The 115,343-nt window shown below is 36.5% G+C and carries 120 protein-coding genes, 7 pseudogenes and 1 riboswitch (2 of these 128 running past the window's edge); of the genes and pseudogenes, 32 read left to right on the top strand and 95 right to left on the bottom strand.

Annotated elements, in window-relative coordinates; genetic code table 11:
* The 7 genes from AN964_RS04145 to AN964_RS04115 all read right to left on the bottom strand — a co-directional run.
* Positions 1–168 carry the beginning of an alpha-ketoacid dehydrogenase subunit beta gene (locus AN964_RS04145; protein WP_055738498.1) on the bottom strand. 810 nt of this gene lie to the left of the window's left edge, so 168 of the gene's 978 nt are visible here — the first part of the coding sequence; the start codon lies at positions 166–168; the stop codon falls past the left edge of the window.
* On the bottom strand, positions 161–1,156 hold the full coding sequence (locus AN964_RS04140) for a thiamine pyrophosphate-dependent dehydrogenase E1 component subunit alpha (RefSeq protein WP_055738497.1): 996 nt from the start codon (positions 1,154–1,156) through the stop codon (positions 161–163). Before AN964_RS04140 ends, AN964_RS04145 begins: the two co-directional genes overlap by 8 nt.
* A gap of 79 nt (positions 1,157–1,235) precedes the next feature.
* Complete coding sequence (locus AN964_RS04135) at positions 1,236–2,702, bottom strand: aminotransferase-like domain-containing protein (RefSeq protein ID WP_055738496.1); 1,467 nt, start codon at positions 2,700–2,702, stop codon at positions 1,236–1,238.
* A 153-nt stretch (positions 2,703–2,855) separates the two neighbouring features.
* Positions 2,856–4,133 (bottom strand): MFS transporter, encoded by a 1,278-nt coding sequence (locus AN964_RS04130; protein WP_055738495.1) that lies wholly within the window; start codon positions 4,131–4,133, stop codon positions 2,856–2,858.
* Positions 4,134–4,826: 693 nt separating this feature from the next.
* Positions 4,827–5,954 (bottom strand): o-succinylbenzoate synthase, encoded by a 1,128-nt coding sequence (gene menC, locus AN964_RS04125; RefSeq protein WP_235950620.1) that lies wholly within the window; start codon positions 5,952–5,954, stop codon positions 4,827–4,829.
* A 1-nt stretch (position 5,955) separates the two neighbouring features.
* Entirely contained in the window at positions 5,956–7,101 is a 1,146-nt protein-coding gene (locus AN964_RS04120) for a M20 peptidase aminoacylase family protein (RefSeq protein ID WP_055738494.1), read from the bottom strand.
* Between the two features lie 29 nt (positions 7,102–7,130).
* The gene (locus AN964_RS04115; RefSeq protein ID WP_268888394.1) at positions 7,131–7,952 is read right to left on the bottom strand and encodes a MurR/RpiR family transcriptional regulator; all 822 of its coding nucleotides are present in this window, start codon (positions 7,950–7,952) and stop codon (positions 7,131–7,133) included.
* Positions 7,953–8,108: 156 nt separating this feature from the next.
* Here AN964_RS04115 and AN964_RS04110 point away from each other — a divergent pair, with 156 nt between their 5' ends.
* The 4 genes from AN964_RS04110 to AN964_RS26625 all read left to right on the top strand — a co-directional run bounded on the left by AN964_RS04110 (position 8,109) and on the right by AN964_RS26625 (position 11,567).
* Positions 8,109–9,542: a YfcC family protein gene (locus tag AN964_RS04110; protein WP_055738492.1), complete on the top strand. Its 1,434-nt coding sequence runs from the start codon at positions 8,109–8,111 to the stop codon at positions 9,540–9,542.
* 152 nt (positions 9,543–9,694) lie between these two features.
* A complete protein-coding gene (locus tag AN964_RS04105) occupies positions 9,695–10,291 on the top strand; it encodes a hypothetical protein (protein ID WP_055738491.1) in 597 nt (198 codons plus the stop codon).
* Positions 10,292–10,407: 116 nt separating this feature from the next.
* The gene (locus tag AN964_RS04100; RefSeq protein ID WP_055738490.1) at positions 10,408–11,193 is read left to right on the top strand and encodes a CsxC family protein; all 786 of its coding nucleotides are present in this window, start codon (positions 10,408–10,410) and stop codon (positions 11,191–11,193) included.
* A gap of 233 nt (positions 11,194–11,426) precedes the next feature.
* Positions 11,427–11,567: a hypothetical protein gene (locus AN964_RS26625; protein ID WP_163258597.1), complete on the top strand. Its 141-nt coding sequence runs from the start codon at positions 11,427–11,429 to the stop codon at positions 11,565–11,567.
* A 201-nt stretch (positions 11,568–11,768) separates the two neighbouring features.
* Here the strand turns inward: AN964_RS26625 and AN964_RS04095 are convergent, their stop codons facing one another.
* The 5 genes from AN964_RS04095 to AN964_RS04075 form a co-directional block, all read right to left on the bottom strand.
* A complete protein-coding gene (locus tag AN964_RS04095) occupies positions 11,769–12,395 on the bottom strand; it encodes a TVP38/TMEM64 family protein (RefSeq protein ID WP_055738489.1) in 627 nt (208 codons plus the stop codon).
* Positions 12,396–12,468: 73 nt separating this feature from the next.
* The gene (locus tag AN964_RS04090) at positions 12,469–13,077 is read right to left on the bottom strand and encodes a TasA family protein (protein ID WP_055738488.1); all 609 of its coding nucleotides are present in this window, start codon (positions 13,075–13,077) and stop codon (positions 12,469–12,471) included.
* 54 nt (positions 13,078–13,131) lie between these two features.
* Positions 13,132–13,713: a signal peptidase I SipW gene (gene sipW / locus AN964_RS04085; RefSeq protein WP_055738487.1), complete on the bottom strand. Its 582-nt coding sequence runs from the start codon at positions 13,711–13,713 to the stop codon at positions 13,132–13,134.
* Positions 13,710–14,504, bottom strand: a complete 795-nt coding sequence (gene tapA, locus AN964_RS04080; RefSeq protein WP_280513077.1) for an amyloid fiber anchoring/assembly protein TapA — start codon at positions 14,502–14,504, stop codon at positions 13,710–13,712. The genes sipW and tapA overlap by 4 nt, the downstream gene beginning before the upstream one ends.
* 148 nt (positions 14,505–14,652) lie before the next feature.
* Positions 14,653–15,243, bottom strand: coding sequence for a CalY family protein (locus tag AN964_RS04075; RefSeq protein WP_055738485.1), 591 nt, complete (start codon positions 15,241–15,243; stop codon positions 14,653–14,655).
* A 319-nt stretch (positions 15,244–15,562) separates the two neighbouring features.
* Here AN964_RS04075 and AN964_RS04070 point away from each other — a divergent pair, with 319 nt between their 5' ends.
* Positions 15,563–15,904, top strand: coding sequence for a helix-turn-helix domain-containing protein (locus AN964_RS04070; protein ID WP_055738484.1), 342 nt, complete (start codon positions 15,563–15,565; stop codon positions 15,902–15,904).
* A 235-nt stretch (positions 15,905–16,139) separates the two neighbouring features.
* On the opposite strand, the gene AN964_RS04060 is transcribed toward AN964_RS04070, so the two are convergent.
* The 6 genes from AN964_RS04060 to AN964_RS04035 all read right to left on the bottom strand — a co-directional run bounded on the left by AN964_RS04060 (position 16,140) and on the right by AN964_RS04035 (position 22,968).
* Positions 16,140–17,003, bottom strand: a complete 864-nt coding sequence (locus AN964_RS04060; RefSeq protein ID WP_055738482.1) for a YitT family protein — start codon at positions 17,001–17,003, stop codon at positions 16,140–16,142.
* Positions 17,004–17,146: 143 nt separating this feature from the next.
* The gene (locus AN964_RS04055) at positions 17,147–17,398 is read right to left on the bottom strand and encodes a hypothetical protein (protein ID WP_055738481.1); all 252 of its coding nucleotides are present in this window, start codon (positions 17,396–17,398) and stop codon (positions 17,147–17,149) included.
* Between the two features lie 47 nt (positions 17,399–17,445).
* Entirely contained in the window at positions 17,446–19,821 is a 2,376-nt protein-coding gene (locus tag AN964_RS04050; protein ID WP_055738480.1) for an ATP-binding response regulator, read from the bottom strand.
* Positions 19,822–19,848: 27 nt separating this feature from the next.
* On the bottom strand, positions 19,849–21,459 hold the full coding sequence (locus AN964_RS04045) for a diguanylate cyclase (RefSeq protein ID WP_055738479.1): 1,611 nt from the start codon (positions 21,457–21,459) through the stop codon (positions 19,849–19,851).
* Positions 21,460–21,919: 460 nt separating this feature from the next.
* Entirely contained in the window at positions 21,920–22,246 is a 327-nt protein-coding gene (locus AN964_RS04040; RefSeq protein ID WP_055738478.1) for an AzlD domain-containing protein, read from the bottom strand.
* Positions 22,243–22,968: an AzlC family ABC transporter permease gene (locus AN964_RS04035; RefSeq protein ID WP_055738477.1), complete on the bottom strand. Its 726-nt coding sequence runs from the start codon at positions 22,966–22,968 to the stop codon at positions 22,243–22,245. Before AN964_RS04035 ends, AN964_RS04040 begins: the two co-directional genes overlap by 4 nt.
* Positions 22,969–23,047: 79 nt before the next feature.
* Between AN964_RS04035 and AN964_RS04030 the strand changes: the two genes are divergently transcribed.
* Positions 23,048–23,599: a helix-turn-helix domain-containing protein gene (locus AN964_RS04030; protein ID WP_055738476.1), complete on the top strand. Its 552-nt coding sequence runs from the start codon at positions 23,048–23,050 to the stop codon at positions 23,597–23,599.
* Positions 23,600–23,956: 357 nt separating this feature from the next.
* Here the strand turns inward: AN964_RS04030 and AN964_RS04020 are convergent, their stop codons facing one another.
* From AN964_RS04020 to AN964_RS04010, 3 genes are all read right to left on the bottom strand, one after another.
* Entirely contained in the window at positions 23,957–24,808 is an 852-nt protein-coding gene (locus tag AN964_RS04020) for an aldo/keto reductase (protein ID WP_055738474.1), read from the bottom strand.
* Positions 24,809–24,916: 108 nt separating this feature from the next.
* Positions 24,917–26,083 (bottom strand): MFS transporter, encoded by a 1,167-nt coding sequence (locus tag AN964_RS04015; protein ID WP_055738473.1) that lies wholly within the window; start codon positions 26,081–26,083, stop codon positions 24,917–24,919.
* A 71-nt stretch (positions 26,084–26,154) separates the two neighbouring features.
* Positions 26,155–26,895, bottom strand: coding sequence for an SDR family oxidoreductase (locus tag AN964_RS04010; protein WP_055738472.1), 741 nt, complete (start codon positions 26,893–26,895; stop codon positions 26,155–26,157).
* 271 nt (positions 26,896–27,166) lie between these two features.
* On the opposite strand from AN964_RS04010, the gene AN964_RS04005 reads away from it, so the two are divergent.
* Complete coding sequence (locus AN964_RS04005) at positions 27,167–27,706, top strand: TetR/AcrR family transcriptional regulator (RefSeq protein ID WP_055738471.1); 540 nt, start codon at positions 27,167–27,169, stop codon at positions 27,704–27,706.
* A 504-nt stretch (positions 27,707–28,210) separates the two neighbouring features.
* Here the strand turns inward: AN964_RS04005 and AN964_RS04000 are convergent.
* The 3 genes from AN964_RS04000 to AN964_RS03990 all read right to left on the bottom strand — a co-directional run bounded on the left by AN964_RS04000 (position 28,211) and on the right by AN964_RS03990 (position 30,896).
* Positions 28,211–28,846, bottom strand: a complete 636-nt coding sequence (locus tag AN964_RS04000) for an NAD(P)-dependent oxidoreductase (RefSeq protein WP_055738470.1) — start codon at positions 28,844–28,846, stop codon at positions 28,211–28,213.
* Positions 28,847–28,886: 40 nt separating this feature from the next.
* On the bottom strand, positions 28,887–29,606 hold the full coding sequence (locus tag AN964_RS03995; protein WP_055738469.1) for an SDR family NAD(P)-dependent oxidoreductase: 720 nt from the start codon (positions 29,604–29,606) through the stop codon (positions 28,887–28,889).
* Between the two features lie 93 nt (positions 29,607–29,699).
* A complete protein-coding gene (locus AN964_RS03990) occupies positions 29,700–30,896 on the bottom strand; it encodes an MFS transporter (protein WP_055738468.1) in 1,197 nt (398 codons plus the stop codon).
* A gap of 501 nt (positions 30,897–31,397) precedes the next feature.
* Between AN964_RS03990 and AN964_RS03985 the strand changes: the two genes are divergently transcribed.
* Complete coding sequence (locus AN964_RS03985) at positions 31,398–31,853, top strand: MerR family transcriptional regulator (protein WP_055738467.1); 456 nt, start codon at positions 31,398–31,400, stop codon at positions 31,851–31,853.
* Positions 31,854–32,263: 410 nt separating this feature from the next.
* Here AN964_RS03985 and AN964_RS03980 read toward each other — a convergent pair whose 3' ends face one another.
* Complete coding sequence (locus tag AN964_RS03980) at positions 32,264–32,635, bottom strand: DUF4430 domain-containing protein (protein ID WP_055738466.1); 372 nt, start codon at positions 32,633–32,635, stop codon at positions 32,264–32,266.
* A gap of 485 nt (positions 32,636–33,120) precedes the next feature.
* Positions 33,121–33,657: a hypothetical protein gene (locus AN964_RS03975; protein ID WP_437177108.1), complete on the bottom strand. Its 537-nt coding sequence runs from the start codon at positions 33,655–33,657 to the stop codon at positions 33,121–33,123.
* A 128-nt stretch (positions 33,658–33,785) separates the two neighbouring features.
* Here AN964_RS03975 and AN964_RS03970 point away from each other — a divergent pair, with 128 nt between their 5' ends.
* Complete coding sequence (locus tag AN964_RS03970) at positions 33,786–34,379, top strand: TetR/AcrR family transcriptional regulator (RefSeq protein ID WP_055738464.1); 594 nt, start codon at positions 33,786–33,788, stop codon at positions 34,377–34,379.
* A gap of 106 nt (positions 34,380–34,485) precedes the next feature.
* On the opposite strand, the gene AN964_RS03965 is transcribed toward AN964_RS03970, so the two are convergent.
* The 4 genes from AN964_RS03965 to AN964_RS03950 all read right to left on the bottom strand — a co-directional run bounded on the left by AN964_RS03965 (position 34,486) and on the right by AN964_RS03950 (position 37,786).
* Complete coding sequence (locus AN964_RS03965; protein ID WP_055738463.1) at positions 34,486–35,427, bottom strand: NAD-dependent epimerase/dehydratase family protein; 942 nt, start codon at positions 35,425–35,427, stop codon at positions 34,486–34,488.
* Between the two features lie 430 nt (positions 35,428–35,857).
* On the bottom strand, positions 35,858–36,556 hold the full coding sequence (locus tag AN964_RS03960) for a YqeB family protein (RefSeq protein ID WP_055738462.1): 699 nt from the start codon (positions 36,554–36,556) through the stop codon (positions 35,858–35,860).
* Positions 36,557–37,216, bottom strand: coding sequence for a TetR/AcrR family transcriptional regulator (locus AN964_RS03955; protein WP_055738461.1), 660 nt, complete (start codon positions 37,214–37,216; stop codon positions 36,557–36,559).
* A 321-nt stretch (positions 37,217–37,537) separates the two neighbouring features.
* Positions 37,538–37,786: a GNAT family N-acetyltransferase gene (locus tag AN964_RS03950; protein ID WP_055738460.1), complete on the bottom strand. Its 249-nt coding sequence runs from the start codon at positions 37,784–37,786 to the stop codon at positions 37,538–37,540.
* Positions 37,787–38,036: 250 nt separating this feature from the next.
* A riboswitch (guanidine-I (ykkC/yxkD leader) is annotated at positions 38,037–38,133 on the top strand.
* A gap of 67 nt (positions 38,134–38,200) precedes the next feature.
* On the opposite strand from AN964_RS03950, the gene AN964_RS03945 reads away from it, so the two are divergent.
* A complete protein-coding gene (locus tag AN964_RS03945; RefSeq protein WP_055738459.1) occupies positions 38,201–38,542 on the top strand; it encodes a DMT family transporter in 342 nt (113 codons plus the stop codon).
* On the top strand, positions 38,542–38,856 hold the full coding sequence (locus tag AN964_RS03940) for a DMT family transporter (protein ID WP_055738458.1): 315 nt from the start codon (positions 38,542–38,544) through the stop codon (positions 38,854–38,856). The genes AN964_RS03945 and AN964_RS03940 overlap by 1 nt, the downstream gene beginning before the upstream one ends.
* A 279-nt stretch (positions 38,857–39,135) precedes the next feature.
* Here AN964_RS03940 and AN964_RS03935 read toward each other — a convergent pair whose 3' ends face one another.
* The 4 genes from AN964_RS03935 to AN964_RS03920 all read right to left on the bottom strand — a co-directional run bounded on the left by AN964_RS03935 (position 39,136) and on the right by AN964_RS03920 (position 41,576).
* Positions 39,136–39,507, bottom strand: a complete 372-nt coding sequence (locus AN964_RS03935) for a GntR family transcriptional regulator (RefSeq protein WP_055738457.1) — start codon at positions 39,505–39,507, stop codon at positions 39,136–39,138.
* Positions 39,507–40,160: an ABC-2 transporter permease gene (locus tag AN964_RS03930; protein ID WP_055738456.1), complete on the bottom strand. Its 654-nt coding sequence runs from the start codon at positions 40,158–40,160 to the stop codon at positions 39,507–39,509. Before AN964_RS03930 ends, AN964_RS03935 begins: the two co-directional genes overlap by 1 nt.
* A complete protein-coding gene (locus AN964_RS03925) occupies positions 40,153–41,007 on the bottom strand; it encodes an ABC transporter ATP-binding protein (protein ID WP_055738455.1) in 855 nt (284 codons plus the stop codon). The genes AN964_RS03930 and AN964_RS03925 overlap by 8 nt, the downstream gene beginning before the upstream one ends.
* A 296-nt stretch (positions 41,008–41,303) precedes the next feature.
* On the bottom strand, positions 41,304–41,576 hold the full coding sequence (locus AN964_RS03920; protein ID WP_055738454.1) for a DUF2277 domain-containing protein: 273 nt from the start codon (positions 41,574–41,576) through the stop codon (positions 41,304–41,306).
* A 92-nt stretch (positions 41,577–41,668) separates the two neighbouring features.
* Between AN964_RS03920 and AN964_RS03915 the strand changes: the two are divergent.
* Positions 41,669–42,202 (top strand): annotated as a pseudogene (locus AN964_RS03915) (aminotransferase class I/II-fold pyridoxal phosphate-dependent enzyme); the annotation flags it as partial.
* Between the two features lie 148 nt (positions 42,203–42,350).
* On the opposite strand, the gene pdxR (AN964_RS03910) reads toward AN964_RS03915, so the two are convergent.
* The 5 genes and pseudogenes from pdxR (AN964_RS03910) to AN964_RS03890 form a co-directional block, all read right to left on the bottom strand.
* Positions 42,351–43,760, bottom strand: coding sequence for a MocR-like pyridoxine biosynthesis transcription factor PdxR (pdxR, locus tag AN964_RS03910; RefSeq protein WP_055738453.1), 1,410 nt, complete (start codon positions 43,758–43,760; stop codon positions 42,351–42,353).
* Entirely contained in the window at positions 43,753–44,985 is a 1,233-nt protein-coding gene (locus AN964_RS03905) for an MFS transporter (protein ID WP_055738452.1), read from the bottom strand. Before AN964_RS03905 ends, pdxR (AN964_RS03910) begins: the two co-directional genes overlap by 8 nt.
* Positions 44,986–45,464: 479 nt before the next feature.
* Entirely contained in the window at positions 45,465–45,722 is a 258-nt protein-coding gene (locus AN964_RS03900) for a hypothetical protein (RefSeq protein WP_235950622.1), read from the bottom strand.
* 91 nt (positions 45,723–45,813) lie between these two features.
* Positions 45,814–46,116 (bottom strand): annotated as a pseudogene (locus AN964_RS03895) (Tn3 family transposase); the annotation flags it as partial.
* Between the two features lie 11 nt (positions 46,117–46,127).
* Positions 46,128–46,925 (bottom strand): HAD family hydrolase, encoded by a 798-nt coding sequence (locus AN964_RS03890; protein WP_055738450.1) that lies wholly within the window; start codon positions 46,923–46,925, stop codon positions 46,128–46,130.
* A 205-nt stretch (positions 46,926–47,130) separates the two neighbouring features.
* Between AN964_RS03890 and AN964_RS03885 the strand changes: the two genes are divergently transcribed.
* Positions 47,131–47,856, top strand: a complete 726-nt coding sequence (locus AN964_RS03885) for a MurR/RpiR family transcriptional regulator (protein WP_055738449.1) — start codon at positions 47,131–47,133, stop codon at positions 47,854–47,856.
* A 140-nt stretch (positions 47,857–47,996) separates the two neighbouring features.
* Here the strand turns inward: AN964_RS03885 and AN964_RS03880 are convergent, their stop codons facing one another.
* Positions 47,997–48,251, bottom strand: coding sequence for a hypothetical protein (locus AN964_RS03880; RefSeq protein WP_055738448.1), 255 nt, complete (start codon positions 48,249–48,251; stop codon positions 47,997–47,999).
* Positions 48,252–48,311: 60 nt separating this feature from the next.
* Positions 48,312–49,022, bottom strand: coding sequence for a GNAT family N-acetyltransferase (locus tag AN964_RS03875; RefSeq protein WP_152982348.1), 711 nt, complete (start codon positions 49,020–49,022; stop codon positions 48,312–48,314).
* A gap of 464 nt (positions 49,023–49,486) precedes the next feature.
* Here AN964_RS03875 and AN964_RS03870 point away from each other — a divergent pair, with 464 nt between their 5' ends.
* Positions 49,487–49,807: a hypothetical protein gene (locus tag AN964_RS03870; RefSeq protein ID WP_055738446.1), complete on the top strand. Its 321-nt coding sequence runs from the start codon at positions 49,487–49,489 to the stop codon at positions 49,805–49,807.
* A 362-nt stretch (positions 49,808–50,169) separates the two neighbouring features.
* Here the strand turns inward: AN964_RS03870 and AN964_RS03865 are convergent.
* The 8 genes and pseudogenes from AN964_RS03865 to AN964_RS03830 all read right to left on the bottom strand — a co-directional run.
* Positions 50,170–50,559 (bottom strand): annotated as a pseudogene (locus AN964_RS03865) (DoxX family protein); the annotation flags it as partial.
* 252 nt (positions 50,560–50,811) lie between these two features.
* A complete protein-coding gene (locus AN964_RS03860; protein WP_055741126.1) occupies positions 50,812–51,276 on the bottom strand; it encodes a DUF8821 family protein in 465 nt (154 codons plus the stop codon).
* A gap of 22 nt (positions 51,277–51,298) precedes the next feature.
* Entirely contained in the window at positions 51,299–51,778 is a 480-nt protein-coding gene (locus AN964_RS03855) for a GyrI-like domain-containing protein (RefSeq protein WP_055738445.1), read from the bottom strand.
* 278 nt (positions 51,779–52,056) lie between these two features.
* The gene (locus AN964_RS03850) at positions 52,057–52,695 is read right to left on the bottom strand and encodes a DUF3885 domain-containing protein (protein ID WP_302466628.1); all 639 of its coding nucleotides are present in this window, start codon (positions 52,693–52,695) and stop codon (positions 52,057–52,059) included.
* Between the two features lie 30 nt (positions 52,696–52,725).
* Positions 52,726–53,756: pseudogene (locus tag AN964_RS03845) on the bottom strand (IS1595 family transposase).
* Between the two features lie 242 nt (positions 53,757–53,998).
* Complete coding sequence (locus AN964_RS03840; protein ID WP_055738444.1) at positions 53,999–54,406, bottom strand: hypothetical protein; 408 nt, start codon at positions 54,404–54,406, stop codon at positions 53,999–54,001.
* Positions 54,407–54,652: 246 nt separating this feature from the next.
* Positions 54,653–55,048 carry a VOC family protein gene (locus tag AN964_RS03835; RefSeq protein WP_055738443.1) on the bottom strand — a complete coding sequence of 132 codons (396 nt, stop codon included), beginning with the start codon at positions 55,046–55,048 and terminating at the stop codon, positions 54,653–54,655.
* Between the two features lie 254 nt (positions 55,049–55,302).
* A complete protein-coding gene (locus AN964_RS03830) occupies positions 55,303–56,295 on the bottom strand; it encodes an aldo/keto reductase (RefSeq protein WP_055738442.1) in 993 nt (330 codons plus the stop codon).
* 137 nt (positions 56,296–56,432) lie between these two features.
* Between AN964_RS03830 and AN964_RS03825 the strand changes: the two genes are divergently transcribed.
* Positions 56,433–58,205 (top strand): SgrR family transcriptional regulator, encoded by a 1,773-nt coding sequence (locus tag AN964_RS03825; protein ID WP_055738441.1) that lies wholly within the window; start codon positions 56,433–56,435, stop codon positions 58,203–58,205.
* A 257-nt stretch (positions 58,206–58,462) separates the two neighbouring features.
* Here AN964_RS03825 and AN964_RS03820 read toward each other — a convergent pair whose 3' ends face one another.
* The gene (locus AN964_RS03820; RefSeq protein WP_055738440.1) at positions 58,463–59,020 is read right to left on the bottom strand and encodes a hypothetical protein; all 558 of its coding nucleotides are present in this window, start codon (positions 59,018–59,020) and stop codon (positions 58,463–58,465) included.
* A 546-nt stretch (positions 59,021–59,566) separates the two neighbouring features.
* Entirely contained in the window at positions 59,567–60,511 is a 945-nt protein-coding gene (locus tag AN964_RS03815; RefSeq protein WP_055738439.1) for an aldo/keto reductase family protein, read from the bottom strand.
* A gap of 488 nt (positions 60,512–60,999) precedes the next feature.
* Between AN964_RS03815 and AN964_RS03810 the strand changes: the two genes are divergently transcribed.
* A complete protein-coding gene (locus AN964_RS03810; RefSeq protein ID WP_055738438.1) occupies positions 61,000–61,476 on the top strand; it encodes a DUF2798 domain-containing protein in 477 nt (158 codons plus the stop codon).
* Positions 61,477–61,821: 345 nt separating this feature from the next.
* Here AN964_RS03810 and AN964_RS03805 read toward each other — a convergent pair whose 3' ends face one another.
* Complete coding sequence (locus AN964_RS03805) at positions 61,822–62,220, bottom strand: nuclear transport factor 2 family protein (protein WP_055738437.1); 399 nt, start codon at positions 62,218–62,220, stop codon at positions 61,822–61,824.
* Between the two features lie 42 nt (positions 62,221–62,262).
* Complete coding sequence (locus AN964_RS03800) at positions 62,263–62,727, bottom strand: DinB family protein (RefSeq protein ID WP_055738436.1); 465 nt, start codon at positions 62,725–62,727, stop codon at positions 62,263–62,265.
* Positions 62,728–62,916: 189 nt separating this feature from the next.
* Between AN964_RS03800 and AN964_RS03795 the strand changes: the two genes are divergently transcribed.
* Positions 62,917–63,828 (top strand): LysR family transcriptional regulator, encoded by a 912-nt coding sequence (locus tag AN964_RS03795; RefSeq protein ID WP_055738435.1) that lies wholly within the window; start codon positions 62,917–62,919, stop codon positions 63,826–63,828.
* A 117-nt stretch (positions 63,829–63,945) separates the two neighbouring features.
* Here the strand turns inward: AN964_RS03795 and AN964_RS03790 are convergent, their stop codons facing one another.
* Complete coding sequence (locus tag AN964_RS03790) at positions 63,946–64,563, bottom strand: LysE/ArgO family amino acid transporter (protein WP_055738434.1); 618 nt, start codon at positions 64,561–64,563, stop codon at positions 63,946–63,948.
* Positions 64,564–64,696: 133 nt separating this feature from the next.
* On the opposite strand from AN964_RS03790, the gene pdxR (AN964_RS03785) reads away from it, so the two are divergent.
* A complete protein-coding gene (gene pdxR / locus AN964_RS03785) occupies positions 64,697–66,148 on the top strand; it encodes a MocR-like pyridoxine biosynthesis transcription factor PdxR (protein ID WP_055738433.1) in 1,452 nt (483 codons plus the stop codon).
* A gap of 317 nt (positions 66,149–66,465) precedes the next feature.
* Here the strand turns inward: pdxR (AN964_RS03785) and AN964_RS03780 are convergent, their stop codons facing one another.
* Positions 66,466–67,005 (bottom strand): NAD(P)H-dependent oxidoreductase, encoded by a 540-nt coding sequence (locus AN964_RS03780; protein ID WP_055738432.1) that lies wholly within the window; start codon positions 67,003–67,005, stop codon positions 66,466–66,468.
* Between the two features lie 252 nt (positions 67,006–67,257).
* On the opposite strand from AN964_RS03780, the gene AN964_RS03775 reads away from it, so the two are divergent.
* A complete protein-coding gene (locus tag AN964_RS03775) occupies positions 67,258–67,623 on the top strand; it encodes a winged helix-turn-helix transcriptional regulator (RefSeq protein WP_055738431.1) in 366 nt (121 codons plus the stop codon).
* Positions 67,624–68,065: 442 nt separating this feature from the next.
* On the opposite strand, the gene AN964_RS03770 is transcribed toward AN964_RS03775, so the two are convergent.
* The 7 genes from AN964_RS03770 to AN964_RS03740 form a co-directional block, all read right to left on the bottom strand.
* Positions 68,066–69,142, bottom strand: coding sequence for an alpha/beta fold hydrolase (locus AN964_RS03770; protein WP_244885858.1), 1,077 nt, complete (start codon positions 69,140–69,142; stop codon positions 68,066–68,068).
* Between the two features lie 280 nt (positions 69,143–69,422).
* Positions 69,423–69,749, bottom strand: a complete 327-nt coding sequence (locus AN964_RS03765; RefSeq protein ID WP_055738430.1) for a hypothetical protein — start codon at positions 69,747–69,749, stop codon at positions 69,423–69,425.
* A gap of 20 nt (positions 69,750–69,769) precedes the next feature.
* The gene (locus AN964_RS03760; RefSeq protein WP_055738429.1) at positions 69,770–70,546 is read right to left on the bottom strand and encodes an SDR family oxidoreductase; all 777 of its coding nucleotides are present in this window, start codon (positions 70,544–70,546) and stop codon (positions 69,770–69,772) included.
* Positions 70,547–70,990: 444 nt separating this feature from the next.
* Positions 70,991–71,440, bottom strand: a complete 450-nt coding sequence (locus AN964_RS03755) for a spore coat protein (RefSeq protein WP_055738428.1) — start codon at positions 71,438–71,440, stop codon at positions 70,991–70,993.
* Positions 71,441–71,713: 273 nt separating this feature from the next.
* A complete protein-coding gene (locus tag AN964_RS03750; RefSeq protein WP_055738427.1) occupies positions 71,714–72,331 on the bottom strand; it encodes an FMN-binding negative transcriptional regulator in 618 nt (205 codons plus the stop codon).
* Positions 72,332–72,352: 21 nt separating this feature from the next.
* Entirely contained in the window at positions 72,353–72,871 is a 519-nt protein-coding gene (paiA, locus tag AN964_RS03745; RefSeq protein WP_055738426.1) for a spermidine/spermine N(1)-acetyltransferase, read from the bottom strand.
* Positions 72,872–72,892: 21 nt separating this feature from the next.
* Entirely contained in the window at positions 72,893–73,345 is a 453-nt protein-coding gene (locus AN964_RS03740) for a MarR family winged helix-turn-helix transcriptional regulator (RefSeq protein WP_055738425.1), read from the bottom strand.
* Positions 73,346–73,459: 114 nt separating this feature from the next.
* Here AN964_RS03740 and AN964_RS27650 point away from each other — a divergent pair, with 114 nt between their 5' ends.
* Together AN964_RS27650 and AN964_RS03735 are read left to right on the top strand one after the other, a co-directional pair.
* A complete protein-coding gene (locus tag AN964_RS27650; protein ID WP_496197017.1) occupies positions 73,460–73,594 on the top strand; it encodes a DUF6198 family protein in 135 nt (44 codons plus the stop codon).
* A gap of 240 nt (positions 73,595–73,834) precedes the next feature.
* Positions 73,835–74,332, top strand: a pseudogene (locus tag AN964_RS03735) (YczE/YyaS/YitT family protein); the annotation flags it as partial.
* Positions 74,333–74,394: 62 nt separating this feature from the next.
* On the opposite strand, the gene AN964_RS03730 reads toward AN964_RS03735, so the two are convergent.
* Positions 74,395–75,018, bottom strand: coding sequence for an HAD family hydrolase (locus AN964_RS03730; protein WP_200915607.1), 624 nt, complete (start codon positions 75,016–75,018; stop codon positions 74,395–74,397).
* A gap of 632 nt (positions 75,019–75,650) precedes the next feature.
* Between AN964_RS03730 and AN964_RS03725 the strand changes: the two genes are divergently transcribed.
* Positions 75,651–76,700, top strand: a complete 1,050-nt coding sequence (locus AN964_RS03725; RefSeq protein WP_055738423.1) for a DUF418 domain-containing protein — start codon at positions 75,651–75,653, stop codon at positions 76,698–76,700.
* Positions 76,701–76,824: 124 nt separating this feature from the next.
* Positions 76,825–77,982, top strand: coding sequence for a VanZ family protein (locus AN964_RS03720; RefSeq protein WP_055738422.1), 1,158 nt, complete (start codon positions 76,825–76,827; stop codon positions 77,980–77,982).
* A gap of 250 nt (positions 77,983–78,232) precedes the next feature.
* Here AN964_RS03720 and AN964_RS03715 read toward each other — a convergent pair whose 3' ends face one another.
* Positions 78,233–79,279 carry a YdcF family protein gene (locus AN964_RS03715; protein WP_055738421.1) on the bottom strand — a complete coding sequence of 349 codons (1,047 nt, stop codon included), beginning with the start codon at positions 79,277–79,279 and terminating at the stop codon, positions 78,233–78,235.
* A gap of 492 nt (positions 79,280–79,771) precedes the next feature.
* Between AN964_RS03715 and AN964_RS03710 the strand changes: the two genes are divergently transcribed.
* Complete coding sequence (locus tag AN964_RS03710) at positions 79,772–80,050, top strand: hypothetical protein (RefSeq protein ID WP_055738420.1); 279 nt, start codon at positions 79,772–79,774, stop codon at positions 80,048–80,050.
* Between the two features lie 296 nt (positions 80,051–80,346).
* On the opposite strand, the gene AN964_RS03705 is transcribed toward AN964_RS03710, so the two are convergent.
* The 4 genes from AN964_RS03705 to AN964_RS27250 form a co-directional block, all read right to left on the bottom strand.
* Positions 80,347–81,312, bottom strand: coding sequence for an MBL fold metallo-hydrolase (locus AN964_RS03705; RefSeq protein WP_055738419.1), 966 nt, complete (start codon positions 81,310–81,312; stop codon positions 80,347–80,349).
* A gap of 608 nt (positions 81,313–81,920) precedes the next feature.
* Complete coding sequence (locus AN964_RS03700; RefSeq protein WP_055738418.1) at positions 81,921–82,358, bottom strand: VOC family protein; 438 nt, start codon at positions 82,356–82,358, stop codon at positions 81,921–81,923.
* Positions 82,359–82,485: 127 nt separating this feature from the next.
* The gene (locus tag AN964_RS03695) at positions 82,486–82,881 is read right to left on the bottom strand and encodes a nuclear transport factor 2-like protein (protein WP_055738417.1); all 396 of its coding nucleotides are present in this window, start codon (positions 82,879–82,881) and stop codon (positions 82,486–82,488) included.
* Positions 82,882–83,176: 295 nt separating this feature from the next.
* Positions 83,177–83,308 (bottom strand): hypothetical protein, encoded by a 132-nt coding sequence (locus AN964_RS27250; protein ID WP_268888429.1) that lies wholly within the window; start codon positions 83,306–83,308, stop codon positions 83,177–83,179.
* Between the two features lie 328 nt (positions 83,309–83,636).
* Between AN964_RS27250 and AN964_RS27245 the strand changes: the two genes are divergently transcribed.
* Positions 83,637–83,960 carry a MerR family transcriptional regulator gene (locus AN964_RS27245; RefSeq protein ID WP_280513076.1) on the top strand — a complete coding sequence of 108 codons (324 nt, stop codon included), beginning with the start codon at positions 83,637–83,639 and terminating at the stop codon, positions 83,958–83,960.
* Positions 83,961–83,998: 38 nt separating this feature from the next.
* The gene (locus tag AN964_RS03685; protein WP_055738416.1) at positions 83,999–84,760 is read left to right on the top strand and encodes an SDR family oxidoreductase; all 762 of its coding nucleotides are present in this window, start codon (positions 83,999–84,001) and stop codon (positions 84,758–84,760) included.
* An 838-nt stretch (positions 84,761–85,598) separates the two neighbouring features.
* Here AN964_RS03685 and AN964_RS03680 read toward each other — a convergent pair.
* The 5 genes and pseudogenes from AN964_RS03680 to AN964_RS26995 all read right to left on the bottom strand — a co-directional run bounded on the left by AN964_RS03680 (position 85,599) and on the right by AN964_RS26995 (position 87,783).
* Complete coding sequence (locus AN964_RS03680) at positions 85,599–86,276, bottom strand: DUF3885 domain-containing protein (protein WP_055738415.1); 678 nt, start codon at positions 86,274–86,276, stop codon at positions 85,599–85,601.
* 144 nt (positions 86,277–86,420) lie between these two features.
* A complete protein-coding gene (locus tag AN964_RS26250) occupies positions 86,421–86,570 on the bottom strand; it encodes a hypothetical protein (protein ID WP_161809206.1) in 150 nt (49 codons plus the stop codon).
* 297 nt (positions 86,571–86,867) lie between these two features.
* A pseudogene (locus AN964_RS27005) lies at positions 86,868–87,125 on the bottom strand (CPCC family cysteine-rich protein); the annotation flags it as partial.
* A gap of 132 nt (positions 87,126–87,257) precedes the next feature.
* A complete protein-coding gene (locus AN964_RS27000; RefSeq protein ID WP_235950814.1) occupies positions 87,258–87,413 on the bottom strand; it encodes a DUF2695 domain-containing protein in 156 nt (51 codons plus the stop codon).
* A 61-nt stretch (positions 87,414–87,474) separates the two neighbouring features.
* The gene (locus AN964_RS26995; protein ID WP_235950812.1) at positions 87,475–87,783 is read right to left on the bottom strand and encodes a hypothetical protein; all 309 of its coding nucleotides are present in this window, start codon (positions 87,781–87,783) and stop codon (positions 87,475–87,477) included.
* A 283-nt stretch (positions 87,784–88,066) separates the two neighbouring features.
* Between AN964_RS26995 and AN964_RS03665 the strand changes: the two genes are divergently transcribed.
* Complete coding sequence (locus AN964_RS03665) at positions 88,067–88,537, top strand: low molecular weight protein-tyrosine-phosphatase (protein WP_055738414.1); 471 nt, start codon at positions 88,067–88,069, stop codon at positions 88,535–88,537.
* 120 nt (positions 88,538–88,657) lie between these two features.
* Here the strand turns inward: AN964_RS03665 and AN964_RS03660 are convergent, their stop codons facing one another.
* From AN964_RS03660 to AN964_RS26245, 4 genes are all read right to left on the bottom strand, one after another.
* A complete protein-coding gene (locus AN964_RS03660) occupies positions 88,658–89,413 on the bottom strand; it encodes an SDR family oxidoreductase (protein ID WP_055738413.1) in 756 nt (251 codons plus the stop codon).
* Positions 89,414–89,816: 403 nt separating this feature from the next.
* Positions 89,817–90,530: an MOSC domain-containing protein gene (locus AN964_RS03655; RefSeq protein WP_055738412.1), complete on the bottom strand. Its 714-nt coding sequence runs from the start codon at positions 90,528–90,530 to the stop codon at positions 89,817–89,819.
* Positions 90,531–90,880: 350 nt separating this feature from the next.
* Entirely contained in the window at positions 90,881–91,165 is a 285-nt protein-coding gene (locus tag AN964_RS03650; protein WP_055738411.1) for a hypothetical protein, read from the bottom strand.
* A complete protein-coding gene (locus AN964_RS26245) occupies positions 91,162–91,329 on the bottom strand; it encodes a hypothetical protein (protein WP_161809205.1) in 168 nt (55 codons plus the stop codon). Before AN964_RS26245 ends, AN964_RS03650 begins: the two co-directional genes overlap by 4 nt.
* Positions 91,330–91,375: 46 nt before the next feature.
* Between AN964_RS26245 and AN964_RS25315 the strand changes: the two are divergent.
* Positions 91,376–91,603: pseudogene (locus AN964_RS25315) on the top strand (hypothetical protein); the annotation flags it as partial.
* Positions 91,604–91,636: 33 nt separating this feature from the next.
* On the opposite strand, the gene AN964_RS03645 reads toward AN964_RS25315, so the two are convergent.
* A complete protein-coding gene (locus tag AN964_RS03645; RefSeq protein WP_055738410.1) occupies positions 91,637–92,329 on the bottom strand; it encodes a DUF899 domain-containing protein in 693 nt (230 codons plus the stop codon).
* 301 nt (positions 92,330–92,630) lie between these two features.
* The gene (locus tag AN964_RS03640) at positions 92,631–93,152 is read right to left on the bottom strand and encodes a competence protein ComK (RefSeq protein ID WP_055738409.1); all 522 of its coding nucleotides are present in this window, start codon (positions 93,150–93,152) and stop codon (positions 92,631–92,633) included.
* Positions 93,153–93,454: 302 nt separating this feature from the next.
* On the opposite strand from AN964_RS03640, the gene AN964_RS03635 reads away from it, so the two are divergent.
* The gene (locus AN964_RS03635; RefSeq protein ID WP_235950811.1) at positions 93,455–93,931 is read left to right on the top strand and encodes a sigma-70 family RNA polymerase sigma factor; all 477 of its coding nucleotides are present in this window, start codon (positions 93,455–93,457) and stop codon (positions 93,929–93,931) included.
* A gap of 192 nt (positions 93,932–94,123) precedes the next feature.
* On the opposite strand, the gene AN964_RS03630 is transcribed toward AN964_RS03635, so the two are convergent.
* From AN964_RS03630 to AN964_RS03600, 6 genes are all read right to left on the bottom strand, one after another.
* Positions 94,124–95,083, bottom strand: coding sequence for a bile acid:sodium symporter family protein (locus AN964_RS03630; RefSeq protein ID WP_055738407.1), 960 nt, complete (start codon positions 95,081–95,083; stop codon positions 94,124–94,126).
* Between the two features lie 1,101 nt (positions 95,084–96,184).
* Positions 96,185–96,571: a hypothetical protein gene (locus AN964_RS03620; protein ID WP_235950787.1), complete on the bottom strand. Its 387-nt coding sequence runs from the start codon at positions 96,569–96,571 to the stop codon at positions 96,185–96,187.
* A 298-nt stretch (positions 96,572–96,869) separates the two neighbouring features.
* Positions 96,870–97,625 (bottom strand): amino acid ABC transporter ATP-binding protein, encoded by a 756-nt coding sequence (locus tag AN964_RS03615; RefSeq protein ID WP_055738405.1) that lies wholly within the window; start codon positions 97,623–97,625, stop codon positions 96,870–96,872.
* 14 nt (positions 97,626–97,639) lie between these two features.
* Positions 97,640–98,290, bottom strand: a complete 651-nt coding sequence (locus AN964_RS03610; RefSeq protein ID WP_055738404.1) for an amino acid ABC transporter permease — start codon at positions 98,288–98,290, stop codon at positions 97,640–97,642.
* 39 nt (positions 98,291–98,329) lie between these two features.
* Complete coding sequence (locus AN964_RS03605) at positions 98,330–99,475, bottom strand: saccharopine dehydrogenase family protein (RefSeq protein ID WP_055738403.1); 1,146 nt, start codon at positions 99,473–99,475, stop codon at positions 98,330–98,332.
* Between the two features lie 37 nt (positions 99,476–99,512).
* Positions 99,513–100,313, bottom strand: coding sequence for a transporter substrate-binding domain-containing protein (locus AN964_RS03600; protein ID WP_055738402.1), 801 nt, complete (start codon positions 100,311–100,313; stop codon positions 99,513–99,515).
* 136 nt (positions 100,314–100,449) lie between these two features.
* Between AN964_RS03600 and AN964_RS03595 the strand changes: the two genes are divergently transcribed.
* Positions 100,450–101,103 (top strand): GntR family transcriptional regulator, encoded by a 654-nt coding sequence (locus tag AN964_RS03595; RefSeq protein WP_161809204.1) that lies wholly within the window; start codon positions 100,450–100,452, stop codon positions 101,101–101,103.
* Positions 101,104–101,169: 66 nt separating this feature from the next.
* Here the strand turns inward: AN964_RS03595 and AN964_RS03590 are convergent, their stop codons facing one another.
* The 10 genes from AN964_RS03590 to AN964_RS03540 form a co-directional block, all read right to left on the bottom strand.
* Positions 101,170–101,406: a hypothetical protein gene (locus tag AN964_RS03590; protein ID WP_055738400.1), complete on the bottom strand. Its 237-nt coding sequence runs from the start codon at positions 101,404–101,406 to the stop codon at positions 101,170–101,172.
* Between the two features lie 466 nt (positions 101,407–101,872).
* Entirely contained in the window at positions 101,873–103,681 is a 1,809-nt protein-coding gene (locus AN964_RS03580; RefSeq protein WP_055738398.1) for a polysaccharide deacetylase family protein, read from the bottom strand.
* A gap of 217 nt (positions 103,682–103,898) precedes the next feature.
* Positions 103,899–104,084, bottom strand: a complete 186-nt coding sequence (locus AN964_RS03575) for a hypothetical protein (protein WP_055738397.1) — start codon at positions 104,082–104,084, stop codon at positions 103,899–103,901.
* Between the two features lie 96 nt (positions 104,085–104,180).
* Positions 104,181–105,803, bottom strand: coding sequence for an OPT/YSL family transporter (locus AN964_RS03570; protein ID WP_055738396.1), 1,623 nt, complete (start codon positions 105,801–105,803; stop codon positions 104,181–104,183).
* A 35-nt stretch (positions 105,804–105,838) separates the two neighbouring features.
* Entirely contained in the window at positions 105,839–106,603 is a 765-nt protein-coding gene (locus AN964_RS03565) for an IclR family transcriptional regulator (protein WP_055738395.1), read from the bottom strand.
* A 161-nt stretch (positions 106,604–106,764) separates the two neighbouring features.
* A complete protein-coding gene (locus AN964_RS03560) occupies positions 106,765–108,513 on the bottom strand; it encodes a hydantoinase B/oxoprolinase family protein (protein WP_055738394.1) in 1,749 nt (582 codons plus the stop codon).
* Complete coding sequence (locus AN964_RS03555; protein ID WP_055738393.1) at positions 108,500–110,560, bottom strand: hydantoinase/oxoprolinase family protein; 2,061 nt, start codon at positions 110,558–110,560, stop codon at positions 108,500–108,502. The genes AN964_RS03560 and AN964_RS03555 overlap by 14 nt, the downstream gene beginning before the upstream one ends.
* Before the next feature lie 384 nt (positions 110,561–110,944).
* Positions 110,945–111,568: a fumarylacetoacetate hydrolase family protein gene (locus AN964_RS03550; RefSeq protein WP_055738392.1), complete on the bottom strand. Its 624-nt coding sequence runs from the start codon at positions 111,566–111,568 to the stop codon at positions 110,945–110,947.
* A 104-nt stretch (positions 111,569–111,672) separates the two neighbouring features.
* Positions 111,673–112,929 carry a dicarboxylate/amino acid:cation symporter gene (locus tag AN964_RS03545; RefSeq protein WP_055738391.1) on the bottom strand — a complete coding sequence of 419 codons (1,257 nt, stop codon included), beginning with the start codon at positions 112,927–112,929 and terminating at the stop codon, positions 111,673–111,675.
* A gap of 508 nt (positions 112,930–113,437) precedes the next feature.
* Positions 113,438–113,881 carry a hypothetical protein gene (locus tag AN964_RS03540; RefSeq protein ID WP_244885857.1) on the bottom strand — a complete coding sequence of 148 codons (444 nt, stop codon included), beginning with the start codon at positions 113,879–113,881 and terminating at the stop codon, positions 113,438–113,440.
* 261 nt (positions 113,882–114,142) lie between these two features.
* Here AN964_RS03540 and AN964_RS03535 point away from each other — a divergent pair, with 261 nt between their 5' ends.
* Together AN964_RS03535 and AN964_RS03530 are read left to right on the top strand one after the other, a co-directional pair.
* The gene (locus AN964_RS03535) at positions 114,143–114,913 is read left to right on the top strand and encodes a hypothetical protein (RefSeq protein WP_055738390.1); all 771 of its coding nucleotides are present in this window, start codon (positions 114,143–114,145) and stop codon (positions 114,911–114,913) included.
* Between the two features lie 319 nt (positions 114,914–115,232).
* A protein-coding gene (locus AN964_RS03530) for a M20 family metallopeptidase (RefSeq protein WP_055738389.1) crosses the window boundary here: on the top strand, positions 115,233–115,343 show its 5' end (the start). Its footprint extends 1,071 nt past the window's final position; only the first 111 of its 1,182 coding nucleotides appear in the window; the start codon lies at positions 115,233–115,235; its stop codon lies beyond the right edge, outside the window.

The following is a 115,343-nucleotide window of genomic DNA, read 5'->3' as shown; positions in this document are numbered from 1 at the left end:
AGTATCACGAACGCGATCGAGCCCAAATTCCTTTGGTAAACCTTTAAATTGACCGAATATACCGCCTTGGCTGGCGATATCTTCCCCCATAATAAAGATTCGTTCATCCCTGCGCATTTCTTCTTGCATCGCTTCCAGTGTAGCTTGGGAAAAGGTAATATTACGCATGACTCATGACCTCCTCTACGTATAAATCTTCGAATGCTTCTTCCGGTTTCGGGAATGGGCTTTCTTCCGCAAACTTCACTGCCTCTTCTATATCAACGGCTACTTGCTCTTCTATTTCCTTTAATTGGATTTCATCTAATAAATTTTCACCCAACACCCGTTCTAAGAACTTTTTCAACGGGTCATTGGATTCCATTTGTGCCATTACCTCTTCTCTAGTCCGATACTGCTCCGGATCCCCAACAAAATGTCCTTTTACTCTATAAGTTTTGCATTCTATTAAAGTTGGACCTTCGCCTCTTCTTGCTCTATCCACAGCCTTTACTGCCGCTTCATATACAGCAAAGACATCATTTCCATCCACCATTTCACTTGGCATTGCATAAGATATCGAGCGAACTGATATATCCGTAACCGCTGTCGCTTCATGAAGAGGAGTAGTGGAAGCCCATTGGTTATTTTCACAGACAAATATAACTGGGAGGTTCCAAACAGATGCCATATTCAGTCCTTCATGAAAAGTCCCACGGTTGCTTGCACCGTCTCCAAAAAAGCAAACTGCAACCCCGTCATCATTCTTCCTTAATTGAATGGCTAGTGCGGCTCCGACTGCTAAGTTGAATCCTCCTCCAACCACGCCGTTTGCCCCCAACATACCAATTCCAAAGTCGGCTATATGCATGGAACCTCCTTTTCCTTTACAATACCCTGTCCTTTTTCCATAAAGCTCTGCCATGCAACGTTTGACATCGGCACCTTTTGCAATAGTATGTCCATGCCCTCTATGTGTACTTGTAATATAATCCGATTTTCTCAACGTGGAGCATACTCCTACTCCTGTTGCTTCTTCACCAATATAAAGATGAACAAATCCTGGGATATCCCCAGCTAAAAACTTTTCGTTAATCATTTCTTCGAACCGTCTTATTAAAAGCATTTTATAGTACCAATGTTTGATGAGCTCCTTAGAGATACCTTTATTTCCCATATTAACCCTCCATTTGGTTCATGATTTTTCTTTTCATATCAATGGTAAGAAAAATTAAAACGCTTTCATATAACCAATATTAAAATTGGTATTCTTTATATTCCAAAATGGTATGATGAAGTAGCTTAATCCCCTTTTTCAACCATTCAAGAGAAGGGTGTGTATAAGCAAGGCGAATATAGTTTTCAAACATGCCAACCCCGCTCATCCAGTTCCCCGGAACAAAGGTAAAGCCATTTTTCACCGCAAACTCTAATAATCGGTCTGTCGGTATTTCCTTCGGTACTTTACACCAAAGAAAGACTCCACCTTCTGGCAATTTACAATGAATATAGGGACCTTCGTTCAATAGTTCCTTCATCAGGTGAAGGCGCTCCAAGTAAGCGCTCTTCAACTTCCAAATATGATTTTCTAGATTTCCTTCTGAGATATAGGCATGTAAGGCAATTTGCGTTAAATTATTGCTATGTAAATCTACCCTTTGTTTCACTTTCGATAGATTATGAATAATGCCTTCATTAGCAACTAAAACAGCTAAGCGAATCCCTGGATATAGATATTTGGAAAAGGATTGAATATAAATGACATTATCCGATCCTAATGATTTTATAGGAGGAGCCGGCTTGTCTTCAAAATAAAGCAAGCTAAACGGATCGTCTTCCACAATAAGCACTCCATATTTAGAACATAGCTCCAAAAGCTTCTTCCTTCGTTTTAAGGACATCGTGACGCCAGTTGGATTTTGGTAGGTCGGATTCACATAAATAAATTTAATAGGAAATTGCATTAACATATTCTCTAAACTATCCAAGCGAATTCCTTCCTCATCAAGAGTGATCCTTAGAATTTTCGCTCCAGTAGCCTTGAAAGCGTCAGCTGCTCCCAAAAATCCCGGCTCCTCCATTACCACATAATCACCTGGTTTTAAAAACAAACGACTGATTAAATCCAGTCCTTGCATAGCACCGGAAACAATCATAATTTCATTCAGCTTTACCTCGATTTTCACTTTTTTTAGCCACGATATCATTTCCAATCGCAGAGGCTCATATCCCTGTGTAGGGGAGGGTAATTGAAGTAAGATGGGATTCTTTCGCAAATGCTCGGAAAAGCACTGGCTAAGTTCAATTCCCGGATGTACTTCCGGAGCAGTACCTACTCCTGCAAGGTTAATGAGATGGGTATTTTCCCCGTGTCTCATGATTTCATCCATTCCTTGATTAATTTCACCAGTTGGATAGGCAAACTCCACTGGAAGGTCTAAATCCCTTTCCACTTCTTTAGCCCTTGGTCCACGCAATATAAAGGTTCCGCTTCCTTGATGGCTGCGAACCATTCCCCTTGCTTTCATTTCTTCATTGGCTAAGGTAATCGTCATTCTACTAACATTCAGTAATTTAGCCATTTTTCTTTCCGATGGCAACCGGGTACCTGGTTTCAATCTCCCATCATGAACCATTCCTTCTACTTGATGAATGATTTGTTTATAAAGAGGCATCTTATCCTTCGCATTAATTGCGAATTCTTCCCAAATGTTTTTCGTCATTGTTATCCCTCCCAAGCATGAAATTCTTTTTACTAAGATACTTTTAATAATATTTTAAATATACTGAATACTAATCGAAAGAAAAGGAGCTATTCTCTCATTTACAAAGAATAGCCCCACTTTTATCAATAGATTTCTGCTTTCACTCTTATGCTATTTTGTTACTAATTGCTTGCTATTTTGATGAGCATCCAAATTTTTCACTCTCGATTTATTTAGTGCTGCAAAGGTAAGAACAATAATGGACCCTAAAATGAGGAAGAATCCTAAAACATAGAAGCCTTCTAATAAATTTTTCCCTTGTGCAACCGCCCCAACGATAATCGGTCCGACAATCCCACCAAAATTACCAACTAAATTAATTAAACCATTTGCCGTACCAGCTTGGTTATTTGGTACAAATGACATCGCCCATGCCCACCATGGGCCAAATGCAGCATAGATCCCAATACCTGCGATGATTAGCATAATAAGATTAGTCGTAAGGTTTACACCGAAAATATGCTGAAGAACTAATGCCAGACCGCCAATCAATAATGGAATGGCAATAAAGAAGGAGCGTTTACTAGTATGAGAATCAGACCATTTTGCATTAAAATACATCGCAATAGCAGCTAATACAAACGGAATAGCTGTTAACCATCCGACCGTACCAATACCTGTACTGCTTAATTCCTTCATTAAACTAGGCATCCATAACCCGAAACTATACAATCCAGTAATCCAAAGAAAGTACACAACACAGAATACCCAAACACGATAATTGCCAATGACTTCAAGAAAAGATCCCTTTTCTTTTAACTCTGCAGTACGATTCTGTTTGATATAATCTAGCTCTTCTTTTGAAACATAGCGATCTTTTTCAGGAGAGTCTGAAGCAAACCAAGCAAAGAAAATAGCCAATACGATAGGTAAACTTCCTTGTAAGATAAACATGACATGATAATTCCAATTTTCAATCATCCATCCTGCTAGAGGGGCCATAATAATAGAAGAGATTGGCAGAGACATTTCGGAAAAATTTATCGCTCTTGCTCTTTCTGAATTGGCATACCAATTAATAAAATAAATGGCAAAAGCTGGCCATAATACTCCTTCAGCAAGACCCATTATAAAACGAACTACTAACAGCCCATCGTAACTCTTCACAACACCTGTTAAAATACCGGTTATCCCTAATAGTACTAGAGAACCGACAATAATTTTTTTCGCACTATACTTACTTGCTAATAGGCCACTTGGTATTTGGGTAATGACATATCCCCAAAAAAATGCAGATAATAAAACACCTGTCGTAGTAGAAGAAAGTCCAAGAGATTTAACCATTAATGGTGCAGCCATCCCAATATTGGACCTATCCACAAATGCCACTAGATAGGTTAGAAATAATAACAATCCAATCCTATACCATCTTGCCTTTGGAATACTCATTTTTTTCTCTCCTTTACCCCTAAATAATTTTGTCTCATAAATATTGCCTAAAGAAATAATATAACCCCTCTAATTTTTTGGCAGCGCTTACTTTCATTTATTTTAGAATAATCAAAATTTCTGCCTCTATACATAACCACTTTCAAAATTGGATATATAGAGATTACGAGACGGGGCCATTTCTTACAATCGGAACCCAAACACTTTATAAATACTAGAAATAGGTGCTTTTGCTTTCCCCTTGAGATGCCCCTATCAAATTACAGTAATTTTTTTTAATCACATTGTTATACTTCTTAATTTGCTAGTAATCGTTTTTTAATAATTCTTTATTATCATTATTTACAAATCCATATAAGAAGGTGATCCCCATGAAAAAGTTAAGAGCAATAGTTTGTTATATCCGTGGATTTCATAAATATAACTATTATTCTGGTGAATGTATAAAGTGTGGGAGAAAAGCATTTAAAGAAGAAATAAATGATAAAGAATAAGTTTCAAACATCATTTTGAAATTCCCATATTTCAGGTAAAAAGAAATAGACTAGACAATCAATTTGCCTAGCCTTATCATTTATCCCGCTCATGAAGCAGGGCTGAAAAATTTAATTTATTTTTCGGAAGATTCATAGGAAATGTGCCGGTTATGAATGTTGAGTAGGCCATGTCGAGGACTCCGTCTCCTGACATTTATTATGAAACAGTGAATTGTTTTTCATAAACGGTATATTTTTTTACTTTTTCCTTATCTACGGTATAGCCTATTCCATTCCCGCTTGGCAATTGAACAATGCCGTTCTTTACTTCTACCTCCGGCTGAATGATATCCTCATGCCAATATTGCTGAGATGGGCCTGTGTCTCCCGGAATAAGGAATTGACTTAATGATGTAATAGCAATATTATGAGCACGCCCTATTCCAGCTTCTAGCATTCCGCCGCACCATACTGGAATGTTATGTTCTTTACATAGATTGTGAATTTTAATCGATTCAGAATGTCCACCAACACGTCCTATTTTGATATTAATAATTTTGCAGCTTCCTAATTCAATTGCATTTTTGGCATCTTCATAGGAGCAAATGCTTTCATCCAGGCATATTGGAGTTTCGATTTGCTTTTGAAGCTTACTATGATGAATAATATCATCGTGCTCCAAAGGTTGTTCGATCATTAAAAGATTAAATTGATCCAGTTGCTTAAGAAGGTCGATATCCTTTAAGGTGTAGGCGGAATTAGCGTCTGCCATTAATGGAATATCCGGAAAAACCTTTCTTATTTCCCGAATAACCTCCACATCTTTTCCAGGCTTAATTTTGACTTTAATTTTATGGAATCCTTTATCCATTTTTTCCTCAATAGTTTCTAATAATTCTTTAATAGAATCTTTAATCCCAATACTTACTCCTACTTTAATATCCTTCTTTTCCCCGCCCAGCACTTTATACAATGGAACACCATTGTTTTTTGCATACAAGTCCCAGATGGCTGTTTCCACTGTTGATTTTGCCATGCGATTACGGCGGATGTACGAAATCTGCTGGTTAAATTGGTCGGGATGATCATACGAATTTCCTAAAATAGAAGGAATTAAAAAGTCCTCTAATATATGCTGATTGGTTATCGTGGTTTCTTCATTATAGCCTGGGAAAGTAAGCGCTCCTGATTCCCCCCAGCCGATATTTCCATTCTTATCTTCTACTTCTAAAATGCAAAACTCTTTTTCCGTTTGAGTGCCAAAGCTAGTCGTAAATGGTTGTTTTAATTTCATTTGTAGTTTGCGCAAAGTAATCTTCTTTGGCTGAATAGGTTTCATGATCATATCATTCTTCCCCGCTTTCTTTGGAAAATGTTCTTAATACGGCAGTTGTTAATATATCAATACCTGAAAGAATGGCATTTCTGTCAAATGTCATATGTGGATGATGGAGTCCAGGCTCCAATCCGCAGCCAAGGCCAAGCATGGTTGCATGGATGTGCGGCCGGTTTAATTTATAATAATGAAAGTCTTCCCCACCAGTTGTCACAAGGGCATCATCGAGGTTTTCACTTCCCAGTACCTCTGCAATAGAACTCGCCATAATGTTTTCCGCGACAGGATCTATCGTTGCCGCAGCTAAGCTTCCTGGGATATCCAAATCTATTTTCACTTTATGAAATTCTGCAATGGAATCGACCGCAGCCTTAACATGCTCCTCTAAAGTATCCATTGCTTCATTTGTTTGTGCCCGAAGATCCAGGCTAAAGGATGCTTGACCAGGAATAATATTGGAGCTTTCCCCTCCTGCATGAAGCTTCGTCATTTTCACAGAATAAGGAATCATTGGATCAATATGAATAAAGCCAAGTTCATGGATTATCGAAGCAGCTACTTCAATAGCATTGGTTCCAAGATGCGGTCTTGCACCATGTGCATCTTCTCCAATAATCGTGCCGCTGATATGCTGGCTTGCTCCATGTAAAATTGCCGGAGCCGCCCTGCCGTTTAAGGTTTCTTGGATTGGCCGTACATGAACGCCGTACAAGTAATCAACGTCATCCACTACTCCCTTTTTCAGCATCGTTTTCGCACCCAGCCCAATCTCTTCAGCTGGTTGAAAAATAAATCGAATGGTTCCGGATGGTAATGTTTTTTGCCTTTTTAGAAGCATAGCGGTTCCAAGCGCCATCGTCATGTGTGAATCATGGCCACAGGAATGATTCGCTTTAAACTTCCCATCTACCTCTTGCCACAAAGCATCCATATCCGCACGAACAGCAACAACAGGCGAGCCTTCCCCCAATTCCCCTATTACACCTGGGCAATCATCGAAGGTCTTCGTTCTGTACCCAAGCTCATCTAGTTTCGCCTTAATAAATTGTGTCGTGTTATATTCTTTCATGCTTAATTCCGGATGTTCGTGCAGGTAATGAAAAATATCCAATACCTCATCTTTTATCTCTCGTATATTGCTAGTTAAAGTTTTCATGAACATATTCCTTTCTAAAGTTGTCAAAATTACTGTACAAAAAAGTCCATTATTTTATCCTCTTCTTTAAAATCTATATTGGCGTTGCTTTTTACAGAAATACCGGAAAGCAATGCATTCATCATGGAAAAAGTAACAGGTGCAAACTGCAGGATGGATCTCGTTGGTATTTCCAAAGTAAATACAATATCAGCATATTCCGTAATCGGTGAGATGGTGGTATCTGTAAAGGCAATGACAAATAACCCTTTTTCCTTTGCCTTTTCTGCCAGTCGAATAGGGTGCAAAGAATAGCGATAATAAGAGAAAACAACTAAAACACTTTGGTCTGTAAAAGCGCCTAAATGCGTCGAAAACTCCGGTCGGTAAAGATGACAATTCTTTTTTAATAGATCCAGTGCAAAGGTAAACCAATGTGCCATCGGAAACGCTGCGTGAAGACCCGCCACTAATACTGCATCGGCATCTACTATTTTGGAGATTGCTGCATCCATATCCTCTGGATTCATATGATTTGCCGTATTCTCAATGTTGGTTTGATCCCAGCGCATAATTTGCTTGAAAGAATACGGAGATTGATCACTCTCTTTTCCATCATTACTCCATTTAGCCGTGCGTATATCATAGATTACTTCCCTAATCTCCTGCTGTAGCTCACTATACCCTTGGTAGCCGAGAGCATTGCAAAAGCGAATAATCATCGTTTCACTTACACCAATCGACTCGCCAACTGTTTTAGCAGAACGGGCTGCAAATGCAGTGGGGTCAGCTAATAACAAATCTGCTACTCTTTTCATTCCCTTCGTTAATTGATCGTATTTTTCTTGTACTTTCTTTTGAAAATGAAACAGTTGACATCACCTCGAAGGATTTTTTGCAAAATGTATTGATTTGAAGGAAAACCTTTAATATAATCTAACACATACCCTAAATATTCGCAATATTCCGTTATGAATGTTTATTCCAAACCTTTCTAAAAATCATCTCAGCACAAAGGAGGAAATTGAATGAGCTTACAAGCCGAAACAAAAAAACCTATGCAGCATAAATCGAAGTTTAAGATGCCTGATGCATATGTATTACTTTTCTTAGTGGCATTAATTTGTGCGATTGCTACGTATTTTGTTCCTGCAGGAGAATTTAACAGGGTAATGAAAGGAACCATCTCCACCACCATTCCGGGAAGCTACCATACGGTTGCTCAATCACCTGTTAGTTTTGTGAACTTTTTCTCATCCATTGGACAAGGAATGTCAGCCGCATCTTCCATCATCTTTTTAATTCTTTTCACCGGTGGTACCATCGCCATCCTGGAAAAAACAGGGGCAATCAACGGATTAATTTATCACGTCATTAACAAGTTTCGAACACGCCAACTTCTATTCGTTTGTATCGTTGCTGCATTATTTTCTATTTTAGGAACAACAGGAATTGTGGTGAACTCGGTAATCGGCTTTATTCCCATCGGAATCATCGTTGCCCGTACCTTAAAATGGGATGCTGTTGTAGGTGCAGCAATTATTTATTTAGGTGCCTACGCCGGATTTAATGCCACCATTTTATCGCCATCGCCATTAGGGATTTCACAAACGATTGCGGAGCTGCCTATGTTTTCAGGCATGGGCTTGCGAATTGCCATTTATGTCTGCTTCCTGATCGCAACCATTATTTATATTTACCTTTATACAAAACGACTTAAGAATCCGAATAAAGGGAGCGTTCTCGGTAAGGATTGGTTTCCAAGCAAGGCTCTTCTAAGTGATGAAAAAACGAATGAAAGTGCCGTTTCTTGGACCATTCGTCATAAGCTCATTTTACTTATCACAGCGTTATCGTTGATTGGATTTTTAGCGGGAGCCCTTTGGTTAAAATGGGGCGATATCGAAATGACTGGAACATTTATTTTCATCGCTATCGCTGCTGGAATTATCGGAGGATTAAAAGCAAATGATATCGCTTCTACCTTTTTACAAGGTTGCCAACGACTAGTTTACGGTTCTTTAATTGTCGGAATGGCCCGCTGTATATCAGTTATTTTAGAAAACGGAAAATTATTGGATACTATCGTAAACGGCTTAGCTCACTTATTACAAGGACATAGCCCGCTCTTTGGTGCAATCGGCATGTACTTAAGCAGTGCAGCCCTGCATTTCCTGATTTCCTCTGGAACAGGGGAATCTGTCGTCTTTATTCCAATTCTTGCTCCATTATCTGACTTAATGCATATTACAAGACAAGTGGCGGTCGAAGCAGTCATGCTCGGAGAAGGAGTTGTGAACTGCCTGAATCCAACATCCGGAGTTCTCATGGGGGTTCTTGCCGCAAGTGGCATTCCTTATGGAAAATGGCTGCGTTTCATGGCTCCATTAGCACTCATTTGGTTTTTAATTGGACTTATCTTCCTCATCGTTGGTGTCTTGATTCATTGGGGACCTTATTAAGAGGAAATTTTTATAGGCGATTTACCTGTTAGAAAAGGTAAATCGCCTTTTTGATTGAAAAGGTCGGCTTCGATTCATTCAATCATTCATTCGAGGTTTTATATTGTGAAAAGGCATCATATTTTTATATAAATATGAAAGGAGAGGGATACATGAATTCTAACGAACAGCAGGATCCACAATGGGATGATCTAGATGAATTAGATAATCTTCGTCCCCTCCAAAAAAATTATAAAACGCTAACGGAGATCGTACATTCCAAACTTGATTTTAAATTATCAAAAAAAGTAAAAACGAACGGAACCGTTAATAAAATTTTGGACCTTAATTGGTCCATCCACCCTGTAAAATACCAAATCAACTTTTCTGCAAACCATCTCTGGATCTCCGGCAAACTTATTGGAGAAATTACTTATACAAAAGGAAAAGATACTCAAGTACATTTTCAAATGATTAAGTTACCTTGGAAAACAACATCCAAATTGGAGTATTTGTCCCCTCCGTTTTATACACAAAGTAATCAAAAAAGGCAATACGAGTTTACGGAAAAAGAAAATAATCAGGAAACCATTCATTATGAGCAAATTATTTATAACAATGAAAGCCCCCAGTTCGAAGTCATTAAAACAAAAGTGATTACTTCTCAATCCATGAATAAAAAAGAAAAAAATGCATACCTCTTACTGGATATACATTGTGAAATGGAATATCGAATTCTCCAATACCAAATCCATCCTTTTGAATCCTAAACAAGCCTATATCATCGATAAATGTGCTAATCCTTCGGTCACTTTGTCCAAGCTTTATGTCATTTTCATCATACACTGAAATGGAAACCAACAAATTATTTGAAAGGAGAAAAAATATGTCCCGGTACAAATCGAAGGGTAGCCATAAAAAGGTAGTGAAGTCATCCGTACAACAGGAAGCAAGTAATCGGCCGGTTGAGCCACGTGTTATTAATTCACACCCCTATATGAAAGTACCTGTTGTTTTAGGTGAACAAACGGTTCAAATTGATTTGGACTCTGTTATTGAATTCCCAGAACCAGTTCTGGAAATTAAAAGGATCAAAAAGAATTTAAAATTGGTACAGTGCCGCTTATTATTGCCTACTAATAAACTATTTTTAAAGGGGTTTGTTCGCAAAAATATTCAGTATGCGACACCAAAACGCGGCGGAAAAGATTATGTTTCCTCTGCTATTCATTCTTTAACGGTAGATGTACCTTTCCAAGTTGTGACAAGAATTGATCTCATTAGCGAGCCTGACTTTAGATCTACTCCACCAGAAAAAGAATTCAATTATTTTAGATCCTCTCATCTTCCAAAAGGATTTTCACAAAAAGAACACTTACTTTCAGGTGATTTCACAGAACACAATCAAATAAGTGAAGAAATCTTAAATGAACTGCCATATTGCGAACTACTCTCCAGCAGATTTATTGAATACGATGAAGTCCTAGATAGGGAGATGGGTATTGTAAAGGGCCATTCTGGAAAAAGAATGTCCGCCCCATTTGAAGAAGGAACCTTTAGGAAAATAGAGGAAAAAATGGTTGTTGAAATAACGTTTAAAGTCTTGCAAAATCAACAAGTATTATTACACAATTATAATAAGAAAGACGAGGATGATTGGGAGTCTTCATAATAGGTAAGGATACTTGATAAGACGTTTTTAAAGTTAGTGGGGACAGATTCCTTGGCATTGGGATGAGGGACTTGTCCCATCATCCCTCTTAATTACCGAACATTAGCCGTCTGATGCCGGCTTTTTTTATTTTATCCAATGTTTCGAGTTTTATGGTGTAACATTTTTCATGGATATTTTATTTGGATATGCACATTATAGTAGCACACCAAAATGTTAGGAGTGCAGTTCCAGTGAGAGATGAGAAAAGGGAAGAAAAAACATTTGCAGACCTCTTTGGGGTTGATGCGGATATGAGCTTGCAGTCAGTTCATTTTGCTGCAACTTCTGAGAATCGATATTTGAATGAGCATGTTCAGGAGGAGAAGGAGTAACAATAGTGAAATTTCGTGTTGCTCCCAGATCTTTTAATAAGTTTAGAACATCATTTTTGGATAAACTCGCTAATTGTAGAAGAGAATGGGCACATTGAAGTAGTGAACGTGACCGTTGACAATTTTGAATGTTCCCTTCCTTCAATAAGTATCCGCGGTAAAACCGGCGGATACTTACTTTTGTAAAGAAACCGAGAAAGGTTATTTCCTCTGAAAGTGTATTTTTCTTTTATTCATGTATATCGTAATAATCACCGTAATAACTAAAAAATAACAAGCATAAATTCCAATAGAAAGGATTTTATTATGTTCAAATAAACTGCCCGCGAATGTTGAAATTACGATATTAGGAAGCTTCCCAATTATGGTTGCTGCCAGAAACGTTATCCATGAAACTTTGCTTACCCCGCTTAAAACATTTAATAATGGCGATGGAATAACTGGAACTAATCGCAGAAATAATATACCCAGAAATGCATTCTTCTCAAAATATGTTTCATATTCCTTTGATCTCGGAAACTTTTGAATTGTCCTTTGTACCCATTGCTGGAATCCATATCTCGCCATTAAAAACATGGTAAAGGTTCCCACCATTACCCCGAGGAGGGAAATGAAGATTCCCTGCCAAACTCCGAATACCGATCCAATTAAGCCTGCCACTAGTGGGTAAGGCATGACTGGGAAGAAGACTAGGAGGGCTACGAATAGGATGCTGATAAGGAATGCAGAGGTGTGGCCGGTATGAATTTCGTGTAGAATGGTTTCTTTTTGGGTAAATGCCAAAACTATAATCACTATTGCTGTCAAAAGCATCGCCAATTGTTTCATTTTCTCATTACCTCATTTTTAATAAAAATAAAAACGTATCCAACTAGAATACGTAATTATAATAAGTTTAGTTTCATTTTATATCAACTGCTCTTTTTCTTTTAAACAAGTAAAACGAACTTCCTCCAATTATTAATATAATTCCTCCTGCCATTGCATTTAAAACATTGGACCCTGTATTAGACAAAAGACTTTTGTCTGCTGGCAAAATTCCGCCTAATGTACCCTCTACATATAATTTTATGGTAAATTTGCAGGTTAACCCTTGATATTCATTTCCCACTTCGGTAGGAACGTCTACTCGAAAGGTTAAAGTCTCTTCATCTGCTTTTGCCAGCTTTCGATAATCCAGTTTATTAAAATCCGCTAATTTCCCGCTGTATAATTCACCTTTTTTATCACTAACCTTTAATTTAAGTGCTTTAAAGAATAGTTTGGACCCGGATTCAAAATGAATAGATGTGGTATATTTAAAATCTTGTTTTCCTAAGTTTTGCACATGTAAGTCCCGAGTTGCCCAATCACCAGGCTTTAAATTGTCTACATCAAATAAAACCTTATGAGGAGAAGTCGCGATATCGATTTCATTTGTATTTGACGCTGCCCATATCTTTCCTATAGGACTGATAATGATAAAAATCACCGTTAAAACAAGTGGCAACGATATGATCCTTTTTTTCATCCACTTTCCACCCTTTGTAATCATATATAAAAGATGGGGATACCCCATCTTTTATTAAACTGATTTCTCTATTGATTCTGGAGGATTTTTCGTTTTATCATCAATTTCTGCAATTGCTTTCCAGATCGAAAACACTGCATAGCCAAGTAATAGAATCCCAGGTAATATCAGTAATAAAGCACTGCCATTTTTCGTTTGAGTAAAGTTTATAAAATAACCTAAGTAAGGAATAGTAAACCCTGTATACTTTGCGATAACATTTTGTGAAAGAACTGGGTTCAAATCGGCGGTTTTGTTATTATCTCCTTTTGTACGATACAACACTTGGCCACCACTTTTTTCTACCTTCACAATTCTATGAGTGACAATCATTTTCTCGTCTGCTTTAAAAGTTATAATGTCACCTTTTTTAAAGTCTGCCTTATCCTTTGCGGGCTTTACCGCAATGATAGATCCTGTTTTAAATGTTGGCTCCATGGAACCAGATAGAACGGTTTTTAACTCGTAACCGAGGAATTTTGGTGACCCTCCGGATGCTTTCGAAGAGATTACAACAAAAATCATGAATATTAATACAAGAAATAAAATGATGGATGTAAAGTTACTTATCCATTTTACTATTTTGGAAGACTTCATTTATTTGCACCATCCTTGTTTGCATTCTGTGAATTGTCATTTGCCTGTTGATTGGCATTTTCTGCAGATTCAACTTTTTCTGCATTATTTTTACTTGAACTAGTATCAGATTGGTTATCTGCATTATTTTGCTTATCTGATTGTTTTGACTCTGTATTCTGCTGGGAATCTAAATTGGATTGATCGGAATCAGTTTTGTTTGGATTATCTTGATTCTTATCAGTATCCTTTCCATCATTTGTAGAAGATGCATCACTTTGTTTATCACAGGTTATGGAAATAGTTTGACTCCACAACTCTCCCTGTCCAGGATGACCAGGGCGTTGATATGCCTTGAATTTGTAGTTTCCAGGTTTTTCAGCATCATAGGAGAGACTTATTGAATCATTGGAAGAAATAGCTAGTATTGTCCCTTCCCCTACCTTAACACCTTTTTTAGGATTACCATTTTCAGCATAATAGACTTCATAACTTGCTTGCCCTTCCATATTGTTCCCTGAGTTCTTAATATCTACAGAAATATTCGTAGTACTGCAACTATTAATTGTTTGATCATTACCATTAAAGCTTAATGAACTTTTATCCCAAGGGCCGTTATCAGGGTTTTCCTTCTCCCAAGTACCAGCTTGGAGGACACCGTTAACTTCAGATGTACTACTAAAATAGGCACTGGTGTTTGACGACAAGTAGCTGCCCGTAAAAATGGCGATATACCAAATAGCCAAGATTTTTATCATAAGTAATAGTTTCTTATTTTTGCGTTTGAATTTATTTAGACGTGAGGCTCTAATTCTAATTACCTCCTTTATGACTTCTTGAATAACTTATTCCTTTAACCAACCATTAAATATTTATATTACTCTTCTAAACATTAATGACTCGTTAAAAGAATAATTAAACAGGACAGAAGGTGGTGCTTCCACCTTCCATCTTTTCTTATTATTTGCTTTGACCAGCAGTTTGTTTTGCATCGAAATTCCAAGTTAATTTAAGCTGATCTCCTTGGAACTTATTTTGGTCCTTTCCTGTCTCTTTAAAGGTAAATCTTACTTTAAAGCTATCTGTATCCCCTGCTTTTAATCCAGGATTTTCTCCGCCAAGAATCCAGCCAAGTAAATCTCTGTCTGTTACATCTGTCGCAGATAGTTTATCTAGTGTCGTTTTATAGACTTCTTCTGTAGCTTTGTCTTTATTTACTAAGAACGTTACTTCAATGTATTTTCCAAAATCTTCTCCCAAATTATCACCTTTTGCATCTACTACTTGATAACTAGAAGTCAATAGTACTTTTGAAATATCTAATGACCCATCATTTTTCAATGTAAAATCACGATCCATCCAGTCCCCAGGTTTAATATCCTTCACATCAATGATGGTTGTTGGTTTTGCAGTCAAATTTAATGTTCCAGCAGCAAATGAATTATTGGTTGTTTCTACATCATTAAAGTACGCATATGTACCTCCCCCAATTAATGACAATCCTAGTGCAGCTGATGCTATCCCCATACCTAGTTTCTTTTTAAGACTCATTTCTTTTCCTCCTCTTTTTTCCCTTTAATATTTTTTTATTTTGAACCCTTATGTTGTTCATAAGGAGTTGCAAACTTCATTAAATCTTGTAGATTGAAGCGTTCGTTATCGTTCGTTTTAACGAATCCTACGACCTGAGTATAGGCCAAATAGATTATTTTGAAAAATCTTAAAAATAGGCAAGTATTCGTTAAAAAGAACATTTATTGTTCATTATCTCGTTTTATCTCTTTTTTTCTTACTTTTTTATAATTTTATAAAGAACATTTTGTTCATTATAATGAACATATAAATTTACAATAGACTTGGGGAGAGAGTGATGATTGGACAAAGAATAAAAGAACTAAGAAGGGGAAAAGGATATTCCATTTCAAAATTAGCTCTTCTGGCAGGAGTGTCAAAATCCTATTTGAGCTACATTGAACGAGGGCTTCGGAATAATCCTTCGCTGGATTTTTTGTCAAGGATTGCTGAACCACTTGATACAACAGTTGATTTCCTATTAAATGAACAGGTTAAAACATTATTCCAAGACACTAATATAGATGAAGAATGGAAAATTCTCCTTAATAAGGCTATTGATAACGGGATGACAAAGGAGGATTTTCTAACGCTGCAAAACTTTATTGAATTTAAAAATTGGAAAATCCAAAATAGTTAACAAGGAAAATAAAGTTTGATGAAATAGATGAATATTACTAGAAACAAAGAAATATTGGGACTATCGCCCAATGAAATAAGAAGCTTTTTATATTTGTCCAGACGTGAAGCATAAAGACGGTTCTTTTTGAAAAAAATACAAGAACCGCCCACTCGCTTCCATTGAGGATTTCTTCTTTGGCCATCATGAGGATTAAAAAAAGATCCCCCATTTTTGGCAGAATCCTTTACATCTATCATCTTGCACTTTTCACCAGCTTGGTTTGATCCGATTTATATCCCTTACCAACAATCTCATGAACACTGTGCACCGTTACATACGCATTTTCATCAAGAGTGTTTATGATATTTTTTAACCGAACAACCTCTTGCTTACTAATAACAACATACAGTACTTCCTTATTCCTGCCACTGTATCCCCCACGGCCTTCAAGCACTGTAATACCTCTCAACATTTTGGTGGTAATTTCATTCAAAACGACATCTGGAAAGTTGGAAATAATGAAGACGCCAACTCTTTCATCCAATCGTTCTCCAATAAAATCAATCGCTTTGGCACCAACGTAAACAACAATTAGCGTATACATTGCTTTTTCCAGCCCAATGATGAAGACAGAACCGGTAACGACAATTATATCAATCAGAAGCATGGCGCTTCCGATACTCCAGCCAAAGTATTGATTTGCCATTCTAGCAATTATGGTAGTGCCGCCGGAGGTTCCACCCGCTCGGAAAATAATCCCTAAGCCTGCCCCCACTAATAAACCAGCAAATATAGACGCCAACAATGTATTGTTGGTAATGGTTTTGCCTGTATTCTCCGTTAAATATAAAAACCCAGAGCAAGACGCTATCGATAAAAGTGTATAAACAATCGTTCTTTTTTCAAAAAATTTATAGCCTACCAGAAAGAGTGCCATATTTAAGACAAAGTTCACCACACCTGGTGACCAATGAAATAAATAGTGTGCAATAACCGTCAGGCCAATAATTCCACCTTCTGATAAATGATTGGGGATCGTAAAATAATTAATCCCAACGGCAAAAATAAGTGCGCCAATTAAAATGAATATTATGTCTTTAATCGTTTGTTTCATGATAGGACTTCCTTAAATTTATATTGCTAACCAAGTATGCTATTAAACTATAATAATCCAACACACAAAAAGAGAAAACCCTTTTTTGTTTGTTGGATTCATTCATTTCTTGCGTTTGATTACTAATTCCGTAAAATTAGAGATATTCACGCGAGTTTGACCAATAATTCCACAAAATTAGAGATATTCACGCAAGTTTGATCAATAATCCCGCCAAATTTTGAGATATTCCCGCGAATTTGACCAATAATCCCGCCAAATTTTGAGATATTCCCGCGAATTTGACCAATAATCCCGCCAAATTTTGAGATATTCACGCGAATTTGACCAGTAATTCCGCTAATCAAAATTCGACATTCCACATCTGTTTTAACAACCTCATTTTGTCCACCCACCACGCACAAACCACCCATTTTGTCCACGAGTAGTGCCTGACACCACACCATTATGACAACACATTAGAGAAAGCTGGAAATGCAACAGTAAAGGTACTGCCGCTGCCTAGCTTGGATTCGACGGAGACTTTACCGCCATGGAACTTTACAATTTCTTGGACGATGGATAGACCAAGGCCCGTGCCGCCTATTTTTCTTCTGTCGGAATTATCGACTCGGTAAAATTTCGTAAATAGTTTGTCCATTGCTTCTTGTGGAATACCTAAACCGTGATCAATGATGTCAACTTTAACCTGTTCATCAGTTCCCGTAACCTTTACCTTTATCGATCCGCCTTCGGGAGAATATTTTACGGCATTATGGATTAAGTTAGTAAAAACTTGTTCCATTTTCGCTTCGTCGCCTAGAATAGCAGGAATAGATCCACGATGATCAAGTATAAAGTGATGCAGACTTGTATTAATTTGCTGGGCATCGATTATTTTTCTTAAAATTGGCAGCAAATCTATATATTTTTTCTCATAAGTTTGCTTGCCGGATTCCATTCTCTGTACATCGAGAAAATCATTAATTAAAGCAGTTAAACGCTTAGATTCATTCCAAATAGTAGTTAAATATTTTTTCTGCCTGTCTGGATTTAATTCACGGTTGATCATTAATTCGGTAAAACCAAGAATACTGGAAAGTGGTGTCCGTAATTCATGACTTACCGTGCTGACAAACTCTGATTTCATTTGATCGACTTCGTACTCTTTTGTAATATCCCTGTGAACCAAAACCGTTCCTATCCTTACATCATTATGGTACAGTTCTTTGCTGTAAACTTTTATTACTTTCTTAGAGCGCTCCAATGTATAGATAAAGGTTTCCAATTCATTGTTATTCTTTGCACGCACCGCATTTTCTAAGTAATCGGCAATTTGTTCTTCTTTTACTTTCCCTTTCATAAAGGAAATCCATTCATCCCATTCCATCCCGACAAGGGTAGAATTTTCACATTCTAATATATCGATTAATAGGTTGTTGATGTGCAAAGTCCTTCCATTCGTATCAATTAATTGTACACCTTCTTGAAGTGTATTAAGGATATCCTGATTTTGTTTCCTTTCCTTTTCTGACTTTTGGAAAAGAGAGATTTTCTCCAGACTGATTCCAATACTTTTTGAAAGAGCTTGAAACTCTTCCATTTGAGACTCCTGAAAAGGCTCGCCATACCTAGTGAAAATCATAATAGCAATGACCTCTTCATCAGATGCAAGAACCGGCAAGTAGAGATCATATCCAAATAGCGTTCCCTCGTGGTAGCCTTTTTCGGATAATTCCAGCCGTCTTTTCAGGGTGTATGGCATTTTGGTTATCTTCAACTTTTCACACAATCTGCTTTTCATATGATGCAAAAATTGATTTACGGCGGAGGGGGATATTCCGTATGAAGCACATAATGGATTATCGACCATCGCAATAATTCCTTTATCCGCTTGGATAATTTCACACATATTCATTACACTGCTATTCAAGAGATCATGCATATTGATTGTATTGGAAAGCTGATTGACTAATTTATTTCTATTTTTTAATTTTTCCCCGTTAGCATTTAGTGTCTGTAAAGCATTTTCCAGTTCTTCCTGTTGAGCTTGAAGCTCCTCCTGCTGGGCAATTAATTCTTCATTATGTGCCAACAAATCCTGCTCTTTTTCGATTACCTTTTCCATCATGCTTTGAAATGATTTTGACAGTATCCCAATTTCATCTTCCCTTTTTGTATCTAGTGAAATAGAGACCTCTCTTCCACTGGCCATTTCATTTGCCGCAATAGATAAATCGGATAAAGGCTTCCCTAATTGCCGGAACATATAAGACATAATTCCTAAAAGAATAAAAAAGACGATAATGACGAAAATAAGAAAACCGATTTGAATACTAGTTTGCAAGGTAATGAGCTTTTGATAATGGGCTTCCAGATTATCATCAATCCCCTGAATATAGGTTTTCATCTGTTTTTGAAAAGAAGTAACCCGTGACGTAGCCTGCTCATTTGCCATTTTAACGATGGCACTTTTATTACCAGATTTATAGTCCGCTATTTTAGTTAATAACTCCATAGGACTAAAAGGCTTGGCGATAAAATAATTGGCCCCTGCCTCTAATACCTTCTCCTGTTCAAACTGCTGACTTTTCGCAGATAACATGAGAATTTTGACCTCGTGATTGTGGAGGCTTCCCCTTATATGCCTAATGAGCTCCAGCCCTGTAATTTCAGGCATCATGTAATCTAAAATTAACAAATCATACTCGTTTTTTTCTATATAATGTAATGCTTCTTGTCCATCTGAAGCTTCATGAATCAAATAGTCCTGCTCCTCAAGTGTATCTACGATGAGCATTCTTAACACTTCTTCGTCTTCTGCTAATAAGATTTTTTTCATTTAGACCACCTTATTTATATCAAATATTCATTTCTTCCTTTGAATAAGTCGCATAATCCTCTCTTGAAGGTCGTTCATATGAAAAGGCTTCGTCATATAATCATCTGCCCCTAATTCTAATGCCTTCGCGATATCATCCTCACTATTTCTTCCGGTCAACATGATAACGCTAACGTTATTCCGTTCTGTTTGTTTTACCTTTTGCAATACTTCTATTCCATCCATAATAGGCATAACCCCGTCTAAAATTAGGAAATGTTCTCCCGGATATTCTAGTATTCCAGACTGAAAGAAGGATGGCCCATTTTCAAATGTATGGATATTGGATACATAATGATTAAATTCTGCTTCTTGTAATCTACTTTTCAACATCGATCGAATAATAGGGTCATCATCAATAACGGAAATAAACAACTTCTTTTGTTCCATCAATGACTGATTAAAGCATTCAACCCTTGATCTGCCCAAATTCTTTGCTGTATATAATGCTTGATCTGCAGCATTTATAGCTGAATCCATTGTTGTTTCCTTAGAGCAAATGCCAGTAATTCCAGCGGAAAAGGTAACGAAGAAGACTTCTCCATTAGCCTCAAAACATTTTGTAGTGAAATCTGCCAATAGTCTTGAAACAATTTCATAAGCTTTATGATAATCTGTATTTTGAAATAAGATGATAAACTCTTCTCCGCCATATCTAAATACTAAATCGTTACTTCTTGTATTCTCCGCCAAAAATAATGCAAATGTTGAGAGGACTAAGTCACCTGTAACATGACCATAACGATCATTAATCTTTTTAAAATAATCAATATCCAAGATCGCTATACTAAATTGTTGATTGTTCCGTTTCCATTCTTCCATGCTCCGGTCATATACAACCTTTAAATACCTGCGGTTATACAGGTTTGTTAGTTCATCAAGTAAAACAGATTGGTCATATATTTGTTTTCTCAGGAGATGGCGCTCAATACGGACTGCGAATTCCTCTAAGTCAATTGGCTTCTGGATAAAATCATCCGCTCCCATTTTAAAAGCTTTTATACGAGTATTTCGATCGTTGAATACGCTAATCATCACAATGGGAACGAAGTGTTTATTACTATGAATTTGTAAATCTTCAATAATTTCAAAGCCATTTTTGTTTGGCAAATTCACATCAATCACAACACAGTCGGGCTGTAAATCAAAGTATTGAGATACAGCTTTATTCGAAGTGGAATTCGTAATGACCATCCAACCTTTCTTTTCAAGGAAATCCTTCAAAAGAATAAGGATGGAAATATCATCATCAATGATTTGGATCAGTGGGACGTCCCCATTTCTAGACTGCTGTTTCTTCATCTCCACTTCTTCAAAATGGCCATAACTATAGGTAAGCTCCATTAATTCAGAAAGAAACTCTCTCAATTCCTGTCCTTTCCATTCTTTTTTATGGAAGCTGCTTAATTGTTCTAACAATGTTTCTGAAATACGATGAATGCCTTCCAATTCTAAAGTTCCAGACGTCCCTTTAATAGAGTGTAAGAAACGATGTACCTCAGAATTAGAAATCATTATTTCGGCATCCGATTCACACCATTCAGCAACTTGCTCCATTATTTTTTTTATAAGCAAGTTTCTATATTTAGATAAATCCATTTTCTCACTCCGACCTTTGATTTCCACGCAAAAAAAAAAGAAAAGACTAGTAAAAGGCCCTTTCGATTTTCCTTTTATCCTTTGTATTATCGGTGGGAAATCCAAAATATTTACTGATATTTATTGTTTCGCTAGAGATTTCTACAATAATCGACAATTTCCATTCTAAATTGTTGAAGTATTTTGTTAAAACGCCTCAAAAAAATGTAATATGAATGTCATGCATCCAGTAGCACTTAAAAAGATTAATAAAATGAAAGGGATTCTTTAACAGGGGTGTTTATTTAAACTGGAGAAAGTGAAATTATCTGCAAAACCGTTTAGAAGGTTGTCACTGTCATTTTGTTACAGCTTTTGACCAACAACACCTTTATAACACATAAAATACAATAACTAAAATGAATCCATTTTGAAATAGAATGATCAAAATGGATTCTTCTCTTCAAAATCGTAAGCTTCATTAAAATAAAAACCTAACAGTAGCCATACATATTATTCCCACTATTACTGTAACGGACAAACTCTTGGTCCATATTGCGATAATTAGTGTCGGTATAATAGCAGCAAGAACACTCCAATTAATCGAGATTAACGCTGATTGATCTTTGCTTATAAAACTATCAACGATAAGTGCAGTAAAAATACAAATAGGGATAAATGAAAGCCATTTGACGACAATTTTCGGGAGCTTCATATTTCTTATCACTATAAATGGAATAATTCTTGGAATAAAGGTTACCATAGCACAGCCTAAAATGATTAGTAATATAGATAAATTAATACTCATTTGTCTTTAACCACTCCAATCGTTGCAACAATTATTGTTGATAAGATAATTGCTATATACGAAGGAACAAACATACATAGAACCAACATTAATATAACTACATACACAATTAATGATAGATAAAACTTCAATTTACCATTATCAATATTTTGTAATTGCAAAACAAGCAATGCTAAAAACATAGCTGTTAAAGAAAAATCTAATCCAAATACTTCAGGATTTGAAATCCATTTACCAAAGATGGAACCCAACAAACAAGATAAAATCCAAAATATATAAGCTGTTACATTCAACCCATTCATCCATTGCGCATTAATATTCTCTTTTTTAGCAATTTTATTAATGGCAACACCAAATGACTCATCTGTTACAAGAGCTCCAATCCCAATATTTCTCATTAAAGAGTATTTTGTAAAGTGGGGAGCCAATGCCATACTTAATAAAAAATTCCGTAAATTCACGATAAAAGTAGTAAATACAATGACTGACAAAGGACTTCCTGATACTAGCAGTGCACAAATAATAAACTGTGATGCACCAGCATAAACTAATGCGGCTAAAAGAGTAATCTCTACAATACTTAGATTAGAGGAAACTCCAACAATCCCCATAGCGATACCAATACTGATGTAACCAATTAAAGTTGGAATGCAATCTTTTACGCCTTGAGAAAATGTAGAAAGATTTTTTTCTCTAGGCATTTCGTGAGATAATTCATTCATTGTTTCCCCACCTTTTTGTCTGTTATATTGTTTATATGTATGCTATAATAAACACAAAAAAGAGTCAAGGAGATTTTTTATGGAGTTCATTCAAGAGGTTATAGCCAATAATCTTGCCAAAATGAGAAAAAAGCGAGGATTGAGCTTAGATAGCGTAGCGGAACTGACTGGAGTCAGTAAGGCAATGTTAGCTCAAATTGAAAATGGAAAATCAAATCCGACTGTCACCACTCTCTGGAAAATTGCAAATGGATTACAAGTATCTTTTTCTGCTTTTTTAAAGGAAACAGATAAGCCGCAAATTGAAAAAATAAACATCAATCAACTGAACCCATTGATTGATGATGATGGCAATTATCTTGTATACTCCGTTTTCCCATTTCATCCGGAAAAAAAGTTTGAAATTTTCACTGTAGACCTCAAACCTGGGTTTAGTCATATATCTGAAAAGCATCTAGGTGAGGAATATGTACTTATACAACACGGTGTACTTACACTCGAGGTGCAAGGTGAGAAGTTTGAATTAACCAATGATGAGACTATTAAATTTAACGCAAATATTGAACACATGTATATAAATTCTTCTGATGAAACGGTAAGATTCTATGTCATTATCTCTTATCCCGACTAATATCTATGTCTATTTTCTAGGTTAAATGAAATAAAGGTTGCGTAAACGGTACGCAACTTTTGTTCAACCTTCTCAGTACTGCAACAAGAAAAAATATAATTATAGTACAAATATATATTTCTATTACCTGAAAAAAATGAAAATTTACACTGAAACCATTAAATATATGTTTTCCCTTTCCAAATTTGTCGTGGTTAAATGTTGCATTATTTACTTCCTTATTAAGATTCCTTCGCATTATGGTTTCCCCTCCTTGTTTTATGTTCTAAAAGGAAAAACCGAATTTTCAAATAGGAAAAATCGGTTTTTGGTCGATTGTAGAACATTAAATAACTGTGAAAACTATTTTATTATTAATTATTCATGTATTTTAAATTCATTTAACATCTTAGCCGTATCTGCTGTAAAATGATCAATTATTTCGCTTTTTCCAATATCCATAGTCGAAATAGTAGCCATATCTTCATCACTTAAAGCGAAATCCCATATATTAAAGTTTTCAACCATACGCTCTTTATGAACTGATTTTGGTATGGTTACTATACCACGTTGAAGATGCCAACGTAGAATAACTTGTGCCACTGTCTTTCTATATTTTTCTCCAATTCCAGTAAGTACTTCATTTTGGAAGATATTCTTCTGACCTTCTGCAAATGGTCCCCATGATTGTAGTTGCACTCCATATTCTTTCATTACTTCCTTTGCAACTTTCTGTTGGAAGAATGGGTGGGTTTCTACTTGGTTAACTGCAGGTACAATTTCATTGTTCTTAATTAGATCAACCAAACGATCTGGATAGAAATTAGAAACTCCAATAGCACGAATCTTTCCTTCTTTATAGAGTTCTTCCATTGCTCTCCAAGAACCGTAATAATCGTTAAACGGTTGGTGAATTAAATACAAATCAAGATAATCAAGTCCTAATTTCTTTAAGGAAACCTCAAAGGCCTTTTTTGCACTCTCATAACCTTGGTCCTGAATCCAAAGTTTTGTTGTAATAAATAGTTCTTCTCTTGGAATACCGCTTTTTTTGATGGCTGCGCCAACTGCCTCTTCATTCATATACGCTGCTGCTGTATCAATTAGACGATACCCAGCTTCAAGTGCATCGAATACTGCCTGCTCACATTGTGCTAAATCAGGAACTTGGAATACACCAAAACCTAAGATTGGCATTTCCACACCATTGTTTAAAGTAACTTTTTGCATATAAAATTCCTCCTCATTTTAAATAATGTTTTCTTACAAAGCCTGCGTAACAGCTTCTTTATAGTTATTAAGGCAGCTGTTTTTATATAAGCAAATTGCAATTACTAACTATACAGACTGGATTTTCGTGTTATACATATAACTTCTGAGTAGAATAGACACAAAGCTCAATACCAGGAATATGATTCCTCCTAATACGATATATTGTGTGCCCATACCTGATATGAAAAATCCACCAACAGCTGTCCCAAATGTTATTCCTAAATTACTAAAGGCTAAAAACAGACCATTTGCGAAATCAGGAGCTTCGGGAGCCGCAGAGGTTATCCAATATTGACTTACATTATTGGATATTGCGAATAATATCCCCCATAATAAAATTGTTATCATCATAGGAAATGTTGACTTTCCAGTAAAAAAGGACAAAATATGCACTATTACTAAAAGAATAGGAAAAAACATTGCAGTTTTTACTGCATTTTTTGTAAGTAAATTTCCTCCTGCAAGATTCCCTATCAAACTAGATATACCTAAAATAAATAACGCCAAAGTTAAAGTGTTTCCGGTTATATTGGTAACAGTTCCAAGGTATTCTGTAATAAAACTATTAATACTAGAAGTTGCTGATCCAATAAATATTACTGTAGCAATAGCTAACCAAACTATTGGTTTCTTCAATACCCTTATTTGAGCTCCGTAAGAAAGCCTTTCTATAACAGGTAAAGAGGGAACAAATATTAATGTAGCGACAAAGGCAATAGCATTTAAAATGGCAAAAAACAGGATAGACAATTCTATAGAAGTTTGATTAGCAATAAAATTTGTAATTGGTACTCCAAGAATCATTCCTGCAGTTACACCCAAAATGACTTTTGAAACAGCCTTTGGTGCTTCTTCCTTGCTAACGGATGTAGCTGCAACCGTCAAAGCTAAAGAACAATAAATAGGATGAAAAAAGGCAGGAACTACACGAGCAACTAACAAAACGGTAAAGTTTGATGCAAACATTGAAACAATGTTACCTATAACAAATATGCCAAGTACAAGTAACATAACCGTTTTACGATTAATTCCTGAAAAAAATATCGGCATAGTTGGACCAGAAATAGCAACAGCAAGTGCAAAGAGACTTACTAATAAACCAGCTTTGGATATACTAATATTGAAATGTTCTGCTAGCGCAGGTAATATTCCGGTTATCCCCATTTCTGTAGTTAGAATCCCGAAGACTCCAATGGTTAATATTAATAATAACTGCTTATTTTGTTTATCCAAGTAATCCTCTCCTATGGATGTTTTTTCTATGTGGTGATATAAAAAAGCCCTAATATATAAGGCTTTTTTTCTTATAATTGTTGAATAGTTGGGCGTATAATCAACTCATTAATAGCTACATCTGATGGTTGCTCAATTGCAAATGCAATAGCACGAGCAATATTAGCAGGATCTATTGCAATTTCACTTTGTTCTTTTATTGAAGCTTTTAATTCACTATTGGAAATATGATCGGTTAATTCTGTAGCAACAGAACCTGGGCAAATAATAGTTGTACGAATATTGTTGTTACACTCTTCTTGACGCAGACCTTCTGTAATAGCACGTACAGCGAATTTTGTACCGCTATAGACCGAACTAGAAGGGAATACTAAATGACCAGCTACTGAGGATACAATAATAATATGTCCCTCTTTTCTTTCTCTCATGGACGGAAGGACAGCAGCTATACCATAAAGAACACCCTTTACATTAACATCAATCATCGTATCCCACTCATTAATTTTTCTTTCATGCACAGACGATAACGGCATTACTCCTGCATTATTAATCATTACATCAATTTTCCCAAACTCTTTTAGAGCATAATTAGCCAACTCTTCCATTTGTTCATGCGAGGAAACATCTGTAACTTTATATATTGCTTGTCCACCATTCATTTGAATCTCTTCTTGTAATTTTATTAATCGTTCTTCACGTCGTGCTGCCATTACTAACTTAGCACCCTTAGAAGCCAATTCTTTTGCAGTAGATTCTCCAATTCCGCTCGAGACACCAGTAATAATTACAACTTTATCTTGAATATTAGACATAATAACAACATCCTCTCTTATCTGTATAAATTGGTAGATCCCCCTATGCTTACTTGCAAATATTTTTAAATAAAATTTATAGGAATAGCTTTACCGCTCGCTCGAATGTATTCTCAACTTCCAATTAAGTAATACTAGTGTATTAGGAAACATCTGTGTATAATTATATACAGAAATAGAATATCTACAATTCCCAAATGATTAAAATTTGTGTGTTAATACACAGATTTGCAATATTGTGTAATTACTATTAAGAAGTTTGGTGGTCACTATGTCGAAAGTTGATAGAAGAATACTTAAATCTCAAAAGGCAATAAAAAATGCTCTTTTAGAATTGATGTCTGAACGAGGCTTTGATCAAATTACTGTACAAAATATTGTTGACCGCGCAGATATCAGTCGAAAAACCTTCTACCTTCATTATTTGGATAAATTTGATTTACTTGATAAGCTGATTGAAGAACATATTACGGAACTACGGGAAATCTGTGATTTAGCTAATGAAACGAAAGAAGTTGTAAGCTGGTTCGAATATTTTGAAAAGAATTACCTTTTCTTTTCAATGATGTTAGTCAGTAAAGGAGCACCTTTTTTTCGTAAACGGTTCTTAGATTTTGTCATTGAAGATATAAAAAATGGCTGGGATATAACAACCGAAGGGAAAAATCATGGATTAAGTGAAGACGTTTTACTGCAATTTTTTGGAGCTGCATACGTACAGGTAGTTGAATGGTGGTTTACGAATGAAATGCCTTATCCCCCTCAAGCTATGGAAAAGCAAATAGAGATATTGTTAGATAGGAATTTATAAAATCAGCCAATATCATAGGAAATTGGCTGCTCTCCTTAAATTTGCAAATTCATTCACTTATTAATATCCCTGAGTTTACAAAAACAGTGATAGCTTCTTCAGGTAAGTTTAATGATTATTGCTAAATTCAAATGGTTCACTATTATGATGTTATGAAAAGGTTATTTTTCACTAAAAAAAGTCGATAATCCTTATTAGAAAAGGATTGTTTTTTTAACTTGTTAAGAAATGTACTTAAACTAACTGCCCCTTTTATTCAAGAAAGAAAAGCCGCCGAAATGGCAGTTGGATTTTAAACTCTTGCACCCTTTAGTTGAAGAAGGATTTTGGTTAATTGAGTAAATTAAGTCCGTAGTCGCCCCATGATCAAAAAAGGAGTAAAATCCTAAAAATAAACCAGTTACGTCCTTCAAATCTATAAAAAGAATCAAAGTAGACAAGACTAGAAAAACTTGTCTACTTTGATTCTACTTGATAAAACTATCAACTACTTTTCAATTTATACTATTCATCACCAACAATTGTCATTCTTTGGCGAACATAAGAACCATTCTCCAAAATATCAATTAACGCACTGGCAAAATCAGCATAGCTAATATGGCTCGTTGGAATATCCTCAATGCTAAATTCTTCGCCATCAAAATGATATTTACCTGTCGCTTCTCCTTCAACGTCATAATTAAATGCTGGTGTCGCATATGTCCAAGCAATGTTTGAGTATGAGCGCAAGCGTTCCAAACTTTGAACCAAGACTTCTGCTAATGGTTTGTATTCTTCCATATAGTTTTCCCAGTCTTTGAAATATTTTGTATGCTCTTTATTAATAAACAATGTACCTGTTCCACCGATTTTGATGTAGCGTGTGTTGCTACCTTCAAGCAAATTTGCGATATGAGAAACACCGTCAGTGTGCACATGGAAAGTTTCTGGTACCCAAGCACTTACTCCGTCTATAATGGCATCATAGCCTGCTATATCTTCTTTGGTTAAGTCCATGATGTCTTTGATTAATACGTTTTTATAATGTACATCCTCATGTTTTCTGTGTGCTACTGCTAATACCTCATGACCACGTTTTTCAGCCTCTGGAATAATGGAGCGTCCGGATTTCCCATATGCTCCAAGTACGATAATTTTCATTTGTTTTTTCTTCCTTTCGAATATCCATTTAATTTTTGTTTTATAATTTTATTTGTGTTGCTTCTTCTAATTTAGCTAGCAGTTGATTTTGCAAGTCAATATTATCTACTCTTTCATCATAACGAGAAAGCTTCTTATGGTAGTAATAATTCCCTGAGTTCAAGGCATTTTTATCCTCACCACTAGCTAGCCAAACCTGTGAGGAATAGCCACCTTCAAGAGAATCATTTGCGCCTGCACCACCCATACGAGTTGGCACCCAGCCAGGATCAACTGCATTGACAAACACATCTGGCCATAAACGACTGACCGCTTTCATCAGTAATAACAAGGCTAATTTGGAACTTGAATAATCTGTTCCTTGATCTAAATGATCAATGTTCAATCTAGAGCCGCGATGCATGCCAGATGAGACATAAATAATCCGTTTAGGTTTCTCAATAAGGCTAGTTAAAAGATAAGGTGCTTCAATATTCACTGTGTAGGTTAAACGAGCATCTGGCGCGTAAACTCCTGCATTATGAATAATGACATCAAATCGACCGAATTGATTGACTTGTTTAGCCACTGAGAGAATTTCTTCTTTCTTGCCCAGGTCTCCAATGACCACCTGAGTAGCACCAGGATTTTCTTTTAAAGCCTCTTTTGCACGAGCTTCATTACGTGCATGTAAAACTACTTCATTTCCTTGAGCAATTAGCTCTTTTGCTGCCAATGCACCAAGACCTGTTGATGATCCTGTAATAAAAATTTTTGCCATTTCATTCACCTCCAAAATTTTAACAAATTCGGCAAATTATCAATGAAGCCCCCACCTCCCTTTAGGACTCTACTTCTCATACAATCCTTTAAATCAAGCCGCGTCGGACAGGCGGGTACGTAAAGCGGACCAGATAATGAGCCCAGCGATGGTAATGACCAGAGCAGCGACCATAATCGCGGTCCAACCACCGAATGCCCAAAGTGGACCAGCAATGACCGAACCTATCGCACCTCCAAGAAAGTTACTCACTACGATAGCTGTGTTCAGACGGCTTCGTGCAGAACCAGGAAGAGCGAGGAGACGGGTCTGTCCCAGAACAAGGTTGGTCTGCGTGGCGATGTCTAAGACAATGATAACGATGATTAGCCCAATGATTAAACTTTTCACTACCAAAGCCGCAACCAGTGACAATGCGAGTAGTGCTAAGGCTCCTCCAGTAGCAGGAACGGACCAGCCACGGTCGTGCAAGACACCAGCACGCCTTGCAGCGAGTGCACCAGCCAAGCCAGCAAGCCCCAAGAGCCCAATCTGACCAGCCGAGTAGGAGAACGGCGATGCCGTCAGCAAATAGGTCAGTGATGTCCAAAACAGCGAGAACACGGCGAAGTTCGCTGCAGAAATGACCAATGTCGGAGGCACTGCACGATGACGTGCCACGGTTGTGAATACCGATCCTAAAAGACGTGGGTAGGATATACGTTCGCGTGGTTCGAGTTGCGGAATAATTTTGTACAGTATGATAGCAAGAATAATTGCTACACCTGCTGCTAATCCAAAGATCGCCCTCCACCCAATAAGATCGGCTACTAAGCCGCTAATAGTGCGTGAAAGTAAAATACCGATTAGAGCTCCCGAAGCGACCGTGCTGACTATTCGCCCACGTCGCTCAGGCTCAGCCAGTTCACTGGCTAATGGAGTCAGAAGCTGTGCAGAGACAGTGGTCAATCCTAAGCCGCCGAGCGCTGCTAGTAGGACGGAGAACGTCGGTGCTATTGCGGAGACTATAAGCATCACTGCTGATAGACTCAGAATCAGTGGAATGAGTCGGCGTCGGTTGAGAACATCGCCCAGCGGAACGAGGAGGAATATCCCTAGCGCGTACCCGAACTGGGTGACGGTCACCAGCATCGCTGCGCTAGATGATGAGACGCCGAGAGATGTGGCGATGATTTCGAACAGTGGCTGGGACAAATAGAGATTGCCGACTGCCAGCCCTGAGGCGACCGCAAAGATAACTGTTTTCGCAAGGGTCATCCGGCGGTCGGACTTGATAGATTTTTTTGACATAGTTGAACCTCCTTCTAATCTAGCTGCTAAATTATTACAATGAAATTGTGAGAGTATCGTCGAATACTATCACAACTGTTTCATTCACTTTCTTTTATATTTCGTTTAGCGCTGCTTTCCCTATTAATGGCTCTTACTTTTCATGACTTATCATAGGGTTTTAAAATGCCAGTCTTAAACAATTATAAGCATACGATCTTCGAGTAACACGAAGTCAACAGTTTTGATTTTTTTTCATGCCTCCAATGTTATTCACCATTGTAAGATTGTTCGGATTCCTCTTTGTTTTACATGATTTATCATGTGAATTTAATTTCAGAACATTGAACAATTAAAATCATACAACCTTCGGGTAACACGAAGTCAATAGTTTAGATTTATTTTTCATGCTTAGGGATTTACAATTTTACGAGTACAAAGTATTATTACTACTATCATCTTCGAGTAACACGAAGTCATTTTTTTATTTAACTATACAAAGTGAAAATGGGGAGGGTTTATATGTACACTGTGAAAGAAGTTGCAAAACTACTAGACCTAACTGAACACACCATTCGTTACTATACTGATAAGGGATTAGTTCCAAGTTTACAGCGTGATAAAAATAATAATCGAATTTTTAATGACGCATCCATACAATGGCTTTCAGGTGCAAAAAAATTAAAAAAATGTGGTATGTCAGTGGAAGACATCAAAAAATATGTAGACTTGTGTTTGGAAGGCGGTTCTACCATTCAGGAACGTTATGAAATGATTTTTAAGCAAAAAGAAATTGTTCTATCCCAATTAGAAGAAATAAAAACAATGGCAGAGTATATTACTAATAAAGAAAAACACTACCGTGACATTATAAATCAAGTGATCCCGGATGATACCAATCCTGCCTATTGGCAAAATGATAAAAATGTCAATTCATCCTGCCCATTGATAAAAGATAAAATGCCGATTGCTCATTAATTATTGCAATTGTAATGGTATACTACTATGCTGTTATGAAATTGTTCAGTATTAAAGAAGAAAAGTCGATGTTCCTAATAGGAAGATCGACTTTTTTTCTCTTCATATCGATTGCCGTTACCTCTTGCCATCCTGACACACCTCGTTATAGTTGATATTTTTATTATAACAATCTGTGTCTACTATTTAGTCTAGCATCAGAGTCCTCAACAAGGTATTCTATTGTCCACAATGAATTTTTACTAACCTGCCCTTTACTTCAATAAGAAAAAAGCATCCCTTATTTAAGGAATGCCCGTTAGTTCGATAGATGTATGTTCCGCAATCTCGAATACATTTCCAAAGGGATCTTGAAAGGCTGCATACTTATCTTCAGTAGGTATTTTTCGTGTAAAAATGAGCAGTTCTGTTTATTTCATTATCTCTTGTTTATCGAGATCCCTTAACGCCCATGTTAAAATATTATTTGCGTAAAGTTCTACATCGTCTGGTGAAATTTCAACAAATTTACCATCAATAAATGCAGCCCAATGGATGTTTTCTGTAGGTTTTTCAACCAATCCATTGATTCCTGTAATCATACCGTTAGTTTCCGTCACATCAAAGTTGTTCTTGGTTATGTCGTATATATTGTCTCCCTCTTCAAATGTTATATTTTTCTTTACTATAACTTTATTGTTTTGATCCATAATCTGAACAACGCCAGTTACTTCAACTGCATATGCTGGATTTACAAGCAATAAAGCAAACAAAAAGGGGAGTGCAAAAGCAAGTTTGTACATAATATATCCTCCTCATTTTTTCTTATTTTTTCCTAATGTCATCTAATTATGTCAATAAAAACACCTAACAAGTTGTTAGGTGTAATTTCAAATATATATAGAATTTACTAAACAAATTTGTTTGCCGGTTATATGCAGTTAAAAATTATTATGAAAGCATCCTTGGATATTCAACAATTTAGTATAGTACCCTTAAGGATTGGATAATAGAGTTTAGAGTTTCGTGGATTCCCTACTTCTACGATTCTTCCGAGGCATTTAGCCTTATTTAACTAACTGTCCCGTTGAATATGGTTTTAGATATAACCCAAAATTTAGCGATTAATAGTGTCAGTAGAAACACAAAGCAGAAAAATGGGTTTACAGTTGTAAATCCGTCTTTTCCTGATGGTATCCTTATTGATTTTTTATTGTTTTTCTACTTTATACCGTCTTCAAGTTTTTTCAAGAACAAAGAGACTGCCACTACCTTACTCCTTCACCCATTAACTTCCCGATGAAATCCCCTTTTCCTTTGGGGGCCAAATAAAATAAGTAATCGCAATCAGCAGATCTATCCCTAAAACCAGCGACCAAATTTTTGCTATTCCGCTTAACGCTTCTGTTCTTGATGTATCATTGATCCAAAAGATCAATCCAGCTAATATTCCAACACCGATTATATAAGCTACAAGATGTCTGATCCAACCTTTAAAGTAGTGCTTTGAGTATTCGATTCCGTAACGTTTTCTAGGTTTTTCCCCTTGTTTTGTTACATAATATTGAAAGCGCTGATCTGCCCACCCAATCATACTTTTACCGAATGCAATGGATACACCTATATAAACAGCAGCAATTGCATGTGCTTTGGTCGCGGCTTCACCTCGGTATAAATCAATTCCTGCTGTAATTAATAAAATTACATCAACTAACGGAGTCAGTGCTAAAAGAATCATTCCTAACCGTTTTTGCTTGAAGATATATCGAGCCACCAACCCTAAAATAATGACAACCCAAAACGCAATTTCACAAAAGACAATCATCCAACCAACACTGCTCAAAAAAACACCCCTTTTTTTAATACATCCGTATTATTTAAGGAAAGTATACCACTCCCGTTTAAATAATACAATTGTATTATTTAAACTAATATTTGTGTTAAAATAGGGTTATGCCTAAAATAGTTGATCATGATTTAAGAAAAAAACAAATTGCAGAAGCTTCATGGAGAGTCATTCTAAAACAGGGAATGGAAGGAGCAACAGTTAGGAATATAGCAAACGAGGCTGGTCTCTCATTAGGTGCTTTGCGTTATTATTTTTCTACTCAGGATGAGTTACTGGAATATGCTATGAATCTTGTTATTGAAAGAGTAACAGAACGAATTAAAAAAATTGCCCTGAAAGAATTGCCTCCAAAAGAAAAAATTTTACAAATCCTACTGGAGTTTGTCCCAACTGACTCTGAAAAGATGGCGGAAATGGAAGTATGGTTTACGTTTGTAGGTTATATTAGACATAAAAAAGATGTTTTTGATGCACAATATGACGGAATTTATCATGGTCTCCGTAATTTAATACACTATATGGACCAAGAGAAACTATTGCGGAAAAACCTTAATACAGAACTTGAAATTGAAAGATTATATTCGTTGGTTGATGGTACCGCTATGCATGCATTATTAGACCCTGATAGGTTGGAAAAGGATCGAATCTATCAGTTATTTGTTTATCATTTAAATTCAATCTGTATTGATGAGATTTAAAAGTCGTTTTAAACCACAGGCCTTCCTGCGGTTTAAAACGACTAATAAAAGGCTGCATCATAGCAGCCAAATCTTTAGTATTAGTAAAAGTAAGAAGATAAAATAATTATTCTGGTGCATTCGCTAATTCCCAGGTAATCGTTTGCTGAATTCCCTCTTCAAAAGGAACGATTTCCTTATATCCAAGCTCATCTCGAATTTTCTTTGAACTGATGACCAGATGCTGTTCCGGATTGAAGCCATCCAAAACAACTGCAGCTTCGTCAACAAGGATTTGACCGTCCCATTTGTAGTGCTCCTTAATCGTTTTTACCCATTCTAATTCAGTAAACGCAAAATCTTCAGCAACATTATAAATTTGGTTTGCAGCCTTAGGATCAACACTGGCCAGTGTAATGGCATGGGCTACATTTTCAACAAATCCGCGAGATGTTCTCCACTTTGCTTCCGTTGAATGTAAGGTTATTTCATTGCTGGTTTTCATTGTCTTTAAATACTGGGATAAACGGAATTGACGGTCATTAGGGCCATATATCATAGGCAGTCTCAATACCGTCGATGGTACAGAACTATTCCTCATAAACTGCTGTTCCACTAGGATCTTATCATAGTGATATTGCCAATCATCTTCCTTTGAAATAGCTCTGTATGGATAAATGACAGTCCGAACGGGAGATTCCTCTGTCATGATATCTGTCGTAAATTCACCCTTTTCAATGCCAATCAATCTGCCATATGCCTGATAAACATCAACACTGCTTAAAGCAACGAATCTTTTGGTAACATCTGAAAAAGATTCTATGACATCAATCGCATCCTGTTCCGAATATGGGAACATATCAACCAACACATCGATGGAAAGATGCTGAATTTGTTGACGCAGGTCTTTCAAGTTATTGCGGTCTCCGATAATCTCATTCACTGAATCTGGTAATGTACAATTTGTTTGGCCACGATGAAAAATCGTTACATTATGTCCCAATTTCACCAACTGTTTCGTCACATAAGGACCTAAAAATCGTGTACCGCCAATGATCAATACATTCATCTTCTCACCTCTAAAAATGGTTGATTTCTCTGTGTAAAGAGATTATATAAACGTCAAAAATGTTACCCATACCGAACCAGTATTTCATTATTTTCTATATTATAAGATTAAATTGATAAATCAGTTTATTTTAATCATAAAGGGAGATTTACCGGTTTTCAAGATATTTTTCTATCTTACTTAAGGGGATATATTGGTTCTTTTCGCAAAGATAGGAGATTTCAAAGTAGGGGAACAGTTATAGTAGGGTTGCCGCCCTTAATAACCGTTGGAGTCCTCTTTCATTCTGTTCACATGTATTTACTTAATACTATTATTTTATGATGAAACACCCTGAATACGATTCTGCAAAGATTAAAACAAAAAAGAGCCGCGAAGCAGCCCTTTCTTCAACTAAAGCGTCTGTATGTGGAATAGACAATAACCATTCTTATATCTTTTTTACTTTTCGCCAGTATTGCTTCGTTTCTTCATCACGTACGATATACCCAAGTTTTATTAATTCATTTCGAAGGTCTTTTATATCTTTAACGTCCCTTTTTTGCATTGCAATTTCTCTCGCCCTTAGTAAAGCATTGGCAGTTGGTGACATATCGGGCGTATCCTCCACCCATCTTCTATACTCATCATTAAACGGATCCCCCTCAGATGACCAGGAGTAACCATGTTTCTTGAAGCTATCAACGACTTTTTTAGGGGATTCATCAATTTTTTCCCGTGCAAGTTCATATCCTGATTTCCCGAGGATCACCAGTTGTTTTCCATCTAAGAAAACAATGTCAATCTCTTTTTGTCCGATTGTCTGTTTGTGTCCATCTTTATCGAGTTGCACTGCTTCATCGCTTATCGTGACAACAAGAATCTCCTTCACTGCGATTGAGGCAATCACTAGCCCTACTATTAAGCCTACAAGTGCTATAATCATATCCACCCAGAAACCATTAAATGAATGGATTAGTTTCAATGGCCCCTCAAACGGCACCCATGGAAGTTTTAAAGCCCACGTTGCTATTCGCGGTAAGAAATAGCCCAGTAAAAGCCCTAGTGCTCCAAACCCTGCATACAGGACGAATCCTGTAGTTGCAGAAAATCCGATGACTGTTTTTGGACTAGTTGACGAATTCGTCATCTAGTTCACGCTCCCTTTGTTTAAGGTTTCCTTTTTCTCAGTGTTAAGGACGGCCTTCTCAACAATATTTACGAGTTCACTACTATATGTTTCTAGATCAACCTTCTTTGTGATCGCAGTGTTAAGCATATACTCTCCAATTGCACCTCGAATCAGATTACACATAACATCTACATTAAAATCCCCAAAGACTCCTTGTTTCTGACCATCACGCAGTATTTGTTGAAGTTCATACAAGACCGGGTCTTCTTCCTCATCACTAAGCTTATAGTACGGAATGTTATCAGGTGTTCTTGCATTAAAAACAATTTCTAATAATGCTATGTTATGTTCGTGATGGGTTCCTTGATAAGCTAAACTTGCTGAAATAAATGCATTGAGTTTATTTCTTGGAGTATCTTCTTTATTTACCCTTTCCAAGATATAGGAACTAGACCTTTCTATAAGTTTGATTAGTAATTGGTTCATCAAATCGTTTTTATCGGAAAAGTGATAAGAAATAAGTCCTGTACTTATTCTCGCCTTCTTAGCAATCTGAGCAAGGCTAGCTTTTACATAACCGATTTCATCAAGTGTATGAATCGCTGCATCAATAATTTGTTCACGTCTTGCTTCAGCGATAAACGATTGCTTTCTTTCCTCATTGTTATCTTTCTTCAATAAAATCACTCCTAAAGAAAATTGATTGAATGACCATTTTTTTATTTGATTGATTAATCAAATTTTATCATAAAAAAATTTGAAGTCAATACATTATGTTCATAATATTTTCCAGTTTCTTTGAAAGTTAAATCACAATCTCGGGGCCATTTTATCCTTATTAAGCTGTCCCGCCATGTTAGTACAAGAAAAAGGTTGATACGCAGTGTCTTTGTTATGGGACTCGGCCGTTTTTTCACTCCCTCTGCCCAATTTTATGTGACCCTTTTGCAAGGCCATTTGCTCTCTCCACATATTCTTTCGAACTGCGTATCAACATGTCTATGAAAAAGTTCTAGATGATTCATATTCCCTTCTCAATATAGACATCACAGTAAGGGACTCATAAGCTTTTCCATTCCTGATGCATTCTCTTAAAGTACCCTCAACATGAAACCCCTGCTTTTTATATGCCCTTGACCATGGAATGATGAATGAAGCATTTTCCTCTTTGTTTTCTAAGTTGCAAACGAAATCAAGATCCGCTATTGTTGTATAATCTAATCTTATTACCTCTGACTCTTGAAACACCGTAATCACTCCTATTATTACTCCCTAATCCTATTTTATTTTTTCATTTATATATGTACACTTCAGAAGTGTTCTTTATTTCATAATCAATTGTGAAGCTAAACAGTTCAGCTTTATATATTATTCCTCATTTTATCACTCTTTTTTTAGCCTTTGTTTGCTATTGAAAGAACATCACCTTTATTTTCAAAGTGATTTTTTGGTATTGAAGTTATTTGCTATCTGTGTAATATTATAGTTAATTGTATATTTAAAAGTTTTCTAGGGTTCCGCAACTTACAGTTGGTCTGGTCCGAGAGAAAACTCACAGCATTGCTGTGTCACGGAGGGATAAAAGCCTGGGAGATACTGTTTACAGTTGTCTCCTGGGCTTTTTTGTTTTTTGCTAAAAATAACATTGGAGGTGCTTTTTATATGAACAAAAACTGGGTTAAAGTATTGGTTGCTGCATTTTTTGAGGTTTTTTGGGTTATTGGATTAAAACATGCGTATGACTTTTGGACATGGAGCGGAACAGTTATTTCCATTATCATCAGTTTTTATGCCATGATCATGGCCGGAAGGAAACTTCCCGTGGGAACTGTTTATGCTGTTTTTGTGGGATTAGGTACTGCGGGAACTGTTTTTTCGGATATTGTTTTCTTTGGAGAACCATTTAAGCCAGCAAAAATCATATTGATTTTGGTTTTATTAGCAGGGGTAATTGGATTGAAATTAGTTACGAGTGACAAGGTTGAAAAAGGAGTTGATTCTTAATGGCGTGGATTTCTTTAATTGCGGCTGGTTTATTCGAAATGTTTGGAGTTACCATGATAAATAAGTTACATAGAGATCGTAATTGGAAAGCATTCATACTGCTAATTCTTGGATTTGGAGCAAGTTTTCTTTTTTTGGCATTTGCAATGAAAACTTTACCAATGGGTACCGCATATGCCATTTGGACTGGAATTGGTGCATCTGGTGGAGCAATATTAGGAATGATTTTTTATGGTGAGTCAAAAAATTGGAAAAGAATCATTTTTATTGCAATGGTTTTAGGATCAGCCATTGGTTTAAAGCTAGTCTCATAAATGGATTTCTTATCGAGAGAGAAGAAAATTAAAAGGTTTTTACCTTAATAGTTTTAACATCACAAATAGAATTGTAGATTTTATTCTGTTCAATAGATGCTTATTATTGTAAAACAATTAATAAAAATAGCACCAAAAAGGTTCCTTGATGAAGGGACCTTTTTTATATAGTTCTGGATATGAAAGTGCAGATCGTGAGAGGAGAGCAAGAACAAATATGGTTGGCCACTCAACTCCCTCCCACCAAGTAAAAAACTTATTTCGACTATAGCGTCTTATTTAACCTGTATAAGCCTTTTTCAGTAGCTCCATAACCTCTTCTATTGTGAGACCAAAGGATTTATAGTAGGAGATGTCGTTAACCATTTGCTTCAAGACCATTTCGTTGCGTATTCGCAGCATCTCATCGGATGAGAATTCGGCTACAAAGCACCCTTTACCGGTAATGGTGTTTATCAAACCGCATCGTTCGAGCTCTTCCCAAGCTTTCTTAACGGTAATGATACTGACACGAAGTTCTTTAGCTGCTTGTCGAATTGGTGGTAAGCAGTAACCGCCTTCTAACTCGCCTTTCAGAATTTGGGCGCTTATTTGTTCGAACAGTTGCTGATAAATCGGTTTTTCAGATGAATTCGAAATCGCTACGTTCATTATATCTCCACTTTGAGGAATCGTTTGACCGCAATTTGATAACCAATTACTGTGAAGACAATAAATATCAAGATTCCTACAATCATTATGGATGTTTGAAGCATCACATTGTCAGCACCGCTGCCATTGAAAATGTTGGATACAAAAGAATTCTGGATTCCGAGCCATTGTGCAGCTACAGCAAAAAGCATAGCGGCTGTTATCGATACAAGCGTTGCTTTCCCAAATGTATATGCAGTCTTATAATACATGGATATAAAGAGGATGTTGAAGATTGCTAACATAATGAAAACTAATCCCCAAAAACCCATGTGAGGCGCAAAGAAATGGTAGTGCATATTGGAGTATAAGCGAATTGTTATCATACCATAGATCATGGCAATCACAATATGCAATAATTCCAGGATGACAATAACAGTGACCCTAGCCTTCACAATGTCTTTCTTCGTTACAGGCATCATAGTGGTGAATATCAAATCGTTCTGAGCTTTATATGCGCCAAACACATTCGGTATCGTGACCCAATAAAAATACATAGGGACGATAAAATATATCCAATCGGGAATAAGCATTAAAGCACCCATCACTAAAGGGAATAAAAAAAACATGGGATGTACGCCTATTTTTAAATCTTTCATCACTAAGTTATACATTCATATCCTCCTTTTTAGCGAAGTAAATCATGATTTCCTCAAGACTTGGCGTTGTTGCTTTAATATCCAGAGAAGGGTCGAAGTCATGGGAATGGATCAGTCCCGTAAAGCCGAACGAATTTACTTTATAAGAAATAAGCTGCTCTTTCACCTCATTCAACTGACTTTTGCTACCGTTCAGTAGGAGGTACGATTCCATAAATTCTTCTTTTTCAGAGCTATGGACAATCTGGCCATTTTCTATAAAGGTAATAAAGTCTGCACATTTTTCCAAGTCGGATGTAATGTGAGTGGAGAAAAGAATACTGATTTCACCATTTGATACAAGATCTTGAAAGATATCCAGTAGATTATCTCTTGCAACCGGATCAAGTCCACTTGTCGGTTCGTCAAGGATAAGAACCTTCGCCCCATGAGATAAGGCTATGGCCAAACTATACTTCACCTTCATTCCCGTCGATAATTCAATGATTTTTTTGCTTTCATCCAATTTGAACTTTCGTAAATAGTTGTAATAGGTATCATCATCCCAATTTTTGTAGAACTTCTTAATCACATTGGTCAATGTCTTTATTTTGCTGCGAGTATAAAAGTCAATATCGCCAAACGCGTAACCAATTTCCTGTTTCAATTCAATCTCATGTTCAACAATATTTTTACCCAAAATCCGTACCTCACCGCTATCAAGATGAAGCATGTTCAAAATCGATTTAATGGTGGTTGTTTTTCCCGCGCCATTGGCACCGATAAAGCCCATTATATAACCCTTTTCCAGTTGAAATGATACATCCTTTAACTCGAAATTAGGATATTTCTTATTTAAATTTCTAACGTCTAATGCCAGCATGCAGAACCTCCTTATCAAATTGTGCATATCGTATATACACAATATATCACTGGAGTATTTATTAAGTCAACAATCAAATTTTCCAATGGATTGGTACAACTTGTATCATTATCATGATTTTCTTGTTGGCTTTTAATAAAAATTCATCTTTAAAGACTAATCAATTTTCTAAAAATGAAAAGCCCCTCCGAATTAGCTAGTTTTGCTAAAGAGGGGCTTCTTACTAAAGAAAATCGCCCGATTGCGGGATAATGAAAAATTCAAAAAAGCTTTCCCTTTTTCTATTCTTTAGTCCTCTAATTTGTTCCATACCTTTTAGCTGCTCTGATACCAGCACGCTCAGCTTCGACCTCACGATTGCGTGGCTCGGTATTGGTTACCAGTGAGTTCAATAGATCTCTACTAACCATTGCAATCTCATTAACTGCACGATTAAACGCCTCCTCGTTCGCCTTTGAGGGCTTGTTATAACCCGTTATCTTTCTTACATACTGAAGAGATGCTGCGCGAATCTCTTCATCGGTAGCTGGTGGGTCAAAATTAAATAATGTTCGAATGTTTCGGCACATAACTTACTCCTTTTTGTTTTTATTAAACGCTCTTTTTTCCAATAATACTTTACAAGACTATTTCGGAAATGATTGGTTCATCTTGAGAAATTTCATTACAGGGATTGGACCCTGAACGTGTATTATCCATTGGTTCATTCAGCAAAATCTTATCACCCGCTCTCAGAATGGGATATTTGATTCTACCTATACAGCTCATTGAACAGTGCCGGAAGCTAAAATGGTTTTCGGATCTGCATACGCCTTCTTTAGATCAGCTTATCCTTGCACGTTTTATAAAGGAAGGCCATTTGAAACGGCATATTTCAAGAATGAAGAAGACTTATAAATGCCGGAGAGATTTTCTTATCAATTGTTTAAAAACAACATTTTCGAATAAGATTAATATTTTGGGTGACTCCACAGGCTTACACCTCATGGTTGAATTTAAGGCACAACATTTTTCAAAAGAATTACTTGAAGAAATTGAACAATTTGGAGTTAAAATTTATCCAGTTGAAGAACATGCAATTGAAAAGGGAAAATATCCTAATCAAATTATTTTGGGTTATGGACATCTAAACAATGACGAAATTGAAGAAGGTATAACTAGACTGTTTCAAGCAATAAATAAGGGTAATACTTAAAAAATAAAAGTCGATTGATCCTGAACGTAAAGGAAATCGACTTTTTTATGAGATCAGGTACTTAGCGTACGATTTTTTTAAAACGGGACCCCAATCTGTGGAACAATCTTGTGAAACAAGAAAATTCGAGGAGTGACAGGCACCCTTTCTAATTGAACCAGGTGTTGTAAAGAACCGAGATCCCCTTTTCGATTTGATCAATCGACATTCCTCCAAAACCAATTAAAAAGACGGGATGCTTAAATGGGTTGTTCTCTTTTCTGTACCAATAATCACTTAAGCTATCTAGGTGAATGTTCGCATCCCTTGCCTTTTGAAGTAAAACTTGCTCACTTTGATTTATGATTACCTGCATCACAATATGTAGACCCGTTTGGCCTTTTAGCACGATCGCTTTTTCTTTGAAACACTTTTTAATCGCTTTTAAGGTAACTTTGTATTTTTTCTTATATATTTCTTTCATCCGGAATCGATGCTGTTCCCAATGCCCGTCCCTCATGAATAATTCAAGTGTTTTTTGTGCGATTCTCGATGTTGTTTGCTGTAATTCAAATTGACTATGATGATATTTTGCAAGTAAATGCTTTGGCAAAACGATATAACCTATATTTATGGCTGGCAGTATTGTGCCATGGAAGGTGCCCATATAAATGACACGTTCGTGTTGATCCAAATTTTGCAAAGAAGGGATTAACTCGCCTGAGTACCGATACTCTGACAAGTAATCGTCTTCAACGATATAAGCGTTGTGCTGAACTGCCCATTTAAGTAAATGAATCCGCTTTTGAATTTTCATAATGTTGCCAAACGGGAATTGAAAAGAAGGCGAAGTGAATACAAGACTTGCTCCTGACCTTTTCAAATCTTCTTCATTCATCCCATCACCTTCAATGACAGCAGGTGCAATGTTGCATTCAAAGCTTTCAAAGATATTGGTAGCGTGAGGATATCCTGGCTCGCCAACTGCAACCGTCTTTCCGCGAAGACCAATAAGATTGCAAATCATCCAAAGTAAAATTTGCGAATGTGACCCAATAATAATTTGCTCCTCAGAACAACGAACCCCTCTTGAATTCCTGACATACGATGTAATTTCCCTTCTTAACCCAAGCTCACCTTGTGAATTTCCTGTATTAAAAATATGATTGGTTCCATAACTCAAGACTTCATTTGTTAGTCTTTTCCACGTTGATATTGGAAAATTTTCTACATCGACATGATCTATATTAAAATCATATTTATAATTACTCTCAACCTTTTTTTCTACTGTTAAGACTTCATTGCCTTCATGTGTATTAAAATACCCTATATCTATCTCTTTGACGTAATGTCCGCTTCGTGGCTTGCTTTCAATTAACCCTTCTATAATAAGCTGGTCATACGCTGCTTCAAGTGTGGTCTTATTAACCTGCAATTGCTCTGACATTTTTCTAATAGAAGGCAGTGACGTATTCGTTAGTATGTTTCCTTCTATAATTTCTTTTTTGATGCCTTTATAAATTTGAACGTATAAAGGCTCTCGAGAATTACGATTTATAGTTATGAACAACTCATTCATGTTTTTCTTCTACTTTCTCCTTTCGAATAATGAGCATAAAAAATAGAGAAAGGCTGCATATGAGCAATATCGAAATAGCCATGATTACAAAACTAAAATGAATTCCCGTCCAATCAATCATAAACGCTGCCAATAAGCTAGCTCCCGCTTCGCCAATAAAAGCGATTGTTGATAATGCACTAAACACTTTTCCCAGCTGTTCTTCGGGTGTATATTTCTGAATCATTAACACCATGGGAAGGTCTATAAAGGCTTCCGCTACTCCAGTGAATAATGCGATAATTGCTGCAATCAAAATGGTTGGTGAAAGTCCGACACCCATTAAGCCAAATCCCCATAGGATGCAACCAACCATGATAAATTGCGGATAATTCGATTTTATTTCCAATTTTCCTAATAGAATAGCTCCAGTTGCATTTCCAGCCGCAAAAAGTGTCAGAATCAACGAAAATCCTTTCGCTCCCATTTGCCACTGTTGGTCGGAAATAATAGGGAGTCCGAGACGTTCCATACCAGTAAAAAATAGCAATACAACGCCAAATGAGACAATAGACAGAAACATCATTCTTTTTGTCTGTAATAACGTGAACATCTCTTGCAATTCCTTTAAAACACGAATTTTTTTAGAGTTTTTCTCCCGCTCTACTTTCAAAGATATCACAAATACGAGTGGGATGAGAGATAAAATGCAAATGAAAAAAAATATCCATTCCATTGAAAAAGATGCTATTAAAATACCCCCAATAACAGGGGCTAGCGACCTTGATAACTGAAGAATTAATTGAAAAATAGAATTCCCTTTTAGCCATAACGACTCTGGCAGTGTGATTGATACAAGACTTCTGATCGCAGGGCTGTAGAAGCAGCGAAACGCAACGATTAGAAACGATGCTACTGCTATATACCAAATAGATTCAATATGAAGCATATAAGAAATAAGAATGGTAAATAAAATGAATCCAGTGCCAACTTGATTCCAAATAATGATTTTTTTCTTGTTCCAGTTATCCGCATACACACCCCCAATGAGACCAAACAATAAATACGGAACCGCACTACTTTGAACGACAATGGCAGCTTGTAAAGTCGAATCTGACATTTTATATGCTAGCCAATAAAGTACAACTTGAAATATAACGAAACCAAATCCCGACAACATGTTTAGAACCAATACAAATAAATAATTATGATATTTAAGCAATTCTTTATAGCCAGTATCCTTCATCTAACCCTTCCTCTCTTCATATCCACTTTAAATAAAGTTGAACACCGAGAAGCGGTTCACTTTTTGATTTTTTTACCGGGTCAGATTCCAATGTTTACTTGAAATTTTTTTCCAATTGATATCGATGCAGTTAGTGATTTAGCACTGTTTGGGATACTAGTAAGTCAATATGAGTCTATTTGCCTCGGTTTATTCGTTTTTTGGAGTAGAAAACCCTGCTTTCACAACTGGACTATCATGCCAAAACTTGGATTTAGACATTGTTTATCAATACTAAATTTTAACTGCTATTTTCGTTTTTGTTTGGATACAGCTTCCCGCTGCAGATGGAATCAATGGTTCGTAGAGGGGTGCGGTTCGCCCCATGTATTATTCGCAGGATGATCGGACTATTTATTCTTGGAACCGTGCATGCTTTACTTTTTTCATGGCGATATCTTAAGACTTTATGCTGTACTAGGTCTAATTCTTCTCATGCTTCAGAGATTACGGCCGCGTACTGCACTTATCTTGGCTGATGTGTTCATTGGCAGTACTGCCATTCTCATTACTGGAAAGAGAAATTCTTCAATCCATTTATCCGTCATTTCATCCTCCAAGGGACACTCTAAACCCTTCACATTAGCTTTCTCAATGACCTCTGTTACCTTTGGGCGAAAGTTACCCGTACTTGCGGCGATGCCTCTCAGACTGATGTTGTCATGATGTATTTCCAATATCCTTCGATAATGAATCAAATAAAAAAACTCCTATAGGGGTACCGTCAGGAAAATGCGGATTTACAACGCTAAGCACATTTTCGGGACGATTCCCCCTTTTTTAACAACGTTAAGAAAATTTCAATGGTCTTAAAGAATCTAATGAGACTATTTTCTCGGGATTAAAATGGTATTCTCCTAGCAAATTAATATGTTCCCAACCTAGAGGCGACATATGGTGCAATAATTCTTCATTAAAACTACCAGCCTGTTTTTGATATTCAACTGCCTTTGTTAGATGTAAGGTATTCCATATACTGATGGCATTATTGATAATGTTTAAGGCACTGGCCCTTTGCAATTGATGCTGTATGGTTCGTTCCCTAAGCTCACCTTGTTTTCCAAAGAAAATGGCTCTTGCCGATCCCCCCACTCATGATCACTTTATTGTAGTGATAACATACTAATAATCGTTTTTAATACAGCGTCTTCCTCATTTGAACGGGTAATAAAATTTGCTGCATCTTTTAATTCTTGCACTGCATTTCGGACAGCAAAACTGAATTTACCGCAAGCCATTAGCTCTAAATCGTTATAGCCATCACCGAATACCATTGTTTCCTCAGAAGTAATATTTAATAAACGCTGTAGGTGTTCAACCGTAGTACCTTTATGAACATTGACATTCGCTATATCGATCCAAGCAGCATCCGAAGCAACAATATAAGCGGATTCAAAAAACGGAGATAATTTTTCTCTGGTTTCAAAACAATGAAACGAAGGATCATGAATAGTAATCTTAACAAAGTCATCTACTATTTCATTAAAATCAGAAACTTGCCTTACTTGAGCATAAGACATCCTGACAATAGCTGCTTCCTCTTGAGGGATAGTATCTTTTATTACTGCACCATTTCTAGTACATGCAATAATAGTATGTTCCAAGCTTATTTCCTCAAGTAAACGGATAATTTCCAGTCCTAACTTATTACTTAGCAGAGATTCATAGACGAATTCTCCGTTATGCTTGATTCGAGCTGCACTATCACCTAAAATCCATAAATCATTGGCATCGTCACCAAATAACTCTTCTACTCGTTCACATTGCTTGCCAGTAACTGGAGCAAAAGCAACTCCTTTTTCAGTCATTATCTTTTTAACTTCCTTGTACAAATCCCTATTAAAGTCACCGCTGTTATTCAAGAAAGTTCCGTCCATATCCGTTAACACTAATTTAATCATGAGATTCTCCCCCCAATGTTAAAAAATCTATAACGATTATCTATACTATAACTGGATTAGGAAAGTCGGAAAATACTCTTAGAGCATCCTGTTTTTAATACCAAAGGAAGTCACCTGTTACAAAAATGTAACGGCATGTAACTTAGTGTGAATTGTGTTAAAATGAGGTTACTAATCTTCTAGATACAAGGAGAATGGACATACTATGTTTTCAAGCGAAGTGATTAGTTCTTTCAATGAGTTAGAAACTTCAATATACCATTTTATTTGTCAAAACAGCGATAAAGTAGCTTATATGCGAATTCGTGAATTAGCAGATGAGACCCATGTATCGACAGCAACAATATTACGTTTTTGTAAAAAAGTAAATTGCGAAGGTTTTTCTGAATTTAAAATAAAACTGAAAATGCATTTGGGCGAGAATAAAAAGCAGATAATAAAAAGTGCTCAACATTCACTCGTTGAATTCTTTGAGCGGACCTTAAAAGGGGATATAAACGAAAAAATTAAGGATGCGGCAATTCAGGTTGCCAAAGCAGATAATGTCATTTTTATTGGAATCGGCAGTTCTGGTATTCTCGCGGAATATGGAGCAAGGTATTTTTCTAGCTTAGGGAAATTTTCGATGTATATTAAAGATCCTCTCTTTCCTATTCAATCTAAACTTATGTTTAATAGTGTCACCATTGCATTGTCTGTATCAGGAGAAAACAGTTTTACAGTGACACATCTTAACCAACTTAAACAAAAGGGAAGTAAAATTATTAGTATTACCAACAATAAACTTTCTACCATTGCAAAAATCTCCGATATTAATATTCCCTATTTTGTAACCGAGGAATTTAATGAAGGAGCAAATATTACTACACAAGTACCTGTTGTCTATATTCTGGAATCTATGGGCCGTGAAATACATAAACTTAAACAATAACTTACCATTCAGAATGAAAAACGCTTTTGCCTAGAAGAAAAAGTTCCACAACTGCAATAAGATTTGAATCTGCATTTTCACCGATTACAAAATAGCATCAAACCTTCTTCTAGGCTTAATGCTATTATTTACTTAATTTCTTATATCCACTCTTTTCCATATTCATTCCCTTTTTTAAATACTAAAGCATTTGAAATCTCGTTTTTTTCTATAAAACGCCACCCGTTTACTAAATATCCGTAAATCCCATTTACTTCCTCTGTTCCTTTTACCTCATCTATTTCTTTATTTTGAAAAATCATTTTAGACATAGCTACAGCTAACGGAATGGGGTTTCCTTCTTGAAAAATCACATCTTTTTTTTGAACTATAAAGAAAGATAATAGGAATAACATTAGTATTGTTATAAGAAAAGACCTTTGATTTTAACATATCATCCACCCCCTCTTTTTTTATCAGCTAAAATGTAAATCTACGCCATACTGCTTTAGCCGTAGTTTTCTTGCAACAGCTTGAGATGAAAGATTATTCCAAGCAGTACTATAAAGAGCAATTCGACCCTGACTTTGCACCTCGGCAGCCCACGCAGTACAAACCTCCAAAGCGTACCCCTTCCCACGAAAATTCTGAGCAGTATGCAAACTCGCTTCAGCAGCATCTGAAGTTTGTCTTGCGCTGCAACACAATGATACTGCAACTTGATTTTGGACAACTGCAAACATCGGTTGACCATTTTTGACGTCATCGAAGTAGTCAGGAAAATGATGTTCTAATAGTCCGATATTTTCATGCGTAATCCTTACTGCATGCGTAGAAGCTCCTCTTAATTCAGGGAATACATACGCAGGTCCTGCATAGACATTCTCTATTGGTCTATCTTTACTTAAAACGCTAATAATTTCAGCCAAGTTTACTCTATTAGGCGCATCCACCCATGGGGATTTTGCAACAATCCGTTTTAACTCGTCTTTAACATCTTCATGAAGTGCCTGATGATATCTTTCGACAGTACCTTGGTTTGTGATGCCGAGGAAGATTCGAGGTGCACTCTTAGTTCCAGGTTCGTTAATCCATGTCATCCCACCGAATTCATCGTGGTTAAACAGAACGTTTACTTGGAGTTCCATTAATTCATAATCAGAAAGCATAAAATACCTCCATATCACTTTGATGTGCCAACATCTTCAAGCTTATTCTTTGCTAAACAACATTCTAATGTTTTATATTCGTTATTTCCCATTTGCCCGTTACTCTGCTTTTTCTGAGTCAACGTGCACTTTCTTGCTTTGATTGTTACCGTTGCTATGCTTTTTCTGCCACAACGGGCACATTCATTCCTTAATCGTTACCGTTCTTCGCCTTTTTCCAGGTGCAATATTTATTGCTGAGTTTTAAAGATGTCCTAATATCTCTTTTTAGACCATTTATTTGTAGATTCTCATGTTTAAATATTTCTCTAAAAGCTTTAATATCCCTTCTTCGCACTAAACTGCTCGTTGGAGATTAATAACATAAACCTTTTTTGAAAAATCTCTATTCTATTTACTTAAGTCGTAAAAATCCCTTTCTTATCACCTAGAGCACTTTGATAGTAAAATGATATATTATTCTAAAAAAGGAGGGGAAGTTAATGAGATATTTCTTTTCTGTAATTATTGTTGTATTTTTCTTAATGGGATGTAGTTCTTCTACATCTTGGGCGTTTGAATTTATAAGATACAATGACGTAAATTATAAAGTTACTAATGAAGAAATTAAGAGTAAGAATCTCGGGGAAAAAATTGGAGAGGTGAAGTACTACCTTAAAAAAGAACAAGACGGTAAAGATATGTCTTCAAATATTTATCCGAAAGGAACGGAATTTTATCGGATTAATGGAATAGATAAATCAGATGCAATAGCCGTCAAAGATGATAATGGGAAAATAATAAAACTTGTGGCTGATAAATAGTAATTGCAACATGAGAAAATATTAATCTCACAAAAGTATTCAGCACAACTTAAGAAAAATAATGGTTTTTTAAGTTGTGCTATTTTTATTAATCATTTTAAATTACGGGACCTTTCTGTTTGTAAAAGAAACTTGTAGAGTTAAAAATGTGGAAATCTTCTTGGAAACATGCTTAGCGTTGTAAATACGGATTTACTACGTTACAGAAATTTCAATATTAAATAGCTTAACAATATTTTTAAGATGCAGTGTCGATAACATATTAACTCAAGTGTAAATCTATATTACTCAGATGCATTGATTCTTTTGAAGACTAGACTTTGTCTTTTTGCATGTTTTTCAGTATTTAGAAGCAAACTCCCTAAGATTCGGCTTTGCGGTCTTAGTACCCATGAAGCGATGTTGAGTGCAGCATATGAAAGCGGAAGAATAATATTAAACCCATAATCACCATAATCATGAGCAAACACATGAGATAAAGCCGCACCAGTCATTAAAAAGAAGATTCCAGCGTGAACCCATTCTTTAAGCCGTGGAAAGCCTGGCACTACAAGTGCGATGGCTCCGAGTACTTTCCATATCCCGAGAATAGTCAAGATGTATAATGGGTAACCAATATTCGTCACTAACTCCACGTTTCCTCCATATTGCATGAGTTGCCCGATACCACTTAACAAAATAGCAAATACAAGTAGTGAGGTGACTGTCCAGTAAGCAATCTTTTTCCCTTTTGTTTTCATCCTTGATCCCATCCTTTAATCATTAATTTAAAAATGAATTACCATCTGTTCTTACAATTCTTCACATGCTTGAAAAGCTATTCTTCCATTTGACAACAAATAGTATCCTGTTTATCTATTTTTTTAGATATTTGACAAGTTAGCAAAAAAAAGTAATCAACGAAAATCTCTGCATCCATTGCGTTTGCAAGCTAGTGAAAGCTATTTTTTACCTAGTGAGAAAATAGCTTTCACTAATTTCAATGATGAAAAGGCACTCGGGATTTAATATTCTCCTTTAATCACAAAATACGATCCCCGAATGGTTCCAGCTAGTTTTGATTTCTGCCTAGCAAACTTAAACTTCCCTTCTAACTCTTTCGGTACCTCCATCCCCTCAGAAAGCTTAAAACCAACAGCTCGCTTCTTAGGGTCATCCACCGTATACATAACGTTGACCGAAAGACCATCCTCATAAAAGACATAGGCTATTTTGATATTTTCCACTTGAAAACGTGACGTTTCTAAAGGTTTTGCCGCAAACTCAATATCACGTTCTTCTTTCAAAATTCGGTTCACATAATCAAGGGTCTCCTGACTTTCGTTAGCTGGCACAACCGTGAATTCATGCTTGTATTTGTTCATAAAGTAACGGGCTTCATTAGCTCGTAAACCAGCAAGCGCTTCTGCTACAGGTGAAGTCTCTAAACCAACCGTAGACACATTTTTAAAATCAACAATATAGGACAATTCCGTCTCTCCTTTTATCATTTTATTTCCTCACAACAGGAATCCACATTTCACCATATACTAAGCCGTTTCTCTGCCCCATCTCCACCATTGTATTTGGCCCGCCAACATAGGCAAAATCCTTTGCTTCCGGCAAGACTTGACCAAAGGCAATTCCAGCAAGCTTATTACTTAACTCATCTGCTGTGTTCCCTTCCCCTTTCACAACTAAGTATTCCCCCTTAGGAAATTCGATAATTCTTGATGCTTCTGGTAATGTTTCCTCTGTCATGACACCAGCATAATGCATCATCTTGTTATTCACCGCTTCGTTCACGGCAAAAATGTAGTCATTTGTTGCTACCGCCTTTAAAGTGTCAAGTGTTCCATCTTGGCTGACGGTCTGCCAAAAGTCTGCCTTTTCCTTGTTTATGCCAGCAAAATCAGTGTAATGGCTTTTCAGCTCCGTTCCAATACCTAAAACAGTAAAGCTGTCTTTTTCTTCTAGAATATAATTTGTCATATTCAAAACCTTCCTTTTTTTTAATTTATCAAATGACTTTTTCTCCTTCACTTGATGGTTATATCATAACCTTTAATCGTGTCAAAAAATGATACTGTTTAGGAGCCTTATGAAAAAAGCATATCCTGTAACTCGCCGTAACCTTGTGTCTAACTTTTTGGGTCCCTTCATCTTTGATCAACGCAATCTTTTTATTAAATAGGCTCTGTTAAATTTTAATGGTGATTTTTCCATAAAAAAATGGGAGACGCTTGTTTAGGGCGTTTCCCTTAAATAATTCAATTAAATACCTTATCAATTTCAGGTCTGTCATAGTCTAAAATCCAATCATTGTGTTTATTATAAATATCTTTTATTGTAGCGGGGGAAGTTGCCAATAAATCACAACCTCTGTCATCGTAAACGTGAAAGATAGTTTTCCTATTGATATTGATGAAGTAAACTCTGTGAAAAATGCTCGGTTTCAAACCCAAGTCTTGATTACAGATTGCCTTTAACAACGGAACATATTTAAAATCTGATGTTTTGCATTTTAGAGTAAATCTGTGAGTTTTGTATGTGCCTTCTTCATCATCTTCTGGAAAAATATAAGGCAATGCTTGATGTTTCAATTTAAATTGCATTGATTTATTTACATATTTAGGAAAATTATTTAACTGATGTTTAAGGTTTTTCCCTTTATCAAAATCATTGACATCCATCACGACAAAAATATCCTCAGTTGGAGAATGTAGGGATTCAAATAAAGTAATTGCCCTCTTATAACACCCCAATACATATGGGTTGTTTGGATAATCATATTCTCTTTTCCACTCTACACCAAGTTCAAAACGAATCCCAATATCCCAACTATAAAATAAAGGTGGTCTAAGCTCTAAATTGGGGTAATTTTCGTGCATAAAGTCATTTAACTGCATTTCAACACCTCATAGTTACTATTTATCGGCTCAACTGACCTGAAATTTGGACTGACGTAAACTATCATAAGTCTCTGTCATTTCAAATACAAATGATGTTAGCAGAAGTTCTTTAATGTGTTGCTTTGTGCTTTCGTTACTACGACTATCTATAAACAAGAACCCAGCAAGGTAATTGTCGAGATATTTTGTAGCGACACCTTTAAAACGGTCAAGCCATTTTTTCATTCGAGAATGAAAGCTGTTCACGTTTTGAATATGATATAAGCCTTTAATAACGTACTTTCCATCATCTGACTTAATTCGGTAATTCTCCAATCCTTTTTCTTTCGCATAGGTTTTGTAGGCTCTCCAAGCATTAGTTACAAGCACATTGTCGGATGATAGTTTAGAACCAATGATTTTTTCAACTTTTGGCTTCACAATACGACCCATACAAGAAACTTTGGAGACAGTTGCTTTTGTACGGTCTCTTGCGACAAGAACGCAAACTTGTTCGTGGCTGATTCCTCTGTGTTTGGATTTTCCTCCACGTTTACGAGGCTTCCGTTCTGTAATGCCACGTTGCCCTTTTTGCGAGTAAAAGAAATAGGTCTCGTCAACTTCAACGATACCCTCAAAATGGTCAAAATCCATTTGTTTCAATGCGGATAGCAGTTTATGTCGCCAGTAAAAAAGCGTAACCCAAGTAACCTCTACAATTTCAGCCGATTTTCGCAAGGAATAACCTTTGAACATACAATCCACAAATGTAATCCATTCATCACCTTTTCTGGTGCGATAAAGGACAGTATTAGTAGTATCGGTAAAAGTTTTACGGCAACTTTTACAACGATAGCGTTGACGACCTTTTACCTTGCCGAACCGAACAACGTGTTCAGAAGAACAATGTGGACACTCAAACCCATCTTTAAAACGAGTTTCCCGCATTTCGTTAATTAGCCGACCACCGACAGAAGAGGTAGGGTCAACATAGCGTTTAACCCATTGATATATTCGTTCTTTTTTAGTATGGGGTAATTTGTCGATATACTTAACAAGTTACTAAACGCTTTGTCCATTTCAAATCTATTCTCGAACGTTTGTTCTTATGTTGATTATATCAAGGTTTTGGACAATCATCAAATATCAACATTTATCTTTAACAGAGCAATTAAATAAAAAAACTGCCTATTATGGCAGCAGATTTAAAAAGCTTATATTTTTGTTGCTTTGAAATAAAGTTTGATCCAAAATATCTCGTATATCTAAAAGAATCCATTTTGAAAAAAGATTGAGCAAAATAGCACTTTATAAAAGTTAATCATTTTGCACCTATGTTGTTCGATAACTCCACCCTTTTTTTGAAAAATCCCCAAGATGCATATCCTTTAGATAAAAAATAAGCAATGATTGTCAGGACAGCCAGGCTGCCATCAATCAATCCAATAAATCCTGCCCCTTCAGCATTGTCTTTCATAAGAACTAAAGCAGAGACCGTCATGGCAAGTTTATGAAATATTACCAGTTCCCATATTCCAACATAACGGGTCGGGTTAAAAGCTAATAATGTAAAAATACCTGCAAAGACAATAAACCCAAGCAATCTCCATAGTTCAACAATCTTTTGATTAGTTGAGGCTGCGACAACATTTTCAAAACCGCTGATGAAAGCAATGATTGCACTCAAAGCACAAAACAACATGATCCATCGTGCAATTTTTACTGCCATTGAACGACCTCCTTTTTAAATCAAATACCATGCATAAATCTACATTCAACTTCTGTCCTAAAACACTCGGTTTTATTTAACAATCTAGCTCTTAACGAAATAATGAAATAACCCTACTGCTACACAACACTTCCATAATCTATTTACCGAGGATAAGGTATTCTTTTCCTTTTCAATATATATTCACTTCATTAAGTATCTATATCCAAATGGTAGTAGAACAGTATAATTTATTAACTTGCTACTTTACGGTTTAGTAATCATCCATGTAACACCGAATTTATCTACAACTTCTCCATAGTATGCGCCCCATGGCTGTAAAGCAAAAGGATACTTGGCTTCTCCCCCCTCACTAAGCTTGGTATAAGCCTCTCTTGCTTCAGATTCATTATCGTAGGTCAAAGCAAGACTGATACTTCGGCTGCCGGATACCGGTACAAAAGAATCGGAGATCATCAGCATATTGCTTCCAGCTACCGTCAAAGCAAGATGCATGACTTTATCCTTCATCGCCTCCGGTGTACCTGGAGCCTCACTAAATGTTCTAAGTGATTGAATTTCTCCTCCAAGTGACTCTACATAAAAATTAGCTTGATTCCTTGCATCCTCCGACATCAAATAAGCGTTTAATTGTGCTCCCATATTTTTAACAACCTTTCTATTTAAAATTGCCTTTCTATCAATACAACGAATATATATTGATGAAATCGACAAGGAAAAAATTTATTTTTAAAATTTTTTACTTCTTGAGTTGGTCCTCTAAATAAGCGCTCATAACCAATATTCTAAGTTCTTATGAGAATCCGTCCTTCGATCTTATCCTCTTTACTATCCATGGACATCATCCTTAACCCTTTTGAGCATGGTTAGTGTTCCCTGGGACCTGGTTATTTTAATTAACTGTTAGAAGTCCGACTAAATCTTTCTTGCATGCGTGTCGGATATTCATCGGGCAGACGGCTGACGTGATCCAAATGCTCCCACTGTTCCTTGGTTAACGCCCAACCAACGGCACCCATATTCTGTTCGAGTTGAGAAAGGGAGCTTGCGCCAACGATTGGGGATGTGATTCCCTCTTTACCCAACAACCAATTTAATGCCACTTGTGAAGGCAATTTTTCCGTTTGACGCGCAATGTCATTTACCGCTTCTACAATTTTGAAATTTCTCGGAGTAAACTTGTTATTGATAGCAAATTCGCCATTTAACTCCAATGAGAACCGGCCGAAATCAGGCTTGTCCAGAGAACTGTATTTGCCCGTTAGTAAACCTCCGCCCAGTGGACCCCATGCGATAATACCAACATTTTCATCGAGGCATAGTGATATGTGTTCACGATCCATCTCTCGATTCACTAAACTATATTGTTGTTGGATGGAAATGAATCGGATATAATTTTTCGCATCACTGTATGCAAGTGATTTCATCAGTTGCCATGCGAGATAATTGCTGCATCCAATGTATCTGACTTTGCCGGACGCAACGAGATCATCCAAAGTCCTTAACGTTTCTTCAATCGGTGTCAATTGATCCCAGACATGCAACTGATATAAGTCAATATAATCGGTATTCAACCGTTTAAGACTTGCATCAACGGAGTCTAAAATGTGCTTTCTGGAATTGCCTCTATCATTAGGGCTACTGCCTGTGCTCAATCCAGCCTTGGTTGCAAGAATGACCTCTGACCTTCGTCCTTGAATGGCCTTACCGACAATTGTTTCAGCATTACCATAAACATCCGCCGTGTCGATGAAGTTACCGCCTGCATCCAGAAAATGATGCACCATTCGAATCGATTCCTCTTCGCTGGCTGGATCTCCAAACATCATCGTACCTAAACACAATTCCGATACAAGCAGTCCACTATTACCTAATTTTCTATATTTCATATCATTTTCCTCCTTTAATAGTTCAAAAGCGCTTTCCCTTTTCCTAACATAGTTATAATTTTATATTGTAAAAGAGGAATAAAAAGGGTAGGATTTAATCAGAAATTTCACCTTTTTTAAAAAGGAGGGGGGAAAAGATGATATCCTCCGAACAGTATTTAAGCATCTTGTTATCACTGCCGACACTTCCGAAAAAAGGCGAGACTATTTCAGTCACCATCGGCGAATTGGCGAATGTTCTGTACTGCACCCCACGAAATGTCAAACTGATATTGCGCAAATTAGCAGAGGACGGATTTATTCAGTGGCGAGGCGGGGTTGGTCGAGGACATCCCTCACAGATGACGCCTTTAAGGGATTTTAATGAAGTAGCAGTCGGGCACTTTCAGGATTTATTGGTGAAAGATAAAATAAAAGAAGCCATGAACATCCTCTACCTTAAAGATCTTCCCCTGCCTTTACGTCACAAGCTCCACCGTTTCCTTGAGAACCGATTTGGATTTCAGGTGGAACGCGCTAATGCCACTACAGTCGATGTGTTAAGGGTCACCATGAGACGTAAACCGGACTCTCTGGACCCAGCATTTGTATCCACCTCGACAGAAGCCTTTTTGCTTCAACAAATATGTGACACATTGCTGGTGTTCAACCCAAAGGAAAAAACATTCATACCGGGACTTGCACATTCATGGGAAAGCAATGACGATGGGAGCCAGTGGACGTTTTATTTGCGAAAAGGGGTCCGCTTTCATAACGGAAAGCTTCTGACATCCAAGGATGTATTATATACATTTCAAAGACTTCAGGAATTGCAATCTCCGTCACGGTGGCAGTATGAAGAAGTGATCCATGTTGAAATACCATCAGACTTTATCATAACCTTTCATTTACGCCAGCCTAATTTATTGTTTCTCCATTTTCTCAGTTCCTTCTATATGTACGTCCTTCCTCATGACGTCACTTTCTCTTCAAGTGGCATCATTGGAACAGGGCCGTTTCGAATGACTGAATTTACAAATCAAGTGCTTGTCCTGGAGGCATATGAGGATTATTTTCGAGAGCGGGCGTTGCTTGACCGGGTTGAGTTGTGGTTTGTTCCTGAAGACATCCAGGATGATCTTTATCAGCTTCCCGATTGGAGCGGGCAAGGAGAGAAAAAGGCAGCCGAAATTGAATATTTAATGGATGGCAGTCAATTTGTGGTATTCAATTTCAGAAAAAAAGGAATCCATCACAACCGATATTTTCGAAAAGCGATGAGACTAATTTTTGATCGGTTATCGATCATCGAAGAATTGGCAGAGAATCGCATCTCCCCGGCGAACAGCTTTTTGCCCGTTAAAAGTAAACAGGCCGACTATGAGCGGTCACCGATTGACTTGGCAAAGAACTATCTTAGGGAAAGCGGGTATTCCGGCGAAACATTAAAACTGTATTATTTGGACAAAAAGGAATTCGTAGATGATGCCCGGTGGCTGCAACAGCGCTGTGAAGCTGCCGGATTGACTATAACCCTACACCCCATTTCCTTTGATAATTACTATTTAACAAATGCGGATGAAGAAGCCGATTTGCTGATCATTTGTGAATCGCTTGAAGATGATACGGAGTGGGGTTATCTCAATTTGTTTCAGAATGAATCGAGCTTCTTGCGAAGATTTTTGAGTGATAAGCAACATTCGTGGCTGGATGAATTGCTTCTCCAGTTTGTTCAAACACCTTCCGCGGAGGAGCGAGATAAAATTATTGATAAAGTTGAACAGAAAATTCTGGATGAGGAATGGCTTTTATTTGGCTATCACATGAATAAGATTTCTCGGTATCACCCTGCACTCAATGGCGTATCATTTGATTCTTTTGGGTGGATCAATTTTTCAAAGTTATGGATTAGGAAAGACATGCAGGGATAACACTGAGCCAGGGACGTGGAAATCACAGAAGAAATTGATGATACTTTAGAAATTTTTACGAACAATAGTTTACCAATCTATTAAATTGTAATTAAAATCCTAGGCTTGGGTTTGGTACAATACCATATTCAAGCCTAAAAGGGTTACTTTTTAAAAGATATGATTGTTCAACTAAAACCCCGTTTAGTTGAATAAGACCTTTTAATCTTTAAAAGATTATCAGTTCAAGGCCCCCATATTACACGTATTCCAATGAGTTAAAATTCATAAGGATAATCTTTTGGCGGAATAATAGCAGGTTTACCTTTAAAATCAACAAATTTGTTCTTTGATTGAAAATAAACCACTTTGGCACCGATAAAATTATCTTGGTCGTTTGAGGTCACTTGCCCTCCGTAAATAATTACCCTTTTTTGATTCAGATCCATAGAAGGCATTGTTTTTATAATAAAGGAGTATATTTTTCCGATTTTGTATGGGTTTTTCGCTCCAGATGCTGAATTTTGAAATGCTTTCTCTACAAGTAAATTTAATACTTTTTTTCCGTCTCTATTCTTTTTAATCCCTTTAACAGTTCCTTGTAGATAATATAATCTTGCTCCCAGTTGAACCCATTTCCCATCTTTTCTAAGAGGCAGCTTGGATGCCCCATTCGATTTATTATGGCTAGTCTTAGTGGTGGTATTATTATTGATTGAAACCTTGGATTTGCTTTTTTCCTTGTTTGCCTTAATGTTATCATTCGACATATTGCTTGAACTACAACCCACTAAAGCAAAAACTAAAATTACGGACATCACCAAAATTTTTCTCAACAATTAGCCTCCTTTAATAATCATTTTATATATATATATTTTACCATATACTAACAAATGTCCTGTTTTATATAATAGTTTTTTCGATGTATTTGAGCTTTCCCACTAGTTCCCCATCTATTTCCCTTCTTCAACAAACCTGCCGCGGTTGCTTATTAATAAAAGGCTCTATTATTTTTCATTGTTGATTTTCGTTTAGGTATGAGAATTCATAGGCGGAGAATTTCCGGCTAATGCATATAAGGGAGGCTTAAGAAGCAGATATAAGCGGAAATATTCCGATTAACTTCTCTAAAATAGGACAAAATCCAAGGATTTGGATAAGATAACCGGAAAACCTCCCCTTATTTTTAGGGAAATAGGAGTATTTCCAAATTTAAACGGAAATTTTCCGTTTATTTTTCAAAAGGTAAAATCAACATTCAGTTATAACAGACCCTAACAAAAAAAAGGATTGCCGCAGCAACCCTGATTCTTTGACTCTTGCACTCTTTAGTCTAACAAGAACTCATAGTGAAAAGGTATTACCTAATTTTTTACAGATCCTTATCTTAAAATATCCTCAATTCGAGCGAGTGTTTCATCATTTAACTTTACACCTGATGCTTTTACATTTTCCTCTATTTGTTCAGGGCGGCTCGCCCCTACAAGAGCACTGGAGACATTTTGTTGTCGCAAAATCCACGATAGTGCGAGGGTGACAAGTGACATGTCATTGTCGTTGGCGACCTCTTTTAGTAGTTCCACTTTATCGAGATTCTCCTCCGTTAGTAATCCAAAAAGATTACTGTATTTTTCTTGTGATGCACGGCTTCCTGCAGGTGCCTGAGAACCCTTCTGATATTTACCAGTTAAAAGACCTTGGGCAAGAGGAGACCAAACGACTTGGCCAATACCATGTTTTTCACATACTGGGATGATGTCCTTTTCAATATACCGTTCAAGCATGCTGTATTGTGGCTGATTCACTACAATTCGGTCAAGGAGCTTTTTGTCTGCAAGATGCACCGCTTCTGTAATTTGCTCAGCTGTCCATTCACTAACCCCGATATATAATACTTTTCCTTGGCGCACAAGGTCATCTAAAGCCCGCAATGTTTCATCGAGTGGCGTTTCCTGATCAAAACGATGACAATAATAAATATCCACATAATCGGTGTTCAGACGTTTTAGACTCGCATGACATTGTTCCATTACATGTTTTCGGGATAACCCACGATCATTCGGCCCATCACCCATTGGCCAGAATACCTTTGTGGCTAAAACGTAGGAATCACGTACGTACTTCTTTAGGGCTTTTCCGACTACAATTTCTGCTCCCCCTTGCATATAAACATTGGCAGTATCAAAAAAGTTTATCCCAAGGTCATAAGCCTTATCAATAGAAGCTGTAGCATTTTCTTCCTCCACATAACCACCATATGTAAGCCAGCTCCCTAAACTTATTTCACTCACTTTTAATCCTGTTCTTCCTAAACGACGGTATTCCATGTTCATCCCTCCAAATAATTTCGTGACACAAAATAAAAATACTATATGTTTTGTCTTATACACTTCCATCCAAACAGTTAGCTCTTTTCCATTTTTAGTTTTCAGCGTTACCGTTTATAAATAGAAAATTTCCCCATCCTAATGTCATCCCAATTTATATCCACGGCTTTTATTCCCAATCTTTTTGGTGGAGATTGCAAACACAAAGCTGTATAATCTGTGGATTTCCCAGTTGTTTATATTGGCTGTTGGTATGTATATGCAAAACAAATGATAAGTAAAACTAAAATACTATTCACTATCGTATAAAAATGCAATACGACAACATCTCTAAAAATCCTGCTTTGGATGTGGAAAATCTGCGGGCAGACGATCACCCGAAAAACACAGACTAGTTAGACTAATATAAAGTTCACAAACATGTCACTTATGCGAAAAAAATTGAACCTATATAATTACATTATTCTCTGAAAGAAAGGATGTTTTAATTGCCAAATAATAAAAAAGAGGGCATAATTTTCGGGTTATTTATGTGTTTTGGAATGGTTCTTATTATGTCTGTTTACAATACAATTTTACACGGAGTTTCATCTTTTACAGTTGGTAGAGGAATTGTTCAATTTGTCATAATATTCCTCCTTGCTTTTGTCACGGAATCATTAGTAGAACCGAGAGCACGCAAAATTGCATTATCTCTCCCTTATGAAAAATCTAAAGAACTCAACTTTATTGTGGCGCTTGCTTTTTGCATGGTCCCTATGATGGTTCTTATTATGTCGATATATGGACTTATTTTAACGGCTATTATGACAGGAATTGAAGGTTCCGTTTTCAGCGCATACATTAAAACTGTTGGTTTAAACTTTATCGTGGCTCTTCCATCGCAATTACTAATTGTTGGACCAATATCACGTTGGCTTTTGACTAAATACATTAAACCATCTACGCAACATCTCAATACCTAAAAACAAGCAAGCTACTTTTTCGTAGCGTGCTTGTTTTTAGGTAAAACTTAATACACATTCATATGCTATGGATTAGTCCATTATTTCCTGTTTAAAAACTAACCTGAGCACGTTCGTATAATCAAGGTATCCGGGGTAGAACGTACCTGCCCGCAGGACAAAGATCTCGTCGAGCAAAATACGCCTTTCTTTAATACATTAAGCAGTTTTTTTGTTTCTTACTTTCACTCCCTCGGTAGGATACGAATATCACTCGTGTGCTCTCTTATTCGCAGAAATTCTCATAACCCTTGAAATTGTTTTTTTATTAATGATAATCCCCCTATTAATGCTTACCAGGAAAAATTAATCTACTAAAAATGCTGCCTCCAAGGCCCCAGTATCTTCAAAACCACGGAAATACTTAATCTTGCCATCTTCCACTTCGCAAACCACGGCCCAATAGCTTTCAAACATTTTTCCGGTAGGACGGATCAGATGCTTAAATCTTCCCCAAGCTAAAGCTGTGGTTTCATCAGCAAGTACCTTATTGATTTCGAATTCCTGGGTATCTAGATCTTTCTGGAACTTGGATAATAGCGTCCTTACACCCTCTACCCCGTAATAAGTCCCATAAAAATGGTGTCTATCTGACTCCTTCTCGAATGCAGCGATAAACGTAGCGTCTTTGTGTACATAACTGAGGGCCTTATCCATATCCACTAAATTGTGGAAGTATTGAAGTAGGACTTGATCCGGTTTCATATAGCATCAATCTCCTTTTTTAGAGCTGGCATGTTATTACCTTTATTGGATTGCTTTAAGCTGGCTCGAAATAACCCCAAGATGTATAGCCTCATGCATCAGAGCGAAGTTAAACAACTCCCCGGAGGACACGAACTGGAATGGTCCCATGATAAATGGTGATTCCAGATTCATATCCAACATTTCGGGTGTTAGCTCTGAGAAACAGATAAGCTGAGCCTTTAATTGTTCAAGCAGCTCTTCTTTCGAGGGTGGCGTAGTAGTCCATTCCGAAGGTTTGGTTCCGGACCCAAATAGCATTTCGTATTCAGTTGGAATGTCAGATTTAAGTCCGAATGATAACTGCGAGTATTTATCCATCCAGTACACTATGTGACCTAGATTCCAGCGAATCGTGTTATTGAAACCTTTCGCTTGAATATCAAATTGATTTTCCGAAATGTTCTGAAGCTGACCAATCAAGATTTGACGTAGAACCTTTCCAGTAGTAATAATCGATTTTTCCATAATTAAAATTCCTCCCGTTAAATTGTTTTGCTTTCACATCTAAAGTGTAACTTTCTCTTCAACAAGCAACAATCACGAGATTCCGATTTAATTAATCGGTTTCAGTAATGATTAACTGGAATAAAATAGGTCATCTATTATAATAAAGAATGAAGATCAATTATTAAAAAGGGGAAGGGGAAGTAGGGGATGGAATTTAGACAGCTTGAGTATTTTGCCGCAGTTTGTAAGGAATTGCATTTCACAAGGGCGGCCGAGAACCTATGCACGACACAGTCTAATTTGAGTCAGCAGATTAAATTTTTGGAAAATGAGCTCGGGATGCCCTTGTTCGACCGTATTGGCAAGCGGATTGCATTGACAGAAGCAGGAAAGATCTTGCTGGAGCAAAGTGAAATCATTTTCGATCGTATCGACTATATAAAGGGAGCGATTACCGATCTGAAGAGAATGGAAGGCGGCATGCTAGACATTGGGATTCTTCCAGGAGACGGAGATTTGCTGTTTGATACATTGTTGATCAATTTCCACCGTACATATCCCAAACTTTCCATTAGCGTTACGGAAACCGTGGATGTGTATGAACAGGTTGTCAACGGAACAAGGGATCTAGGAGTTACCATTGTCCCTACGAATCCTGATCCTCGCATCTCAATCATCCCTTTGTTCCATGAGGAGTTTGCTTTGGCTATTCATTCAGATCACCCCGTTGCGAAGTCAAAGGCGATTCCCTTTGAACAATTACAGCAACTTAAACTAGTAATGTTCGGTCCCGAGCACCAGATTTCAAGGGTAGTTCATTCTAGTTGTAAAGAAAAAGGGATTACTATAGACAATTCCATTGTAACCTCAACGTTATCAACACTTCTGTCTTTAGTTGAACAAGGAATAGGAGCGGCAATTCTTCCGCGACTGCTGCTTGATTACCTGAAACGTGATAACATTTCTGCCGTATCGCTACTCAATCCTACACCAAGTCAGGATATTTGCATCATCTATCGAACGGACAAATTTATGGGGAAAGCTGCAAAAATATTTATAGACGAATTGCAGTCTTTCATACAAAGTGTAGAGGATCTTTCTAATCGATCGTTGGGGTAATAATATGTAGAGCAGGGGCATGTTGAGATAGTAATGTGTTTTATTGCAAGTAAATCCCGTTTCAACTCCCCTGCCCTTTTAACGAGTACATTACTTCACTACAACCCAAAACTCGTGCTATTTACTAATTAAAGTAAACAAAAGATATACTGCTGCCCCCCACATTACTAGGGCTGATATTTTATTTAATATCAACAAAAATTTTCCGGATTTATCAAGTTCTCCACTTATTCGACCAATCAGTGCAAGCCCCAAAAACCAAATCCATGAAACCAATATACAAGCAAAAGCAAAGATTACTTTATCTTCCCCTTGGTATCTTAATGAACTTGTTCCGATTACACCTACAGTGTCCATGATGGCATGAGGGTTGAGTAAGGAAACTGAAGCTGCAAACAATACTTGTTTCTTTAAAGAAAATTTATTCGCACTTACTTCCCTTTCACTACTTGGTTTACTATTCCATGTGGTCCATCCCATATAGATTAAAAAAATACAACCTGCCCCAATTAAAATCATCTTTATCCAGTACGAGCCTAAAATAACAAATGAAACACCCAAAACAGATACTAGGATTAAGAGAGTATCACACAAAGAAGCTGTTATGATGACTGGTAGCGCATGAGCAAAACGTCGCTGAAGTACCCCTTGATTAAAAACAAAAACATTTTGGACACCAAGAGGAAGAATCAGCCCTAATGCAAGAATAAAACCATGAAAAAATGCTTCTAACATCTATGTTCTCCCTTTCTTATATAGGATTCAACGAATCTTATTTTATTTTGAAGTTTTGCTTTTGTCTCCAACCAATTGGATGGAATCCAAACCAACCAAGTAATATAATAATTAAAAAAGGAGAACCATCTTGATGTTTAAAAGCGATTGGAAGCCAAATAAGTCATCGTCAGTACCATTACATAAACAAATAACTGATTATATTAAAGAAAAAATATCCAATGGAGAGTGGACCTTAGGATATAAACTCCCACCTCAACGTACTTTAGCAAAAGTTTTAGAAGTTAATAGAAGTACAGTTGTAACTGCTTATGAGGAATTAATAGCTGAAGGACTTATTGAGGGAAAAAGCGGCAGTGGAACAAAAGTAGTAAATAATACTTGGAACCTGCTAGCTACTACTCCTCCCCCTGATTGGAATTCATATGTAAGTTTCGGAACGCACAAGCCAAATTTGCCAACGATTCATGAAATAAATCAAGCGGAATTTTCCCCTAACATCATTCGTTTGGGAACCGGTGAATTATCGCCACATCTGATTCCTAGTACATCTATGAAAAAAGTATTCCATCAATTGTCGAATAAAGAAATTTCTTATGGCTATGAAGAGCCAAAAGGGTTGCTGCCATTAAGAGAACAGATAGCTAACTATTTAAAAACAATAGGAATTCCTGCTTCACCATCATCCATTTTAATCGTATCAGGTGCATTACAAGCTCTACAGCTTATTAGTGTTGGTTTATTGCATAGGGGTTCTACCGTATTAACAGAAAAGCCATCGTATCTTCATTCATTAAATGTCTTTCAATCAGCAGGTATGCATCTAGTGGGCATCCCGTTGGATAAAGAAGGAATTCAAGCCAATCTGATTCAACAATATAAAAAACAGCAAAAAGCTGCTTTACTCTATACCATCCCTTCCTTTCATAATCCTACTGGAACTTTAATGACATTGGAAAGACGCAAACAATTACTAGATATTTGTCATCAAGAACAACTACCTTTAATTGAAGATGATGTATACAGAGAATTATGGTTTGATGAAAATCCGCCAAAACCAATAAAGGCTTTTGACAAACATGGACTTGTACTTTATTTGGGGAGTTTATCTAAATCTTTAAGTCCTGGTTTTCGTATCGGTTGGATTGTTGGTCCAGAACCAGTAGTGGAGCACTTAGCAGATATTAAAATGCAAACGGATTACGGTTCTAGCTCTTTATCTCAGTGGGCTGCAGTAGAATGGCTTTCCAGCGGACTTTACTATGAACATCTTCATGAAGTCAGACAACAACTGAAAACTCGCAGAGACTTTACTTTAGATACTTTGAACAAGTATTTTTCTGACATTGCAGTTTGGGAAAAACCAACTGGAGGATTTTATATTTGGTTGCGTTTGTTACCGTCGCTCTCAATGAGAAGATTATTTGAAATGGCACTTACAGAAGGAATATTACTGAATCCGGGAAATGTTTATGATAACCAAGCTGATCAATATCTCCGGATATCCTATTCATTTGCCTCTCTTTCGAATATAGAGAATGGACTTAAACGTTTATCAAAAATTGTAAAAACGATAGCAAAATAATGGCTTATATGGAAGCATGGAAGTTAACAGCTCGTGTAACAATACAACTAAGATTTTGATTTAAAGTAAATGGTTTCATGGTCTCCTTCTTAGCATTGAAATAAAGTTTGAGCAAAAATGCCTTACAAACTACATATTACAATAAATAATAGCAATCCATTTTGAAAATAGGATTGATCAAAATGGATTGTTATCTAGCAGGAATATGAATTACCTTTTTCTACCTAATTTCACATAAAGTGTCTTATGGTATTTAATAAGTTATACATTACAATGGTAAGAGCTTTCCTTTCATTGCATTATTAGGAACTTGGAGATTAATGGACCAGCACACGTATAAAAGTTTGGATATATTCCGCATACTTTTTAGCCTCTTGCTCAAGATATTCATCCGTGCATTCGTTTGCACTATAGGTGACGAATGCAGGAAGATAAATTCCATTACATTTGGTAATCGTTCTTTGGATAGGTTTTAAAAATTCACTGATCGTGAACCAATTGTCTCCGCCCGCTCGATAGCAATTTTCGGAACCTCCCGTCGTTGTAGCAATGATAAACTCTTTGCCTTTCAAACTATCTCCTCCTGGTCCATATGCCCGACCAAACGTCAATACATCATCGAACCACTTTTTTAAAAGAGGAGGGCAACTATACCAATAGAACGGGAACTGAAACACAACCCGGTCATATTGAAGCAGCAATTGTTGTTCTCTTTCCACATCAATATTCCAATTGGGATACTCCTGATAAAGGTCGCGAATATAGATATTAGTTTGATTTTTCAGCTCTCGTACTAACGCCCGATTGGCCCGGGAATTATTTAGATTGGGATGTGCAGTGATAACCATAATTTTCATAACGATCATCCTTTCTCATTTTTCGTAGCATCATGAACTACACCCCTATTATTGTGCGGAATTTCAGTTTTGCAAAGTACCCTTTTTTTACAGACTAAGTCCTGTGAAACGTACCATAGACGACGTCTGAAGTCGGCAGGTAGTATGGTAAAACGTACTAAGTATGATAAATCATCGTACTGTTTTCATTCTGGATACTCTGATAAAATTACAACTAACAAGGTAAAGATCATGTGATTGGGAGATGGTAAGATGCAAGAGGAGATTCGCGATTCTTATAAGACACAAGGAATATTAGCCACTCTGCAGGTGATAGGAGGAAAATGGAAGCCACTCATTTTGTTTATTTTACTGCATCAAGGTACAAAGAGATTCGGGGAATTGAGACGTCTGCTTCCGAATGTCACGCAAGGTATGCTCACTAATCAACTTCGTGAGATGGAAAGGGACGAACTCATCATACGCCGAGTGTATAAAGAGATTCCACCCAAAGTGGAATATTTTTTGTCCGATCACGGTAGAACGTTAGGTTCCGTTTTGACCGAAATGTGCGAATGGGGATTTAAACATATCGAATTTATGGAAAATGCGAATGAGGACGACGCGAACACCCTTTGATCTCAATGAAAAAAACTCTGATGAAGAAATCTTTTTTCGTTCCCGTAAATACCCATTTTATTTCGAACTTTTTTATCAGAAATCAGCATAACTTCTTTCCCAAGCTTTTTATTACAAAGCTTAAAGTTCACATTATCGTAATGAACTGCAAATCCTGACATTGCATCAACACTAAATAAAAGTTATTATTTTTTAATGAAAAAAACTCCAATCCGCTGATGGGAATGGAGTAGAGATAAGATCATTTTATCATTGTTGTTGATTTATGAAAAAATCGAGGTAAACCATGCTAGCAAACCCTAAATAATCGATATACGGTTCCATATTCCTCCACTTACTTGAATAAAGTATATACATAACATTCTCTCCTATCTTTCTTCTTTATTCACTGATACTAGGGTGGGTGAGTTTGGCGGATTGCAATAATTTCCCAATCATCATATCAAAGTGGATCTGAACGTTGAGGCAACCATTCTTCCAGATAATCTGGAAGTTTGTTATTTTTTACAAATAAATGAGTGTGACCGCCTTGGAGAAGTTTATACGTTTTATCCTGACTTGAAACGAGATCTATAATAGGCATGCTTTGTTCCTTAGGGACAAGATGATCTAAGTTGGAGGAAACAACGAGAAGGTTAGCCTTAATATCGCTTAGATTAACCTTTTTCTCACGGATCATAAGTTCCCCTTTGATCAACTTATTTTCCTTTACAAAATCATTGATTAATTGTTTCATTGCGCCCCCAGCAAACGGAATATGTTCTTTTGTCCACTTATTAAAAAGTTTCCACCTAAGTACATAGTTTGGATCATCAGATCGATTTAATAAAGATAGATAATGACTGAAATAAACTGGTGATGTAAGTAATCTTACCCCAAACTTTACAAATTCCGCTGGGATGATTCCATAAGCATCAATAAAATCATCTACATTTATAGAACCCGCTCTTAACGCTTCAACCCATTGGTCATATGAAGGAAAATACTGAAAATCAATAGGAGTAACCATTAAAATTAAATTTTCGATTGGTTCGTTAGATATTGCCGTATATACTGCTGCTAAAGTTCCTCCAAGACAATAACCAACAATACTTATTTTTTCAGCATTAGAGTGATGAATTGCCCTTATTACTCCTCGCTGGATATAATCTACTATATAATGGTCGACAGTGATATCACTATCTTCCTCTCTAGGAATCCCAAAATCTAATAGATAAACATCGAAGCCATTTTCAGTAAATGATTGTATAACACTCTCATTAGGTAATAAATCTAATATAAATGGTTGGTTCACTAGGGAATAGATTAAAAATAATGGAGTTTTATACTTCTTCTGTGAGGAAGGATAGTACCATAATGTAGCCTTGTTTTTTTTCCAGATTGCCTCCCTTGGTGTAGGGTGTTGCATTAATTCACTGTCTGTCCAATGGTTGATAAAGCCTTTCCACCTTAGAGATTCTTTACTTAAATTTATATTTGCTGTATGCAAGCTATTTGGATAATCATCCTTTTTATCCACAGGTTACTTCATCTCCTTTATGATAAGAAAAGCGCAAGCGCCTTGCTCATCGGCGTACGGATTTCGTAGTCTTCGACTGAGATAAAGGAAACACAGTGAGGTAGTTCACGAACTGATGTTGACTTATCGTAGGGAGGAGACGGAGAAATCCGCTAGCCGATAGGCGCTGGTGAAATTTGAAGTGCCAATTTCACTTGGAGCTAGACAAGGTTGAATTTGTTAAGTAATTTGTATGTTGAAACATTTTATATTTTCTTATCCTTTAAAAACAAGCAGTCTATTACCCATTTTTTAAATTCTCCACTTGTTGCTGAAGTGAAATTACCTGATCTTCCACCTTATCTACTTTTTCTTCCACTTGTAACACCAATTTACCTATATTCGTAACGTCTTTTTTCGATGGTATATTTAAATGAGTGAACAAATGCCCCATCCTATTTTGAACACATTTCATTGCATGGACATAATACTTGCCGGCAATGTTTGTTCCTTCCATGATTTTCTTGTGATTAAGCTGATCTTTAATCCAATTATTTATTTCTTGCTCCACTTTAAAGCCAGCTAGTTTCATAGCCTTATAGAGTTCTACTTGCTCGTTATTCTCCACTGCTTTTTTCTCCTTTCTTACTAGACTAAACTACTTATTCCTCCATCCATGACTAAAACATGTCCAATCATATAATCGGATGCGCTTGAGGCTAAGAAGACAGTTGCTCCGTGTAAGTCTTCTGCCTTTCCGAATCTTCTTGACGGTATTTGACTTAGAATATATGAGTTAGCTTTATCTATTACCTTTTGACTTATTTTAGTAGGAAAGAATCCTGGTGCGATGGCATTTACTTGAATATTATGACGTGCTAATTTAATGGCCAAATCTTTTGTGAATGTCATAACGGCACCTTTACTCGTATTGTAGGCTATCGTATCTAATAATTCTGGTTGTGTGCCACCAAATCCAGTAACAGATGCGATATTAATAATTTTTCCGCTCCCTTGCTTTATCATTTCCTTTGCTACAGCCTGACTAAAAAGAAATACTCCCTTTACATTCACATCCATGACTTTGTCCCATTTTTCCTCAGGCAATTCTAAAGCAGGCCCAATCCACGAAGTTCCACTATTATTAATTAAAATATCTATCTTTCCAAACTCTTTGATCGTTTCCCTGACTACATTTTCAATTTCTTTTTGGTCAGTTACATCGCATTTAAAAGCTAATGAGCCAACACCACATTTTTTTAACTGATCAGCAACTAATTGGCATGCTTCTAAATCTCGTGAACATACAACAACATTTGCTCCAGCGCTAGCAAGTGCACTAGCCATTTCTGCACCTAAACCCTTTCCTCCGCCTGTAACAATAGCTGTTTTACCAGATAGACTAAAAAGATCATTTATCCCCACATACATCATCTCCTTATACAAAGAATTACAAGAATGCTTTAAACACAGAATCTTTTCCGTCATATTTTAAATTCTTTATATTATAGTAAAGTTGAATGAAGGTGGTGCACGAAATGATATTTCTGTCTTAAGCATATTTTTTATTGCATAAGAACATAGACTAAATAATTTTTGTTGTATGTTATGAATGAAGATAAGAGAATACACCCATGGGGCAACAGTTAGTGGGAGAAAGATATAGGTATTTTATGTTTCTTAGATGTTTCACTTTATGTAGAAGTTGGAGCCAACATTATAACTAACAATATTAGGTGGAATAACCGCCAATCGAAATCAACTGGTTAAAGGGAATCTTTAGACCTCTTAGAAAATGGAATGGCAAAGTAATAACTACAAAAGATGACCTCTGTCCAATACTGAAAAACAGGGATCATCTTCATTACGCTAACTAGATAAATCACTTTTTAAGAGCAATTGTGTTAAAAGATTGATTGCTGCCTGCACTACCACTTCTACCTGTACTTCCGTTTGTGTAACTTTAATGCCTTCAGAATTTTCTATAACTATAGTTTGATACTGCTTTTGAGCTGCTTCTAAATTTTGAGCCACTTTTTGCAGCTGCTTAACATCTTTGTCTTCACTGCCCAATACAAGGATAGAGGCTTCAAGAGTTGCCTGAAGTGCTGCTTGAACGAGTATTAAACCTTGTATCTCCGTTTGTGTTACCTGAATATTGTGTGAATCACGTATAAATAACCCCTGCAATCCTTTTTGCTTGGTATCTATATTATTTAAAATTTTTTGTTTGTATTTTTCCCGGTCTTTTTTCCTGTCTCTGTCTCTGTCTCTGTCTCTGTCCTTACTTCTGTGTTTTTCTTTATGGTGTGATGACATTCTTACATCTCCTTATCAATCAATTTCCTATTAGGGTATGCATAGGATGGATAGGGAGTTGGACAAAACAATCAGCATATTTGCGGAATTTGACAAATCTCTTTTCAATAAAATTAATCAAGCTTTATTATAAATTATCATCCTTTTTAGTTTTATAGTGCTTATAAATATGAATTACAAGATAAAAAGATAGAAAACCATCAAAAAGAGGATTCCAACTAAGAATCCTCTTTTTCTGACTTACTCTGTAAATTACACATAAGGTTGGTTCTGTTACCTTCTATACGAGTTTTTCATGACTTCTGCCATTTGATGCGAATGTAAATCCTCTTCCTCATTCAGCTTATCAATAATGTTGCGGTAGTCCTCTTCAGTTCGATTTTGACTTAATTTATATGCTGCTTGAACTTCTTGTATTTTAATTTTAAATCCAACAATCCCTTTTATTTGTTTCTTCGTTTGTGGAGAAAGATTTTCCCATAGAGCAGCATTCTTACGATGACGTTCGTATTTTTGCAATAATAAAATAAGATCCTCTTCCAACTCTTGTTCACTCATAATACTGGGTGTTCCATATACATGGACAGATTGGTAATTCCATGTCGGTACATTTTCATGATTGTACCAAGATGATGAAATGTACGCATGTGGGCCTTGATACATAACAAGGACATTTTCATTCTCACCCTCGAACGTTTTCCATTGAGGGTTCGCATACGCCATATGCCCCGTAATATAGTAATCATCACCTTTTTTATTTAACTGCAAAGGTAAATGAGTGGCAATTGGTTTCCCTTGTTCTGTTGTGACTATCGTGCCAAAAGAGTTTTTTTGAACAAAGTCCCAAATTTCATCCACATTTGTGACCTGAAAATATTTTGGAATATACATAATAACCACCTTTCAAAAAAATTATAGGAGTGTTTTGGTCATGATAAGGTCCGTTTGTTCTTCATCCCCCATATAAAAAGAGTGTGCTCCAGTTTGAACAAACCCCATTTTCTTATAAAATGCAATAGCATTATCATTTTTTTCCCATACGCCTAGCCAGATCTTCTTTTTATTACCTTCCATCGCAATTTCCGTCGCTTTATTTAGCAGATATTTACCAAGCCCATGCTTTTGAAATTGGTTCTTTATATAAATTCTCTCAATTTCAAGCGATTCATCACCCATTTCTTCTGACTGAGCATCATTGGTGTTAACCTTTAAATATCCAGCGACTTCATTATGAAAATAAACAAAAAAGAATTGCGAAGAAATATTGGATAATTCTTTTTCTAACTGTTTTACGTTAAATGCCTTTTCCAAATAGGCATTCATATTTTCAGCTGAATTCTGATGCTTAAATGTCTCATAAAATGTTTCAGAACTGATTTCTTGAAGTGTGCGTAAATCTTCAAGGGTACACTTTTTAATATTTATAGTCATGTATGTCGCTCCTTTATATAATCAATAATTTCTCTTGTTTCCCTTTTTCACAAATTCCCAGTCTTTTTCTATATTTTTTCTTACTCTCTGAAGAAGATCGAAAATGGTTTCTGTTTCTTTTTCGGAAAATCCCTCTAATGCAACGGCATTAGAATAATCATTTTCTCTTTTTATAAAAGGATAAACATTTTTTCCTTTCTCTGTTGGAAAGAGTCTTTTAATTTTTTTGTTCTGTTCATCTTCTTTCTTTTCAATAAATCCATTTATTTCAAGTTTTTTAATTGCACGAGATGCTGTTGTTCGATCTACTTTAATCATCTCTGCTACCTTTTCTTGAATGATTCCAGGGTTTTCACATATTCGCACAAGGTACAAATACTGCCCTTTTGTCAGATCATATTCTTTGAATTCTATATTGCTTATAGAATCTAATGCCCTTGCTATCATTCCAATTTCACGAAGAATTTCCTTCATCATTAACTCCTTAATACTTATTTTTGTTGCAAATGCAATAAAAATACTATGCATTAAATTTAACTTAAATTTGTTGCATTTGCAACAAAAAAAATCAGAAAGAGGTCAAGTAAAGTGATACAATCAGATCTTGGAACTTCACCATTTGATGCACTTTTGGTAGGACTGTCCGTAAAGGTGGGGCTAACTGTAGGAAGTTGGGAAATAATAATAGCATTAATATTATGCTCTGTTATAACTGAATGTTGATTTTACCTGTTTGAAAAATAAACGGAAAAATTCCGTTTAAATTTAGAAATACTCCTATTTCCCTAAAAATAAGGGGAGGTTTTCCGTTTATCTTATCCAAATCCTTGGATTTTGCCCTATTTAGAGCAGTTAATCGGAATATCTCCGCTTATATCTACTTCTTAACCCTGCCTTATTTACATTAGCCGGAAATTCTCCGCCTAAGAATTCTCATACCTAATCGAAAATCAACAACGAAAAATAAGTCTAATATTAATATGTTGTAATTCATTTTAAAAAAGACAAAGGCCAGAAATTTTGGGGTTGTTAACGACATTTATAACGGGGATTGGTATTGATATGTGGATTTTCTTATTGCACTTTTTTATAACACCTGAACTTTGGTACAGCAAATTTGTTTGTTTTGGAATCGGCTTAGTTGTTATAGGACTAGGAACTGCAACATATTTACACACTAATTTTGCACTGATTCCAGTTGACCGTTTAACATTAATCCTACAAGAATTAACTAAAACGAATATATATTTTTCGAGAACATTGATTTACATCGTATTCTTGGTAATCGCAATGATTTTAAATGGACCAATTGGCGTTGGAACTTTATTAACCGTTTGTTTAGGAGGGCTAATACTTAATTACTTTATGCCAATTACTGAAAAAGTATTAGATCGCATATTCACACCATCTAGTACATTACCAAACGATGATAATGATAAAAACCATTCTAATTGTGGTTAGCTGTTTATACTAAAAGGACCGCACATTTTAGAGCTCTAAAAAATGTGCTGTCCGGTTTTCAACTAAAGCCCCGTTACTTTCTGAAGATCATCAAACTTTTCAATCACCCAATCATATTCACTTACTTGTCCAAATCCATACTTCGCATAAACGAATGGAATTCCAGCATATCTGGCTGCATTTAAATCTCCTTCTGTATCCCCTACATAAATGGGGGCAGTTAAATTATTTCTCCTGATAATTAAGTTAATATTCTCCCCTTTTGAAAGGCCGGTTCTTCCGGGATTTTCATAATCCAAAAAGTATTTCTCCAGGTTATGATACTCATAAAAAGTTTCAATGTATCCGTCTTGACAGTTGCTTACGATAAAGAGCTTGTATTTCTTAGATAAAACGTTCAATACATTCTCGACATTCCGGTAAAGTTTGCCTCCTTGTTTCTTCAAATACCGCTGCTCTAAATCACCACACTCGGTTATCACTTTCATACTGAATTCCTCGCTTAAATAAGGAAACAACTTTTTGCCAATATCGTTCATTTGTAATCCCATTATTCCTTCGAGATCAGTACGAGTTAATTCTCCTTTTATTTCACCGTGTTTTTTGATACAACTGTTCCACGCATTAAGAACCGTGTCTATCGGATCCCATATAGTCCCGTCTAAATCAAAAATTATACTATCCAGTACTTTTTCAGCTCTCAATTCTTCCATAACATCCTCCAATTATAAATATGTAGTTTAAAGAAATCTTTACTCACGACCATACAAGATTTTTGATTTTCTTTCATTCCATTCTATAGGTATTCATCGTTTTCATTGTTGTGCTAAATCTGCTCTTTACTTCATTGAGAAAAAACATCCCTTATTAAAGGAGTGCTCCTGTTACTATTAAGTACATCTCTTCACAAAATTAGTATATTACATTTCAATGCTAACTTCTAAGATTTGTAGCTAATCAATATAAAAGGAAAAAAGGATGTCCTAGAAACTGCATCTCGGACATCCTCGAAAATATCATTGAAATTTATCATTACACAACTCACATTGTACTGATGTCAATCACGAATCGATACTTGACATCAGAAGCTAAGACACGTTCATAGGCTTCGTCAATTTGGTCAGCAGAAATTATTCCGCGCAGAATAAGGTTAAACTCTGTGAAATGATACCATAAAGTCGCAAGTAAAAGGATACTTGCAACTTTATGGTACTTAATGTTTTAAGGGTATTGTAAGGTTTACATTAAAATAGTGTAAGGTTAGGTCGCTATATTAATTTTATAATAGAACCTACGTATTAAAGGGAGTAATTATAGTATGAATCCATCCATTACACAAAAGGAAAGAATCATTTCCTTAGATATCATCCGTGGTCTTGCCTTGTTCGGGATCTTGTTAATTAATGTTAAAGCATTTCAGGTTGTTACCGATGACGTTCAGCTGCCTGATTATAACGGTTTGAATGGAATGATAGAAACGTTCATTCAAATATTTGTCGAAAAAAAATTCTTTTCCATTTTTTCTTTTCTATTTGGTGTGGGGTTTTATATTTTTGCCTCGCGTGCAGAAAGTCGCGGTGATAAGCCACGCTGGCGTTTTGCCAGACGTTTATTAGCTCTATTGTTAATCGGTATTATTCATGGCTTGTTTTTTTGGGGTTCCATTCTTGCTGCATATGCCTTGATTGGCTTCCTACTTATTCCTTTTTATCGGGCAAAGGTTTCAACAATTAGTAAGTGGCTTGGTGGAATAATAACAGTATATATCATATCACAACTATTAAAAATACTTGTTCCAGATATGGGAGTCTTTTCAAACGTTATTGCCTTTCTTGGGAACGATACCATTACGGTTTTCATTATGTTTTTATCAGGATTTCTTGCAGCTAAAGCGAATTGGATTAGAAAAATAAGTGATTTGTCCACTCAAATAAGATGGCTCCAAATCGTTACATTTCCATTGTTTATCGGTTTTTCTATTTGGATCTGGTTCGCCTCACAAAGCAATAATCAACATCTTCAAGAAATCATTGCTTTAGGCACAATCCCGACAACCTATTTATACTTATCTAGTCTATTTGTAATCTTAGAAAACAAACGTTTAGCGAAACTTCTGCAGCCGATTGCCCGTGTTGGTCAAATGGCGTTCACAAATTATTTGGCCCAAAGCTTTATCGGTCTCGCCATCATTTCAATATTGGAACTTGACGCTTTTGCGCCGTTAAACGTTATCATCATTTCAATCATCATTTTTACGATTCAAATCATTTATAGCGTCATTTGGTTTAAATTCTTTAAGATGGGACCATTAGAGAAAGTATGGCGATTCATGACGTATGGCAGGAATGCAGCATCCATTAGGAAGTAATTAAGCTATGAATGTATTGTATTCAATTAAACAATAATAAGGCAGACTAGTTGCGTATAATCAGCGCATTTCGTCTGCTTTTTAAATTCATTCCAAGTATAAGAGAGCAAATAGAGGTGTATTTATGTCTGTATATATCCTACCAATAAAGGTCGCTTTCATTATGTTTGGTGTATTGGGGTTTTTGCTTGTCATTCCGTGGATGGTCTATAGCTATAGAAAATATGGATATTTTAGTCTTTGGGCTTCCATTGTTGCTTACTCGTTTATTTTCTATATGTTATCAGCTCTATTTCTAGTTCTCTTGCCACTTCCGTCAACTAGGAATACTTGCGCTTTTCAATCACCAAATACCGTTTATTATTCATTGAAGCCATTTACCTTTATTCATGATATTTTTAAAAGCAGTTCGAGTATTTGGTCACAACCGAGGACATATGTTCAGATATTCAATCAAAGTGCCTTTTGGCAGGCGGCATTTAATTTTCTGTTATTACTCCCTTTTGGAGTATATTTGAGATATTTTTTCCAAGAAAAACGATATTGGAAAAGGGCATTAGCTCTAGGATTTTCCCTGTCTCTCTTTTACGAAGTAACGCAGCTTACAGGAATTTACGGAATTTACAAATGTCCTTATCGTTTATTTGATGTTGACGATCTGATGTTAAATAGTACAGGGGCACTCTTTGGTTTTCTTATTGCTCCAGTCATACTAGCTTTATTTCCTTCTAGGGAAAAAATATTGGCGAAAGGGGAAAAAATACAGAAGAGCTATCCAGTATCGCCGTTGTCACAATTACTTGCTGTACTTATAGATTATATTTTCATTAAATTAACATTTTCTTTCACAGTCGGACTACTTACATCGAGTGGATTCGCCGAAATGATGTATATAACAGTGGGCTTTATGGTTGTGTACTTTGTCATACCTCTTCTATGGGGTGGAAAAACAATCGGAACAAGTATAATGCGATTTAAACTTTCAAATTTGAAGGGAGATGCACCTTCATGGCAAGCCTTACTTAAAAGAACCGTTTCCTTATATTTACCTTGGCTGGCATCTAAGTTAGACAGTCTTCTTTCACACATGAAGCTAGCAATAGAATCACATCTTTATTTCACTTATGTGTGGGTAACAGTGGCCATGCTCGCGTTTGTTAGCATCATGTGGCTGACTTTAAGCATTCATGCCGTTTTCGTTATGTTAAAAAAAGGGAAACGTACCTTCTACTTTGATCATGTTGCAGATATTGTTCCAAGAAAAAATGAAGCAAATTCCTAGTACAGGATTTGCTTCATTTTTTCTGGTTTATTCGCAGAACCAATACTAGATTAGCACAAAGAGGATCTGAACTAGGACTGGGCATGTCCATAGACAATGTCATTATTAAAGTACACAATGGGAATCATCTTCATAGGTTGACTATGGAACTACGATTGACATTCAAATTTGATTGATGTTGCGTCTTTAAAACTTAACTAACTCATTGTAGAAAAGCGATTCTCTATAGATGAATGGCTTTTTGGATTGGTTACTTAAATAGAACTAAAAGAAGGGATAGAAGGGTTAAAAGGATAGAACCTCCTAAAATGGTCCCCACTACAATGGTATGACGTTTACGTTGCATCACAATGATGGCGATATATTCTCGAATCATTGCATTTGGCCAATAGTAGAATGCAGTTTTTGAACCAATTCCTTGGCTCTTTAGGCCTGCCATTTTTGCATATAAGCTGGCCCTGAATAGATGAAAATTGTTTGTAGTAAAGATGCTGCTATATTCGGCTCCTTTTATGGAATCCATTATTTGTTTTGAGTAAAGCATATTCTGAAGCGTATTAACTGAACGAGTTTCTGTCAATGTATGCTCAGAAGGAATTCCTTTCTCTACAGCATACTTTTGCATGGCTTCCCCTTCAGGAAGGTTTTCATCCGGCCCTTGTCCGCCTGAGAAAAGTATGATTGGCGGAAAAGCGGCAGCGGCTTGTTTCCAATAAAATTCAATTGCCTTATTTATTCGACTAGCTAAGAGCGGCGGCACTTTATCGTTAATTAAACCACTGCCAAGTACGATGATAAAGTCTTGGTTAAATTTTGGCTTGTTAAATTGGTACAAAAAATAGGCAGTTAAAAAATTGGTTAAGTGTAAAAAGAAATAAACGATTATTAAAGTAGCCCCAGTGTATAAAGGGTGAAATTCAGTAGAAATAAAACGCTCAGTATTCATGATTCTAAATAAGAACAATACTAAAAGAAAGATCCCTAAAATGAGAGTTAAACTGTTAGAGAATCGCCTGCTTTCTTTTTTCATCAGGATTCGGCCATTTAAAAATAACCCTACACCTAGTGCAAATAATCCGAATGCTGAGATAAAAAGTAGAAATAAAACAGTCGGGATAAGAGCGATTAACTTAAAAGTAAAAATATCTGAGCTGAATCCTACATAACCACAAAAAAGAAGAAATGAACAAATAAACAGGTTAAATAGAAAGCCGTTTATCATTCGTCTAGGATCTGTTAAATAAAATGCAAGGAATAGAATGAATAAAACAAGTGTAATAATTCCAATAATGACCATTTTATACCTCGGTTTCTTAAAAGATTTTCCAATTCATTATAAATGCTAGTAGTTTCAGTTTATAGAGCCTTTTTTATTTTTTTTAGTATTCCATCAAAATAACTCCCCCATTACTGTCCAATGGTTTCGTTATACTTATAAATTCACCATATTCTTTTATCATTTGAAAGTGGTCAAATCGAAAAAGGAAATATTTATCACCTAGAAAAAGCAATACCCCTGTTTATTTATAGAAATCGTGCATAAAGTCACCATTTTGGTTCAACAACGAAATTACAGATCTTCATACCTGGTAACCATCCACGAAGCACGAAAATCCATCTCCCTATCATAAAATTCATCACACAATGGTTCTGAAATTCTACCTACGAACGAAACGTAATTTTACCCAATTCTTATTAAAGCTCCTAGGTTTATTAATTTTTCTATGCCCGAACAAATTGATAAAACAAGCATTTAATATTGTATACCTTAGAAAGAAAGGAGCCTATTATGGATAATTTAAAAGTGTTTAATCTGGATGAAATGAATCAGACCCTTACTAAAAACTCTAGAATGGAGATTCGAAATAACCAAGTTTTCACCTTCGTTTGCGGAGCATTCCCACTTGTCACTTTTCCTATTATATTGCAAAGAGGTCAATTTGTAGAAATCACATGTATGTCTGGCCCCATCACCATCAGAATCGGATGCGGTAATCAGTTCAATGTTCGAATTGCTCATTTTAACTTAAGAGCCGGACAGGCAGTTCAAGTAACTTGTACTGGTTAACCCAATTCACCGGAACAGTACCCTTATGAGGTACTGTTTTTACTTTATAAAATGCGTAACAGCTACACTTAGTATTAGTGAAAAATTCACAATGCCCATCGTTTAAAAATAAATAAATAAAAAAATCATCTTACCTCTAAGAAATTATAGAAGATAAGATGATTTAAAGTATTCCAATCAACTCTGTAGGTGTACATCCAGTCAGATGCCTTTGGGTTAGCAAAAAGTTTAACCGAAATTATTAAAGGAATGCACCCTATTGCTTTCATAATTGGAAGGTCTAAATTTGTCTTTTCTTAATCCGTTGATTGGATGGTTAAATCATAGACTTTTTTCAAATTTGACTTAAAATATGTGGAAAAGTACCAATCTTGATAAGCATTTGGTATTAAAATATCATGAATACTTCTATTACTTTGAACCGTTTCCTCGACCAATGCCACTATATCCTTTATGTAACCTTTAACCTCATGAAGTTCTTTCATTGAGCAAACTTCACCATGTCCCGGTATAATCGTTTCTATATTAAGAAGTTCTACTTGCTCTAAAATATTCAACCATTCCTGTGGATTTGCATTGTTCATTACAGGATGATGCTTCGAGAGCACTAAATCCCCCATAACGGCAATTTTCTGTTCAGGCAGGTACACAAATGCATCACTTTGTGTGTGACCGCCTCCATATGTAATAAGTTGCACTGATAGATCACTTCCATGAATACTCATTTGATGATCAAAGGTTATCTTTGGTAGAGTATAAACCAAATCAGGCAGTATTTTCATATACTCACGATCACTAGCATTTTCCCATTGCATATCTCTCTTTAACTTTTCGTCTGTCTCATTTTGTATTTTCTTCTCTATTTCGTCGATAGCCTGATAAATCGGTTCGGGATTGGACAGTTGTTGTGATAACCTGTTCCTCCCAAATGTATCCATCATTTCACGTGTGGCAGACGTAGAAATTATTTGTGCTTTAGGAGCAAATACTTGATTTCCGCTTGTATGGTCACTGTGCCAATGTGTGTTGACCACATAGGAAACTGGTTTTCCCGTGAGATACATGGCGGCAGCCTTTAAGTCTTCCGCAGCCTGTATTGTCGTGAAGGTATCCACCACAATAGTGGCATCACCTAAATCAATGATTGCCGCATTCCCTAAAGAGCCGGTACCTGGAACTGAGATTGCAGCAAATACCCCCTTAGCCACTTGATTCAGCCGGAAATGCTTTGATCCCTCGAATGTTTCAATTTGATTATTCATGTATTATCTCTCCTCCCAACTGAAATCATAGTTTTATAGTATCATGGAAATAGAACAAATACATTTTTCTTACAAAGTTTTAATGCATAAGAATAAGCATCCCTAATTAAAGAAATGCCTCCGTTACTTTAAGTTCATTCACCATCTATAAAAAATGTCTGGAACTGATTTTTTAGCTATAACAAAAAGTAAGACTCTTTTACTAAAAAGCCTTCCCCTTTCTTCATCCACTAATTGACTCATTAATTCCACAAAAGTGAATAGATTATGAAAGAGAGGGGAGATAAAATGAAGAAATCTGTAAAGTGGGGAGCTATTGTTGTAGGAGCAATAATCAGTGTATGGATTATATACAGCATTTTTAGTGGGTCTCATATATTCAAAAACGGTTGGTAAAGCTACCCTCAATGGGTATTTTTTTTGACCTATTTTCTATCCCTGATACTTCTCGGTTAAGAGCTGTTTGACCAAATCAGATATTGTTGTTGTAGCTTTTGATTATCAAAAATTTCGTTTATTGTGTTAACGAATGAATTATATATGGGTAACTTTAAAATAAAGATTGATAAAAAACTGTATTCAATCTCGTATACAATAACGTTCAATATTTATTTGATTTCCTCCGCCAACTCTAAAATAATGCCTTCTGGCCCACGAACATAGCATAATTTATAAGCGTTTTCGTAGTTTAATATCTCACCAAAAAGTTCTGCACCTTTCTGTTTCAATTTGGTAACAATGGCTTCAATATCTTCAACAGCAAATGCAATATGCCCGATACCCAAGGTATTTGCAAAAGATTGCTGGACACCTATTTGATCTGACGGCGTATGGAATTTGACCAGCTCCAAAGTTGCCTGGCCGTCTGGCATCCCTAACATGACAACTGTCTCTCTCACGTCATTAAGCCCAATAATCCGTTCCACCCACTCCCCTTTCACTTCTGCTTCCCCTAGCACTTTAAGACCAAGCACAAGAAAAAAGTCTATTGCAGCAGGAAGATCATTTACGATTACACCCACATGATCTATTCTATGGATCTTCATATCTCATACCTCCTAGGTTCTTGTTTTTTGCAATTCCTATCATTAAATAATCTGGTCCTTATACGCAAAACAGGCACACTTCTTATCCTGTTCATTTGCCCGTATCTTAAACATCTAATAACTAATATTACAATGATTCAATTACATAAGAAGTACATTCTTTTATTTTTGAATTATTACGCGGACTAATGAATTTGTACACGTTACAGAAAGCATAAATCTTCTTATTCTCTAATATGAAAGTACCGTTTACAGAACCATCATAGCCGTGGGTAATAATATTACTAATATGTAGTTCTTTCACTTTATTATTCTGCATTTGTTTTAATGTTTCGACAAAACTGTCTTTCCCCTGGATAAGCTTTTTACCGACAATATTCCAATTAAAATCCTCTGTAATATTATCTACCATAAAAGCCAAATCGTTTTTAGCAAAAGCAATGCTTAATTCCTTTAGAAAGTATTTTTTGGGTGCATTTCCACAATCGTCAGGGCAAATTATTTTTAAGCCATTATATTCCAACTTTTCAATCCCCTTTAATCCACCAATTTTTATTGATAACTTTAATATTAGTATTGTCTGTTACTTATTATAGGATGCAGCAGTAACCTGTTTAAATGGTTAAATTACAATCCTTCACCATCTCATCTATATTTTAACATAGATATCCAGTACTATTTGTGTTATTTTACCAAATAGTCGGATTATTTTTAAAAATATAATGACGATTGTTCAACTGCCCGTTAGCTCAATAAAAAAAGCATTAATCCTTAAAGGATCAACGCAACCGTTAGCTTAATTTTTAATATCTATTTTTTTATTTATTTCTAATATCCTCCAATAAAGAAATAACTTTTTTGTTCTGTTCAATAATTGTTTGATTTTGCTTTCTTAATGCTACAAAGTCAAATAAATACACTAATAAAATTGCTAATACAAGGAATTCCATAAGTAAAACTCTCCCCCTCCATCTTTCTCTAAATTATACCATTTTTAACCAAGATATCCCCCATTCAATAAGAAAAGCCGCCGAAATGGCAGTTGAATCTTAAACTGTTGCACCCGCTACTTTAAGATCCACTTTTCACACTCTTTCCTATGTACTCTAAGAATAATTTACTATGAAAAATTTTTTCGTTTTTTTGTTGACTTAAACCTTCCTTTAAGTCGTATGATAGTTCTGTCGACGAAAGATAAAGATCAACTTTGGAGGTCTCCAAATGAAATACTATTCAATTAGCGAAGTCGCAGTCAGATTCAATATACCACAGTGAACGATACGTTATTATGAAAAACAGGGGTTACTACCACTTATCCAGCGTGATGAAGCCGGTAGACGGTTATTTTCAGAAGATCAAATTGCACTTTTTGAAACAGTGTTGTGTTTAAAAAACACGAATATGCCAATAAGTAGTATTAAGCAATATATTGATTGGGTGATTGAAGGTGACAGCACCATTGAACTTAGGCTTGAAATGATGAAAAATCACAAACGAGCGGTTCTAGAAGAAATTTCATTAATGAGGGAATCAATAAAGGGAATTGACTTCAAAATTGAACGTTATACAAAACAAATTCAAGAAAGAAAACAGGATGAGTGACAGTTTGTCTAAAAAAATATTAGAAAAGAGGTACTATAATGAAACTTTCAGGAAATACAATACTGATTACAGGCGGAAATGCTGGAATAGGACTTGCTTTCGCAGAACGCTTTATTAAGACTGGAAATAAAGTGATTGTATGCGGTCGGCGTAAAGAAGTACTGCAGAACGTGAAAGAAAAATTCCCGAGCCTGATTACTCGTGTATGTGATTTGGCTAATGAAGCCGAACGTGTTGCATTGTTTGATTGGGTAACATCTAACTACCCAGATGTAAATGTGTTGATTAACAACGCAGGGATCCAACAACGTTTTAATGTATTAAAAGCAGACGCGAAGAACGATTGGAGTTATTTTAATAAAGAAATCATAACCAACCTGGAAGCACCGATCCAGCTTTCTATGTTATTCGCTCCATTTTTTGCAACCAAAGAAGAGGCCACTATTATTAATGTGACATCAGGATTAGCTTTTACTCCATTTGTGATTGCACCTATATATTCAGCAACGAAAGCAGCACTTCATTCTTTTACAATGAGTCTCAGACACCAACTTTCTGATACCTCTGTAGAAGTCATTGAAGTTGCTCCTCCAGCTGTGAATACCGATTTAGGCGGTACAGGTCTGCATATGTCTGGAGAACCATTAGATGCATTTGCAGATGGTATTTTCAAAGGATTAGCAGAAGGTAAAACGGAAATTGGATATGGTACTTCTGTGGAACGCTTACGTATGTCACGGGACGAAATCGACGACTACGTAGAGAAAATGTACCAAGCAACGAAAAACTTAATTGAATAATCTTTTGCAGAAATCACCAAATTGTTCCTATTGGGAAATATAAAACAAAACTCGCCACAGTTATTTTTGGGCGAGTTTATTTTTTTTACCTTCTCCTACTTCCACTAAACTGCCCTTTGAAAGAAAGCTGACAAATAGTTAACGGGTTCTCTTAAAGGTGCAAAACAGTAAATCACACAATGCAAATAGGGTACGGCAGTGATTTTATTGTTGCTATCAATGTTTTGGGTAAATTAGCGATATAAAATAACATGATAAATCACATAGTAAGAAACAACTTGCGAATAGATATTCTCTGTCTGATAATTGAATTGTTACGATTGATGCAAATTACTAATATATCGGACTATCAGACAAAGTTATTTGATTTTTGCTCTGTTATAACTAAATGTTGATTTTACCTGTTTGAAAAATAAACGGAGAAATTCCGTTTAAATTGGGAAATACCCATATTTCCTTAAAAATAAAGGAAGTTTTTCCGTTTATCTTATTCTAACTCTTTGGATTTCGCCTTATTTAGAGAAGTTAATCGGAATATCTCCGCTTATATCTTCTTCTTAAGCCTCCCTTATATACATTAACCGGAAATTCTCCGTTTATGAATTCTCATACCTCCTAATATCGTAAGTATTTCAAGTTACTTTATAATAACAGGACTAATTGGAAACTCTCCTTAAATCAAACAATTCCAAACACCGCCTCTTAATATTGTTTCAAATAACCGACCAGCCCTTTCCTATTGGTGTATTCTTTATGTCTGTGTAAAATTACTTGGTGAAATAATGCTCACGTTAATTTATGTACATTCTTCACAAACTTTATAGTAATATATCCTTCTTTACTTAAAAAGTTTATCAATATTATCCTTACAGAAGGGACAAATCCAATCACCATACCTCTCATATAATGGGAGAAGGGTTTCCAAAGAATTAGATATGACTTCGCAGCCAGTATCATCGTGCATAAAGAATATTACATTTTTAGAGACATTTACGAAAAATACATCATAGTGCATTCCTAATTCATCTGAGAATCTTGGCTTTAAAGGAGGAAAATCTCTATTAGTTAATGCCTTTAAAATTAAGCGGGTCTGAATGTCACGTTTCATACACTTTATGGAATATTGAATTGTATAAGCGTTAATTGGTTCCTCCTCTTCTTCTTCAGGAAATGGGTAAGGAAAGGTACTTTGCTGTAAATGATATCTGACATTCTTATCGGAAATATATTTAAGGTATAATCCTAATTTTGATTTATATTTTAAGTCATTTTCCCTATAAACATTTACTAATAGGAAAACTTGATCATCATCTGAAAATATACTGTTAAAGATTGATGATGCTTGAAAAAACACTTTCTCAAAGTATTTTAGATTAATTTCATCTGAACCATCGATAAATTGATAAAGTTCTCTAGCGAACTCAAAGTGCAAATTAATTTTCCATTGGTCTATTAGACTTGGTCCTAGGGTAACTCCCGGAAATAAACCATTTAAATATTCATGAATAGTAGGCATTCTAAATTCCTTTCTTTACAAAACAATGTGATAATATACTAATTTCACTATCCTGCCCTTTTGTTCAATAAGAAAAGCCGCCGAAATGGCAGCTGGATCTTCAACAGTTTTAATTTCTACTGCCTGGAAGTTCAGAATAAATATCTAATAAATCTTAATTATTTGTTTAGGTTCCTCTCCACCTTTTCCGTTTATTGCTGACTCTAATCTTGCATATATAATTAGTAAATGACTTTTGGCATCAGATTCATCTAATAATTGAATCTTCCCCTTTACCTTTTCAATATCTAACAATAAAAACACTTCCTCACAAAATCATTTTCCTTATTTTAACTTATTTGTATTCAACTAAACTCCCCGTTTTTTAAATAAGATTTATTATTAGTTGTTCTTTTGCTAGTCCTTATCATTCTCTGTATTTTCCTGTTTTATTTCACCACCAAAAGACCATCCCTTTTGTTCGAGAAATTTAGTAAATTCATCTATAAATTCATTGATATGTACCGACCTCTTAAACCTACTATCTATAACATTTCCTTCTATTAATATTTGTGCTAGTTTGTTTTCATTGGGTTTTGCTTCCTTTTCCCAAACTGGTTTCCATAAAGGGTTTTTCTCGTAATTACTTTTTTTGCCCTTATCACCAAATATTTTTTCACTAGCACCATATCTAATAAAATTTCTTTGAGCTTGCCTTAAACATACTCCGTTTGCACCGCCCCAGTAGTCCGGATTTTCATTCATTACATTATCATCTTCCCATTTGCAATTGTCACAAATATCAAACGTTCCAGATGGCTCTTCGTCAAAGGTCTTATATCCACAACAAGGACACGTATATTTCTTCAAATAATTCACTCCCTATTAGCATCTATTGCACTTAATTTTTTTCTATGTCTTGTTTTAACTAAACTCCCTTTAGCTCAAGAAGAAACTTCAACAAAAAAACGCAATCCGTAAGTGAAAGAAATAAATCTATGTCTAATCCACTACATTTAAAAGGACCTCACAATCACAAAATCCTCCTTGATTCCGCATAGCTTTTATGATTTTTGAAATTTTGCTTTTAGGAACGTTATTTTCTAGCCAACTCTTTGTTAATTTATGTGTATGGTCGCATCCTTCTGAATTTATCATCTCATCCAAAAACTCCCCAAGTGTTTCCAACTGTTCAGGCGATAGATTTATTTCTTCCCACTTACCACCATATTCTTTTAACAATGCCAGTCTTTTTTAAATCCTTACGTTCTCTGTGACCTAATTCCATTGTTTTCTCCTGACAGATGATAGCTTCTTTGTAATTCAACAAGCATTCTTCTGCCTGGGAAAGTAAACGCCAAGCCAAAGCATTATTCGAATTTTCAATAACAAATTCCTTTAAACCTTTCCGAGCACTCAATAAAAAAGGTACGGCTTTTTTTGACGGAGCTCTCCTTTGTAGGGAACCTTGCATGGATAATTGTTGTCCTTTTATTAGAATATCTTTTAATTCATTTAATCTATCCATTAAACCACCTTTATACGATTTGCTTTAACCTATACTAGTGGGGAATTTTGAGAGGGTTAACCGATTAATATTATATCACCTGATTAAGCTAACCCGTTTTGTGAAAGAACAACTAATTACAAAGAAAAAACATAGAGTTCATACTTAGTACTTCATAACAATGGATGAAATCCGTACGCCGTTCCAAATTTCTATGCAGTACATATATTTGTAATTACGAATAGTGTGTTCAGTACATGTGATAGTGTTTGTGAAAATAAGATAAATAAAAGGGGTAAAGTACATGATTAGAGTTTTATTTGTATGCCTGGGGAATATTTGCCGGTCACCGATGGCTGAAGCTTTGTTTCGCGACATGGTTAAGAAAGAAAACTTAAATGACAGAATCTTAGTTGATTCCGCTGCAACCAGTTCATGGCAAATCGGCTTACCTCCTCACAAAGGAACTCTTGATATTCTAAAGAAATACAATATCTCTTCTAATGGGCTTGTTGGACGCCCACTAATAAAAGAAGACTTTTGGAAGTTCGACTATATTATAGGTATGGACAAGAGTAACATAAAAAATATTTATAGTATAACCGGCAAACCTAATCATCCAAAGATTATTAGGTTGCTAGACCTGACCAAAGCCAGAAAAGATATACCCGATCCATTTTACACAGGCGACTTTGAAGAAACTTATAGTCTTGTTTCAGCTGGCTGTCGGGCATTACTCAAGAAAATATGTAGGGAAGAAAACTTATCCTATTGAATGAATCTTCATCTTTCGTAAAAAAAGAAAAGCCGCCAAAATGGCGACCGATTCTTTAGCTCAAGTACCCTAATTAGTTGCAAATCAACTAATCTACATGAATTACGGAGAGTTGTCATTTTAACTTCGATAAAATCCACCTTCCGAATGGATAACCTGTCCTGTTATCCAATTTGCCTCTTCACTAGCAAGAAATGCTATAATGCGTGCAGCATCTTCCGGCAGTCCAATACGTCCCATTAGGAATTTAGGTTGAAGATATTTTCTTATATCATCCGTCATCCAGTTTGAATCTGTTGGTCCTGGATTTACTGCATTTACTGTTATACCTAAAGGTGCAAGCTCAGCTGATAAAGAAAGTGTAAACGCTGAAATTGCACCTTTTGTTGCTACATAAGCTAAATTCCCAGGCATAGGACCAAGATCTTGACCAGATGTTATATTAATTATTCGTCCCCACATTCTATTCATTTCTTGGAAACGGCGAGCAAACTCTGCAGAAAGAAGACAAGTTGCTCTAATGTTTACATTGTAATGTTCATCTAATGACTTTGTATCTAAATCCATATATCCCAAATCAACGGAATGTGCCGCATTATTGATTAGTATAGAAGGAAACCCTAATTTTTTTGAAACTTCATCCAATAAGAATAGGTGAGAATCAACCTTTGATAAATCAATTTCCAATCCCTCACACCGAACCCCCATTGCCGAAATCTCACGTTGAAATATATCTGGCCATTCAGAATCAGCATTCCAATAAGTGAAGAAAATATCTAACCCTTGAGAAGCTAGCTTGCGACATACAGCAGCACCTATTCCTCTTTGGTTACTTACACCTGTGATAATTGCAATTTTATCCTGTTTATTAGTCATTAAAAATCCCTCCTAATAAAGGGAACAATGATTGTGTTATTAGAGATGTAGATTTCCCAAAAAAATAAAAAGCAGATACACAAAGGTAACTGCTTAGTGAATGGGGCGTTTATAACTCCACACCATGTATCCCTTGAATGATTAAAGATAGACAGACCACACCCATACTATTTATGGAAAAAGCATACTGTCTCTATCCAGTTAATTAATCATTACAAGGTTTTCCACATATGGAATCTAGATTCCCCTCTCTTTACATCTCTAATTTTGATATTAACAAACTACTAATTATAAAATCAAGGGTATAAATAACAGCTGTAATCACCGTGATTAACAGCTTTTGTCCCACAGGTAAAATAAAATATATCAAAGGAATATCCACATTAATGAAACAACCATGGAATTATTGAAAGATTACCTCATCTCCAACATTTACCTCACCATTACATTCAATCTTAGCCCAAACACCAAACGTTGCATCATGATTATTAACCAAGTTACGCAGTATCCGAACATCCTTTTTTAGTTCCTCCTGTGGTTGGTTCACCATTACACACCTTTGGAGCGGGGCCACAACTCTGATGATAACGTTCGGTCCAACTTTGATTAATCGGTCCACCCAATCATCTTCAAAGTATCCCGTTGATGCTGTATCAATTAAAATATTAGCTCGAAAACGACGAGGGTCTACTGGCTCTCCTATTTCCTGACTAAACTGATTTAACGCAGAAGTCGTAATGATACTTATTGGTCCTTCATCAAAATGAGATATTGATTCCTCCCGTGCCAAGGTTACTGGAAAACCTAACCACTGCGTTAATGCCTCATTTACACCATTATGATCACCCCGATAATCCGTTCCATCAGGCATTGTTACAATTGGAGTAGTCCCCTCATATCTGGCTCTAAAATTAAATAATCCTTTCATCTGCTGGAAACGTCGTGTTGTCTTACCACTCCCAAACTTTCCATTCCCATTTTTTATTGCCCACAGACGGTCTCCAAATAGACCTCGTTGATCAATGGAAACGGATGTTAAAGATTCCCCTAAGGTTGATTTTACAGGAAACCGCCGGATTTCCTTGACTCTCCCTACAAGTTCATTCTTTTTATCCAAAGTTTCACTTCCCTGCTTTTGATCTTTCCAAACTGTTTGATAAAAAGAAAAATAGTATTGCTGATAATCCTATTTTCGGCATCCTCCCCCAGATTCCTTCTTTGATTTCCCTCCCGATTATTAGATTCAGGATATTCAGTTTATATTTTGTTTACACCAGTTTTTTAGAATCTTCCTCGCCTATGCCCATGGCTTATTTTTCTCCACCGATCTGTGCATAGCCTCGATAACCATTTCACTGCTCAGGTCCTTTATCTACTTCGATAACTCTTCCATGATGAACGGAGTAATCATTCCAAATTTTTATTCATAGCAGTCCTTCACTTTTATGTATTCATCATCATTCATTTTTATTGTTTAAGAATGTTCGCGCTTTGTGTCGGATTCGTTGTCGAGTTTGCTGTCTGGGATGGTGTCGGATTTTCATCGGATGTCGGGATTATTGTCTGGGAAATTTTCTGGAATGGTGTCGGGCTTTCTGATGTGGAAGTTGTCGCAAATTCCGACTGAATTTTCTTTTCTTCCACAAAAGGGATAATCCAAAATACCGTTGCCTGTGATCCCTGTTCCTTGAATCCAATTCTACCTTTTTCCTGAAGAAGCTTTCTTGCTGCATAATAAGCATCCTTTTTCAAACCTGTTTTTGCTTCGATGAACGTTCGTGAAACCGAAAATTCCTTTTTCCAACCACATTATTGTTGATATTCATTAACGCATGCCAAAGATTCATTGCTGCAGTTGAAATAGAATTAGTTTCGATCAAATCAAAAAATGAGTTCATTTCGTAAATGTAGTTCATGCTACTACTCCCCTTAATAAATTGTCTTCACTAAGTATATAGGGAAAACCGATTCAAAGGTGTAGCAACCAAGTACCTTGACATCTACTTAGCCAGGTTTTTGTTTGTTGATAGTCGCAGTAACGAAAACACAAAGCACAATATTAAAGATTTTCTATTATCATCATTTGTTTTTGAAATGACAGATACCTACGATAGCTTACTCTTATCAAAATTGGCTGTACAGTGCTTCTCAACTATCAGCCAGTTTAGTTTAACTCTGATATTAAATTAAATGAAAAAAAAGCGAGGTCCTCCCTCGCCTGGTTTATACTTTTGGAACATATTGATCACGATGCCGCAGTCCACGATCATCTTGCCGACCTTTCGGCACTAAATCGAGAAACTGATAAGTGATATTCATCATGTCAATACCACGAGCGTAGGTCGAGTAAGTATGAAATATATTATTTCCTTCATCTTTGTAAAAAACGCTTACGCCCTCCCTGTCGGTACTCATAGGATTCTGCATTGTATAATTGTAAAATGCTTGTTCCTTCTCTACTTTTTCTTCGGTAAAAGATGCTTGAAAATCATAATTAAAATCCGTATGACCTGATGAATACCAAGGAAATGTCCAATCCATTCGTTTTTTGAATGCTTCCAACTTTTCTAATGGTGCACGGGATATACAGACAAAAGAGACATCACGGTGGTTTAGATGCGGAATCATCCCACTGTAATGATCCGCCCAAAAAGAACAATGTTTGCAGCCTTGATCCCAACTGGGATTGAACATAAAATGGTACACAACTAGTTGACTTCTTCCATCAAATAAGTCTGCGAGTGACATCTTACCATTGGGACCGTCAAATGTGTAAGACTTGCTGACAGCTTCCCACGGCAAATCTCGTCTCTGTTGCGTGAGTTCGTCCCGCAACTTCGTAAATTCTTTCTCTTTCTGTAGAAGTTCTTTTCTCGCTTCGATCCATTCATTCCTTGGTAAAACTTTATGTTCCATAGCAACACCTCATCATCTCACTTTTTCCCGCTTATTCTATCCATTCAATAACTTGATATACTTTTCATTTCTTTCATTAATCGGCAGATGCTTAAGATTTATAAGTTTGTTAAAAGATGTGCTTAAAGTAACGGGTACCGTTAGTCGGAAAAGAATGGGAGAGCTTAACGAATTTGTGAGGGTATCCTAATTACTATATAAAAATCAACATTTAAATTTAACAGAGCCATTTTTTAAAAAGAAGAATTTCCAAAAAAAAAGACAAGCTCTTTCAGAATAGGAGAGCTTGCCTTTTTCTAATCTACTTATTCCATCTATCAAACCGCAATCCATTAATATCCGTACTGTTATTCTGAGGATCACGACCAGGACCATGCACAGAATAATGGGTTAAACAATGGGCAGTTCTTTCTCTTTGCTTTATGTATGTGTTAAGAGAGCAATTTAGCTCTACTTTCATTCCATTTTTAAAAATAACATAGAGGTGATTATTTTCTATAATGTGGGTTTGTATATGGGCAGGAAAAATCCACCTGCACGTAAAGTCTTCCGGTGATTTAGTAGGAAACGCATATAAAAACAACTCAGGATAAATCATCAATGGGGTCCTTCTCCAATAAGAGAATATGTTACGAACGGTTTCAATTCGTCCTTGATAGGAGGCACCATATCTGTCACATGACTTCTTCAGGATATCCTTCATCGTTTGTTTTGAGTAATAAATACCATTTAAATCATAAATTTTTGTGTTTAGTTCTGGATGATAGATTTCTGTTAGTGCTACCGTGTCAGTTGTCACGATGTAGTCTTTCAGTTCTATCAATCTCATAACCTCCCTTTCCCTTTTATGGGTATAGTATACTATAATTTTCCACTTAAATCCATATTTTTATATAAATTTTCCTAATTTTTTTAATAGATAAAAAAGGGCTATTATTTACGGTTGAATCGCTGGAAACTATCCATTTCTCTGCAAGAAAAGATCATTATCTCTTATTTTCAACATGGATTTTACCAAAATCTTGATTCGTACAGACAAATTTTTTCCGATATGGTGGACCTAACCCGGGAATACATGACAAAAGGCGCCTTTTGTGAAAGGTCTGTCGAATGGAAGATTTCCAAATGATAATGAAAGAATACGAAGCGATGATTCATCATATTTTGCATTCCTTACGAATTTACAAAAACTATGACGAATTTTTTCAAATAGGTTTGATTGCACTGTGGGAGGCGAAGGAAAAATTCGATCCGAGCAAAGGATCGTTTACAAGCTATGCCTATATGACGATGAAGGGGAGATTGTTAAGTGAAATAAAAAGATGCTCAAAAGTGGAGGAGAGACAATTTTATCCGAAAGAAGAGTTTTGGGACATTCAATTTGACGAAGGTGCTGTGAAGCCGTTAGAAAAAGATACCTTATTAGCGTATTGTGAGGGACTAACGAATAATCAGAAAAAGTGGGTTGTGGCTACATTTTACTTGGGGATGAATTCTGCTGAACTTGCGGCATATGAAAAAGTATCGCCATCTGCGGTGAAGAAGTGGAAAAAGGGAGCGTTGGAGAAGATTAGGATGACGGTACTTAGTGAATGTAAATAAAAATCATAAAATCAACCTCGTTCCAATCGAGGTTGATTTTGTAAAAAAACGCATATTATTTTTTCATTGATATAAACTTTCCGTGATACATCTTTATTTTCACATAATAAAGCAATTCTAATGAACCACCTTGAGCCCCCCTTTGCCTACTACATCTCTAGGCAAAGGGGGATCTAATTCCATAACTGTCACTCACCCAGCAATTTTCTTCACTTCTTCTGTCTTCTTATCTTCCATTTTACTAAAGATAAACGCTAGGATGGAGCCTGAAATATTATGCCATACACTGAAAATAGCACTTGGGACAGCTGCCAATGGGGAAAAACTTGCAGAGGCAATCGCAACTCCTAAACCGGAGTTTTGCATCCCAACCTCCATGGCAACCGCTTTTTGTTTTGCTAAATCCATGCCGCATAGACGGGAAAAGAAAAATCCTAAACAATACCCAAGAACATTATGTAAAACAACAACGGCAAAAATAAGTAAGCCCGTTTTCGCAATTTGCGCCTGGCTTCCAGCAACTACACCAGAAACAATCATGACAATTGCGATAACAGACACAAGCGGCATTGCCTTCGTTCCCGCTTGAGCTTGTCTGCCAAAAAATTTCTTAATGATAAACCCTAAACATAAAGGAACAATAATGACTTGTACGATGGACAAAAACAATGATCCAACACTAACATGTACCCATTTGCTGGCAAGCAACAAAATAAGCAGCGGTGTCAAAATAGGGGCCAGAATGGTGGAAACGGATGCGATTGAAACAGCTAATGCTACGTTCCCCTTACCTAAAAACACCATTACGTTGGAGGAAGTTCCGCTTGGACAACATCCAACTAATATAACACCCACAGCTACCTCCTTCGGTAAATGTAACCCAACCGCTAATAAAAATGCTAATACCGGCATTATAATAAAATGCCCCGCAACTCCCAGTGCCACCTCTTTTGGTCTGCGAAATACCTCTTTAAAATCAGATGCCGAAAGAGTAAGCCCCATACCAAACATAACAATCCCCAGCAGAGGAACAACATATCCGCCTATCCATTTGAAACTTCCCGGAAACATATAAGCCAAAACGGCTACAATGATCACCCAAAATGTAAAAGTCTTGCCTGCGAATCCACTTACTTTTTCTATTACCTTCATACTTTACCTCCTACACAATCTCTAAATCTGGTTATGAATTGGTGACTCTCCTTTAGTAGCTTTTTAGAGGGGCAAAACTAGCAACAAAGGAGAACACTAACACACATTTTTAAAAGTAAATCCTATTTTACAATATAATTAGAATTATTCAACAATTTTTCTGCAAAATTATCGAATATTAGTACAATTTTTTCTTGTACTTTTGCATTATTTGAGGAAAAGTGATTATTGATGACCATATTTATGCTTCGGGTTTGGGTTTGGGCATCATATTGCCACTTTGGTGACCATTTTTTCCAGATTCGCACGGGGGTTCGGGCACCATTCTTCCTCTTTGGTGACCGTTTTCCGACTTCGCATGGGGGCTCGGGCAGGATACTCCCTTTATTGTTACCATATTCCTTCTTCGGGCTTGATTTCAGGCACGATTCTCCCTCTATTGTTACCATATTCCTTCTTCGGGCTTGATTTCAGGCACGATTCTCCCTCTATTGTTACCATATTCCTTCTTCGGGCTTGATTTCAGGCACGATTCTCCCTCTATTGTTACCATATTCCTTCTTCGGGCTTGATTTCGGGCACGATTCTCCCTCTATTGTTACCATATTCCTTCTTCGGGCTTGATTTCGGGCACGATACTACTTCTATTGTTACCATATTCCTTCTTCGGGCTTGGGTTCGGGCACGATACTACTTCTATTGTTACCATATTCCTTCTTCGGGCTTGATTTCGGGCACGATACTCTCTCTATTGTTACCATATTCCTTCTTCGGGCTTGATTTCGGGCACGATACTACTTCTATTGTTACCATATTCCTTCTTCGGGCTTGATTTCGGGCACGATACTACTTCTATTGTTACCATATTCCTTCTTCGGGCTTGATTTCGGGCACGATACTACTTCTATTGTTACCGTTCAGGCTTAGTTTTCGGCACTATCCCGTCCGAGTTTCACTTAGCGAATCTTCCAAACTATTTTCGTGAAAAGTTTATACCCCAGACATTTAATTCCGTCCACTTTTAAAAATTTCTTATGTAATAGACTTTATCCTGCCTTGAATAAGATTAGGGGACCTTGAGTACCGTCCCCCGTTGTCCCCCTATTGACCATATGTTCCTTGACTATGGTGAACGCCATAACCTGGATAGTATCCGGTTTGTCCATGATGATAACCTTGACCAGGAATATAGGTGCCATGTCCATGATGGTAACCTTGACCAGGGTGATAACTTCCATGCCCATGATGATAGCCTTGACCTGGGTAATAGGTACCGTGTCCATGATGGTAGCCTTGACCAGGTTTATATGTCCCATGTCCATGATGGTACCCTTGACCAGGTTTATATGTCCCATGTCCATGATGGTAGCCTTGACCTGGGTAATAGGCGCCATGCCCATGATGGTACCCTTGACCTGGGTGATAGGTTCCGTGTCCATGATGGTAGCCTTGATTTGGATAATTTCCATATTTCATTTGCCGTTCCATTCTATCCCTCCTTGTTATTCAAGTTAGTATATGTGCCTTTAGGTAAAATGGGACTAGGTATATACACAAGTAAGATGAATTACCTGCAATGAAGTAACATGGAGGAAAAAAGATACACACCAGAAACCTTCCTCAGTATTAAAAAGTATTAAGGGGGAACCACCGCCTCTTTGTTCCTACTAAAAAAATACGCAAGCGCTGCAGCTAGTTTCAGGTTATCCACAGGGTTAAGTTTTATAATTTCCTCGACGATAAAAAAATAGCCCGGAAATCAATCCAAGCTATCTATTACCTTTCCCTACACCGTCTTCACATCACGCAAAAACCTTTTCGTTCGTTCTTCCTTTGGTGCGCTAAATATCTGATCGGACGTCCCTTCCTCTACGATTACTCCATCCGCCATAAATAGCACTCGATCAGCAACCTCTCGCGCAAATCCCATTTCATGAGTGACGACAACCATGGTCATCCCTTCCTTCGCGAGATCCTTCATCACCTGCAACACTTCTCGCACAAGCTCAGGATCTAATGCTGATGTGGGTTCATCATATAGCATCACCATCGGTTCCATGGATAGTGCCCGGGCAATCGCGACACGCTGTTGCTGACCTCCAGACAACTGGGATGGATAGTGATCACAGCGATCGGACAATCCTACCTTTTCGAGGAGGGAATAAGCAAAGGCCTTTGCTTTTTCCTTTGGCATCTTTTTGATAATAAGCGGGCCTTCCATTACATTTTCAATGGCTGTCTTATGCGGAAATAGATTAAATTGTTGAAAGACAAAACCCGTATTTTGGCGGATGCTTCGAATGAGTCTTTTCCGCTCACCATTCATCTTTTCTCCAGCTTTCATTTCCGTTTGACCGATACGAACGATACCTGAATTAGGCTCCTCCAGAAACGTCATGCATCGAAGGAGCGTCGACTTACCAGAGCCGCTTGGCCCCATAATAACGACAACCTCACTCTTATTCACTGTCAAATTTATCTGTTGTAGTACTTCATTGCTACCAAAGTTTTTCGTAATATTTTCGAGTTTAATAACCTCCAATCTACTTCCCTCCTTTATTGAACTACGTGTTTCGAAGTCCGTTTCTCCAATCGATCTAATAGGACAGTGAAGATTGTAATGACAACCCAGTAAATGGCGGCAGCAATTAAATAGATGGTAAGCGGCTCAAAGGTTTTTGCAATAATGAGGGAAGACATTTGCAGTAGTTCTGTTACCGTTATCACGGACACGAGGGACGTATCCTTAATCAAAATAATATAGGTATTCGACATCGTTGGAATCGCAATTCGAATACTCTGCGGAATAATAATTCTTCGCATCATCTGACCGTATGTCATTCCTAAGGAAACGGCAGCTTCATGCTGGCCTCGATCCACAGAAATAAGCGCTGCCCGGAAGGATTCCGACAAATAGGCGCCTGCATTTAAGCTTAAAGCAAGAATTCCGGACGGTATCGGTTCTAACTGGATACCAATCTGCGGCAAACCATAATAAATCACGAATATTTGTACCAATAGAGGCGTTCCGCGGAAAATAGATACATAAATAGAAGCAATAGCTTTAAGTACTTTGATCTTTGAAATTCTGGCGAGTGCCGTAAAGAAACCTAGAACCAATGCAATAAGCATCGAAACCACAGCTAGCACAATAGTCATGAGCGTGGCAGTTAATAATGGCGGCAATGATTCAGCTAGTAATGACATCCTATTTTCCCCTCCTCCTTGTCATCTTAAATAGCACCATCACTTGCTCGTAAAAGTAAAATGAATTCCATACTCTGCTAATTCCTCGATAAAAGGGTGGAAACGGTCCCTAACAATGATGCTTTCAGGCGGTACAATACCACGCTCTCCTATCTTTCCTTCCGCGATCCACTTCGCCATCAGCATAGCAGGTATGGAAGTAGTCTTTGCCATCGAAGTTATATTGCGGTTATGGTCGTAAAAATCAACCATTTCCCATTCATACTCAGTTGGCTTCCCATTTTTTATTCCTTTCACCGTAACCCGAACAACGGTAATATCCTCATTGGACTTTCCTTTTAATTGAGGAGCTAAAATCGCCTCTGTCATTTTCCGCGGACTCACTTCGATTCCCTCTACAACGATTGGTTTCTCATCTAAAAACCCTAACTCTGCGAGCGTTTTCATTTTACTCCAATGCTCCGGATATCGAACGGTTTTTTCATATAGGTTGTTGACCTTTGTTCTTAACGTATAAGCGGTACTGTGGGCATCCGTAATGACCGCTTCACAATCACCCACAGGTTCTGGAAATGACAGTCGTTCCAATCCTGATAACGGTTCAAGTCTTATCAGCTCTCCATTTTCAACCGCCAATGCGGAACGTGTATAAAGCCCCATTACACTTTCCAATCGAAAGACAACCTGGTACCATAACGGCGGCAATGGATCTTTCGGAATTCCACCGCAAATCATGATAGCCTCGTCAGCCTCATCTAACATCTCGATCCCCTGTGCCGCAAGAAAATTGGTTATTCCGGGAGCAACCCCGCAGCCTGGTACGACCAGTACATTTGCCGCTTTCGCTTCTTCCTCTAATTCTAGCTTTCTTTCAAATTGCGAACCTACTAAATCGACAAGATGGCATTTAGCAGAAATAGCTGCTTTAACTGCAGATAAACTTAGTGAATGCGGTAAGCAAGCAATGGCCACATCCGCTCCTTTTAGTACCTCATAAATCGCTTCCTCTGAATGTAAATCCGCTACTTTTCCTTCTACCTTTTTGTTCTCCGCAATTTCGAGACATTTCGTTACACTCGATTCGATGGCATCCACAGCTGTAACCTTATGGATGACTGAACAACTCGCAAGCTCCTTCACAACGGTCGTACCAATCATACCGGTTCCTAACACGACTGCTAGCATTGTTTATCTCCTCATTTCTTCTTTACTGAATTCTATTTCACTCACTTAACGGATCTGTTCCGAACCATTTTTTATAAATCTTGTTATAGGTTCCATCTTTCTTCATATCGGCTAATGCCTGATTTAATTCTTTCACGAAATCTTCATTTCCTTTTTTCACAGCCATCCCAATGCTATCTTTATTGACGATATCACTGGCGACTTTAATCGGAAGCTTTTCTTTTTGAATGTTATAGCTCATTAATAGTTGGTCATTGATGATGACATCCAAGCGTCCATTGATTAAATCCTGTATATATTCGTTCACCGTTTTATATAAATGAACATTGGCACCATTCACACTTCTTGCCACTTTTTCAAAGGTTGTTCCTCCGCCAACTCCTACGTTTTTACCTTTAATTTGCTCAAGTTTGGAAATATCATTTTGATCCTTCCTAGTTATGAGGACCGATCCTGTCACAACGTATGGGTCTGTAAAATCCACACTTTTCTTTCGTTCGTCCGTAATAGACATTTGCCCAATAATGATGTCAAATTTATCCGCCTTCAGACCTCCTATTAGACCCTCCCATTTAGTAGCGATGAACTTTGCCTTCACCCCTAACCGACTGGCAATTTCATTCGATATATCGACATCAAATCCATCGTATTTATTACCATCATCTAAAAAGTTAAATGGCGGATATGTACCTTCAAATCCAACCCGCAGAACCTTTGAGTCTTTTACTCTTGAAAGCACATTTTCTTTGGAATTCCCCTTTGCATCATCCTTGCCACAACCAGCAAGCAAACTGAATACAAGTACAGCAAATAAAGCGAGAATCGAAAATTTCCTCACAGCCATCCCTCCTCTGTTTCAAAATGTAGAACAATTTTGTACTACAATTTTATTGATACGAGTCTTAAATTATACTAACTTTCATAATATTAAATAAAATTTTATTAACACCATTTTAGAAAGGATGGTACATAGATTGACCAATGAAAAGTCTCTCTCCTTAAAACAAAGGGTATATCAGCATATTAAAGAAGCCATTTTCCAACGAAAAATGACACCAGGATTCCAGCTTATAGAGACGGATATTTCCAAACAACTGCAGGTTAGCAGAACCCCCATCCGAGAAGCCTTTCAGCAATTGTCCAAGGAAGGTTTAGTAGACATGATTCCATACCGGGGAGCGTATATCGCCAATCCCTCCCATGAGGAAATAAAAGATATTTGCCACGCACGGGCAGTAATCGAAAGTGCGGCTGCGGGAATCGCCGTAGAACACATAACCCCAAAGGACATCATGCTTTTGCAGGAACTCGTGGAGAAAGAAGAACTTGCATCCTATAAAAAAGACATTGAACAATATCTTTCTATTAATAAGCAATTTCATTTATCCATTGTCCAAAAAGCCAATAATCAGTATTTCAACGAATTTGCGGAAACACTGCTAGACAAAACCAATATCTATTTAATCTTTTACGACCATTTCTTTGATCAAAACAATCCGCTCCAAATTGCCGAAAGTCCAGATGAACATCGAAGGATTATTCAATTGTTGAAAAGTAGGGAGAAGGAAGAATTGCAGGCGGAATTGGTGAAGCATACGCAGGTTAGCCAATATATGGTGAGAGTTTGAAATAAGTGGGAAAAGAGCAGATCTCCTCCAGAATAAAAAGATAAATCTACTCTTTTATTTTATTCTTTATCTCTTTTCGTCACCCTCCTGAAAAGCTGACGAATCGTATATTTTACCACTAATACTTGAATAAATCTTATTACTGGTAAGATATTTTGGCAACGGGATGCTATGATAGTAACGTTTTAAAAACAGGGCAAGCAAAAGAGTCATCACAGACAAAATCAGCTTACCTGTTAGCATGCTTAATAATAACAACCCTATTGCAACGAGGACTAACGAATACCAAAGCCATTTATTCATTTTTATTCCTCCTCAAATAGAAATAGCCCTAACTCTTCTAAAGGAATTTGGGCTTGATTTATTTTCTTCTAAAATAATTTCTATTTGATTCAGATTCTATCAAAGAAGAAAAACCCCGCAGAGATTTCTCTCCACAGAGCTTCCTTCATGTCATTAGACACATTTCGATTGGTGACAGTCACCAATCTTACCTAAATTTTTTTATGTACATAAAAATGAAGATGATTAGATCTATTATTAAAAAAAATAGGCCGATAACCAGAGTATAGGATTTAAAAAAGGCGTTTTGGGAATATCCTCCTACATAGGCTAAGTGCAAAAATAAAAAAATAAAACCTAATATCGCACAAGTTTTTTGGGATTTTGCCAAAGTTATGCCTCCTTTTAATCGGGGATTTTTGGAACTTTATATCCCCGAGTTCAGGCCTTGGGACGAGGTTCCTGTCCCCTCGTCCCTTGCAACACTTTATTTATCAATTAGCTTTTTAAATTCCTCTAATGTAGTGGAAAAGCTTACTCTCACTCTTTGTAATGCATAATGATTATTATTTGTATTTGCAATTCCTGGTTTCGTTGTGACAGCAAAGTCATAATATTTTTTTACTTCGTTCATAACTGTGTTGTTATAACTGCCATATGGATAAGCAATTGCAGAAACTTTCTTCCCGGTAATGTCTTCCAGTAACAATTTGATTTCTTTAATCTCTTTTACTAAATCAATGTTACCAGCGTTCTCGCCATCATTAAAAAACGGATGTGTCATGGTATGTGCTTGAATGGAGATAATTCCAGAACTGCTTATTTCCTTTATTTGTTCTAATGAAAGATAATTATTTTCATCCATTCTTGAGCCTATGATGAAAAATGTTGCTTTTGGATTATACGTTTCGTCTCTTAAATCTTTTAAAATATCGTATGCAACGATATTATCTTCAAATCCATCATCAAAGGTAATGATAATTGGTTTTTGAATATTTTTTATGTTTTCGATTTCATCGAAATTAATGGGTGTATATCCTGCTGCTTTTAAATATTCCATTTGTTCCTTGAAATTTTGTTCAGTAACAAACCTACCATATTCATTAGGACGAGGATTATCCCCGATTTGGTGATACATTAAAATGGGAATATTATATCCAGGATCCTTTGTAACAGGAATTACCATTACATCATTTACATCTATATAGCCAGTTTCTTTCTTTCCATTGATATTAACTGTAGCTTGATACCAATTATCATCATAATGCGTTAGATTCAGAATGTCCCCTTTTTTATAACTCTTCAATACTAATGACTTTCTAGAAGTTTTACTATATACATATGTTGGGCTTTTTAGGGCAGTAGACTGTATACTTGGAGCGTATGTACTCACATCGCTAGTAGGAATATATCCGGTTTGGTTCGTCCCATTTACAATAACCGTTGCCATCAACCAATTTGAGTTATATGGCCGATATGCAAGTAATTTTCCTTTCTTGTAAACTTTTAATATATTTGAGTTCTCTGAAGTGTCACTATACACTATTGTTGGGTTTTTAGCGGCATATCCTTCTAGAACTTTATTTACATCGTTTTTAAATATATATCCAGTTTGTACCTCCCCATTTATATAGACTTTCACTTCGTACCAATTCTTGGTGAATGTTCGATAACTCAAAAGTTGCCCAGCCTGATAGCTTTTGATTATATTTGCATCTAAGGATGGATTTGAGTACACCTTAGTAGACTCGATAACCCCGATTTCACCTTCAATAGGTTTATTCGTAATGGTTTCAACATTATTTGTTGGAATATATCCCGTATATTCTTTATCGTTATCATTTACTGTAACCATATACCAATCAGTATCGTAGCTTCGATATTCGATGATGCTTCCCTTTTCATAATTATTTAAGACGGGGGAATCGATACTTGTAGAACTGTAAACATTTGTATTATTTAATGTTATTCCTTTGACGCTTTGTGCCTCACTAATATTTCCGACATCATCCTTATTTATATAGCCTTTATACCTATTTCCATTAACAATTACTTCAACAATATACCAGTCGCTTGAATACGGTTGATAAACAAGAGGATGGTTATAATCATAGCTTTTTAGAATAGGTGCCTCTCTCGAAGTGCTGGCATAAACATTTACAGGCTCAACTAACGCATAACCATGTATGTTCTTATCAATTCCTTCATTGTCACTGGCTGTTACAATTGACTGAAGAAAAAATGAGAAAGTGAATATTACAACTAGAACAGTTAATAGTTTTTTAGATCTTAACATTATTTTTCCACCTCAGATGTGTAATTAATTTTAAAAATTATATATTAATTATTATATCATTTAGGATGGTATATTTTAACTATTAAATTACCATTTTGATGAGGAATAGTGTTTTATTTACTTGTATGTAAAGATTTTCTGAGATAGTGGACATGAATGGTAAATGGTTTGAGGTGTACGTACAGGTGAGTGGCACCAGTCCTAATTCCTGATTACTTTATAAAATAGTTGCTGTAGTAACAGTTTGACCATCAGCTGCTGTTTTATTAACATCAACTGTTACAGCTTTTGCAGCAATTACATCATGGTTACCTTTTACTAAGTCAGTTACTGAGAATGTTAAAGTACCTTTAGAACCTTCTGCAACTGAAATACCAGTGTATGCATCAGAACCAATGATCACCTGTGCACATTCAATGCAGATTTACTGCACAAGGTACGACTGCCAGTAGCACAACTAAAAGCCATACCAAAAATAGTATGGCTTCCTTAAAATTATTTATTTTCCCATTTTAAAGATAGAAGTAAAGAAACTATATAAAGCGTCACCAGCAATGAAACCTGCCGCCATAATGGTCATTGGTGTTTCTGCCTCTTTACCTTTCCACTTTAAGACAATAATTCTAATCAGAATGCCCGCTAATACAGCCCAACCGGCAATAGGATTGACAATTAATAATCCAGTAGCAAATAATATCCCCATTTGTCTTTTGGACCCACCAATAAGTTGCAATAGTGCACCAGGTATTGCCCATATTAATAATTGAGTAGCAATATTACTAGATACCCCAGATTTAATGGTTGCTGCATAGACTTTATCAACTGGAGGAATTAATCCTTTTGAAAAGTAGCCATTATAAGTTAAAAATACAACGATAGCAGAAACAGAAAATCCTATAAGTCCAGCATAAAGTTGTTGTCGTCTTCCTTTTTTCTCAAAATCAATATCTTTCCCATTATCCCGCAGCATGTAGCCAGTTTTTAAGTCATATCCCATATCTGCGAATGCCACACCCGTGGAAGCACTAAACCCAACTAAGATGGCAAGAGCAGGAGCAGGAAAACCTATAAGTATTCCTATGATAAGGGTAATTAGGGCTACAGCAAAGGCAGGAAACCATCCTGCATGCATCGCCGAAATCCCAACAATCATCTCATGGGCCAGCGCTGCAAAAGCTGCAAAAACTAAAAATCCTATTAACATTCCAGTAGACATATGGGTTAAAAGACCACCAGTCAGCGCCAATAATATGGCAATAAGAAGATAAGCTATAAATCCGAAACCAAAAGCTTGTCCAATATCTTTTTCGTTTCTCGTATAGATAGGTTCCTCTATTGTTGCTGCTATTTCTGCATTGCTGCCATTAACAGGTTTTTCAGTTTTGTTTTTACGTAATATAAGAAATCCAACTTGTACCAAAGCTACGACTCCTGCACCAATCATAAATCCGTGAGGAACGTAATGTGTATCAAGATCGATTCCAAACAATGGGATGGAATATCCCCTTAATAATAACCCTATACCAAACATCGTAAGAGCCCAAATGTTACCGATGAAGGCAACCCCAAATGCAGACATTGGTATTTTCAATACAGATCCTATAAGACCAATTACGATACCAACACCTAATAATTTTGCCCGTTTTCCACCTTGGTCACCAGCCTTAATAGATTCGGCTGTGGCGATTCCCGGTGGCCATGCTTCTCTCGCAGGGAAAACTTTTGAATCATAAAATTTATAAAGTAAGAGAGCATCTGCAAACATTGCTAAGATTACCCCAATAAATAAAGGTAACACTAGTTCCTTCATCCCTAAAACATATGGAATTCCAATAGGCAAAAGCAAACTGCTTGCTGCCCCAAATGTTGCGGAGGAAATTCCCGTTTGAACTAGATTTTGCCTGTGTATGGATTTAAACTTAAGGAATGTTTTAATAGGAATTCGCGCTATGATCATAGCAAAAATGGCACCTATAATGGAGGTATTGGCTGAAATCCCTAGTGATGTGATTAACTGCACACCGATGATTGCCCCTATCACAGATGTGACCACAATCGTGATGATAACGATTGGATCAAAAACCGTTGGATGTTTTCTTTGTTCCATGTCCGTGTTCCTCATAACCATCCTCCTCTATAAATCAACCTTTTAAATTACTAAACATATCTACCGCTAAAGTTATAAAGATAGTTTTGTATTTTTGCCCCTGCATCTTGTAGTGGTTTTAGGATGTTATCCAAATGAATATCCTCTATACGATATTCAGGTCCCGCAATGGTTAACGAGGCAATAATCTCATTTTGCCTATTAAAAAGAGGAATACCTAGGCCAAATACGGCATCAGAATATTCACCAACCGAATAACACCATCCCTTTGCTTTAATTTCCTCTAAATTGGAGAGCAGCTTTTCCTCGTCCAAAATCGTGTTGTTTGTGAATTGCTGAAGCCCTTCATGGATAATTTCTAATTGTTGTTCTTTAGAAAGATACGCCATTATTACCTTACAGGATGCACCTACATAAAGAGGTGTTCTGGTACCTAAGGAAACAGCATATTTGATTTGCTGGGAACTTTCTGCAATTTCCACCGTTACTCCATCAAATTTATCCAACCATGTTAAAAATACGGATTCCTCCACTTCATTGGATAGCGCTTCCATTACAGGGTAAATGTAGTGCGAAAGTTTCATATCCTCTTTAACCATTTGCCCATATTCCAAAAAGCGAAATCCTAGTTTATATCTTTTGGAAATGGGATCTTGTATTAAGAAACCATATTGTTCAAATGTTGATAAGATCCTGTATACAATAGAATGGCTAATTCCTATTTCCTTGGCAAGCTCACGGACTCCCCATGAAGATCTGTCTCTAGTAAAATATTTAAGGATTTCTAAAGAATTTTCTAAAGTTTTTAATGACATATGAACCTCCGTTGTCTCTAAATAAGAACCAATGTTTCATAATTATGAAACTATTATACAACAACAAAAGTTTAGGACACAATAAAATTTTAAAAATTCACAAAATGATTCAGAAATAAAGAGCAGGGTACTAAATAAGCAAAAACCCTGCACTTAAAGTTTTAATGAAGATTTGTTCTTTCTTCCGTCTCACCCAATACCTCATAAGTTTTTGGGTCAATCATAACCCCGAATGTTTCATTGGCCTGTTCTACCGAAATATAACCATTTTTCACATCATTTTTAACCTTTTCAACGGAGCGTTTTAAAGGATTTCCAAACCCTCCTCCAGTTGCCGTTACCAGTTGTACAACATCTCCCTTATTTAATGGATATCTAGCCGTTACACCTACGGGACCTACAGTTTGACCATTTGCCTTAATAATTTTTGCATAGTTTGTAGATCCATCCTTTCCTCCATTCATTCCCCACGGAGAAAATTTATGACGGCCAAAGTTTATGGAAAGCTTTTGATCATCGCTTAATGCTTGATAAGAGCGAACTACCCCCGATCCACCGATAAACTCACCTGCCCCCGCTCCATCACAACGAAGACTATATTCTTCTACAAGAATCCCATATTTTGTTTCGGCAACCTCAATTGGAATATTGTAAGTTTCTCCATCTCCCATACAAAATTGCCCACTTTGTCCGTCCATTCCTTCGCCTGCTCCCCAACCTCCAACGGAAGGTTCTACAATTAAAAATGGCGCATTCGAATCAGGATGATTCCCAGATAATACGACAGAACAAACGGATAATAAATGCCCGGCAGTTAATCTATCTGGTAAATATGGTGCGAGCGCTTTCCAAATAAGGTCTGCACCGCCTATGCGGCCTTCAAAGTTCATCGAAACGGGTGCTGGGCGTTCGGCTGAAATAATGGATCCCCTATCCGTTATAATTTTTAATGGCGAAAATACACCTTCATTAATGTTTTGCGGCGGTCTGATAATGGCTAGGTACATGACACGTACACTCGAAAGTAACCCAAAATAGGAGCAATTTACTGGGTTCGTCACTTGCGGATGACTTCCACGAAAATCACAAATAAATTCATCATCTGTAATCGTAATTTTCACGTTTATAGGATACGGCCCGCCTTTTGTACTGTCCCCTTCAATATAATCTTGTGCGCTAAATGTTCCCTTAGGAAGTACTTTAAGTTCTTGTCTCGCAAATTGCCCCCCTTGATTTAATAGATTTTCAATAGCTGCAGCTACAAGCTCTTTAGAATGCTTTTTACATAATTCTATGAATCTTCTTCCACCAGTTCGTAATGCAGCTACTTGGGCCCACATGTCACCCAAAGATAGATCAGGAAGACGAACATTTGTAGAAATAATATCCACAATAGCTTGATTAACCTTTCCTTCTTCAAACAACTTAACACCCGGTAATTGAAGACCCTCTTGATAAATTTCAGTCGAATCACTGGTAAAGGACCCAGCATCTTTTCCCCCGACTTCTGTCCAGTGACCTTTATTTGCAGAGAATGCCACAAGTTCTCCATTAGAAAAGATAGGCATTACTAATCCTACATCAGATAAATGAGACCCGCCTCCGACATAGGGATCATTGATGATAATGATATCTCCATCCTTTAATTCCTTACCGCTATCATATTTTTCAATTACATGCTGAACCATAGGACTTAACATTCCGATGAAACTGGTAACTCCATTCCCCTGACTTATTAACCTTCCCTTCGCATCGGTTAATCCACATGCGTAATCAAGTACCTCATAAATAATCGGACTCATGGAAGTTCGAGCAAGTGCAAGGAACATTTCATCCCCGATGGACATTAAGGAATCTTTAATAACCTCTAAGGTAATTGGATTAACTTTCATTTTATTAGAAGTTACCATCTTGCTTCACCCCCGTATCGATAATTAAATTTCCATAAGAATCAACTATTAGAGACTGCCCTGAGTAAATAACAGTAGATGCCGACGTTTCCTCAATAATAGCTGGTCCATTAATATTCATTCCTGACTCCAGTTCATTTCGATTATAGACTTCCGTATTTACCCATCCTTCCTCCTTATAGTAAACTGGGCGACATTCCTTTAGTGCGGAGTTCACTAATTTACCTGTGGTTATTAATGTATTTATTGTAGGCTTTTTCACTTTACCAAAACCTGTTAAATGAAGGCTTACTATTTCTGTTGAAGCATCTAAAAGTTTAAACGTATAGTTCTGTTCATGGAGATGATGAAACCTTGATATTATTTCTTCTACTGTATCACTTGTCCAAACACTGTTAGGTACCGGAACCTTTACAGTATGTTCTTGTCCTACATAACGCATATCTACAAAACAATGAAATAAAACCTGACCTTTATCTATTCCCTCATCTAAAAATTGATTAAATGCGTGATCCATCATTTCGTTCCATGTGCTATTGATTTCCGAAAGATCCATATCATTTAATTTTTTTATATAAGTTTGAATGTAATCATGACGTAAGTCTGTCATTAACATTCCCCATGCCGAAAATACGGAAGAAGCAACTGGAACAATGACCTTTTTGACCCCTAGCTCCTTGGCCAATGCTGCAGCATGCATGGAACCGCCTCCTCCAAAAGCAATCATCGAAAAATCTGCAGGATCATACCCCTTTCTAACAGAAATGAGTTTTAAGGCATTAAGCATATTGGAATTTGCTATTTCAATAATTCCAAGTGCCCCTTCTTCAACGGAAAGATCGTAATGGGAAGCTACCTTTTGGTCAATCGCATCTCTAACCTTTTCAAGATCAACCTCATAATCAAAGTTTTTCTTGGAAAGCCGTCCTGTAACTAAGTTCGCGTCCGTAGTGGTTGGCTCCAATCCTCCCTGTCCATATGCAACGGGTCCAGGTACAGATCCAGCCGATTGGGGACCAACTTTTAGTGAACCCGTGGCATCAATCCAAGCGATGGATCCTCCTCCGTTTCCTATTTCCACAATGTCAACTACTGGTACCTTTACTGGATATCCGGAAGTTTTATCGGTTTTCTCAATATAATAATCTGTCGTTACTTTTACTTCACCTTTGCTAATCAACGAACATTTAGCAGTAGTTCCACCAATATCAAAAGCAATGATATTCTCCTCACCTAAAATTTCACCTAAAACTGCAGCACCATAAATTCCAGCAACAGGACCGGATTCAACCATATGAATGGGTGACTGTTTTGCTCCTTCAAAAGTGGTTGAACCGCCATTTGACTGCATAATGTATGAATTTCCGTTTACTTTTCTATCAGTCAATCGTTTGCTTAAACGATCTATATAGGATGTGGCAGTTGGTTTTACATAGGAATTTAATACAGTGGTATTTGTTCGTTCATATTCCCTCCATTCCTTTGTAATCTCATGGGAAGCTGTAACAGCAATTTCTGGCCATAGTTGATGGATAAGATCGACCGTTCTTTTTTCATGAATTGGATTTTTGTAAGAATGTAAATAGCAAACAGCAATCGCCTCAACATTTTCCTTTTTAAAGAAGGATAATATATCCGGAATTTGCTCCTCATTAAGTGGGGTAAGGATTTCTCCCTTATAATTCAAACGTTCTTCCACTTCCAAACGTAAATATCGTTCTACAAATGGTGCAGGCTTTTGGTACCGAAAATTATATAAATCTGGTCGATTTCCCCTAGCAATTTCAAGAACATCCTTTGTTCCTTTTGTAGTAATTAATCCAACCTTTGCACCTTTTCTTTCCGTTAAAGCATTAATTACTACTGTAGATCCGTGAATAAACATCTCAATAGATTCGGGGTTTATCCCACTTGACTCCATTACATTTATCACCCCATTTTCGAATTGAGAGGGTGTTGTATGCGCTTTCGAAATTCCGAAATTTCCATTTTCGTCTAAATAGACAAGATCCGTAAACGTTCCTCCAATATCCGTGGCAACTCTCATGTGAAATCACCTTTCTTCATTTAAGTAATCTAAAGTGTATCTATATTAGAACCAGTGGTTCCTATTTGATATCATTATATAAAATATATAGAAAATTATCAAGATTGGATAAAGTCAACATAATTTGGATGGGAACATTTACTTAAGCGTTTTAATCTAAAGTTTGTTTGAAGGCAAAAAAGTTCATTATTAGTTAAAAAAAGAAACCAAAACCAAAAGACGGGGGCCGCGACTTCATTCTTCTAGGGTTATCAAAAATTTTGCGCAGGTGGATTTATTACAAAAAAACACAAAGGCACAGCTAGTACATACCACTAGCTGTGCCTTTTTTACGCGCAAAACTTCCGATTGTCCCTTGAAAGGACCGTCCCCTGTAATCAACAATCATAATTTAATAAAACATTCCCCAAGAACTTTATCTCCCCAGACTAAAGATAAATGGTCCCCGTCGGCAACTTGTCCAACACCCTCTGGCGTTCCGGTAAATATTATATCTCCCTCTCCTAATCCAAAGTGAAGTGCAGTAAAATCGATGATTGTCTGTAAATCAAAAATCATATTTTTTATATTTCCTTGTTGTACTTTTACTTCATTTTTCAAAAGAGAAAAATCCGTTTTTTGCAATTCTTCCATTCCAGGAAAATCGATAAATTTACTTATGACAGCTGAATGTTGAAATCCTTTTGCTAGAAGCCATGGCTGTCCTTTCTTTTTAAGTTCACTTTGAACGTCTCTTAATGTAAAATCTAGACCGATTGCCATCCTATCAATCAAATCATCCACTTTTATTCCTTTTTCATAGTTTCTTCCAACTTTAATTACTAGTTCCGTTTCAAAATGGACTGATCCTTGATTTTCCGGTAATGATATCCAATTCCCACTTGCCTCGATCAGGGCATGTGTAGGCTTTAAAAATAGAAAAGGCGATTTGGGAATTTCATTATTTAACTCCTTTGCGTGGGCAGCATAGTTGCGACCAACACAATATATATTTTTAATATTATTCATAATCAAACCTACTTTCTTCATGATGAATGATTCAAGGGAGAAAATTCTCTCAGTATTTTTTTCATAAATTACGGAAACACGAGAAACGTCTCCATGTTTTTCCCTTATACTTGGTGATACACTTGCTGATCTGTTTGGTCATTAAGGGATTTATTTGGGGTAAATTCTTTTTCCCACTTTGAAACTACGATACTTGCTAAACAATGTCCAGGAGTATTACATGCAGTTCGAGCCATATCTAATACACGGTCAATACCTGCAATAATGGCAACACCCTCCGCAGGTAGGCCAACAGCTGAGACAGTAGCCAAAAGGACCACTAAAGAACCCGATGGAACCGCAGCAATTCCTTTAGATGTAGCAATTAAGACCGCCATTACAATTAATTGTTGGCTAAAGGTCATTGGCACTCCGAATGCCTGCGCTATAAAAATGGAGCAAACGGATAAGTATAATGTGGAGCCATCACAATTCAAAGATAATCCAGTCGGAATGACAAAGGAAACAACCCGTTTGGAACAACCGAATTTCTCCATTCGTTCCATTAATTGAGGTAGAATTGTTTCTGTACTGGTTGTTGAAAAGGCAATTAAAAATAAATCCCATACCATCCGAAAAACTTTAAAATAAGGTATTTTTAAGAACCAGGAAATCAGTGGGAATAAACCGAAAATAACGATAGCAAGTCCCAAATATACAACGCCTATCAACTTAGCCATTGGGATTAATAGGCCTATGCCATATTGACCAACCGAAGCTGCCATCAGTGCAAGTACACCAATTGGTGCCGTTACCATAACCATTTGTGTAAGTCTAAACATAATTTTGGCAACTGAATCTATAAATTTAAGTGCGGGTTCTGAAGCTTTACCAATTGCACTGGCAGCAGCGCCAAATAATATTGCAAAGAAAATAACGGCTAATAAATCACTCTTTCCCATTGCATCAACAATGTTAGAAGGAATAATATTCACAATCATTGATTTAAAATCTACAACGGTAGAAACACTACCATTTAATGCGTGAATATCTTGCTTAACAAGGTGTGAAAGGTCAAGACCATGACCAGGCTTTAAAAGATTAACAAGTATTAGTCCAATACCTAGAACTAAAGTAGTAATAAATTCAAACCAAATAATCGTTTTAAGGCCTAATGCTCCCATTTTTTTCATGTTTCCCTTGCTTCCTGAGGATCCAATAACAATCGTTGTAAAGACAATAGGAACAACAATCATTTTAATAAGATGGATAAACATATCGCCTATTGGCCTTAGACCCATTCCAAACTTAGGGAAAAAGTGTCCGATTATAGCACCAATAAATAATCCAATTAAAACTTGAAAGGCAAAAAACTTTTTCATAGATTTTCCTCCCATAAGTAAAATTAAAAAAGGTAATGGAAAACGAGAGTGGATTCAGGTTAAGTTAGAAAAAGCAAATATAATTGAGTTTATTCAAAATCTAGATATTTGCTATGATAACGTTTTCAAAACCAAGAAGCACAAAAGATTAACTCACAATATTAGAAGATAATCCTTTGCTATTTTTGAAATGAAATTGGTATATCGAAATTATTTTAGATGGAATAGAGAAAGCAAAAACTTATTCTGCTGTTTCTTTTTCAGTTTGAATATTCAGAAATAAATTCACCTAAACATTTATTTAGGCTTCTGCTTACTGTAATACTGAGAACTAATTAGCAAGAACCTCTTAAATGTTATATCCACTTCGTAATTATATTATAATAATAAAACTATTCTATCATTTCGAAAAGCCTAAGTGAAATAGGAAAATACTATTAAGTTATAATGATTTTTAGTAGAAGAATTTCAAAAACACAATGAATAGGTTACTTGGTTTAAAGATGGACTATCCATTTCTCTGGCTAGTCCGGTTTAAAAAATCTTCATATAAACGGCGTATCTCTTCCATATGTATAGATTCCAAAACATATGGTATAAGCGTGTGATCCTCGACCTCCTTTAATTCAGAACAAATACAATCCATGAGCGTTTTTCCGCACTTTTGCAGGATCTCTATCCCCCAGCTTTTAATCGCGATTTCCCTTGTTTTAGAGTTGTAACGAATCATCTGATAATGTTCCTCGAATCGCTCCATTAACAAATGAACACTTTCCAACGAAACTCCCAAATCAAATGCCATTTCTTTCTTCGTAATTGGATAGATTCCAATGTGAGTAGTACGCGAATTCGTAAGCAGATAAAGGTAAAAATACTTATCCTCCGGGGTCATCTCCTTTAACACAATTGGATTCTTCCAAAAATCAGAACGCACCATTCTATATTTTGCCATTCTTCCTCCACAACCTTTCTTCATATAAATAGCCTTCCTATGTTTATATAGAGTTTTAGGAAGAAAAAGGGCACTATGCTTTTCAAAAAAATCAGGACATTTTTATGGCAATACCATTTATAGACTCTATTTATCCACGCACTTTAATGCGTCAAAAATTTCTCGAATCAGAGGGACTGTCCCCCTGATCTATTTTTTTATTCAGGGTGTCCTTTTCACTTTTTAATCCCTATATAAGAAGTGAAAGGCTGGTGCAAAAGAATGAATTTAAAATCAGGCAGTATTGATTGTTTTGAACAGTATTCACAGTTCCATTCTCTACAGGAATTTAATAGTCATATAGAAATGTGGCTTTCATCATGTAAGAAAGAATTCACAAAAGGGGAAATCGTCGCTTTGAAACGACTTGTCCGTTTTTCAGCAAAAATCCCTGGAGTTTGCAATGCAAAAATTGGAACATTACTTAAAGCCATTCATGATGAGTTTGATGGGAATGGGATATCCCGTTCTACTTTTAAGCGGATGACCGCTAAGGCAGCTCAATTAGGAATCATCACAATCTACAAAACAGAAAGAAAAAATGGTTCTCAATCCAGCAATCTATACGTTTTTAATTTTTTTCCTAACCATGAACCACCCAAAGAGGAAAAATTGGACCACCCTAATAAAACTAATAATCCTTCAAAAACTATTAATAATTTAAAAAAACGTAAAGAAAGCGAATTAGATTACACCTTTACAAATGATTCTGTACCACAATCATTTGTGCAATTTGCCAAATATTTTTTCTCAGATGCAAAAACAATTGAAGAGTATTGGAGAATGACCATGATTGCTGCCTATCGAAATAATCGTGAAAAAGAATATGATAAAGTCCTTGAATATTCTATCTCCACATTAAAGCAGTTAATACGCAAAATGAAATTAACGAAAAATGGTGTCAGAAATCCAATCGCTTATTTTTATGGAATATTAAATAAAAAATTAGAAGAACTTTATTTTGAAGAATTATTTGAGATGGGGTTTTGGTGATTTCATTTAATAGATAAGCACCTAGTACCACAAAGTGTTTTGTAATGTATAATGTCTATCCAGTCAATCGCTCAAAAATTGTGCATCATTCCTTTGACACAAGATTTTTTTGGACGTCACTGTGACCAGACCTATATATCCAAAAAACTTTTACGGTTTAAAGTAGTGGGGTTCACGCCCGAATCAGGGTGGTTCCTGGCACCCGATACCAAAAAATACTTGATTCTAGAAAAATTTAGGTCTATTATAAAAAAATAAATTTTATACAAATTCAAAATAGTATAAAATTATTAAATCGCTTAGAAGGAGATCTTGCATAATGGTTAAGGCAGATTTGCAACACATAAGTTTGAAAGAGGTATATCAAGAGGCTATCGAATGGAGGCGTTATTTACATGCCCATCCGGAACTGTCCTTTCACGAAGTAAAC

It is taken from the genome of Heyndrickxia shackletonii (assembly GCF_001420715.1).
Taxonomy (GTDB): Bacteria; Bacillota; Bacilli; order Bacillales; family Bacillaceae_C; genus Margalitia; species Margalitia shackletonii.
This window is presented reverse-complemented; position numbering and strand designations above follow the sequence as displayed.

What these genes read in the sequence shown, in the direction of transcription:
- AN964_RS03825 (WP_055738441.1), top strand. Translation starts at nt 56,433, where the DNA reads ATGATATCCTCCGAACAGTATTTAAGCATCTTGTTATCACTGCCGACA.
- AN964_RS03630 (WP_055738407.1), bottom strand. Translation starts at nt 95,083, where the DNA reads ATGAAGGTAATAGAAAAAGTAAGTGGATTCGCAGGCAAGACTTTTACA.
- AN964_RS03645 (WP_055738410.1), bottom strand. Translation starts at nt 92,329, where the DNA reads ATGGAACATAAAGTTTTACCAAGGAATGAATGGATCGAAGCGAGAAAA.
- AN964_RS03940 (WP_055738458.1), top strand. Translation starts at nt 38,542, where the DNA reads ATGGCGTGGATTTCTTTAATTGCGGCTGGTTTATTCGAAATGTTTGGA.
- AN964_RS04130 (WP_055738495.1), bottom strand. Translation starts at nt 4,133, where the DNA reads ATGAGTATTCCAAAGGCAAGATGGTATAGGATTGGATTGTTATTATTT.
- AN964_RS27250 (WP_268888429.1), bottom strand. Translation starts at nt 83,308, where the DNA reads ATGGAATTCCTTGTATTAGCAATTTTATTAGTGTATTTATTTGACTTT.
- AN964_RS03965 (WP_055738463.1), bottom strand. Translation starts at nt 35,427, where the DNA reads ATGAATGTATTGATCATTGGCGGTACACGATTTTTAGGTCCTTATGTG.
- AN964_RS04070 (WP_055738484.1), top strand. Translation starts at nt 15,563, where the DNA reads ATGATTGGACAAAGAATAAAAGAACTAAGAAGGGGAAAAGGATATTCC.
- AN964_RS03925 (WP_055738455.1), bottom strand. Translation starts at nt 41,007, where the DNA reads ATGCTGGCATTAGACGTTAGAAATTTAAATAAGAAATATCCTAATTTC.
- sipW (WP_055738487.1), bottom strand. Translation starts at nt 13,713, where the DNA reads ATGAAGTCTTCCAAAATAGTAAAATGGATAAGTAACTTTACATCCATC.
- AN964_RS03800 (WP_055738436.1), bottom strand. Translation starts at nt 62,727, where the DNA reads ATGGAAAAATCGATTATTACTACTGGAAAGGTTCTACGTCAAATCTTG.
- AN964_RS03975 (WP_437177108.1), bottom strand. Translation starts at nt 33,657, where the DNA reads ATGATTGTCTTTTGTGAAATTGCGTTTTGGGTTGTCATTATTTTAGGG.
- AN964_RS04010 (WP_055738472.1), bottom strand. Translation starts at nt 26,895, where the DNA reads ATGTCTAATATTCAAGATAAAGTTGTAATTATTACTGGTGTCTCGAGC.
- AN964_RS03605 (WP_055738403.1), bottom strand. Translation starts at nt 99,475, where the DNA reads ATGCTAGCAGTCGTGTTAGGAACCGGTATGATTGGTACGACCGTTGTG.
- AN964_RS03705 (WP_055738419.1), bottom strand. Translation starts at nt 81,312, where the DNA reads ATGAATAATCAAATTGAAACATTCGAGGGATCAAAGCATTTCCGGCTG.
- AN964_RS26245 (WP_161809205.1), bottom strand. Translation starts at nt 91,329, where the DNA reads ATGAACTACATTTACGAAATGAACTCATTTTTTGATTTGATCGAAACT.
- AN964_RS03985 (WP_055738467.1), top strand. Translation starts at nt 31,398, where the DNA reads ATGTACACTGTGAAAGAAGTTGCAAAACTACTAGACCTAACTGAACAC.
- AN964_RS03970 (WP_055738464.1), top strand. Translation starts at nt 33,786, where the DNA reads ATGCCTAAAATAGTTGATCATGATTTAAGAAAAAAACAAATTGCAGAA.
- AN964_RS04020 (WP_055738474.1), bottom strand. Translation starts at nt 24,808, where the DNA reads ATGCAAAAAGTTACTTTAAACAATGGTGTGGAAATGCCAATCTTAGGT.
- AN964_RS03945 (WP_055738459.1), top strand. Translation starts at nt 38,201, where the DNA reads ATGAACAAAAACTGGGTTAAAGTATTGGTTGCTGCATTTTTTGAGGTT.
- AN964_RS04000 (WP_055738470.1), bottom strand. Translation starts at nt 28,846, where the DNA reads ATGAAAATTATCGTACTTGGAGCATATGGGAAATCCGGACGCTCCATT.
- pdxR (WP_055738433.1), top strand. Translation starts at nt 64,697, where the DNA reads ATGTTTAAAAGCGATTGGAAGCCAAATAAGTCATCGTCAGTACCATTA.
- AN964_RS04110 (WP_055738492.1), top strand. Translation starts at nt 8,109, where the DNA reads ATGAGCTTACAAGCCGAAACAAAAAAACCTATGCAGCATAAATCGAAG.
- AN964_RS26995 (WP_235950812.1), bottom strand. Translation starts at nt 87,783, where the DNA reads ATGGATAGATTAAATGAATTAAAAGATATTCTAATAAAAGGACAACAA.
- AN964_RS03805 (WP_055738437.1), bottom strand. Translation starts at nt 62,220, where the DNA reads ATGAAACCGGATCAAGTCCTACTTCAATACTTCCACAATTTAGTGGAT.
- AN964_RS03545 (WP_055738391.1), bottom strand. Translation starts at nt 112,929, where the DNA reads ATGAAAAAGTTTTTTGCCTTTCAAGTTTTAATTGGATTATTTATTGGT.
- AN964_RS03555 (WP_055738393.1), bottom strand. Translation starts at nt 110,560, where the DNA reads ATGAGAGTTGCCACGGATATTGGAGGAACGTTTACGGATCTTGTCTAT.
- AN964_RS03905 (WP_055738452.1), bottom strand. Translation starts at nt 44,985, where the DNA reads ATGAAGGATACTGGCTATAAAGAATTGCTTAAATATCATAATTATTTA.
- AN964_RS03550 (WP_055738392.1), bottom strand. Translation starts at nt 111,568, where the DNA reads ATGAATAATATTAAAAATATATATTGTGTTGGTCGCAACTATGCTGCC.
- AN964_RS03540 (WP_244885857.1), bottom strand. Translation starts at nt 113,881, where the DNA reads ATGGCAAAATATAGAATGGTGCGTTCTGATTTTTGGAAGAATCCAATT.
- AN964_RS03560 (WP_055738394.1), bottom strand. Translation starts at nt 108,513, where the DNA reads ATGGTAACTTCTAATAAAATGAAAGTTAATCCAATTACCTTAGAGGTT.
- menC (WP_235950620.1), bottom strand. Translation starts at nt 5,954, where the DNA reads ATGATCATGAAACCTATTCAGCCAAAGAAGATTACTTTGCGCAAACTA.
- AN964_RS03620 (WP_235950787.1), bottom strand. Translation starts at nt 96,571, where the DNA reads ATGGAACGGCAAATGAAATATGGAAATTATCCAAATCAAGGCTACCAT.
- AN964_RS03725 (WP_055738423.1), top strand. Translation starts at nt 75,651, where the DNA reads ATGAATCCATCCATTACACAAAAGGAAAGAATCATTTCCTTAGATATC.
- AN964_RS04075 (WP_055738485.1), bottom strand. Translation starts at nt 15,243, where the DNA reads ATGAGTCTTAAAAAGAAACTAGGTATGGGGATAGCATCAGCTGCACTA.
- AN964_RS03775 (WP_055738431.1), top strand. Translation starts at nt 67,258, where the DNA reads ATGCAAGAGGAGATTCGCGATTCTTATAAGACACAAGGAATATTAGCC.
- AN964_RS04090 (WP_055738488.1), bottom strand. Translation starts at nt 13,077, where the DNA reads ATGAAAAAAAGGATCATATCGTTGCCACTTGTTTTAACGGTGATTTTT.
- AN964_RS04105 (WP_055738491.1), top strand. Translation starts at nt 9,695, where the DNA reads ATGAATTCTAACGAACAGCAGGATCCACAATGGGATGATCTAGATGAA.
- AN964_RS03590 (WP_055738400.1), bottom strand. Translation starts at nt 101,406, where the DNA reads ATGAATAAATGGCTTTGGTATTCGTTAGTCCTCGTTGCAATAGGGTTG.
- AN964_RS03855 (WP_055738445.1), bottom strand. Translation starts at nt 51,778, where the DNA reads ATGACAAATTATATTCTAGAAGAAAAAGACAGCTTTACTGTTTTAGGT.
- AN964_RS04135 (WP_055738496.1), bottom strand. Translation starts at nt 2,702, where the DNA reads ATGACGAAAAACATTTGGGAAGAATTCGCAATTAATGCGAAGGATAAG.
- AN964_RS03835 (WP_055738443.1), bottom strand. Translation starts at nt 55,048, where the DNA reads ATGGGAGCACAATTAAACGCTTATTTGATGTCGGAGGATGCAAGGAAT.
- AN964_RS03935 (WP_055738457.1), bottom strand. Translation starts at nt 39,507, where the DNA reads ATGAACGTAGCGATTTCGAATTCATCTGAAAAACCGATTTATCAGCAA.
- AN964_RS03995 (WP_055738469.1), bottom strand. Translation starts at nt 29,606, where the DNA reads ATGGCAAAAATTTTTATTACAGGATCATCAACAGGTCTTGGTGCATTG.
- AN964_RS03685 (WP_055738416.1), top strand. Translation starts at nt 83,999, where the DNA reads ATGAAACTTTCAGGAAATACAATACTGATTACAGGCGGAAATGCTGGA.
- AN964_RS03715 (WP_055738421.1), bottom strand. Translation starts at nt 79,279, where the DNA reads ATGGTCATTATTGGAATTATTACACTTGTTTTATTCATTCTATTCCTT.
- AN964_RS03795 (WP_055738435.1), top strand. Translation starts at nt 62,917, where the DNA reads ATGGAATTTAGACAGCTTGAGTATTTTGCCGCAGTTTGTAAGGAATTG.
- AN964_RS03740 (WP_055738425.1), bottom strand. Translation starts at nt 73,345, where the DNA reads ATGAAGGAAATTCTTCGTGAAATTGGAATGATAGCAAGGGCATTAGAT.
- AN964_RS03920 (WP_055738454.1), bottom strand. Translation starts at nt 41,576, where the DNA reads ATGTGCCGAAACATTCGAACATTATTTAATTTTGACCCACCAGCTACC.
- AN964_RS03930 (WP_055738456.1), bottom strand. Translation starts at nt 40,160, where the DNA reads ATGTATAACTTAGTGATGAAAGATTTAAAAATAGGCGTACATCCCATG.
- paiA (WP_055738426.1), bottom strand. Translation starts at nt 72,871, where the DNA reads ATGACTATAAATATTAAAAAGTGTACCCTTGAAGATTTACGCACACTT.
- AN964_RS04100 (WP_055738490.1), top strand. Translation starts at nt 10,408, where the DNA reads ATGTCCCGGTACAAATCGAAGGGTAGCCATAAAAAGGTAGTGAAGTCA.
- AN964_RS03840 (WP_055738444.1), bottom strand. Translation starts at nt 54,406, where the DNA reads ATGGCAGTAAAAATTGCACGATGGATCATGTTGTTTTGTGCTTTGAGT.
- AN964_RS03870 (WP_055738446.1), top strand. Translation starts at nt 49,487, where the DNA reads ATGAGATATTTCTTTTCTGTAATTATTGTTGTATTTTTCTTAATGGGA.
- AN964_RS03750 (WP_055738427.1), bottom strand. Translation starts at nt 72,331, where the DNA reads ATGTATATTCCAAAATATTTTCAGGTCACAAATGTGGATGAAATTTGG.
- AN964_RS03790 (WP_055738434.1), bottom strand. Translation starts at nt 64,563, where the DNA reads ATGTTAGAAGCATTTTTTCATGGTTTTATTCTTGCATTAGGGCTGATT.
- AN964_RS03665 (WP_055738414.1), top strand. Translation starts at nt 88,067, where the DNA reads ATGATTAGAGTTTTATTTGTATGCCTGGGGAATATTTGCCGGTCACCG.
- AN964_RS03850 (WP_302466628.1), bottom strand. Translation starts at nt 52,695, where the DNA reads ATGCAGTTAAATGACTTTATGCACGAAAATTACCCCAATTTAGAGCTT.
- AN964_RS04095 (WP_055738489.1), bottom strand. Translation starts at nt 12,395, where the DNA reads ATGAAACAATTGGCGATGCTTTTGACAGCAATAGTGATTATAGTTTTG.
- AN964_RS03780 (WP_055738432.1), bottom strand. Translation starts at nt 67,005, where the DNA reads ATGAAAATTATGGTTATCACTGCACATCCCAATCTAAATAATTCCCGG.
- AN964_RS03830 (WP_055738442.1), bottom strand. Translation starts at nt 56,295, where the DNA reads ATGAAATATAGAAAATTAGGTAATAGTGGACTGCTTGTATCGGAATTG.
- AN964_RS04050 (WP_055738480.1), bottom strand. Translation starts at nt 19,821, where the DNA reads ATGAAAAAAATCTTATTAGCAGAAGACGAAGAAGTGTTAAGAATGCTC.
- AN964_RS03960 (WP_055738462.1), bottom strand. Translation starts at nt 36,556, where the DNA reads ATGACGAATTCGTCAACTAGTCCAAAAACAGTCATCGGATTTTCTGCA.
- AN964_RS04140 (WP_055738497.1), bottom strand. Translation starts at nt 1,156, where the DNA reads ATGGGAAATAAAGGTATCTCTAAGGAGCTCATCAAACATTGGTACTAT.
- AN964_RS03980 (WP_055738466.1), bottom strand. Translation starts at nt 32,635, where the DNA reads ATGTACAAACTTGCTTTTGCACTCCCCTTTTTGTTTGCTTTATTGCTT.
- AN964_RS03885 (WP_055738449.1), top strand. Translation starts at nt 47,131, where the DNA reads ATGTTTTCAAGCGAAGTGATTAGTTCTTTCAATGAGTTAGAAACTTCA.
- AN964_RS03680 (WP_055738415.1), bottom strand. Translation starts at nt 86,276, where the DNA reads ATGCCTACTATTCATGAATATTTAAATGGTTTATTTCCGGGAGTTACC.
- AN964_RS04005 (WP_055738471.1), top strand. Translation starts at nt 27,167, where the DNA reads ATGTCGAAAGTTGATAGAAGAATACTTAAATCTCAAAAGGCAATAAAA.
- AN964_RS03580 (WP_055738398.1), bottom strand. Translation starts at nt 103,681, where the DNA reads ATGTTAAGATCTAAAAAACTATTAACTGTTCTAGTTGTAATATTCACT.
- AN964_RS03880 (WP_055738448.1), bottom strand. Translation starts at nt 48,251, where the DNA reads ATGTTATTCCTATTATCTTTCTTTATAGTTCAAAAAAAAGATGTGATT.
- AN964_RS03570 (WP_055738396.1), bottom strand. Translation starts at nt 105,803, where the DNA reads ATGAGGAACACGGACATGGAACAAAGAAAACATCCAACGGTTTTTGAT.
- AN964_RS03720 (WP_055738422.1), top strand. Translation starts at nt 76,825, where the DNA reads ATGTCTGTATATATCCTACCAATAAAGGTCGCTTTCATTATGTTTGGT.
- AN964_RS04030 (WP_055738476.1), top strand. Translation starts at nt 23,048, where the DNA reads ATGGAGTTCATTCAAGAGGTTATAGCCAATAATCTTGCCAAAATGAGA.
- AN964_RS03535 (WP_055738390.1), top strand. Translation starts at nt 114,143, where the DNA reads ATGAATTTAAAATCAGGCAGTATTGATTGTTTTGAACAGTATTCACAG.
- AN964_RS03710 (WP_055738420.1), top strand. Translation starts at nt 79,772, where the DNA reads ATGGATAATTTAAAAGTGTTTAATCTGGATGAAATGAATCAGACCCTT.
- AN964_RS04035 (WP_055738477.1), bottom strand. Translation starts at nt 22,968, where the DNA reads ATGAATGAATTATCTCACGAAATGCCTAGAGAAAAAAATCTTTCTACA.
- AN964_RS03565 (WP_055738395.1), bottom strand. Translation starts at nt 106,603, where the DNA reads ATGTCATTAAAAACTTTAGAAAATTCTTTAGAAATCCTTAAATATTTT.
- pdxR (WP_055738453.1), bottom strand. Translation starts at nt 43,760, where the DNA reads ATGAATGAGTTGTTCATAACTATAAATCGTAATTCTCGAGAGCCTTTA.
- AN964_RS04045 (WP_055738479.1), bottom strand. Translation starts at nt 21,459, where the DNA reads ATGGATTTATCTAAATATAGAAACTTGCTTATAAAAAAAATAATGGAG.
- AN964_RS03890 (WP_055738450.1), bottom strand. Translation starts at nt 46,925, where the DNA reads ATGATTAAATTAGTGTTAACGGATATGGACGGAACTTTCTTGAATAAC.
- AN964_RS03990 (WP_055738468.1), bottom strand. Translation starts at nt 30,896, where the DNA reads ATGTCAAAAAAATCTATCAAGTCCGACCGCCGGATGACCCTTGCGAAA.
- AN964_RS03660 (WP_055738413.1), bottom strand. Translation starts at nt 89,413, where the DNA reads ATGACTAATAAACAGGATAAAATTGCAATTATCACAGGTGTAAGTAAC.
- AN964_RS03610 (WP_055738404.1), bottom strand. Translation starts at nt 98,290, where the DNA reads ATGTCATTACTAGCTGAATCATTGCCGCCATTATTAACTGCCACGCTC.
- AN964_RS04120 (WP_055738494.1), bottom strand. Translation starts at nt 7,101, where the DNA reads ATGAAAACTTTAACTAGCAATATACGAGAGATAAAAGATGAGGTATTG.
- AN964_RS04040 (WP_055738478.1), bottom strand. Translation starts at nt 22,246, where the DNA reads ATGAGTATTAATTTATCTATATTACTAATCATTTTAGGCTGTGCTATG.
- AN964_RS03815 (WP_055738439.1), bottom strand. Translation starts at nt 60,511, where the DNA reads ATGGAATACCGTCGTTTAGGAAGAACAGGATTAAAAGTGAGTGAAATA.
- AN964_RS03700 (WP_055738418.1), bottom strand. Translation starts at nt 82,358, where the DNA reads ATGAAGATCCATAGAATAGATCATGTGGGTGTAATCGTAAATGATCTT.
- AN964_RS03755 (WP_055738428.1), bottom strand. Translation starts at nt 71,440, where the DNA reads ATGTCATCACACCATAAAGAAAAACACAGAAGTAAGGACAGAGACAGA.
- AN964_RS03635 (WP_235950811.1), top strand. Translation starts at nt 93,455, where the DNA reads ATGATAATGAAAGAATACGAAGCGATGATTCATCATATTTTGCATTCC.
- AN964_RS27000 (WP_235950814.1), bottom strand. Translation starts at nt 87,413, where the DNA reads ATGATAAATTCAGAAGGATGCGACCATACACATAAATTAACAAAGAGT.